The sequence below is a fragment of the Sphingomonas sp. genome (assembly GCF_035910975.1).
GTDB lineage: Bacteria > Pseudomonadota > Alphaproteobacteria > Sphingomonadales > Sphingomonadaceae > Sphingomonas.
In genome coordinates, this window is sequence record NZ_JAMHWM010000029.1 from 788088 (window position 1) to 902210 (window position 114123).

Sequence of the window (114123 nt, forward strand, 5' to 3'; positions counted from 1 at the left end):
CGGTCACCTGCTGCGTGCCGGCAAGGACGGCGGCAAGCCCGATTTCTTCGGCCCCACTCCCGCCGATGCGAAGTTCGTATCGACCAGCGTCACGACGCAGGGCCAGCGCGCGAAGATCACGGGCAACCTGACGCTCAACGGCGTGACCCGGCCGGTCGTGCTCGACGCGGCCTTTTCGGGTGCCGGCATCGGCATGAACAAGAAGGAGACCGTCGGTTTCCACGCCACCGCGACCATCAAGCGCAGCGAATTCGGGATCGGCTATGCCATCCCGATGGTGTCCGATGCGGTGAACTTGGACGTCACCGCCGCGTTCGAGAAGTGATCGCCACCCGGCGCGCGACCGATCCTGTCGCGCGCCGGGCCAAGATCGTTGCGATCGTTACGCTGGACTTTTCGTGCGCGTTCCGGCTAGGCGCTGTTCCAGCATGACGCACCTGCTCGGCCTTACCCTGCTTCGACTTACGCGCCCTTAGGCGCGATCCTCGCTGGTGCGCCCCTGACGGGGCGCCGCGACCCGCCTAAGGGCCCATCCGACCCGAACGCCGACGAAGCTGCGAAAGACCAGACGTGATGCTGCGCAATCCGAGTACCAAATACCGCCCCTTCCCGACCATCGTACTGCCCGACCGGCAATGGCCGTCCAGGGTGATCGACCGTGCCCCGCGCTGGCTGTCGACCGACATGCGCGACGGCAACCAGGCGCTGATCGATCCGATGGATGCCGAAAAGAAGCAGCGGCTGTTCGACCTGCTCGTCGGCGTCGGCGTGAAGGAAATTGAGGTCGGCTTTCCCTCGGCCGGCGCGACCGAGTTCGACTTCATCTCGGGCCTCGTCCGATCGGGCGGCATCCCCGACGACGTGACGGTGCAGGTGCTGACCCAGTCGCGCCGCGACCTGATCGAGACGAGCTTCGCGAGCCTTGAGGGCGCGAAGACCGCGATCGTCCACCTGTACAACGCGGTCAGTCCGGCGTGGCGACGGATCGTTTTCGGCATGACGCCCGCGCAGGTGCGCGAGGTCGCGGTGGAAGGTGCGAAGGTGCTGCGCGATCAGGCGGCGAAATATCCCGGCACCGACTGGCGCTTCGAATATTCGCCGGAAACCTTCTCCACCGCCGAGCTGGAGGTCAGCCTCGACGTGTGCGAGGCGGTGATGGACGTGCTCCAGCCGACGCCTGACAGGCCGATCATCTTCAACCTGCCCGCCACGGTCGAATGCGCGACGCCCAACGTCTATGCCGACCAGGTCGAATGGTTCGGGCGCAACATCCGGAATCGCGACAGCGTCGTCATCAGCCTGCACACCCACAATGATCGCGGCACCGGCGTGGCGGCGACCGAACTGGGGCTGATGGCCGGCGCCGACCGGGTCGAGGGCTGCCTGTTCGGCAATGGCGAGCGCACCGGCAACGTCTGCCTCGTGACGGTCGCGCTCAACATGTACACGCAGGGGATCGACCCCGGTCTCGACTTCTCCGACATCGACAGGGTCATCAAGACGGTCGAATATTGCACCAACCTGCCGGTCCACCCGCGCCACCCGTACGGCGGCGACCTCGTCTTCACGGCGTTCAGCGGAAGCCATCAGGACGCGATCAAGAAGGGCTTCGCCGCGCAGGACGCGCGCAACGACGATCTGTGGGAAGTCCCCTACCTGCCGATCGATCCCAAGGACCTGGGCCGCGATTACGAGGCGGTGATCCGCGTCAATTCGCAATCTGGCAAGGGCGGCGTCGCCTGGGTGCTCGAACAGGATCGCGGGCTGAAACTGCCCAAGCGCCTCCAGGCCGATTTCAGCCGCCACGTCCAGTCGCTGGCCGACGAAACCAGCCGCGAACTCAACGCGACCGACATCTGGCGCCGGTTCGACGAAACCTATCTGGCGAAGGCCGGTGATCGTTTCGCGCTGGTCGATTATGAGGAAAGCGGCGCGGCGGGTGATCGCATCTTCGTTGGCCGCGTGCGCGTCGACGGCGAGGACCGATCGATCTCGGGCCGCGGCAACGGCCTCATCTCGGGCGTGATCGCCGCGCTGGCCGACACGACAGGCCCGGCGCTCGACGTGATCGACTATTCGGAGCACGCGATCGGCCACGGCGCCGACGCGCAGGCCGCCGCCTATGTCGAGTGCCGCACGGCGGACGGCGGGACGATCTGGGGCGTCGGCATCGACGCCGACGTCGCCACCGCCAGCGTGCGCGCGGTGCTCAGCGCGGCGAACCGGGCGGAGTAGAAACCTCCGTAGGGTCCGGATCATCGTTAACGCCGCTTAAACCATGATCCGGCACACCCGCGTCGATGCGGGTGCTCTTCTATCTTCCGGTCGTGACGCCGTGGTGGTTCGATCACATCGTCACGCCGCTGATCCGCGCGCTGGCATCCGCCCACGACGTGCACGTCATGGTGCCACCGTCGTGGCGCGGCACCGGGATTGATGAGCCCCCATCGCTCGCGAGGGTTACCTGGCACCAGCTCGACGCGGCCGGGCATCCGCGCCTGCGCGACGACGGCCGCGCCTATCCCGGCCTGATAGACCGCATCACCGCCCTGTCGCCCGATCTGACGCTGGCCCGCAGCGCCGATATCGTCACGCCCGCGCGCTTTCCCGGCACGGTCCGCTATCTGATGGAAGCCAGCATACCGCTGATCGCGCCGATGCTGACCCGCATCCAGCTTGCCGACACGCTGTTCGACCACGGTTGCACCGCGCCGCGCCCCGCGCCCGGCATCGACGATCCGTGGGACCGGGCGCAATCCGATTTTCCGCCCCGCGAAGGGCCGGCGCTGCCCGACGGCCGCCGGCTGATCGCCCTCGCGCTCGAATTCGAGCATCCCGAGATGTTCTTCGCAAGCCATCGCCCCTATCGCGACAATGCGACGATGATCGAGGCGTTCGCGGCGATGCTGCCCGACGACATGCTGCTCGCGGTCACCAACCATCCGGCCAACGAGCGCTTCTGCGACAATTCGGCGATCCACGCCGTCGCCGCGCGCCATCCCGGGAAGGTGACGATCGTCCCCGAAACCGGCCCGCCCGGCCGCACCACAGCGATGCTGGCCCGCCGCGCCGACGGCATGATCGTCAGCGATTCCAAGAGTTTGTTCCTGCCCGCGATGTTCGGTACACCGGTGCTGCGCCTCAGCCGCTTTGCGAGCGGCGCCTGGATCGCGGCCTATGCCGATCCGGCCGCCTTCTTCACAGACATAGCCGCCGGCACCGCCCGCGCGGCCGACCCGGCGGACGCACGCGCGTGGATCGCCCATCACCTGGCGCACGAAAGCTTCGACGCCGCCAATCCCGCGCTGGACGCCGCGACGATCCTGTCGCGCGCCAACATGCCGCCCCTCGCCCGCGCCGCCTGAAAGGACCCGCCCATGTACGATCTCGCCGTCATCGTCCCCGTCCGTCGGGGCAGCAGCCGCATCGCCGACAAATCGATGCTGCCGTTCGGCGACCAGCCCTCGCTGATCGCATGGAAGCTGTCTCAGCTCGTCCGCGTGATCGATCCGGCGCGCATCTACCTCAGCACCGAGGACGCCGAGTTTCACGCGATCGGCGAGGAATTTGGCGTATCGCACCATCAGCGCGGCGACTATCTGTCGGTCGGCCACCAGGCGCCGTTCCGCGACGTCATCACCGGCATCGTCCGCGATATCCCGCACCAGCACATCGCCTGGGCGACCGTCGTATGCCCGCTGATGCCGCCGTCGGAATATCTCGCGTCCTTCCGTGCTTATCACCGCCAAATCGTCTGCGGCGCCAGGGATTCACTGGTCGGCGTCAACCTGCTCAAGGAATATTTCTGGGCGAAGGACGGCGCGCTCAACTATTCGGCGACGCGCGACCACACGATCTCGCAGGAACTGCCCGACTGGTACAAGGTCACCAACAGCCTCTACATGTCCCCACGCGAAGATATCCTGAAACGCGAATATTTCCTGGGTCCCAACCCGGTGCTGCAGGAACTCAGCAAGCTGTCCGGCGTCGATATCGACTATATCGAGGACTATCGCATGGCCCGCGCGCTGTACTCCGTCTACGCCGAGGACGGCATGGGGGCGATCGATCGGGACCAGGCGATCGACTGGTCGTCATATAGCGATGAACGCGCCGCAGCCGCCTGATCCACCGCGCGGAAGGCAGGATCCTGATGGGTTTCGCTGTCGAAGCCTGCGGAATTGCGCCCGCGAGTAATTGAAGACATACATCATCCACTGGTAGCTTGGTCTGCATCGGGAATCAGCGAATGATGGTATCCAGTCTGCCGTTCGCGTTCGCCACGCTCCTCGTGAATGCCACTGGCCAGAATCCGCCAGCGGCACCTGTTTCCCAGTTAGAGGACAGGGCAATACGTGCTGCGCTTGTCGCCGATTCTGAGACTTGGCCTTTCAACCGGCTCGATCGAAACAGTCTGTCCAGTGTCCGGTTCGTACGGTCATCGCAGCAAGGGCCGGTGTATCGGGTACACTATACCTTCAACCGCGGGACTCCCGGATGGATGGAAGCTACCTTCCAGCAAGGGCGGGTACATTGCGTCGCTTTCCACGACGCACCGAGCTGTCGCCCTCCACAGGCTCAGGCACAGTATACGCCTGTCGCCAGCGCCTCGGTCAGGGGCCATGTAGCGGCGGCGCTGCCGACGTTGATGTCTCCCCAGGCGTCGATCGATCCCGGCAGCCTGTCCGAACCCGTACTGGAAAGCACCGCTAACGGTTTGCGGAAATATCGCTTCAGCTACACCTGGAACCGCGGGCGCCCCGGCGCGGCATCGGCGTTGATCGATGCGAATAACCGGGTCCGTTGCATCACGTTCGCATCAAGCTCCAATTGCCGGGAGATTCTCACGACAGCCCAGGTTGCGGCAAGGAAGCAGGAGAACCAAGCTTACGCCGCGCGAATGGCTGCGGAGGCGGAGGCGAGCAACTGGGTCGCCGACGTCTCGGGGTCCAGAAAGTGCCTGAGGCGCATAAGGGGCGAACTCAATCTTGGCGAAGCGCGGATGGCTTACGACGATTTCTCAAAATCCATGCGGTCAAGAATCGATACATCATCCAACTCCCACGGCCTTGAGAACAAATGCTCTCACGCGGTCAGCTACAAGGACTCGGACGGCGTCGTATCGATTAAACCCGGTGCGACGGTGATGTGGGTTTGCTCGTCGGAAATGCGCGAGAATGCATTCGGGGTCCGGGCCCAATATTCCACCGGATGCCGCCGGTCTTCGGGGTTCAAGTAACGGGGCGGGATATCACCCCCGCCCCGACATCCCCATCAGCGCCAGCACTTCCTTGCGGCTGCGCTCGTCGTCGCGGAAGACGCCCATCATCCGGCTGGTGACCATGCCGACGCCGGGCGTCCGCACGCCGCGGGCCGTCATGCAGGCGTGGGTCGCCTCGATCACCACCGCGACGCCGCGCGGTTTCAGCCCGTCCCAGATGCAGTCGGCCACCTCCGCCGTCAGCCGCTCCTGCACCTGCAACCGCCGGGCATAGGCGTGGAGCACGCGGGCCAGCTTCGAGATGCCGACGACATGGTCCTGCGGGAGGTAAGCGATATGCGCCCGTCCGATGATCGGCGCCATATGATGCTCGCAATGCGACTGGAACGGAATGTCTTTCAGCAGCACGATCTCGTCATAGCCGCCTACTTCCTCGAACACGCGGGCCAGATGCGCCTTCGGGTCTTCTCCATAGCCCTGGCAATATTCCTTCCACGCGCGCGCGACGCGCTTCGGCGTGTCGAGCAGGCCCTCGCGCGACGGATCGTCGCCGGTCCAGCGAATCAGCGTTTCGACCGCCGCCGCCACCTCGTCGGGCACCGCGATCTTCGGCGCGGGCGTCACCAAATCGCCGTCCGCCGGATCATGAGGCTGCACATCGCTCATCCGTACCGTCCTTCGCTCACTCGCCTTGCCGCTACGGCAAGCACGTTTTTGCCGCCGCGGCGCCCGGAAAGCGTCGCATCGCGGCAACATCGGCGGAAATCCGCCATTTCGCGTCTCTGACTACCGTTGACGCACGAGAATCGCGAGCGATACTCTCGTCACTGGAATTTTCCAGCCGTCCATCCGCCGGGAAAAGAGCGGGCTGCCGGTTCACAGAGGGGATGCATCCATGAAGAAGTTCGAGCTGCTCGCCGCGTCCGCGCTCGCGTTGGCCGTCGCCGTCCCGGCCACCGCGCAGACCGCGCCCGCGACCCCGCCCGCCGACGCGCAGGCCGACACCGACTATCAGTCGGCGAACGATATCGTCGTCACGGCGACCCGCCGCAACGAGACGATCCAGTCGGTTCCCGTCGCGATCACCGCGGTCAGCAAGGAATTGCTGGAGAACGCCAACGTCCAGGATATCCGCGGCCTCGAACAGCTGGCACCGTCGCTCCAGTCCTCGACCGGCCAGTCTTCGGCGACGGGGACGACGCTCTACATCCGCGGTATCACCACCGGCGGCGACAACCCCGGCTTCGAGCCTGCCGTCGGCGTGTTCATCGACGGCGTGTTCCGCGCCCGCGCCGGCGTTGCCATTTCCGAGCTGCCCGAACTTGAGCGCGTCGAGATCCTGCGCGGGCCCCAGGGCACGCTGTTCGGCCGCAACACCTCGGCCGGCGCGCTTTCGATCTTCACCGCGCGGCCCGAATTCACGCTCGGCGGCTATGCCGCGGCGACCTATGGCAACTATGATTCGATGGAGCTTCGCGGCGCCATCACCGGCCCGGTCAGCGAGCAGCTCGCGCTGCGCTTCGACGGCACCTGGCGCAAGCGCGACGGCTATATCAAGGACGCCAATTCGAACCGCCGGTTCAACGACGTCGATCGCTTTTCGCTGCGCGGCCAGGCGCTGTACGACACCACCGACCTGACCGTGCGCCTGATCGCCGACTATTACGAGACCGACGAGCAGTGCTGCGGCGCGGTCTCGGGCGTGCGCGGCGCCTTTGCCCCGCTGATCCAGGGTATCGCCGGCGCGCAGGGACGAACCGGCCTCTACACCGGCCCGACGTCCGATCGCACCATGGCGGTTTCGCCCAATCGCGACCTGGGCGAGCGTGTGCGCGACTGGGGCGGCTCGGCGGAGATCAACTGGAACGTCAGCGATTCGACCACCCTCACCTCGATCACCGCCTATCGCGACTGGCGCGCGCTCAGGAACCAGGACATCGACTTCTCGGGCATCGATCGCGCCTATCGCGAGGGCTATCGCACGCGGCTGAAGGATTTCACGCAGGAACTGCGGCTGCAGGGCTCGGCGCTCGACGGCAAGCTCGACTGGCTGGTCGGCGGCTTCTACCTGAACGAGAGCAACCAGCTGCGCGACACCGTCCGCTTCGGCAACGACGGCAACCGCTATGTCGACAGCATCTTCAACGCGTTGGCTGGCCCGTCGTTCGGCGGATCGGTGCAGTTCTTCGGGTCGCTGGGCGCGTCGGTGCCGACGCCCGGCGCGGTGTTCCTGAACCCGGCGGTGCCCAACGCCCTGCCCGCGCTTCAGGCGGTCTATGGCGCGACGCTCGCGCCGCTGGTCGGCTGCTTCCGCGCCCAGGCGGGCACCGCGCCGTCCAGCCTGTGCGTGATCCCCGGCTTCCCCTCGGCCCCGATCCCCGGCCTCGCCGCGCTGGCCGCCTCGCCGCTCCCCGCGGTGGCCGCGGGCCAGGGCAACAACAACGACAATTTCAACGTGAAGACCAACGCGATCGCGCTGTTCACGCACAACATCATCAACGTCACCGACAATCTGTCGCTGACGCTGGGCGCGCGCTGGAATCATGAGAAGAAGGATCTGACCGCCAGCATCAACAACAACACCGGCAGCTGCGGCTTCTTCGACCAGCTCCGTGCCGGCAACGCCGCGGCGACCGCCTATGCCAATGTCCTGCGCCAGCTGGGGCTGTTCAACAACCTGTTCCTGCTCGCCTGCAACCCGGCCGTGAACACCGAATTCAACGGCAACTACACCCACGATCGCAGCGAGAACAAGATCACCGGCACCGTAAAGGTCGCCTACAAGTTCAGCCCCGACATTCTCGGCTATGCCAGCTATGATCGCGGCTACAAGTCCGGCGGCTACAACCTCGACCAGGCGACCTTCGATTCGGTGCTGCTCGGCGGCAACGGCCCGCAGGGGTCCGACCTCGCGTTCCGCAACGAATCCGTCGATGCGTTCGAAATCGGCGTGAAATCGAAGTTCAGCCGCGCCTTCACGCTGAACGTCGCCGGCTTCTACCAGAAGTTCAAGGACCTCCAGTCGCTGGTGTTCAGCGGCACCAACTTCGTCGTCCAGAACGTGCCGCTGACGATAAGCAAGGGCGTGGAGGCCGAAGCGACGATCCAGCCGGTGCGCGAACTGATCGTGCGGCTGGGCTATAGCTACATCGACGCCAAATATGATCCGTCGCGCAGCCTGGCCGGTACGCCGCTTCAGGGCCAGGAAGGCCGCCAGATCCAGAACCAGCCCAAGCACACCGTGTCGCTGGCATCGACGTGGACGCCGCGCCTGTCGGGCGACGTCAACGGGTTGCTCCACATCGACATGCGCTACAACAGCGAGGTGAACATCTCCTCGGGTACGCCCAATGCCCTCACCGGTCGCACGCCGCTGTTCAACCAGGGCTATCCGCTGATCGGCGCGCGGATCGGCGTGCAGTCGGCCGATCGCAGCAAGAGCCTGGAGTTCTTCGTCGAAAACCTGACCAACCAATATTACCACGTCACCGGCTTCGCGGTGCCCGAGCAGACGGGGAACATCGCCGCCTATCCCAGCATGCCACGCTTCTACGGCGTGACCGCCCGGTTCGGCTTCTAGCCTGACGCCGGTTGTAACGGGCGGCTCCTCCACAGGGGCCGCCCCCTTTCACCCTCTCTCGACACGGCCGGTCCTTTCGGCCATGCAATCAACAGCCCGTCTCGAATATTGTCCCTTCCGATTCCCTTCGGCAAAGGACGAGACATCGTGGCGAAGCAGTTGAAGAGGGGCGACGAAGTATCGTGGAAGTCGCACGGCGGCACCGCGCACGGCAAGGTCGGGAAGAAGGTGACGTCGAGCACCGCGATCAAGGACCACACCGCGCGCGCGGCACCGGACGATCCGCAGTACATCGTCAAAAGTGACAACGGCGGCAGGGCAGCGCACAAACCGTCGGCGCTCACGAAGGAATAACCCGCGGCGGGCGCCACGCCCGGCACGCACCTACAGGAGAAGACCATGGCAGAAGCGAAGAAGGCGGGCGCAGCTCGCGGCGGCATTTCGAAGCCGGTGACCCCCTCCCCCGAGCTGGCCGCGATCGTCGGCGCAGCGCCGCTTGCCCGCAGCGAGATCGTCAGCAAGATGTGGGCCCACATCAAGGCGAACAATCTCCAGAACCCCGCGAACAAGCGCGAGATCCTGGCCGACGACAAGCTGAAGAAGGTGTTCGGCAAGGACAAGGTCACGATGTTCGAGATGAACAAGCACATCAGCGGCCATGTGAAGGGCTGATCCTTCCCGCTGATAAAGTTGCGCGGCCCGGTGTGGAAACCCCACGCCGGGCCGTTCGTGTTTCTGGGGAACATGGACGCCGCCGCCGGACCCGACAGGCCGGTTCGCTCAGGGTCGTCCGCGTCTGTTCCCGGCCTGCCATTCCCGTCCCGCCGCACTCGGCGGACGATGTTCCGGATGGACGCCCACGCGCCCTTCATCCTGGCTGCGATTGATGCGCAGGACGACATCACGCTGGTCGATTTGCAGGCGCTGCTCGCCGAGCGCGGCACGCCGATCGCCCTCGCTCCTGGCTTCGGCCCCCTCCCCGTTCCTGTCGCAGCCCGAAATCTCGCCTGCGTAAAGCGGGTTCGGGGGCTTCCGCGGTATTTCCACCGGTGTAATCGCCGCTGTCAGCCGAAATCCGCAGGGCGCGTTCCGCCCTGGCCTCGGCGACGCTCGCCAGTAAGGGCAATAGGGTCAAATACTACCCGCACCCAGGCCCTCGCAACAACGACGCCATCGCCGACCGAATGAGAGCACCCACGTGTCAGTCCAACCCGGAGACGTGCGACCTGGCCGCACGATCCGGGCCCGCGCCGCCTTGGCCTCGATCGGTAGGCCCTGCGGATCGATCGGCAGGCCCTGCGGATCAATCCGCCGGGCACCCCGCCCAAACCGGGATCGGCGGCCAGACTAACCATTGGCCGGGCCGGCAACATCTTCACCATCCCCGGGCATTCCGAACGCTGGGCCACGCTGGCTCTTGCCTGCGATCGGCTCGCCTCGACGGGGCGTGTTGGTAGCTGTCGACCCAGCCTCCGTACGTCTCCCGCGTCAATCTGAAACCCGCATAGAAAAGGGGCCCGGATCGCTTCCGATCCGAGCCCCGTAGTTTTCGCGAAACTACTCTACTTAGATGTAGAGACCCAGCGCCGTACCGGCACCCGCGCCATCGACATCGACCAAGCCGGTGATGCCCGTGACGCCAGTGACCTGCACGATGTCGGTGAACGCCGCGGTGATCGCGCCGGCCGCCGCATTCGTGTCGTTCAGCTCACCGATGTAGGTGTTGCCCTGGTAGACGAAGGCAATCGTACGCGGCCCGGCGTTGTCGAACGTCGCAACGTTGTACTCCTGCTCAACGAGCTGGATCGCGGCCAACAGGCTGGTCGAGCTGTTGATCGCCGCAGCCAGCGTCGAATTGCCCTGGACCACGCCGTTGACGACCGAGCTGTTCTGCGGATCGCCGCCGGCGGCACCCATGATCGCCGAACCGAAGTCGATCACATCGGCCGTGACGGTGTAGGCATCGTCGCCGTTGCCCAGGATACCGTCCGGACCGGCCATCGTTCCGGTCTGGAAGCCGTTGATCGTCTCGACACCGGCCTGTGCACCACGCGGGGCATCGCCGTTGGCGACGATGACCGTGTCACGCGCACCGTCCGAACCCAGATTGATCGTGTCGACGCCCGCGCCACCATTGATGGTGTCGTTGCCCGCACCGCCAGTGATGACGTCATTGCCGTCGCCACCGTTAAGCACGTCGTTGCCCGCGCCGCCGTCGATCGTGTCGTTACCCAGGCCACCGTTGATGACGTCATTGCCGCCACCACCGTTCAACGTGTCGTTGCCAGCGCCGCCGGTCAGCACGTCGTTCGCGCCGCCGCCGGTCACATTCACCGCATGACCCGCACCCGTCACGCCAGCGGCGTTGAAGGTGAGCACTTCGTCACCGGTCGTCGCCGACTGGCCACCCACCAGGGTCAGGATAACGCCCGCACGCAGCGCCGAGCCGTCAACGGTGACCGTCGCGTTGGTCGCCGAGAAGGTCGAGTCAGCGACCGTGATGTTGTAGCTCGTCGCCGAGCCCGCAACATCGTTGGTCGGCGTGGTATTGTCGGTGAAGGGGGCGCCCGCGGCGAGCACGACACGCTCGACCGAGAAGATACCCGCCGTCACGACACCACCGGCAACCGTCGCCTGCAGGGCGATGGTCTGCGCCGTCGCCGTGCCGACGACACCGTTACCCGACACGTTGAGCGTGTCGTTGCCCGTGCCGCCATCGACGATGTCAGCCGCAGTCAGCGTGCTGCCGAAGTTGATGGTGTCGTCACCGCCACCGGCGCGGACGATATCATCGCCACCACCGACAGTCGTGTTGGTGCGACCCAGGTTGAACACGTCGGCGAAAGTCGAACCGATGAAGATCGCATTGTTCGTCGCCACCAGCGTGTCGTTCAACGTCGCGCCGACGGTCGAGTAGTTCGCGACCGAAACGGTGCTGCCCGAAGCGTTCGCACCCAGATTGATGATGCGGACGCCCGCGGTTTCCGAGAAGAAGCCCGCGAGATAGTTGAACTGCGTGCCGCCAGCCATGCCGACCAGCGTGACCTGCTCGATCGAGCCGGGCACGATGCGCGAGTTGAACCCGACGTCGACGATGTCCTGCGGACCGTTCACCGTGCCGGTGATCTGCAGCGTGTCGTTGCCGGCACCACCGTCGATCGTGTCGTTGTCGCTGTTGAACTCCGCCACGGTCAGTTCGATCGTGTCGTCGCCCGCACCGCCGCGCAGGATGTCGAAGCCCGCACCGCCGCGCAGCACGTCGTTGCCGTCGCCGCCCTCGAGGACGTCGTTACCGGCACCGCCGTTCAGCACATCGTTGCCAGCACCACCGCGCAGGATGTCCGCACCGGCACCGCCGGTGATGACGTCGTTGCCCGAACCACCGGTCACATCGAAGTTCCCGTTGGTCTCTGCCGCCCCGTTGAAATTCAGGGTCGGGGTAACGATCACGTCATCCGTGCCGCCGATGCGGTTATCCGCACCAACCGAGACCACCGTGGCGACGAGGCTGGTGGCGTCGACCACGAAGGTCGTGCCGGCGGCCACGTTGGCGTCATCCATCGTCACATTGAAGCTGACCGCGTTACCGTTGCGATCGGTCGCCTGGTCCGGACGGGCCAGAGCGGCCTCGGCCGCCTGGACCACCAGACGCTCGAAGTTGGTGAAGTTGCTGGTGAAATTGTAAGATGCGGGCGCGACATGACCAAAGGTGTAACCCGATATCACCGAAAGGGGGCCACCGATCGTCAGCGTATCGGTGCCGATGCCACCGTCGAGGATGGTGGTAAGATAGTAGCTCGAATTGACGGTGTCGTTCCCGGCGCCGGTACGGATCGCATTAACGTTCGCGGACATATTGACCACGTCGTTACCCGAACCGGTGGTCACCGAGCCGCCCGACGTGTTGACGGTCAGACCGGTCGTTACGGTCGCTGCGAACACGTCGTCGTTACCGCTGTTCACCGTCGTGATACCGGTCGCCGAGAAATTGGCACCCAGCGTCACTTCGGCAGCGATGCCATCGATACTCATGTCCCCGGCGGTGCCGCTCTGAACGTCGGTGGTCAGTACTTCCAGGCCAGTCTTGTTGACGTAACCGGCGTCGGTGATGAAATCGAGGCTGGTGATGTTCAGCGTGTCGATACCAGCCGCGCCATCGTCGGCGATCACGTCGCCGGCAATGAATTCGCCGTTATTGAAGATGTAGGTGTCGCTGCCCTCACCGCCGTTCATGGTGTCGTTACCGGCACCACCGGTCAGCGTGTCGTTGCCCGCACCGCCGGTCAGCACGTCGTTGCCCGCACCGCCGACCAGCACGTCGTTGCCCGCACCACCGTTGAGGATGTCGTTGCCCGCACCGCCGGTCAGCACGTCGTTCGCCGCTCCGCCCGTCACGTTGACGGCGCGGTTGCCGGTCAGCGCCGCAGCGTTGACCGTCAGCGCTTCGTCGCTGAGCGTATCGGCCGCGAGCGATCCGGTGGCGCCACCGATTTCATTGTCGGTGCCAAGATTGGTGATCACGCCAGCGCGCAGCGCCGAACCGTCCACCACGAAGGTGAGGCCGGTCGCCACATTGGCGTTCACGAACGTCAGCGTATAGGAAACCGCCGAACCGGGCAGGTCAGGAGCGGCATCCACCGACACGGCCGCATCGCCGGCAAGCAGCGTAACCTTTTCGAAGCCGGTGAAGTTGGCGCCGAACGGGTTGACCATCGGCAGGTTCCACCCGGCCGGGAAGCCGAGGTTACGAACCGGGCCGCCAAGCACGAGCGTGTCGGTACCCGCACCGCCGGTGAGGACGTTGTTGCCACCGTTGGACAGGGCATGGCCGGCGACGAAAGTGTCATCGCCGTCGCCCAGCGCAACGCTGCCGCTGAAGAACGGCGTGCCTGCCAGGGTCCGCAGGGTAACCGTGTCGTTGCCCGTACCGGTGGTGATCGCCGCACCGTCAAACACATCATTGACCGCAAGGCCGACGGTGTAGGCGCTGGCGTTGACATCGTCGTCACCCGAAGTGACGGTACGAATGCCGCTGGCCTGCGCGTTGGCGCCCAGCGTCACTTCCACCCCCGGGTTATTGGTGACGTTGGTGATCAGCGCCTCGAAGCCGAGCTTGTTGACGAACTGCGCATCGACGATCGCCGTGGTCGACGTCACGTCGAGGGTATCGATGTCGCCAGCGCCGGTGCCGGTGTCGGTGATGGCCTCACCCACATCGAACTCGCCGTCGGCGAACACATAGCGATCGCTGCCTTCGCCGCCGTCCATCACGTCGATGCCGGCGCCGCCGCGCAGCACGTCGTTACCCGCGCCGCCCAGCAGATTGTCGTTGCCGCCACCGCCGTTGAGCACGTCGTTGCCCGCGCCGCCGACCAGGAAGTCAACGCCACCGGTGCCGTTGATGACGTCGTTGCCGCCGCCGCCATTGATGTACGAGCTGGCGCCGCTGGCGTTGATCGTCTCGCCCAGCGAAGTGCCGAGCACGACCTCCGCGAACGTGCCGCGCTGCGTGCCGGAGATGTCACGGACGTCGAACGCCGCGCCCGTGAAGCGGATACCTTCGTCGTCGAAACGGGTCACGCCGCCGGTCAGGCCATCGCTGCCGTCTTCCGACTGGACGGCGACCGCGAGCGTGGTGCCGTCAGCATCGAACGCCGAGCTGTTGCCGACATTGGCGCTGGTGAAGGTCACGCGGACCGGATTGACCTGGCCGACGATCTGGACGTTGTCGATCTGGCCCACCGGCGAACCGCCGCCGATCGGCTGGAAGGTCGTGCCGGTGTTGAAGCTCGAGCCACCCGAGGTGTTGAGCGTCAGCCGGATCGTGTCCTGCGTGCTGTTCGCCATGGTGACATTCAGCGCGTTGTTGAAATCCGACACGCCATTGGCGTCGGCGTCGAGCGTGAGATCGAGCAACGTGCCGCCGAACACAATGCCGGCGATGTTGGCGGCATCGACGCGAGTCGCGGTATCAACCGAAACGATCCCCGCCTTGTCGGCCTGCCCGCCAAGCTGGATGTTGGCGTAGTTGGTGACGAGCTTCTCGACGTTGGTCACGTTGGTGAAGTCGAGGTCGGCCAGCACGTTCAGCGCCGGATTGGCCGGCGAGTTGGTCAGCTCGAGCGTATCGACGCCAGCGCCGCCGTCGATGATGTCATTGGCCGACAACAGCTTGCCCGGCAGGGTGGTGTCCTGCGCGCCGACGATACGATCCTCCGCGGCGGTGCCGATCGCGGTGTCGTTGCCCGTCGTCAGGCGGAATTCCTGCGGAATGACGGGATCGGCCGGGATGGTTGCGACCAGGTTGGCTGTGCCCGCAAGGGTCACGCCGCCCGGCAGGCCGAGCTGCAGCTGAACCGTCTCGGCGGCCTCGCCGGTGTTGCCGTCAGCGATCGTCTGGACGCTGAGGAACGCCGTGGTCTGGCCCGCCGCGAAGGTGATGGTGGTGGCGACCGGAGTATAGTCCGCACCCGCCGTGGCGCTGCCGCCAACGGTCGCGACGTTGATCGTCACGGCCGAGGTCGGCGCCTGCGACAGCGTGAAGGTGTAAAGGATGGTCCCGCCTTCGGTGCCCGGATTGGTCGCCGTGACATTGAGCGTCAGCCCGACCGGATCCGGATTACCGCCGCCAACGGTCGCGGGGGCCGCGTTGATCGTCTGGGTGCCCAGCGTGAACACGCCGGCGGTCGTGCTGTCGAGCACGAAGTTCTGCGGCGTGCCGTTGTTGGCGAAGCGGATGACGGGGTTGTCAGCCGCGGCCAGGTTCGGGTTCGGCGCCGGGAAGGTCACGACGGTGCCGTTCGGACCCTTCAGGATGATCGACGAGCCCGAGCGCTCGACGGTGTACTGGCTCGCCGAGCCGGCGAGGATGATGGTGTCGCCACCAGCGTTGAAATCGGCGGTGAAGGTGTTCACGCCGCCGTTGACGGTGATGGTTTCACGGCCGGTCGTCGAACCCGAGATGGTGTTCGTACCGCCCGAAACGGTGAACGATTCACCCGAGCTGAGGTTAATCTGCGCCATTGTATCCCTACCCCTTACAGAGAAGACTTAAGTTGCTGCTATTTCTAGAAAAAATCAACCGTACCGGAAGAAGTCGAACCCGACCGCCTGCTCGGCGGATGCCTCGTCAAAGATGAACGCATTCGCACTGACCACACCCGTGATCGTGATCTGCGACGAAATGCCGTTGGACAGGAACGAGATCACCAGGTCCGAACCCTGCGAACTGAAGCTGTAGCGCGTCGTGTCGCTGTTGCCCGGCGTATTGATCGCGACGATCCGGTCGTCGGAGGTGAAGTTGTTGATGACCGAGATGTTCGGCGCGTTCGCGTCGTCGGTGTAGGTCACCGCCGCACTAGCCGCATTATAGGTATTGTTGCCGGCCAGCGTGTTCGCCTGCGCCGGCGGCGGAGCGGCCGTCGACTGGAAGAAGTCGAACCCGACCGCAGCTTCGGCCGTCGCTTCATTGAAGATGAAGTTGTTGCCGGCCGCACCAACGAGCGTGATCTGGCTGTTGACGCCGTTGATGAGCGCCGAAATCACCAGATCCGCGCCGATGCTGCTGAACGAATAGTTGCTGGTCGCCACATCGGTCCGGATGATGTCACCCGACGTGAAGTTGGCGATCGTCGTGATGTTGCCGACCGCACCGCTTTCCAGATACACGACGCTGCCGTTCGCGGCGTCGAAGTTGGTGTTGGTCGCAGCCGGGATGCCCGGGCCGTCGATCCGCACGCCCTCGACCGCGATGTCGTTGATGTTCAACGTCACCGCCTGGGTCGCCGCGAGCCCGCCACCGTCGGTCGCGACGATGTTGAAGCTGTAGGTCGCCTTGGTCTCGAAATCGGGCGAGCCGACGATCGTCACCTGGCCGGTCGTCGCGTTGATCGCGAAGGCCGCGGCGTCGGTGCCGGTCAGCGTGTAGGCGAGCGTGCCGAACGGCGTGCCAGCCGCGTCCGGATCGGTCGCGCCGACTGCCGCCGCGGCGACGACGATCGTGCCAGCCGCAACATTCTCGTCGATCGCAACCGTACGGGTCGCGGTCGAGAAGGCCGGCACCTCGTTCAGGTTGGTGATGTTGACCGTGTTGGCCTGCGTCGCGGTCAGCCCGCCCTGATCAGTGACGACCAGGTTGAAGCTGTAGCTGGCCTTCGCCTCGAAGTTCGGCGAACCGACGAAGGTCACCTGACCAGTCGTCGCATTGACCGCAAAGGCCGCAGCGTCGGCACCGGTCAGCGAGTAGGTCAGCGTGTTCGGAGCAGCCGTGCCATCCGGATCGCTCGCACCGACCGCCGCCACCGCGATGACCGTGGTGCCAGCCACGACATTCTCGTTCACCGTGGTCGTACGGGTCGCCGCAGCGAACACCGGCGTTTCGTTGACGTTGGTCACGTTGACGACCACCGCCTGGGTGGTCGTGCCCTGCGCGTTCGTCGCGGAAATCGTGATGTTGTAGGCCGCCTTCGCCTCGAAGTCCGGCGATGCCTTGAAGGTCACGACGCCGGTCGCGGTGTCGAAGTTGAACGCCGCCGCATCGGTACCACTCAGCGCGAACGAGGTCGCCCCAGTCGCATTCGCATCATAGACGACGGTCGAGGTCACCGAATTCTCGGCGATCGTCGCGGTGCCGCCCGAGGTGAACACCGGACCTTCCGGCAAGTCGCGCACGGTGATCGTCACGGCCTGCGTCGCCGAGAGAGCACCGTCCGACGCCGTCACGGTGATGGCGTAGCTCGACTTGGCCTCAAAGTCCGGCGAGGCCTTGAAGGTCACGTTACCCGTCGCCGCGTCGATGTTGAACGCCGCCGCATCGGCCCCGCCAATGCTGTAGGTCAGCGTGGTGTTGGCATCGGGATCGGTCGCGGTGACCCTGTAAGCCACGACGGTGGTGGCGATGTTCTCGTCCACCACGGCAGTCGCCGCCGAGGTGATGGTCGGCGTCTCGTTGACGTTGGCGACGGTGATCGTCACAGCCTGCGTCGCCGAGAGAGTACCGTCCGACGCCGTCACGGTGATGGCGTAGCTCGACTTGGCCTCGAAGTTCGGCGAGGCCTTGAAGGTCACGTCGCCCGTCGCCGCGTCGATGTTGAACGCCGCCGCATCGGCCCCGCCAATGCTGTAGGTCAGCGTGGTGTTGGCATCGGGATCGGTCGCGGTGACCTTGTAGGCCACGACGGCGGTGGCGATGTTCTCGTTCACCGTAGCAGTCGCCGCGGAGGTGATGGCCGGCGCCTCGTTGACGTTGGTGACGGTCACCGTCACCGCCTGCGTCGCCGACATCGACGGCGTACCATTGTCGGTCGCCGTGATGGTGATGGCGTAGCTCGCCTTCGCCTCGAAGTTCGCCGACGCCTTCAGCGTCACGACGCCGGTGGCGGCATCAATGTTGAAGAACGAAGCGTCCGCACCACCGATCGTGAACACGATCGTGTTGTTCTCGGTGTCCGAGACGTTCGCGTCATAGACGATCGTCGCGACCGGAGCATTCTCCGCGATCGTCGCGGTCGCCGTCGAGGTGAAGCGCGGCGCCGTATTCGTCGGAGTGGGCGTGGTCGCGATCGGATCGGTGTCGCCCGACGAGAGCGCGACGGCGAGGATGCCGCCGCCCAGCAGCACGCCACCAACGATGAACGGCGTCAGATCGGCGCCATCGTCATCGCCCTGCACCGCAGCGGAGGTGGCGGCGGCCGGCTCGGCGCTGGCCATCGGCTCGGCGACCATCGCCATCGGCGCCGGAGCCACCAGCGCGGCCACCGGTTCAGCAATCACGGTCGAGACGACCTCTTCAGCTTCCTCAACCTTCACCACGACGGCGTCGGCCTCCGCAGGAACGACCACCACCTTCGTGGCAACAGCCTTGCCGTCGGCAACATGAGCCTCGGCGACAGGCACCACAACAGTGTTCACCTGAGAGATACGCTTCGTCATTGACACCCCCTTGTAGGACGCAAAGAAAACGGGCGCGTAGTGCGCCCAAACCCTATGTGGCTCGCATGATTGGACGAAAAGAAAAGCGATTGCAAGCGAGTTCTAGGAGGGAAATCGGCGGAAAATCGGCGTAATTCCGGGGAGTGTGGGCGTTTCGCCACAGCTTCGCCCGGACAACGCGCTTCGACCCGTTAACCGTTTGTATTTACGACAGTCCGGCCGTGGCGGCCCGACTCCGCAGGGATGGCCGGTCGATGCGGCACCGATATGGTTTCCGCCGATCAGCGCTCGCCCATCGATTCCCCGACCGTTTTCAGCAGGGGCTTGGTGAGATAGCGGAACACGGTGTGCTCGCCGGTCTTGATCTCCGCGGTCGCGGTCATGCCCGGCTGCAACTCGATGCGCTCGGCGGGATTCGGGGTCCGCATGCGGGCAGTCTCCACCGTCACATGGACGCGGTAGTAGACCTGGCCCTGCCCGCCCGGCGTCGTCGCCGGCTCGCTCAGCGTGTCGGGACTGATATAGGTCACGCGGCCTTCCGCCGTTCCGTAGATCGAACTGTCATAGGCGTCGAAGCGCACCGACACCGGCTGGCCCTGGCGGATGAAGGCGATGTCGGCGGGCGGCACCTTCGCCTCGACCAGCAACTCGTCACCGGTCGGCACGATCTGCATCGCCTCGTCTCCCGGGCGCAGCACGCCGCCGACGGTCGTCAGCCGCACGTTCTTGACGATGCCGTCGACGGGTGAACGCAGCTCGGTCGCGCTCAGCACCTCGCCGCGCTGGATCAGTTGCTGCTCGGCGGACACCAGTTCCTCGTTCACCTTGGTATATTCGGTCTGGAGATCCTGGATATACTTGTTCCGGATATTGACGCGCTGGCCGCCGATGTCGCTCACCGCGCGTTCCATGCGCAGCACCTCGGATCGGCTGACGTCGCCCGACTTGACCAGCGGATAGTTGAGCGCGAGTTCCTGCTTCGACAGGCTCTCCATCCGGTTGAGCGCGCCCATCTGGTCGGCGAGCGCGGCGCGGCGCTTGGCGTAGAGCGCGCGTTCGTTGGCGACGAATTCCGGAAAGGCGGCGGTATCGGCCGGGAAACGCAGCGGCCGGCTGAACAGCTCGGCCTCGACCCGCGCCCGCGTGCTCTTGAGCGCGGCAACCCGCGCGCGCACCTCGTCCACCCCGGCGGTCACCTGCGTGGGGTTGAGGGTCATCAGCAGCTGGCCGCGCTTCACCCGGTCGCCCTCGCGCACCAGGATGCGCGATATCTCGCCGCCGTTGGTCGATTGCATAAGCTGAACGCGACCCGACGGGATCACTTGGCCGGGCGCGCGGGTAATCTGGTCAAGCTTCGCCCACAGCGACCAGGCGACGAAGCCGACCACCATCGCGGTTGTCAGCAGCACGATGATCGCGGCGGGGCGTGGTTTCGACAGGGACATGGATTCAGGCCGCTCCGCTCAGCTTGCTCTTGATCGTGCCGACCGCCGCGGCGTTGGCGGCCGCGACCGCCTCGGCGGCGACCTGTTCGGCGCTCTTGACCTGCGCGGTGCCCTGGCGTTGCAGTTCGTTGAGTACCGCCTGGGTCGGGCCGTCATGCGTCAACCGCCCGTTCGCCATCACGATGGTGCGGGTGCACATCTGGAGCAGCGCGATCTTGTGGGTGACCAGCACCATCGTGCTCTCGGGCGTCAGCCGCTGCATCACCGCGTTCATCACCGCCGCCTCGGTTCCCATGTCCAGGTTGGAGGTCGGTTCATCGAGCAGCCACAGCTTCGGCGTGGCGAGCAGCAGCCGGGTCAGCCCGGTCAGCGTCCGTTGCCCGCCGGAAAGGCCGCGCCCCCCTTCCGAGATCGGCAGGTCGAGCCCCATTGGATGCGCCGCGATCAGGTGGATCAGCCCGGTCGTCTGCGCCGCCGCCAGCACCGCCTGGTCGCCGGGATCGCCCAGCCCCATCAACAGGTTCTCGCGCAGCGTGCCGTTCACCAGGCGGAAGTCCTGGGGCAGATAGCCGACATCGCGCCGCAACACATTCTCGGCGATGCGCCCCATGTCGAGCCCGTCGAGCGTGACGATCCCGCGCATCGGGGCATAGAGCCCGGCCATCAGACGCAGCAGCGTCGTCTTGCCCGATCCGATCCCGCCGATCAGGCCGACACGCTCGCCGGGCCTGATGTCGAGCATCGGCACGACCAGGCCGTCCTTGGCGCCCGGATAGGCGAATTCGGCGCGCTCCACGCGTAGCGCCGGCTTCAGCGCGTCGGGCCGAAGGGCGGAGGCGCCAAGCTGGCCATCGGCGGGCATTTCAAGGATCGCGTCGAGCGCCTTCAGCGATGAACGCGCATAGCCCCATTGCACGATCATCTGCGGCAGCTGCGCGACAAGCGGGCCGTTGACGCGGCCGCCGATGATCGTCGCGGCGATCAGGCCGCCCATCGTCATGTTGCCCTTGGCGACCTCGATCGCGCCGAACGCGACGATGCCGATATAGGCGACCTGCTGCACCGACCCGAACACCGACTGGGCGATCGACGACCATTTGCGCACCGGTTCCTCGTTGCCGATCACGCTTTCGATCAGCGCGTTCCAGCGCGTCAGCATGTACCATCCGCCGCGATTGGCCTTGACCGTCTCGGCGCTGTCCAGGCTCTCGACCAGCAGGCCGTTTTTCTGGTTGGAGGTTACCTGCGCGCGCTCGGTCGCCTCGCGGATCAGCCGCGCGAGGATGGCGGCGAGCAGCAGCGACAGCGGAAACGCGATCAACGGCACCACCACGATGATCCCGCCCAGCCACCAGATGACGAGCAGGAAGAAGATCGCGAAGGGGAAGTCGGCGAGCAGGAACAGCGTGGCGGAGGAATAGAGCGACCGGACCTGATCCATGCTCCTGAGCTGCGCCGCCATCGTCCCGATGCCGCCCGGCCGCGCGTCGAGCCGTACGGCCTGGGCGCGCGCGAAGAAATATTCGGAGACCTCGAGGTCGATGTCCGCCGCCTCGCGCTCCATCAGCAGCGAGCGCACCGCGCGCAGCAGGAAGTCGAGCGTCAGCGCGACGAGCACGCCGACCGTCAGCACCCACAGGGTCGAGAAGCCGGCGCGCGGGATGACGCGGTCATAGACCTGCATCGAATAGAGCGAGGTGACCAGCGCGATCAGGTTGACGACCACCGTAGCCACCAGCGCGGTCGCCAGCGAGCCCTTGCGACGCATCAGCGCGTCGCGGAAGATGCTCGATGCCGATTGCTGCCGGCCCGCGCGGGCCGCGTCGGGGAAGGTTACCCGCCAGAAGCGCATGCCCGCGTCGTAAGGGCGCACCTCGCTGGCGTGCCCGACGCGCACGCGCAGCAGGTCATGGCCTTCCCATTCCTCGGCGATCGCCCATCCGCCGTCGTCGCTGTAGAGCAGCGCGGGCAACTGGTGCGCGCGGGGCCGGCGCGGCAGCTGTTCGGGCGGCGACCAGCCGAGTTCGCCCATCATGCGGGTCAGCGCCTCGCGGTCCTGGCCAACGTCGCCGACGCGGTCGCGCCAGTGCGGTGCCAGGTCGGTGGCGGTCGCCCGCGCTAGATCGGCGATGATATCCGTCAACTGGGTCGTCACTTCGCCGCTCCCCCGAACCGCGGTTGCGGCTGCCACCGGCAGGTCTGGATCAGGATGCGCGCGGCCGATGCCATCGCGCCGAATTCGGCGTCGGAAGACCCCAGCTCGGCACTGGTCGCCTCGCGCGTCGCGTTCATCACATCTAGCCAGGTGCGCCGTCCGGCGATGAACTGGCGCTTGAAGCTTTCGGTTACGGCCTCGGCCGAACCCGCAGCGCTGGCGCTGCTGGTCACGCGGCCCCGCGCTGCGGCATTCTCGACCAGGTCGCTCGCGACCCGCTCGCGCAGCTCGCGCTCGGCGGTCTGAACATCCAGTTCGGTCGACGTCTCGCGCGCCTTCGCCGCATCGGCGGCGGCGAGGTTCGACAGGCCGCCGCTGGTCTGCGCGGTGATCGCCAGGCCGGCGCGCGACCCGATGATATTGTTGTAGCTGTACTGCGCCGAAAGCTGCGGCCAGAACGCCCGCCTGGCCTGTTTGGTCTCGGCGCGCGCGACCAGCGTCTGCGCGTTCAGCCGTTCGCGTCGCGGCGAACAGGCGACGGCCTGCTCGATCGCACCGTCGGGATTGGGGTGATGGATCGCCGGATCATAGACCGGCACGTTGCCGGCGTCATAGCCGCTGTCGCCGACCAGCTGGTACAGCCGCGCCGTCACGGCCTGGCGCTGCGCCACCGTCAGCGCCAGATCCTGTTCGAGCTGCGCGACGCGCGACCTGGCAAGTTCCAGGTCCGATTGCGCGCTGACTTCCTGCTGTACCCGTCGTCCGATCGAATCGAGCAGCAGCCTGTGCTCTTCCAGGCTGCTGCCCAGGATCGCCTGGCGCTTGGCGAGGCGGGCGATGTCGAAATAGGCGTTCACCGTATCGAGCGCGACGTTCATCACCAGTTCGTCGACTTCGGCGGCACGGACCATCCGCTGCGCCTGCGCACGATCGATCACAGCCTCCAGCCGGCCGAAGCTGTAGACCGGCTGGTCGACCACCACCTGGCTCCCCAGCCCGCCGCCGGTGCCCACCGCGACCCCCTGCACGCCGACGCTGGGAAGGCGCAGGTTCTTGGCGGCACGCACGTCGGATCGCGCGGCGCGGACAAGGGTACGGCCGGCCTCGATCGACGGATAGCTGTCGGTCGCGCGCTCCACCGCCGCGAACAGCGCCGGGCTCACCGCGGCAGGGCGCTCGACCTGGGGGACAGCCCCGGGCGGCATTGCGGCCGGCGGCCCCTGCATCGCGTCCTGCGCGTGCCCGGCGCCGGCAAATGCCGCCGCCGCGATCAGCACCGCTCCCCCGCCCCTCAGCACCGTCACTCGCGCATCGCCCTTTCCGTCAGCCGCGTGATCGGCGTGAACAGATAGCTGAGGATTGAACGCTTGTCGCCGAGCAGATTGACATCAACCGTCATGCCCGGCCCGATCGGCAGCGGACGACCCTCGCGATCCTTCAGCGTCCCCGCCCGCGCCTCGATCCGCACCAGATAATGGCTTTCGCCGGTGCGCTCGTCGGCGGTCGCATCGGGTGCGATAGTCACCACCGTCCCGCTCATCGCGCCGTAGACCGACGATTCATAGGCCGAGATGTTGAGCCGCGCGTGCTGGCCCAGCCCGACGCGGGCGATGTCCTTGGGCGAGACCAGCGCGTCGACCATCAGCGCGTCCTCGCTCGGCACCAGCTCGACCAGCGGGGCGCCCGATCCGATCACGCCGCCCACTGTGGAGATCGCGACCCGGTTGATCCGGCCGTCCATCGGCGCCAGCACGGTCGTGCGGCGCGCACGGTCGGCCAGCGCCGGCAGCGTCTTGGCCCGCGCGGAATATTCGGCCTGCGCGGCGGCAAGCTCGGTCGCCGCCTTGGTGCGCCAGTCCTGCCGGACCAGCCGCAACGCCTGCCCGGCTTCGGCGACGCCCGACTGGGCGCGCGCGACCGATGCCTGCGCCGCAGCGACCTCAGCGGTCGCGATGCTTACATTGTTCTCCAGCTGGACGAGGCTCAGCCGCGGTTCGATGCCGCGCTCGACGAGCGGGCGGATCATCGACAGCTGCTGCTGATAGGCGTCGCGCGCCGAACGCCGTGCCTCCAGCATCGCCTGGGCCTCGGCGACCGCGCGCTGCGTCTGATCGACCCGTGCCTGCGCCGCGCCGGTCGCGCTCGACAGGTCGGCGACCTGCGAGGCGTAGAGCGCACGCTCGATCTGAATCTGATCGGTCAGGCCGGGATTGTCGCCCGCCGACGGCCAGCGCGGTTCGCGACCCTGCACCTGCGCCTCGAGCCGCGCGACCTTGGCCGACAGCGACGCCGCCTGCATCTCGCCCGCGCCAAGCTCCGCCCCGGCCATCGTGCGGTCGAGCCGGACCAGCGGCTGGCCCTTCTTCACCTGCTGACCCGCCTTGACCAGGATCTCGCTGACGATGCCGCCCTCCAGGTTGGATATGACCTGGAGCCGCGATCCCGGCACCACGCGCCCCGGCGCATGAATGGTGCGGTCCACCGTTGCCAGCGTCGCCCACGCGATCGCGATGACGAAGAAGGCGACGATGCTCCACAAAAGGAGGTTGGAGGCGGTGCGCGGCTTGATGCGCGTCGCCATGTCCTCGATGCGGTGTTCGGGCGCTGCGATGATGTCGGTGCTCATGGCGTCTGTTTCGTCTTCGCGGAAAGGAGCGTCAGGCGGCGGCGCGAGGGCGCTGCAGGGCGGCCAGCACCTGATCGCGCGGCCCGTCATGGGCGATCTTGCCCGCCTCTACGATGATGATGCGATCGACCAGCCGCAACAGGGCGTTGCGGTGCGAGACGAGGATCATCGTCCGCCCGGCCAGCTCGGTCTGCAACCGTTCGATCAGCCCGTTCTCGGTCTGCGCGTCCATCGCGCTGGTGGGTTCGTCGAACAGCACGATCGGCGGGCTGCCGACCAGCGAACGCGCGATCGTGATCGACTGGCGCTGTCCGCCCGACAGCCCCTCGCCGCGATCGGCGAGGCGCAGGTCGTAGCCGTTGGTGATCTGGCCCATGAAACTGTGTGCGCCCGCAAGTTCGGACACCCGCAGCATCTCCTCATCGCCGAAGCCGGGGCGGTCGAGCAGGATGTTCTCGCGCACCGTGCCCGACAGCAGCACCGGTTCCTGGATCGCCACGCCGATCTGGGTGCGCAGGGCGCCCGGCTCGAATTGGCGAACGTCGGTACCATCGATCAGCACGACGCCGTCCTGCGGGTCGTACAGGCCGATCAGCAGGCGCAGGATCGTCGACTTGCCCGAGCCGACACGGCCCAGCAGCGCCACCTTCTGCCCCGGCTCGACCGTGAAACTGATGCGGTCGAGGCTCTTTTCGGCCGCGCCGGGATATTTGAACTCGACGCCGCGAAACTCGATCTTGCCGGTCAGCTTCGCGGGAACCAGCCCGCCCGCCGCCGGACCTTCCGGCGGCATCGCCATCAACCCGTCGATCTGGTCGTAGGCGGTGCGCGTCGCGGAAATGCGCGATAGCAGCTGGGCGATGGTCGACAGTGGCTGAAGGGCGCGGCCCGACAGGATCGAACACGCGATCAGCCCGCCCATCGTCAGGTCGCCCGCCGCGATCAGGAACACGCCGACGACAACGATCGCGATGTACGAGATCGAATTGCCGCTCGCCGCGATGGTCACCGCGACGTTGGCGATCAGGCGCTGGCGCAGCGAACTGTCGGCATGGTCGTCGATCGCCTTCAGCCAGCGGCGGCGCAACAGCGGGCCGGCGTTGGCGGTCTTGACCATTTCCAGGCTGCCGATCGATTCGACCAGCACCGACTGCTTCAGCATCCCCTCGTTCATCGCCCGTGCCGACAGGCGGTCCAGCGCGGGCTGGGTCACCCAGCCGGCCAGGATGATGAGCGGGACGATCACGATCGGCACGAACACCAGCGCGCCGCCGATCACCCCGATGAACACGATCGTGATGATAATGAACGGCACATCGACGATCGCGGTCATCGATGCGCTGGCAAAGAAATCGCGCAGCGTCTCCAGCTCGCGCATCATGCTGGTCAGCGCGCCGGTCGATCCGCGCTTCATGTCCATGCGGATGCGCATCAGCCGGTCGAACACGCTGCCGCCGATCTCGCGGTCGATGTCGGCGCCGGCGATGTCGACAAAATAGCCGCGCAGCACGCGCAGCATGAAATCGAACACGATGACGATCGACACCCCGATCGTCAGCGCCGTCAGCGATGAAAACGCCATGTTCGGAATGACGCGGTCGTACACCGTCATGGTGAACAGCGACACGACCAGCCCGAACAGGTTTATCATCGCCGCCGCCAGCGCGACCTTCACGAACACGCCCTTGTTGCGCAGCATCGGCTCGGCGAGCCAACGCGCGAACCGCGGCTTCCGGATCTCCGCGAGCTCGTGGTCGGCGCGCGCCTGGGTGGGAAGGTCGGTCATCAACGGTCCAATCGGGCGGGATCGATGCCAAAGGCATCGAGCAGTTTGCCGCGTTTCGCCAGCAGGTTGTAGCGGGCGATGTCGAGTTCGGTCACCGTCTCGACATAGCGTGCCGCGACGTTGAAATAATTGGCCTCCGCCCCCAGCAGGTCGAACAGGGTGCCGCGGGCGACGCGGAAGCGTTCGGCGAGCACGTCGCGCGACTGGCGGGTAGCGATATAGTTGTCGCGGATCGCAGCCTCGGTCTGCTCGAGCGCCTGGACGTCGGCCCAGGCGATCGCCGCGTCGCGCACCGCCTCGTCGCGGGTGCGCTGATAGGCCGCCTCGGCGCCGCGCGCGCGGGCCGCCGCGCCGCTCACCCGCTGCACCGCGCCGCCGCCCAGCCGCTGGCTGAACGTCACCGATCCGCGGATGTCGAAATCCTTCTTGGTCTCGAATACGCCATAGCGGCCGGCATCGACGCCCACGGTCACGCCGGGCAGCGCATCCGCCTTGGCGACCTTGACCTCGTAGCGCGATGCCTCGGCGACCAGCTTCGCGACGCGCACCGCGGGGATCGTCTCGGCATCGAGCTGCGCGCGGTCGCGGGAGACGTTGGGCACATCGGCGGCCGGCGCGCGGCCGAAACCGGCGGGTGCCGCCGCGCCGGTCAGGGCGGCATACTGCGCCTCGGCGCTCGCGACCTGGCGGCGGTAGTTGGCGAGCTGCGCCTCGGCGGTCGCGATATAGCTTTCGACCTGCGCGACGTCGCCCGGCGCGGCGAAGCCCTGTTTGACGCGCTGGTCGATCGCGCCGCGCAGCGCCGCCTGGCTTTCGACGAAAGCCTCGCTCAACGACACCAGCGCGCGATAGCCGAACAGCTGGTACCAGATTGCAATCCCGCGCATCGCGAGATTGGTCGCCGAATCGTCGATCGCCGCGACCGATGCCTCGACGCGGCGATTGCCGGCGTTGATGCGGTTCTCGGCGGTGCCGAAATCGATGATCGGCTGCTGGGCACGGGCAATCGCATCGGTGCGAAAGCCGGGGCGCGAGCGTTCGAGCACGTTCTGCGGATCGTTCGAGAAGGCCCGGTCGATCACCCGGAAGTGCGACATCGAGAAGTCGATCACCGGATATTGCGACGCCCGCGCCTCGTTGCGCGAGGCGATCGCCTCATCACTGCGCGCCGCCGCCTCCGCCGCGGTCGGATTGCGCGCGACGACCTGGCGGATCGCGTCGCGGAAGGTCGCCGGATCGGCCGAAGCGATCGCCAGCCGCAGGATCGGATCGGTCTTGGGATCGAGCGCCAGCGGATTGCCCGACGGCGCCGGCAGGCCTCGCGGGCTGCCGGGCACGGGCAGCGCCTGCGCCTCGACCCCGCCCTCCGGCGTGGTACCGCGCAGCGGCTGGAGCGCGATCGGCGCGGCGGGCGTCGGCGTGACGCTCATCGGCGCAGGACCGGTGGTGGCCGGCGTGCTCGGCATCGGGCTGACCGTCGCCGGCGCGATCGGTCGCGGCGTCGCCCCCTGCTGGGGATCGACGACCAGCGAGCTCGGCGGCGCCGCCGGCACCGACTGGGCGGCGGCTCCCGCCGCGCCCGCTACGGCGATGCACAAGGTGGAAACGCCGCACAGGCGCCGAACACGCGAACTCAAGACGGCAGCGCTCCCGTAAACCTACGCATGGAGGAATCGATTCTCTACAGCCAGCCCGGCCAAGGCAGCCGCGGCGTTTCGCCCCGCTGCGTCTTCATCCGTCGCGCATCCATTGCCGGAGACCTTCCTGCCCCGCACGCGATCCGGGCTCGCCAATAAGCCAGCGTTGAAAGAGTGTAAAGATGCGCGGCGACGCTTGCCGACCCTGCCGTTCAATGGCTTGCGCGCAGCGGCCATGCCCCCTACAGACGCGTCCCATTGCCGGGCGCGCGCGTACGCCGGGCAGCGAATTTCGATCCTTCTTTCCCGGAGATTCCCGATGGCCACCGCGCCTGGCGCCTCTGCGCTTCCGCTGTTCTACAATGATCTCGTTCCGCTTTCGAGCGAACTGCACGCCGACTGGCGGGTCAAGCCGGCCAACGCCGCGCCGTTCCTCGCCAACCAGCATGCGGTGCCGCTGACGGTCGAGGAATTCCCGATGGTCGCCCGCCGCATGCCGATCGTCTTCGCCGTCGGCGACGATCCCGTGCCGCTGGCGCTGATGGCGCTGAACGAAGGCGTCAACATGTTCGTCAACGAGGACGGCACGCTGGTCGATCCGGAAGTGTACGTCCCGGCCTACATCCGCCGCTATCCGTACATGCTCGCCAAGCTGACCCCGGACGCGACCGAGCTCAGCCTGTGCTTCGATCCGTCTTCGGAGACGATCGGCAAGTTCGACGAGGGCGAGAAGCTGTTCGACGGCAACCAGCCGAGCGAGCTGACCAAGGGCATCCTGGCCTTCACCGAGCAGTTCGAGCAGGCCGGCCAGAAGACCGCGCAGTTCGTCAAGGAGCTGAAGGAACTCGATCTGCTGATCGACGGCGAAGTCTCGATCCAGCCGGAGGGCGCGCCGCAGCCGTTCATCTATCGCGGCTTCCAGATGGTCGACGAGAAGAAGCTCAACGAGCTGCGCGGTGACCAGCTGCGCAAGATGGCGCAGTCCGGCATGCTGCCGCTGATCTATGCGCACCTCTTCTCGCTCAGCCTGATGCGCGACGTGTTCGCCAGGCAGATGCAGACCGGCAAGGGCCCGCAGGCTCCGTCGGCGATCGAGATGCCGGCCGGCGCCTGACGCCGATACGCCGCTTTCCAGCGGCAGCGAAACGCCGGTCCGGCCACCCGCCGGGCCGGCGTTTCCGCGTTCAGGCGGGATCGATGCGGACGACGCCGATCTTGGCGAGCCAGGCGAGCGTGCGGACCGCCCAGGGCGCCCGCACCGCCGGCAGGACGGCGATCACCTGCTCCACCCTGCGCGGACCGCCCGCGCACGCCCCGATCAGCGCCAGCAGTTCGTCGCGCGCCGGCAGCACCGCTTCCGCGAACGCGAACACCTCCAGCCCTTCCAGCCGCGCCAGCCGCGCCTGGGCGAGGTCCGCCGTCGGATCGGTCAGCGCCACGGTCGATCGCGGGGTCAGCACTTTCGTGGGGTAGGATTCGAAGCTGCGGAACGGGTCCATCCGCGCCGGCCAGGGCGCGGGGGGGCGCTCGCCCGACGCCCCGGCACCGCGGATCGCCGCGAGTTCGTCCCAAAGATCCTCGTAACGGCCGATGATGACGCGCCAGTCATAGTCCGCGACGGCGCGGGCGCGGCCCGCCGCCCCCATCCGCCGGCACAGGTCGGGCGACGCGAACAGCGCGGCGAAGGCTTCCGCCGCCGCGGCGATATCGACCGCGACGAAGGCGCTGCCATAGGCGCAATAGCGGTCGTAGCTGTGGAGGTTCAGCGCGAAGCGCGCGGCCAGGTCGGCGGCCAGCCCCGGCATCGGCGCGGCGGTGGGCACCAGGAAGCCGTCCACGCCGTGGCGCACGGTGTCGCGGTATCCGTCCCAGTCGGTCGCCACCACCGGCAGTCCCGCCGCCATCGCCTCCACCGGCGTCAGCCCGAACGTCTCCTGATAATTGTCGGCCAGCGAGCAGAAGACATCCGCCGCCGCCCAGGCATGGTCGCGCCCGGCACGCTCGCGGCCATCGACGCGCAGGATCGCGATCGACGGACACAGCGCCTGCGCCGCCGCGTCGAACGCGCCGCGCTGGCCGTCGTTGGCGAACCAGCCGCATTCGATCAGCACGACCCGCCGGCCGGGCACCCGCGCCTGCGCCGCCTCCAGCGCCTGATACATCGCCGCCGGGTTCGCCTTGGCATGGAAGGAAAGCCGCCCCGCATAGAGCACCACCACCGCGCCCGCGTCGATCCCCAGCGCGGCCCGCGCCGCCAGCCGGGCGGCGTCACCTTCGCGATCGACCGCGAAATCGGCGGTGTGGATACCCAGCGGGATGATCGGCAGTTGCGGCAACGGATAGCGCGTCGCGCCCAGCCGCGCGTTCAGCCGCTCGATCTCCGCCCCCAGCACCGCATCGACGTTGGCGCGAACCGCGCGCGAGGTGCAGATCACCGCATCCCACGGCTGGGTCGCGCCGGTCGCCAGGTCGGTGATGCCGTCCGACGCCGCCTTTGACGCGGTGGTATGGGTGACCCCGCAGATGCTCCACAACCGTTCGCCGACAATGCTGCGCTCCCGCGCGCGCAGCCCGATGTCCGAACCTGGGTAATAGAGCGTCCCGGCGCCCTGCAACGATGCGATCATCGCCGGCTGGATCACCTCCACCGGCTCGGTCCGGCCGGCCACGCGAACCGCCTCGCCAAACGGAGCGGCGGTAGCGGCGTCACGGGCATAGACGGTGAAACGGCTTGCCCGCGAATGCAGCAGGAACCCGCGCAGGAAGCTCTCGCCCGCCGCGTTGCGGCCCATCAGAGCGGGTCCGGCCGTCGAATAGCCGTCCGCCTGGTAATAGATCGCCGCCGTCATCGTCGAAATCGCACACCGTTCCGAAACTGGTGCCCTCGAGAGGATTCGAACCTCCGACCTGCGGTTTAGGAAACCGTCGCTCTATCCTGCTGAGCTACGAGGGCGTCGGTTCGGCTGGTAGGGGCAGGGGCGCGGGCGGTCAATTGCGTGCCTCGGGCGGCACCACCGGCACGATCAGCGGCGCGACGGGGACGCCCTCGTCGACCAGCGCCTGCGCCTCCGCACGGGTCGCCTGCCCGTGGATCGGGGCCGAGGGTTCCTCACCCGCGTGCATCTTGCGGGCCTTGTCGGCAAAGGCGACGCCGACCCATTCGGACGATTTCAGCGCCTCGGCCTGCGCGCTCGCCAGCGCCGCGATCGCCGCCTTCATCGCGGCCGGGCCGGGCGCCTCGCCGCGATTGCCCTTGGCCGCGACGTTGGGCGCCATCACCGCCTTCGTCACATCGTCGTCGCCGCACATCGGGCAGGCGATCAGTCCGCCGGCGCGCTGTTCCTCATAGGCGCCGCTCGATCCGAACCACGCCTCGAACACATGCCCGCCGCCGCAGCGCAGATCGAACAGGATCACGACGCGACCACCGCCACCTCGGGAATGGAGCGGCGATGGTCGAGCACGGGGATGCGGGCCCGCACATCGGCCACCCGCGCCGGATCGATATCGACCAGCGCCAGGCCCGCCTGTTCACCCATGTCGCGCAGAACGCTCCCCCACGGATCGATCGCCAGCGAATGGCCATAGGTCACGCGGCCGTCCTGATGCGTACCGACCTGCGCCGCGGCGAGCACGAACGCGCCCGCCTCGATCGCGCGGGCGCGCAGCAGTGTCTCCCAATGCGCGCGACCGGTGGGAACCGTGAAGGCGGCCGGCACGGCCAGGATCGTCGCGCCGGCATCACTCAAGGCGCTGTAGAGGCCGGGAAACCGCAAATCGTAGCAGATCGACAACCCGACCCGGCCCAGCGGCGTATCTACCGCCACGGCCCCCTCGCCCGCCGCATAACTCGCCGATTCGCGCCAGCTCTCGCCGGTCGGCAGATCGACGTCGAACAGGTGCAGCTTGTCGTACCGCGCGCGGATGTCGCCACCGGCGTCGATCACGAAGCCACGGTTGGCCAGCCGCCCGTCGTCGCGCCGCACGGCCAGCGAGCCGATGTGGACCCAGATGCCATGCCGCGCCGCCGCGTCACGCACTGCCGCCAGCACGCGATCCTGATCTTCCGGCACGATCGCGGTCGCCGCGCGGGTACGGTCGCGATCGATCAGCCCGGCCATTTCCGGCGTGAACAGCATCGCCGCGCCGCCTGCCCGCGCCTCATCCACCGCATCCACGATGACGCGCGCGTTGGCCTGCGGGTCGATCCCGCTCGTCATCTGGAGCAGCGCGGCGATCATGCGGCGAGCAGCGGGCCGAGCCTGCCTTCGCGATCCAGTGCGGCGAGATCGTCCGACCCGCCGATATGCCGGCCGTTGATGAACACCTGCGGCACCGTCGTCCGTCCGTTCGCGCGATCGATCATCTCGGCCCGCTTCGGCCCGCCCATGGTGATGTCATGTTCCTCGGGCTCCACGCCCTTGTCCGCCAGCAGCCGCAGCGCGCGGGTGCAATAGGGACAGAACGCCTTGGTGTAGATTTCGACCTTCGCCATCCCGCTGAGGTGCGCATGGCGTGCGGCGATGTCAATCGCCGGCCCCTTCCCCGATCACCCTCGCCCAGCACAGCACCGTGACCCGCGCCGCGCCGCCGCGCAGCAGCACGCGGGTGCACGCCGCCGCCGTCGCGCCGCTGGTGAACACGTCGTCGACCAGCACGACGTGGCGCCCCGCGATCGTCGCCGCACCGCCGTCCGCCAGTGCGAAGGCGCCAGCCACCGCCTTTGCCCTGCCCCGCCGCCCCAGCCCGCGCAGCACCGGTGTCGCCCGCCGCCGCAGCAGCACGCCACCGGGCGCGGGCTTCCCTGCCGCCCTGCCCAGCGCGGCGGCGATCAGCGCCGCCTGGTTGTAGCCGCGCCCCCACAGCCTCAGCCGGTGCAAGGGCACCGACACCAGCAGATCGGCATCGGGCGGCACCAGCCGCAGCATCAGCCGCGCGGCGGTGTCGGCAAAGGCGGCCCGCCCGCCATACTTCAGACGCAGCGCCAGTTGCCGCGCGACCGGGCCATAGGCGACCGCCGCGCGCGCGCCGGCAAACGGCGGCGGATCAGCCAGGCACGCGCCGCACAACGCCGCTGCCCCACGATCATGCCCGAACGGCAGCGCGCACCCCGCGCACCACGGCGGCCCGAGGAAATCGAGCCCCGCCCAGCAGCGCGCGCAAAAGCGATGATCCGCCGCTACCACGCTCGCGCATCGGGGGCAGCGCGGCGGCAGCGCGAGCGAGACGATGCTGGCGAGCAGGGCGCGCATGCCCCCTTGTCCGCCGCGCCGCGCCGCCGCACAAGCCACGCATCGTGACCGATCCCGAGATCTTCGATCGCGCCGCCCGGCGCCTGCGCCGCGATCGTGCCGCGCCGGGCTGGCCCGGGCACGACTTCCTGCGCCGCCTGATGCTGGAAGGGATCGCGGACCGGCTGGCGACGGTGCGCCGCGAGTTTCGCGACGTGCTCGACCTGGGCTGCGCGGATGCCGCCTTCGGCCTGCCCGGCGCCGAAATCACGCGAATCGACGCGGGGACCGCCTTCGCCCACGCGGCGAACGGCATCCAGGCGGACGAGGATCGCGTCGCGCTGTCCCCGGCATCGTTCGATCTGATCGTGTCGGCGGGGGTACTCGATCAGGTCAACGATCTGCCCGGCGCGCTGACGCTCGCCCGCCGCGCGCTGCGTCCCGATGGCCTGTTCCTCGCCGCGTTCGTCGGCAACACGAGCCTGCCGACGCTGCGCGCCGCGCTGCGTGCCGCCGATCCGGCCGTGCAACGCGCGCACCCGCAGGTCGACGTTCGCGCCGCCGGCGACCTGATGGTCCGCGCCGGCTTCGCCCTGCCGGTCGCCGATGTCGAAGGCGTGCCGGTCCGCTACGGCGACCTGTTCGGGCTGATCGCCGATCTGCGCGGCATGGCGGCGACCAATGTGCTGCGCGATCGCCGGCCGCTGCGCCGCGACACGCTAGCCGCGCTCGCCGCCGCGTTCCAGGCGAGCGCCGATCCCGACGGCCGCGTGCCGGAACGCTTTGAACTGGTCTTCCTTACCGGCTGGGCGCCCGATGATTCGCAGCCGAAGCCGGCGCGCCGCGGCAGCGCCACCGCGAGCCTGACGCAGGCACTACAGAAGCGCCTCTAGCAGGCCGATCATCGGCTTGTCCGCCGGCGGCATCGCCAGCGCATGAAGCTGGACCGGACGAACCCATTTGAGCGCCGCGGCGTGATGCGCCTCCGGCACCCCCTGCCATTTGCGGCAGGCGTAGAGCAGCAGCAGCAAATGGCGCGCGCCCAGCGGCTCGCTGGCGAAGACCGCGGGGGCCAGGCAGGCCTGCGCCACCTCGATCCCCAGTTCCTCGCGCAGTTCGCGGATCAGCGCCGCTTCGGGCGTCTCGCCCGGATCGATCTTGCCGCCGGGAAACTCCCACAGGCCAGCCATCGGCGTCCCCTCGGGGCGCTGCTGCACCAGCACCCGTCCGTCGGCATCGACCAGCGCGACGGCGACGACATGCATCAGATCGGTCGAAGCCGGCGGCGGCGGTGACATATCGTTAACCTTCCTCACGCTAGGATCGCCGATGATGAGTCACCGCCCGCGCCTTTCGCATCCGCGCTTCCTTGCCGCCCTGCTGCGGAACCGCAAGGGGGCGACCGCGGTCGAATACGGGCTGATCCTCGCGCTGATCGTGCTCGGACTGATGACTGCGCTGGTCGCGCTGGGCAGCACGACCAAGGAAACCTGGGGCAATCTGCACACCAAGGTGCGCGACGCCAGCGGCGGCTGAATATTGTCCGGGCGAATCGCTCCCGCCCTTAAGCTTTTCTCAACTTCCCCAACCTAGTTTCCGATCTGCTGCTCCGGGCTCCCCGGTCCAGCCGGGTGACTGAAGTTTACGAACAGTGGAGACCAACATGCAGAAGATTCGCACTTTCCTGAAGAATTCCAAGGGCGCCACCGCGATCGAGTACGGCCTGATCGCCGCTCTGATCGCCGTCGCCGCGATCGCCGCGATGCAGGGTCTGGGCAACCAGCTCAACAAGACCTTCGGCAACGTGTCGTCGAACATGAAGGCTTCGTAAGCCTTTATCCCGAGATGAAGAAGGCGGCGAGACTGAAAGGTTTCGCTGCCTTTTTTACAAGAGGATGAGAAATATGCTTACCAGAGTATTGAAATTTCTGCGTGATTCGCGCGGCGCCACCGCGATCGAATATGGCCTGATCGCCGCGCTGATCGCCGTCGCAGCCATCGCCGCGATGCAGGGTCTGGGTAACAACCTGAAGAAGACCTTCGGCAACGTATCGTCGAACATGAAGGCTTCGTAAGCCTTCGCACATCACATCAAAAGGGCGGTCGAACCATCTGGTTCGCCGCCCTTTTCATGTCATCCGGTCACAGTCGGCCGATATCCAGGAATTTCCGCCTCCGCGCCGTGCGGACATCGTCCGGCCGACGCCCGTCGAACTGCTTCAGCGCATTTTCCAGAGCATCGCCGAGCGCCGCGATCGCCGCGCCGGGCTCACGATGGGCGCCCCCCAGCGGCTCCGGGACGATCGTGTCGATCACCCCCAGTCCCTTCAAATCCTGCGCGGTCACCTTCATCGCCTCGGCCGCCTCGGGCGCCTTGTCGGCGGTCCGCCACAGGATCGACGCGCACCCTTCCGGCGAGATCACCGAATAGACGGCGTGCTCGAACATCAACACGACGTTGCCGGTGGCCAGCGCCACCGCGCCGCCCGAACCACCTTCGCCAACGATCGCGGCGATCAACGGCACGCCCAGTTCCAGGCACGTCTCGGTCGATCGCGCGATCGCCTCCGCCTGTCCACGCTCCTCCGCCTGCACGCCCGGAAACGCGCCCGACGTATCGACCAACGTCACCACCGGCAGCCCGAACCGGTCGGCGAGCTTCATCAGGCGGATCGCCTTGCGATATCCCTCGGGCTTGCCCATTCCGAAGTTGTGGCGCAGCCGGCTGGCGGTGTCGTCACCCTTCTCGTGGCCGATCACCATCACCTTGCGGCCGCGAAACATGCCCAGACCGCCGATGATCGCCTGATCGTCGGCGAAGGCGCGGTCGCCGCCCAGCGGCATGAAATCGTCGATCAGCCCGGCCAGATAATCCTTCAGGTGCGGCCGTTCGGGATGGCGCGCGACCTGGGTCTTCTGCCACGGGGTCAGCCGGGCATAGGTGTCGCGCAGCAGCTTGTCGGACTTGGCCTGCAGGCGCGCGACCTCGGCGTCGATATCCAGTTCGGGTGACGACGCGGTCTCGCGCAGCTCGTCGATCCGCCCCTGCAGCTCGGCGATCGGCTTCTCGAAATCGAGGAAACTTGGCATGCCGCCCCCGCTAAGGCCGCGCCTTCACCCCGTCAACGAGCGGATGGCGCGTGTTGACCAGTTCGACCAGCCGGCTCGCCTCGACATGGGTGTAAATCTCGGTCGTCGCGATATCGGCGTGGCCCAGCATCGCCTGGAGCGCGCGCAGATCGGCTCCCCCGGCCAGCAGATGCGTGGCAAAGGCGTGGCGGAGCACGTGCGGGCTGACACGCGCCGGATCGATCCCCGCGGCCCCGGCCAGCGCCTTCACCAGCTGGTACAGCCGCATCCGCGTCAGATGCGCCTTGCCCGACGGGAACAGCCAGGCGCCCGCCGGCACATGCTGGCGCCATGCCGCCACCGCCGCTCGCGCGCGATCGGATATCGGCACCATCCGCTCGCGCCCGCCCTTGCCGCGCAGGATCAGGTACGGCCGGTCGCCCGCGATCGCCGTACGGGGCAGCGATACCAGTTCGGTCGCGCGCAGGCCCGATCCGTAGAGCAGCTCGATCAGCGCGGCGAGGCGCAGGTCGAACGGATCGGGTGGATCGCGCTCCAGCCGGGCGGCGATCACCGCGAAGATCGCATCGACCTCGGCGACCGACAGCGTTTTCGGCAGCGGTCTCGCGCGGCCCGGCCGGGGCAGTGCGGCGCCGGGATCGTCGGCGCGCAGCCCCTCGTCGGCCAGGAAGGCGAAGAACCGCCGCAACGCCGCCGCCTTGCGCGCCACGGTGGCGCGGGCGAGGTCGCCCCAGCCGTCCGCCAGCCGCTGCAACGCCGCCGCGTCCGCCGTCGCCAGCCCGCCCGCGAGCAGGTCGGACGCCAGCCTCAGGTCGGTGCGATAGGCCGCCAGCGTGTTCGGGGCGGCCCCCGCCTCCGCGCCCATCATCTCCAGGAAGCGGTCGGTCAGCACCGCATCCGCGTTCGCGCTCACAGCCGCGCGATCGCCTCGGCCGCGATCATCCGCGCCTCGCCCTCCAGGCCCACCGCGCGCAGGCTCATGCACGCGTGATAGAGTACTTCCGGCGGCACGCCGCGCCAGTCGGCGGTCTGCATGCCCACCGCCGCGAGCAACAATACGGTTCCCGCCTCGCGCCGTTCGGCTGCGGCGGTAATCGCACGAGTCCAGCTATTCTCCGCGCCGAACTTGACGTCGAACGGCTCCGCCAGCGCTTGCGCATCACCGGTCGACAGGCGGCCCAGCCCGGTCAGCCCGGCCAACAGCATCCGCCCCTTTTCGTCGCCGGCATTGCCCCGATACCGCTCGACGTCGCCCGCCGCCGCCATCGGCCGCCGCGGATCGGCGAGCACCAGCATCGCCCAGCCATCGCTGCCGGCCTCGACCACCCCGCGCCAGCGCAAGGCCGGCCGATCGAGGCCGGCACTCAGCATCGACGCGATCAGCTTCGGCGCCTGCTCGGCACGTTCGGCCGATGCGGGGATCAGCGTCGCCGCACGCGCCGTAAGGATCAGGCGGCCGTACCGCCCGCGCGCCGATTGCGGCTCGTTCCACAACTGGTTCAGCAGTTTGAGCCGCGTCTCGACCGATTGCTCGCCGAATGCGCCGCGCAGGTCGCGCGCCGCCGCGCCGATCGCGCTGTTCGCGTCGTCCGACGCCTCGACCTCCGAATAGAGATCGACCAGCGCCAGATTGGAAAGCACGCCCTGCGCCGCCGCGCGATCGGCCAATGGCGCGCGGATTTCCGGCGCGATCATCGGCGCGGTCGCCCGCCACAGCGCGACCTGCGGGCGGCCCAGCGCCAGCAGTTCGGCTGGCATCTCCACGCCCGTTGCCATCGCCAGGCCCAGCCGCCACGCGCTCAGCCGGTCGACACCATCCCATTCGATCGTCACCGCACGCGCCTGCGATGCCGCGCCGACCACCTTTTCCGCCAGCAGCGAATCGATCGTCCGGCCGGTGCGCCGCCGCGCGGTGTTGAACAGCGACGCCGCCTCCGGCCCGCGCCCGGCCAGCGCAGCGCACATCGATCGCGCGAACAGCCAGCCGGTGTCGCCCGAGGTACGGATCGCCGGTTCGACCATCGGGCAGAGGCCCGCCGGGTCGCCGTTCGCCAGCATCGCCTGCATGCCGACCTGGAACAGCTTCGGCGTGTAATTGTCGATATCGACGCTCTGGACGACGGCGCGCGCCGCATCCGCCTCGCCCATCCTGAGCAGCAGCCAGGCACGCTCCGCGGCGAAATCGGCGCCGTTCACGCCCGGCGGCGTCGCCACGCGCGAGACCAGCGCGCGCCGAAGCGCGATCGACAGCCAGCGCGACGGCACCGGCGCGTCGAGCCGGCGCATCAATATGTGCAGCGCCGGGCCAGGCGTCGTGGCGAAGGCGCGTTCGGAAAGCCCGCCGCTATCCGCGCCGATCGCGCCGACATTGTCGAGCGAACGCTTGGCGAAGGCGGGCAGTTCATAGGCCGACAGATCGATCGGCACGGGCGTGCCGGTGGGCGTCGGCGTCGAGCTGGCGTCGGTGCCCGGCGGCAGCGGCTGGACGGCGCCCGGCGCGGGCGCAGCCGCCGGCGGTGGCAGGATGCTGGGCGCGGGCCGGACGGGCGCAGGCGCGGGCGTCGGTGTCGGCGCTACCGGATCGCCGAAACCCGGCGGCAGGATCGATTCGGGCGCGTCCTGCGCGGCGACGCCCGCGCCCGCCAAAAGCAGCGCGACGGTGCCGAGCGCGACCGCGCTACGAGAGATTTTCAAGGCTGACCGTCTTTTCGACCTGCGCCGGCTCGCGCGCGGTGTCGCGCCCCGCGAGCACGAACAGGCCGCCCACCACCACGACCAGCAGGACCAGGGCAATCACCAGCGAACGGGACATCACGCGCCTTTCAGCATTCATACAAAAACCTGTCGCGCGGGGCCTTTTGCCGGGCGCGGGCTGCGCTGTATAGCCCCCGCACCATGGCATCGCCCATCCCTTCGATCGGCTGGACCGGAAAGCCGATCGTACTGGTCGGGCTGATGGGCGTCGGCAAGTCCACCGTCGGCCGCCGCCTCGCGGGCCGGCTGGCGCTGCCCTTCGTCGATGCGGACACCGAGATCGAGGAGGCGGCCGGCATGACCGTCACCGAAATCTTCGAACGATTCGGCGAAGCCTATTTCCGCGACGGCGAACGACGCGTGATAGCACGGCTGATCGACGGCCGGCCAAAGGTGATCGCGACCGGCGGCGGCGCCTTCATCAATGCCGATACCCGCGCGCTGATCCTGTCGGAAGCCACCGCGATCTGGCTCGATGCCGATCCCGTCGTCCTCGCCGACCGCGTCCGCCGCCGCGACAGCCGCCCGCTGCTGCGCGGCAAGGATCCGCTGGCGGTGCTGCGCGAACTCGCCGCAGTGCGCAATCCTATCTATGCGCAGGCGCATCTGCGCGTCCCCAGCGCCAATGCGCCGCACGATGTGACGGTCACGGCAATCCTGAAGGAACTCAACCGATGACGACCGTGCGCGTGGGGCTGGGTGACCGCAGCTACGACGTGGTGATCGAAAGCGGGCTGCTGGCGCGCGCCGGGGACCTGCTGGCGCCCCTTTCGCGCGGGCGGGCGATGGCGGTCGTCGCCGACGCCAATGTCGCGCCGCATCTGGAGGCGCTGCGCCTGTCGATGGCCGCCGCGGGCATCGCCAGCGAGGCGATCGTGCTGCCGCCGGGCGAGGGCACGAAGAGCTGGGCGCAACTCGCCAGCCTGACCGACCGGCTCATAGAACTCGGCGTCGAGCGCGGCGACCATGTGATCGCCCTCGGCGGGGGGGTGATCGGCGACCTCGTCGGCTTCGCGTGCAGCATCCTGAAACGCGGCTGCGGCTTCGTTCAGGTGCCGACGACGTTGCTCGCCCAGGTCGATTCGTCAGTCGGCGGCAAGACCGCGATCAACACGCCCGCGGGCAAGAACCTGGTCGGCGCCTTCCACCAGCCGGCGCTGGTGCTGATCGACCCGCAGGTGCTCGACACGCTGCCCCCGCGCGATCTTCGCGCCGGCTATGCGGAGGTCGTGAAATACGGCCTGATCGACGACCCCGATTTCTTCGCCTGGTGCGAGGAGAACGCGCCCGCGCTGCTCGCTGGCGACGTCTCGGCGCGCGAACACGCCATCGCGCACTCGGTCGCCGCCAAGGCGCGGATCGTCGGCGCCGACGAACGCGAGACGACCGGCACCCGCGCGCTGCTCAACCTCGGCCACACCTTCGGCCATGCGCTGGAGGCGGAGGTTGGCTTCTCCGACCGGCTGCTCCACGGTGAGGGCGTCGCGGCCGGCATGGCGCTGGCCTATGGCTTCTCTGCGGCGCAGGGCCTCGCCCCGCCCGCCGACGCCGCCCGCGTAGTCGCGCACCTCAAGGCGATCGGCCTGCCCCACGACCTCGCCAGCGCCGGCATCCACGCGAGCGGCGCAACGCTCGTCGCGCACATGCTCCACGACAAGAAGATGGACGCCGGCACCCTGCCCTTCCTGCTCGCGCGCGGTATCGGGCGGACCTATCTGGACAAGTCGGTCGATCTGGCGGCCGTGGCGGCGTTCCTCGATGAAAGCGGGGCGCGCGGCTGATCAGATCGAGGTGCGTGCCATCCTTATGTTGGCTCTGCCCATCATTGCAGACATGTGTTGAACACGGCGTGCGCCAGTCCCTCTGCGGCCACCAACGCGGTGTATGTGCCGACAAGTACCATGGCTGCCGCGCCGAGCAGGCGTGCCCGCCAGGTCTTGAGAAGCAGCAACGGTAGAACGGCACCGATGGCCGCGACTCCCGCAAGGACCGGCAGGGCCGGGTCGATCAAGAGGAGTAACGGGAAGGTCGCCTGTGCCGCAAAGGCGATCAGCACGACATGGAGCGGTGCCAACCCTCGCAAAGCGGCGGCGGCCATCACCTGTGCCCTTTCACCATCGCCTGAACCCGCTCCACCGGCAGGCGCTCCACGGTCCGTCCGTTGCCGGTCGTCGTCCTGGCCGCGACCATCGAATTGAGCACGGCTTCCTCGGTCGCCTCGGCGACGCCCTGGAACAGCGCCGACATCCTGTCGTTCGCCATGTCGGCAACGCTCGCCACCCCGCTGCGACGCTCGGGCGTGCGGCGCACGTCGGGATGGGTGGAAAAGGCGATGGCATAGTCGCCCGACCCGTTCGAGAAACCGCCACCGGTCCGCGCGATCCCGGCGAAGGTGCGCCCCGCCAGCCGGCGCAGGTTGCGGTCGGATAGCGGCGCGTCGGTCGCGACGACGATCACCACCGATCCGTCCGCCTTCTTGGTGATCGCATCGCGCAGGTCGAACCGGTCGAGCTTCACACCCACCGGCACGCCCGCCACGGTCAGCACCCCGCCATAGTTTGATTGGACGAGCACGCCGACGGTCCACCCGCCCAGCGACGCCGGCAGCCGGCGCGAGGCGGTGCCGATCCCGCCCTTCCAGCCAAACGCGATCGTGCCAGTTCCCGCGCCGACCGCGCCTTCCTCCACCGCGCCGCCCCGCGCCTGCTCGATCGCGCGGCGCGCATGTTCGGGCCGCAGGTGCCGCCCGCGAATGTCGTTCAAGCCGCCGTCGTTGGTCTCGCCCACCACGGCGTTGACCGATCGCACCTGTTCGTTGCCGGGCTGGACCAGCGTCCATTCGATCGCGCCGGCGGCGGTCTCCGCAACGTTCAGCGTGTTGGTCAGCAAAATCGGCGTCTCGACCTCGCCCAGTTCCTCGACCTGGGTCGATCCCATGAACTTGCCGAAGCCGTTGGCGACGAAGAAGCCGGCCGGTACCTTGTCCTGGAACAGGTTGCCGCCATGGGGCAGCACCGCCGTCACCCCGGTTCGCACGGTCTCGCCCTCGGTCAGCGTGACCTGGCCGACGCGCACGCCCTCGACGTCGGTGATCGCGTTGAGCGGGCCCGGCGCCAACACGCCGATCGCGATGCCCAGATCGCGGGCGCGCTCGCCCGCCACCGCCGTGCCCGCCGCCATCCCGATCGCCGCCGCCATCGCCAGTTTCCTCATCGCCGCGCCACCTCCCACGCCAGCCACAGCCAGCCGGCGATCATCGCCGCCCCGCCCAGCGGCGTCACCGCGCCCAGCCAGCGCGGCGCGCCCACCGCCATCGCATAGAGCGTGATCGCGAACAGCCCGGCGCCGGCCACGAAGCACCACGCCGCCCCGCGCGCGCCCTGGTTGAGCGCGACGAAGGCGGCAAGGACGTGGATCAACTGGTAGGTCGCGCCGGTCCGCAGCCATTCGGCGGCCTTGCCCTCCGCGCCATGCGCCCCGAACGCGCCCGCCGCGACCGCCAATGCTCCGGACAGGGCCGCGACGACCGCGATCATGGCCGTGCCGCCGCCGCGGCTTCCGCCGCCGCCTCGAACGCCAGCCGGATCGACGGATGCCGCGCGCTGTGCGGCCGCGCCGGCTCGAATATCTCCAGACCCGGCCAATCGGGTGCCACTGCGCGTTCCCCGGCCAGCCAGCCGGCCAGCGCATCGCGCGTCGCGGCGATCTCGGCCGCCGACTTGCCGATCACCTGCTCGGCCATCAGCGCCGCCGACGCCTGTCCCAGCGCACAGGCGCGGACCAGCAGGCCCAGCGCCGAGACCCGCCCCTCGCCGTCCACCTCGACGTCCACCGTCACCCGGCTGCCGCACACCGGCGATCGTTTCTCCGATGTCGCCATCGGCGTCGCCAGCCGCTCATGATAGGGGATCGACGCGGCGAGGCGCAGGATGCGGGTGTTGTAGAGCGGGGCGTTCACGGGCGCGATATGGGGGCGGCGCTGTCGTTGCGCATCGCACCGCTGGCGTTGCCGGCCTTATCGTCCCCCTCCCAGCCGAACACCGGCTCGCCCTTGCGCCGCTTGTCGACGAAATCGGCGATCGACGCGCTGGTCGCGTTGAGCAGAGGATAGGTCCGCGATGTCTTGATCCAGTCGGGCCGCTTGGTCGGTCCGCCGCCGATCGTGTCGAGCACCAGAACGATCAACAGGAACCCCAGGCTGGCGAGGATCAGCCCCTTCAGCGCGCCGAAGCCGAAGCCCAGCCCGCGATCGACCGGCCCCAGGATCGAACTGCGCGTCCGCGCACCGATCGCGTTCGCCACCAGCCGCCCGCCGAACCAGGTGACGCCGCCGATCACCGCAAATGCCAAGGTCGCTGCTCCCGCCGCCGTACCGACGCTGCCGACAAGCACCCCGGTCAGCGGCGTGTGGAAGATCTTGAGCGCGAAGACGACGAAGATCCACGCCATCAGGCTCAGCACCTCGGTCACGAACCCGCGCATCAGCCCGGTGATCGCCGCGCCGCCCACCGTCACCAGCACGATAATGTCGAGCGCTGTCAGGCCCATAGCCACCCCGAATATCTCAAAGACGTCGCGCCACACACCCCGCGCCCCGGCGCAGGCCGGGGCCCAGTTCCGGCACTATACGCGAGAGGATGACCAATCCTCGCGCCGTCGGCCAGCCTGGGCCCCGGCCTGCGCCGGGGCACGATAGGTGCATCGCGCACGCTCCGTCGCCCGGCCTATCCCCGCCCCAGCATATGGTCAACGAAGCGCAGCAGGCTGGCGAAGCTGGCGACGTCCATCTTCGCCCCCTCGGCCGCCTGCTTGGCCGGGACGAGGGCGCGGCCGAAGCCCAGCTTGGCGGCCTCCTTCAGGCGTAGCGCCCCATGCGCCACCGGCCGCACCTCGCCCGACAGCGCGATCTCGCCGAACGCGACGGCATCGGCTGGCACCGGCCGCTCGGAAAGCGCGGAAACCAGCGCCGCTGCAACCGCCAGATCGGCGGCCGGATCCTGTACCCGGTATCCTCCGGCGATGTTCAGATAGACTTCCGCCGACGAGAAGCTGAGCCCGCACCGCGCCTCCAGCACCGCCAGGATCATCGCCAGCCGCCCGCTGTCCCACCCCACCACCGCGCGCCGGGGGGTCGCCCCCGACGCCAGCCGCACCGTCAGCGCCTGCACCTCGACCAGCACCGGCCGCGTGCCCTCCAGCGCGGGGAACACCACCGTTCCCGTCACGCTCTCGTCGCGGCTCGTCAGGAACAGGCTCGACGGGTTCGACACCTCGCTCAGCCCGCCCGTCTCCATCGCGAACACGCCGATCTCGTCGGTCCCGCCAAAGCGGTTCTTGGTCGCGCGCAGAATGCGGTAGAGGTGGCTGCGCTCGCCCTCGAACGCCAGCACCGTATCGACCATATGCTCCAGCACGCGCGGCCCCGCGATCGCGCCGTCCTTTGTCACGTGCCCCACCAGCACCACCGCTGTCCCGCGCTCCTTGGCGAAGCGGATCAACTCGCCAGACGCGGCACGCACCTGGCTCACCGTCCCCGGCGCCCCCTCGATCAGGTCCGAATGCATCGTCTGGATCGAATCGATGATGAGCAGGTCGGGCACCGTCCCCTGCCCCACCGTCGTCAGGATATCGCGCACGCTGGTCGCCGCCGCCAGCTGCACCGGCGCGTTGCCCAGCCCCAGCCGCCGCGCGCGCAGCCGCACCTGATCCGCCGCCTCCTCGCCCGAGACATAGGCGACGCGCCGTCCGGCCAGCGCGAGCTTCGCGGCGGCCTGCAACAGGAGCGTCGACTTGCCGATCCCCGGATCGCCGCCGATCAGCGTGGCGGACGCCTCGACGAAACCGCCGCCCAGCGCCCGGTCCAGCTCGGCGATCCCGGTCGCCATCCGCTCGGGCAACGCGACATCGGTATCCAGCCCACTAAGCTGGATCGCTCGCCCGCCCGATTGCAGGTTATGCCGCGCCGAAAACGGCGTCACCGCCGCGCCGGCATCCTCGACCAGCGTGTTCCATTCCGAACAGTCGCCGCACTGCCCCGCCCAGCGATGCGAAACCGACCCGCACGACTGACAGACATAGCGCTTCTGGGGTTTGGCCATCGGCGGGGGCTAGCACAGGAACATGACGCGAACAACGCCGGGATTGAACCCCGTGCACCGCCGTGCGGCGGGCCGTGAATCCAGGGGATAAGTCAATGCGATTGCTGCTGTTCAACAGTGCGATGCTGTTCGGCGGCACGGTGACCGCAAAGGAGCCCGCCCGCTGCTTGAGCGGACCGGCCAGTGGAGCGTCCATGCCGGGGACAATCCGCCCACCGAAGGCGACGAACGATATTATGCCGCCATCGCCGATATGGATGTGGCGGCGGGATTCAAACCCACAAACCTCCGGAAAACCCGACGCGGTTCACGATCGTGACCGACGACCTGTCAAACCGACCGAAGCTAATTGTTAACTCCAGCAGCCTATGGTCCGCAGAAGGATGACTTGGGTTTCGACAAACTTGATGCGAAACAGGGCGCTCGGCGGAGCCGCGGCGCTCTGCGCCATCATGGCTACTCAGCCAGCCCTCGCACGGGAAAGTGCGAGCGGCAGCTTTCAGATAAGCGCCACGGTCCCCTTGGCATGCTGGGTCAACCACACCACCCAGGCCGATCCGCTGACCGGAACCACCGGACAGGTGACCGAAGGGTGTAACAGCCCGGCGGGCTATACAGTGTCGGTCATGCACCGTCCGCTGTCGCTCGTCGAGCGCGCCGAACTGATCTACGGCTCCCACAGGATTAATCTGTCCGCGATCGGGACCCAAGAGGTTCACCGCCAATATGGTCCTCGGATTCAGCAGATCGCCTATCGCTTCGGCACCGTGTCCCTGGAAACGCCAATCACGTTGTCGATGACCATCCAGCCGATCTGACCGGGCGCAGGATCAGCCGGGCGCGGGATCAGATAGCGGCCACCGTAAACGTGACCGTATCCCTGTAGGCGCCCGCGCGCTTGGCCTGCGTCTCGCCGATATCGATCGTAACGGGATAGTTGTCGAGCCGCGCCCTGTCGGACACGACCTGGAACCCCGCGGATGTGGACAGATTTAGGTCAAACTGTCCGATGCGCAGCCGATAATCGATGAACCAGGGCAGGCTCTCGTGCTTCAGTCGCCCGCGGTTCTCCGAACTGACGGCGACGCGATACCCCCCCGTCGATGCCACGAAAACCGTGAAGGGCAAATCCTGGACGCCCGATTTCAGCTCGCCCAAATTCACGACATTTGTCCCACGCGCCCGCGCCAGTTCCCCCTTCACGCCGATCATCGCGGCGGGGATCACATCGACGCCGAGGGTAATCGGGCGCGATCCCAGCACCGCCCCCTCGGTGCTCAGAAAATTCACGTCGATCGACTGCGTATACTGCCCCTGCGAAACCAGGCCGCCCGGAACCGCGACCATTGAGATCAGCTCCAGGCTGCTTTCGCCAGGCTGCAAGCGTATGAGCCTCAAGCTCTGGCGGATCGTGCTATTCCCACCGCGGGGCGTGATGTCGCTGCGCGATTTCTGGTCTATCAACTGATACTGGATGACTTGCGGGCTGGTAGTCGACCACAGTCCGTACTGCTCGCCGTTCACCGACGTTCCCAGGATGCCGACGCACTCGGTTTCACCACGATTGATGATGTTGAGTTCGATGTTGGTCTGAATTTCATCGGCCTCCAGAGTGTTATGGCGGACGATGATCTCATTCTGACGTGAATCGACGGTGACCGCGCACGGTATCTGCGCGAGCGCCGGGCTGCTGATGGAAGCCACCAGCGGGCCGACAATCCACCACAACCCCCAGTCGCGAACGCGGTGATGGCACCTCCCGCCCTGCCTCGACATGGTCACGGCTCCTTCCTCGGCTCGACCCCGACAACGCCGAGATCCAGGAGGCCATTGTTATCCGGCGGCACGGTGAATGTGAAGCTCATCGGCCCGTCGGCAGTATAGGTCACGCGATACGTCACTCCCGGTTCGAGCCTGGCGATCGCGAAGCGGCCGACGCTATTGGTGAAGAATGGTTCCGGTTCCGCGTCATTCTGATCGCTCCGGCGCAACACGCCGCTGATCAGCGCGACCGGCTTGCCATCGCGCCCGTGCAGCGTCCCGATCGCGCTGACAAAAGCGGCGCTACCGACCTCGATCATGTAGCCGCTCTTGTAGGCCGGGCGCACGCGCTTGGCGCCGTCGCCGATGTCATAGCCCAGCGGCGCATCGACCACATCGTAGCGCACCGTCTGGTTCAGGTAGGAATTGAGCAGGTTCTGCATCGCCGGGCCGAACACGCCACTCTTGCTGACATATCGCCCGTTTTCCAGGCTGTCGCCGACGATCACATCACGACCTTTCAAGGTAGGATGCGGACTGACCAGCGCGAAACTGTCATTGATCGTGCGCCCGACGGCCAGCTTGCCACCGGCATATGCCAGCGAGGTGCCGACGCGCAGCGTGGTGATGCTGTCGCGTCCCAAGCCATCGAAGTCGGATCCTATCCGAGTGTGCGTAAAATTGGCGTCGAAGCGGTTGGCGACATAGTCGAGTTGGCCGCCGACCGACTTCGCGGTGTCGCTCGTCGTCGCCGTGACCGAATAGCCGAACGATCCCGCGCGGTTGTCGACCGTTTCCTGGAAACGCGCGCTGCCCAGATTGCGTAAGCTGTTATATCGAAGCTCGCCGCGCCGATTATAGCGCGGCTGCCACACCAGCCCCACGGTCAAGCCGATTCCATCGGTGCGCCCAAAACCGTCGCGAAAACCGGTCTTCAAATATTCGAAGCCCGCCTGGACCGACCATTCCCGGCTGAACCGGTAGTTCGCGATCGCCGACACGCTGTAGGCATCATCCTGCAACGCGCTGCGACTGACGCGGTACGAAGCGGTCGTCGTCGCGAACAGATTGGGCGTGAACCGTTTCGTGTAGGTTCCGGTCAGATTCCAGGAGATCGGGTTCGCCACCTCGACCAGTCCGATCGTCGTATAATTCGCGGAGGTGAAATCGACGACGAAGGTCAGCGTGTCGTAGCCGCTGGCGCCGCCGACAATCTGGTCATAGCCGGCGGTCGCGGCGAAGCCGACACCCTCGTTCGCTTTGCTTGCGCCAAGATCGAAGCGCAGCCGCGCGCTGTTCGGCAGGATAAATTGAGTCTGCGCGGTCACATTCTGTACGTCTTCGGACAATTGCGCGCCGACCCCAATCGCCGGCCGGTTCAAGAACGCCTTGCGCCAGAAGCCGGTGAACACCGGTATCCCCCGCGAATAATCGGGGTTACCGAAGCCGCCCTCGTCGAGCACTCCCAGATAGGCGCCATATTCATGGTCGCCGGCCTCCAGGTCTATCGTGTCGAGATACGCCTGGTACGCGAAGGATTGGCGCGTGCCCGAAACACCCTGCACCTCGATATCGATATCGTTGCTGCCCGTGTCGAGCGGAAGGTTCGAGATGTCGTACTGCCCGGCATCGAGCGCGAACTCACGCTGGAAAAGTCCGTTCCGGCTAACCCGCACGGTCGATTGTTCCTGCAGCACGAGACGGCGTCCGGCCGCGAGAACGTTGCTGCGAAATGCGTCGAAACGCTGGCGCTGGCGGCTGACGCCGATCCCCCCCATGTTGACGAAGCCCTGCCGCCCCCGGGTTTCGGGATCGAGATCGCCAAGGAACCAGCGCCGTGCGTCCTGCGGCTGATCGTAGACGAAGCGGGCGTAGCGGCGATCGATACCATAGCTGTCGTCGATGAAGTCGCGCCGCGTCTGGAAATCGGCCTCCAGCACCAGGTTGTTGTAACGGATCGCGCCGTTCAGGAACAAATCCGGCCTCCGGAGACCTTCGCCGTCGCGGGAATTACGCGCCAGAATGGTGTTGATGTTCAGATATGCGCTGAACGGCAGCGGCGCATCTCCCGGCTGTTCGGCGGAATTCGGCCGATACAGTATCTCGACCGAGCGCTTTTCGGGCGCGATCTTCAGGATCAGCACCGCCAGTTGTTCGGGATCATAGTCGAGCCGCACGCCCGCCGCGCTGATTTCTTCCGGCTCGAACCTCTCCTTGTCGCCGATGATCGTTTTCAGTTCTTCGCGCGCGTCCGGGGTCAGGAGCGGTGCGATCAGTTCCTGAAAGGCGTTGGAAGTGACGATGAACCGGTCATCGCGCGTCAGCAGGACCGGCAGTTCGCCAAGCACGCGCTGATTGAACTGGAGCGGGGCAGTGATCGTCACGTCACGATCATAGGGATTGATGTTGCGCCGCGTCGGGCCGGCGGGAGCGCCCGTCGGTGGCGAGACCTGCTGGGCGGCACCGGCGTCACCCACCGCCGTCTGCGCGTCGGAAGGGGTAATGATCGCGAGGCTCGCGGTTACGGCGAACCCGCTCGTCGCGACCCGACGACGGAGGGTCACCGAAGAAATCGGATGCTGACCGGCTTGGCCGGATCCAGCACGACGCCGGTCGGCAGCGAGAAGGTCCGCTTGCCCCCGGCGGGTGCGACATAGCCGACGCCGACGACCTGTGACAGTTCCTCCTGGCCATAGGTGCGCTCAAACGGTTTCCCGTCGGCGCCGGTGGCCGAGACAGCCCATTTTGCGCCGCTCATCAGCGCGTAGCGATTGCCCTTGTTCGTAACAACCACTTGCAGGCCGGGCATCGGCGCGGGCTTGTCCTCGGGCTGCGTCGCGCTCTTCAGCGCGGGGTCGATCTCCGGCGTTGGCGGCACGATCATCTGCGGCTGCGCCGAAGCCACCTCAACCTGCGGCTTGGCGCCGGGCGGAGCGACGACGACCAGCGATTTCATCGTGTACAGAACGTTGATCGCGACGGCGGCCTCGGTCCCCTCGATCTTCTGGGGATTGGTCTCGACGGGAAGCTGCCGCACCCAGACGTAATAGGCTTGCGACGTCGGGATGTCGGGCTTGCCGACCCACTGGACGCGCACCATCTGCCGCCCCGAAGCGGCGACCAGGCCCTGCGGCGGGAAGACGAGGAAATCCTCGTCCGCGGGTGTTTCCTGCAGTACGCCATTCTCGTCGAAATCGATCCGCGTGATACGCGTTTCGAACGGCAGGGGGACGCTGCTGACGTTGCCCACCTCGATACGTGCGACCGCTCCGGCGCCGGACGTCGTGAGTTCGGAAACCATCGGTGACACGCGCATCGCCAGCGCGGACGTCGATGCGACGATTCCGATCAGCATCAACACTGCGTAACGACGCAGCCGGGCCTTCAGCCTCGACAGGCGCAATATGATCATGCCCCACCCCTGGGTATCTGAAGCGGCCTCTTGCCCAAGCCGTTGGTACGCAAACCAGATCGTATCGACATTCAACTCAGGCCCAGTCGAAAACAGTGGTTTCGCCTGGGCCGGGACGTATTTTGGCACTCGGGCACCGGAAGCGCACGGGATCGCCATTTACAGACCAGTATGGGCTGAATGTCGACACAGCCTTAACACCGGGGGACCGTAGCCCCCCGGTGCCCAGGCCTCTACGCCTTACATAGCGGCGAGAACAACCGTGACCGTATCGGTGTAGGTGCCGGCAACCAGCGCCTTCGTCGGATCGGTCAGGTCGATGCGGAACGCCGCGCCCGACTTCCAGGCCGCATTCGACTTGTTGTTCGTGCTGGCGGTAGCCGCAACCGAGAACTGGCTGATCGAGCCCTGCGGCACCAGCGTGCCCACCGCGCCGGCGGTGTACTGGACGGCGATCGAATACGGAATGTTCGCCTGGAACACGTTGCCGTCGTAGCCGCCGGTCGCCGCGTCGGCGTTGACCAGACCATTGGCGCCATTGGTCTTGGTGACGGTCATCGTGTTGGCGGTGTTGCAGCCCGCCAGGTTGGTGCGGGTGTGGCCGTTCGGGGTGCCGACCGCCGTGAACACGTTCTCGACCGAGCTGGTGGCGTCGGCATGGATACCGATCGTGCCGAAGTTCAGGTTGTTCAGATCGCCGCCGGCGCCCAGGACGCATGCCTGGTTGACCGAACCGGTCACGGTGAAGTCGGCGGTTTCCGAATTGGAGGCGGTGCCCACATTGCCCGGGTTGGCCGGGTTGACATAGGTCGCGTTCGACGCGGCGGTCTGTGCCGATGCCGAGTTGGCGGTGAGTGCGAGTGCCGCCGAAGCGAGAACCAGATACGAGGTCTTCATTTCATTCTCCTTGCGTGTGAACCATTTCACCAATGTCCTGACCGCTCCCGCGACGGAGGGTCAGATTTCTTAGATGCGCGGATTGATCGTGATCGTGATCTTGTCCGCATATTGACCGGCAAGCAGTTCCGTCCCCGCCGGCAATTCTGTTTGAAGTCGTATTTCTCCGCGCCCCATCGCGATCGCGTTGCCGCTGCTGAGCACGCTGCCGCCGATCATGTCGCGGCTGGAAAAATCCGCGCGCAGCGACTGAGGATCGGGCGTCAGTGTGGGCAGCGTGACCCCGAGGCGATAGCCGAGCTTGCCGCCATAAGGGCCTTCGCCCTCCGGCCGCGTGCTGTGTGCGATGCCACCCGAGGATGAACGGAAAACCAGGTCGAACGGCAGGTTACAGCCGATGTCGAATTCAGCGACCGCTTGCTGTCCGTCGCCGAGCGTCCCCAGAGCCAGTGTGGCGCCGCCGGCGATGCTGCAGTCCGGAGTGACGCTGCCGGTCAGCACGAGGCTGATCGAACTGGTCGCGCTGGACGTTATCGCCGCGGGGATGTCCGTGGTCTGCGCAGACGCCGATCCAGGCGATCCGGCCAGGCAGGCCGCCATCATGACAAGCGCCACGTATGCCGAGCGCCCGCGCCGACAGGACACGAGAATGCGCAACGCCAGCGTGTGCCCCATTTGCCCCCCTAAGCGCGATAACGACGACACCAAAAGTGCCATCGGACCGAGAATTTGACCGGTAATCGATCCCCATCAGGACCGCAGCGACTCGCAGGTACACTTAACGATCCGTTAAGATCGTGCGTATGCAGGTTTAAGGTGAGTCGCAAGCAATTGCTCAACGATAAGAATCGCTTGTCACATTCTGGCACGCTGCGCCGCGCGCTTAAGGAGTAGCCTCCGTAACATTACCGCCGTTGTGGATGAGCCGGCGTTCTGTCTCGACTGTGCGGGCCAAACACTATCATGGTTTGAAGCGGTACTGCGCGATGCATGCCGAGTGAACTGGTTGCTTCACCGCAAGCTCGCCGCTCAATATCACCCCCGCGACGCGGCCTGCGCTCCGCTAGTCTACACCGCGATCTGCGCCAACTGTGCTGACGACGGATAGGAGGGCCGGCACTCTGGATGGTACAGGTGCGGGGAGGAAATCCAGAAGGTCGCCAAAGCACATGGGATCAGCGACCAAGGTGGGATGTGGCGAATATCCGTCGTTCCAGAATTTGGGTTCGACAATGTCGCGTGCGATACTCATGCTGAAGAATCTGCGAGGTTGTGGCGATCGATTGTCGGGCCCAGCATGGAGCAAATCACTCCGATAAAGAATGACGCTGCCCTTCCGGGGCGCCGTCTGTATCAAATGGAACATGTTATCAAGAACGTCACGGTAGCGATAAAGCCTCCACAACGTGCGCGGGCCGAGCATAGCAAGGCTGAACTGGGAATTTTTTCCCAACGCAAAGCGCAACACATTTGGCTGGTGCTGATCCCACTTTTTCGAGAACACCCGGTCAAGAAATTCACCAGGCGCCAACGAGGCCGTCTTGCTCGTGCGCATACCCCATAGCTTTTTCAGGTTATGGAGGAAAATGCGATAGTTGCACTTTATTCGAAACAGTTCGCTCAATGCATTGGCGTCGCCGCCGTGCTTGCTTTCAGAGCCACCGTACATGTGTGTTCCAGGAACAAACACTGTCCCGCCCTGTTGTTCCGATACATCTTCCACGGCAGCGAAAAGGCTGATCACCCCGCTTGGGTCCCGGTGAACATATTGATGCGACGAGCCGAGATAGCTGGTCAATGTGGTGACTTCGAGAAGTGAACGTGACCGGCCACAATATTCCGATAACACGCCCTCGAGACGCTGACATAATCCGGCAGCAAAACCTTTGACGGGCGGCGTCAGGGGAAGGGAGCAGAAGTCGCGGCGCGCATAACGATTATCCGTCTCGCTGGCGAAGGAGCCGCGGTTACGATCCGGATCGTCGATGGTTTGACGTATCAGCTCCAGACCGGCATCCGCCTCCTCATCCGACAGGAGGTTGGTTAGAATGACCAGACCGTGAGTATCCATCACCGTCCGCGCTTGCCGGACGCAGTCGTCACTGAGCTTGCCGTTCCGATCCAGGACGGCAGGCACTTCGAACTCGAACGTATCGCTGGAGGCCGTGAATTCATTCATGCCAATCTGCCTTCAACGATCCGACGCTTCCCGATGAACCGCCTGGCGGTCGCCCGGGCCCTACCGTCCGCAGGGACGCCATGAACTCGGATTTGCCGCCCGACGCGGGGCGCAATTCAACCGGTATGACACGCCGCAAATGATAGACGGCGCCGCGTGGCTGAAGGTACGTACACATGGCTTTCGCTCCTGTTACGAATGTAACAGCCGCTTGTAAAAAGCCTAGGTTTTTGCCGTTTCCGCGCTGTTTCAGCGACTTAGAAACGATGGTGGAGCCGAGGGGGATCGAACCCCTGACCTCTGCAATGCCATTGCAGCGCTCTCCCAGCTGAGCTACGGCCCCGAACCTTCGGGATATACCCTGGGAAGGCGAGCCCTCTAGTCGGGCTTTCCGCCTTTGGCAACCGGGTTCACGCGGCTTTTTCAGGCAGCGTTTGCGTGAACCCGATCGCGATCAGCTCTCGTCGTCCTCGCCGGCCGTCTTGACGCCCAGATCGTCGTCGCCGCCCAGATCGACGTCGTCGTCGGCCGAGGGTTCCTCCTCCTCGACATCGACGTCCAGATCGTCATCGCCCAGGTCGCTGTCGGCGACTTCCTTCTTCTCGGTCTTCACCTGCTCGAATGGCAGCGGCTGCTTCGATTTCAGGATCGGTTCGGGCTGCCAGTTCACGCCGCATTCGATGCAGGTGACGGGGTCGTCTTTGCCGAGGTCGTAGAAGCGGGTACCGCACTTCGGGCACGCACGCTTCGTGCCCCATTCGGGCTTGATCATGGCTGCTCTCGCATCTTGGAAAGAGAGGGGTATTGCGACGGGGAGCCGCAAAGTGGGGGGCGCCTTGCCATAGCGCAAGCGCACTGTCAAAGACCGCGCCCGATGAGCCATTCCGCCCCCTCCCCGCTGACGATCGGGCCACGCGGCCCGCTGGCCGGCCACGTCCGCGTTCCGGGCGACAAATCGATCAGCCACCGATCGCTGATGCTGTCGGCGCTGGCGGTCGGCGAAAGCCGGGTCGAGGGGCTGCTGGAGGGCGAGGACGTGCTCGCCACCGCCGCAGCGATGCGCGCGATGGGCGCCGACATCGAACGCGGCACGGACGGCGTGTGGCGCATCCACGGTGTCGGCGTGGGCGGCCTGCTCCAGCCGGCGGGCGCGCTGGAGATGGGCAATTCGGGCACCTCGACCCGCCTGCTGATGGGCCTGATCGCGTCCCATGCGATCACCGCGACCTTCACCGGCGACGCTTCGCTCAGCAAGCGGCCGATGGGGCGGGTGATCGAGCCACTGGCGCGGATGGGCGCGGACATCACCGCCAGCCCCGGCGGGCGCCTGCCGCTGATGCTGCGCGGCATCGTGCCGGCGGTGCCGATCGAATATACCCTGCCCGTCGCCTCCGCCCAGGTGAAATCCGCGATCCTGCTCGCCGGGCTCAACACGCCGGGCATCACCCGCGTGATAGAGCCGGTCGCGACGCGCGATCACAGCGAGCGGATGCTGGCCGGCTTCGGTGCCGAACTGACGGTCGAGGACTCGACCGCCGGCCGCGTCATCTCGATTCGCGGTGAAGCGGAACTGAAGCCGCAGAACATCACTGTCCCCGGCGACCCCTCGTCCGCCGCCTTCTGGATGGTCGCGGCGTCGATCGTGCCGGGATCGGACGTCACGATCGAGAATGTCGGGCTCAACCCCACCCGCGCCGGCCTCGTCACCGCGCTGCGCCTGATGGGCGCCGACATCGTCGAGCAGGACGCCCGCACCGTCGGCGGCGAACCGGTCGCCGATCTGCGCGTCCGCCACGCCGCGCTGTCGGCGATCGAGGTGCCGGCCGAACTCGCGCCGTCGATGATCGACGAATACCCCGCGCTGTTCGTCGCCGCCGCCTATGCGGAAGGGACGACGATCGCGCGTGGGGCGGAGGAACTGCGCGTCAAGGAATCGGATCGCATCGCCGCGATGGCCGCCGCGCTCGGTGCCAACGGCGTGACGTGCGAAGAATATGAGGACGGCATGGCGGTCACTGGCACGGGCGGCGATCCGATCCCCGGCGGCGGCACGGTCGAAACCCATCTCGATCACCGCATCGCGATGAGCATGGCGGTCGCCGCGCTCGCCGCCCGCCGGCCGATCACGCTCGACGACGCAGGGCCGGTCGCGACCAGCTATCCAACCTTCTTCGCCACGCTCGACGCGCTCATCGGCGAGCCCGCACCGGCATGATCATCGCCGTCGACGGCCCCGCCGCGTCGGGCAAGGGCACCATCGCCCGCGCGCTCGCCCGGCACTATGGCCTGCCGCACCTCGACACCGGCCTGCTCTACCGCGCGGTCGCCGCGACATTGCTCGATCACGGGCTGGACCCGGAGATCGAGGCCGACGCCGTCGCCAGCTGCGATTTCGACGAACGCCTGCTCGCCGACGACCGGCTGAAGGACGATGGCGTGGGCAAGACCGCCTCGATCGTCTCCGCCCATCCGCTGGTCCGCGCCTCGCTGCTCCAGCGGCAGAAGCGCTTCGCCGCCCAGCCCGGCGGTGCGGTGCTCGACGGGCGCGACATCGGCACGGTGATCGCGCCGGATGCGCAGGCCAAGCTGTTCGTCAAGGCGACCCCGATGATCCGCGCCCGCCGCCGCCATGCCGAGCTGAAGGGGCGCGGCTCGAACGTCAGCTTCGATCAGGTGCTGGCCGACATCCGCACCCGCGACGAACGCGACAGCTCGCGCAGCCAGGCGCCCCTGAAGGCGGCCGAGGACGCGGTGCTGCTCGATACCAGCTTCCTGTCGATCGACGCGGCGGTGGAACGCGCGGTGCAGATCGTCGAGCGCGCGGTGGCACGGCATCGGTTGTGAGGGGTTGGTTGGTACGACGGGTAGCGCCCGCTATCGGACATTCAGCCTAGCAGTTTCGGTCAACCAGTTCGGACCAGAACGGAATGTGGCGGGCGGGGCTGACCTGTTGCCACCTGCCAATCTCGTTAGCGATGTAATTGGTGAGATTTGCTCCGTAGTAGATCACATCCGACTGCATGACCGAGAAAACGGGGTTGCCTGCTTCCTGCGGCGTTTCTGGAATATATCGGTGCGAGTATAGCGGGATTAGCCGAGGCGCAGCGTCCACTATCGAAGTTAAAATAGCAGCGCGATCCCCGGCGGATTTAGGCCTCTCACCCCATTCGGGCCACCAGAGGTTGTTGTTTTCCAAATCGAACAGAAGGCCTTCTAGCGGATGCTTGAGCGCGCGACGGATGTCTTGGTTGTCTGACCGCCAGTCCCACCAATCGACAGGACGTCGGTCGAGCAACAAATCAACCAGGTCTGGCGGAAAGCGGAGGCCATAGCGTTCCTGCGCCTCTGCAAGTTCGTCTGCCCTATATCCGCTGGTCCATACGTCTCGCATTGTTGCATCATGGCATCGTCGATGTCCGCTTTCCACCCACCTCCGCCACGCCGTCAGACGGAGCGGCTGCGCTGCCCCGCTGCCCGCCGTGGCGTCTGCCCGGCTTGCTCGCGCAAGCCAGGCGCGCCCACTTCTTGCCATTTCCCCCCTTCGCCGCTAAGGGGCGCGCGTCCGTCGGGCCGCAGCGCTCGCGGGGATGGCGCGCCGGCATTGCCCGGCATGCGCCGTTTCGCATTCGACAGCGTCGAGTCCGTAGTCCCCGCAACCCGCGATGCAGCCCGCGCGGATGCCGCGTCCGGCATACGGTCGCCGCGGCGGATCGGCTTGAAGACCGCCGGATACAACCGGCCGGCCGGAAAAAACGACTGAGGACTGACATTTCTATGGCAACTGCCGCCAATCCCACCCGCGACGATTTCGCCGCCCTGCTCGATGAGACGTTCGGCGCCGCCGACAGCTTCGAGGGCCGCGTCGTCATCGGCACCGTCACCGGCATCGAGAATGATCTCGCCGTCATCGACGTCGGCCTGAAGAGCGAGGGCCGCGTGCCGCTGCGCGAGTTCGCGGCGCCGGGCCAGAAGGCCGAGCTGAAGGTGGGCGACGAGGTCCAGGTCTATGTCGATCGCGTCGAGAACGCGAACGGCGAAGCCATGCTCAGCCGCGACCGCGCCCGCCGCGAAGCCGCCTGGGATACGCTGGAGGGTGAGTTCGCCCAGAACAACCGCGTCGACGGCGTGATCTTCGGCCGCGTCAAGGGCGGCTTCACCGTCGATCTGTCGGGCGCCGTGGCGTTCCTGCCCGGCTCGCAGGTCGATATCCGCCCGGTCCGCGACGTGACCCCGCTGATGGATATCCCGCAGCCGTTCCAGATCCTGAAGATGGACCGCAAGCGCGGCAACATCGTCGTGTCGCGCCGCGCCGTGCTGGAAGAGACCCGCGCCGAGCAGCGTTCGGGCCTGATCCAGTCGCTGCACGAAGGCCAGATCATCGACGGCGTCGTCAAGAACATCACCGATTACGGTGCATTCGTCGATCTGGGCGGGATCGACGGCCTGCTGCACGTCACCGACCTCAGCTACAAGCGCGTCGGCCACCCGAACGAGGTGCTGAACATCGGCGACACCGTGAAGGTGCAGATCATCCGCATCAACAAGGACACGCAGCGCATCTCGCTCGGCATGAAGCAGCTTGAGAGCGATCCGTGGGATGGCGCATCGAGCAAGTATCCGGTCGGCGCCAAGCTGTCGGGCCGCGTGACCAACATCACCGAATACGGCGCCTTCGTGGAGCTGGAAGCGGGCATCGAGGGCCTGGTCCACGTCAGCGAGATGAGCTGGACCAAGAAGAACGTCCATCCGGGCAAGATCGTTTCGACGTCGCAGGAAGTCGAAGTGGTCGTCCTTGAGGTCGACGCCGACAAGCGCCGCATCTCGCTCGGCCTCAAGCAGGCGATCAGCAACCCGTGGGAGGCCTTCGAGGCCGCGCACCCGGTCGGCTCGACCGTGGAAGGCGAAGTCAAGAACGCCACCGAATTCGGCTTGTTCATCGGCCTCGACAACGACGTCGACGGCATGGTCCACATGTCGGACATCGCCTGGGGCATCTCGGGCGAGGACGCGCTCAACCTGCACCGCAAGGGCGAGATGGTCACCGCCGTCGTCCTCGCGATCGAGCCGGACAAGGAGCGTATCTCGCTCGGCATGAAGCAGCTTGAGCGTGGCGGCCCGGTCGTCGCGGCGGCCGGCGACAAGCTCAACAAGAACAGCGTCGTCACCGTGACCGTCCTCGAAGTTCGCGATGCGGGCCTCGAAGTGCAGGCGGGGGACGACGGCGCGACCGGCTTCATCAAGCGCACCGACCTCGGCCGCGATCGCGACGAGCAGCGTCCGGAGCGGTTCCAGGTCGGCCAGAAGTTCGACGCGATGGTGACCGGCTTCGATCGGTCGAAGAAGCCGACCTTCTCGGTCAAGGCGATGCAGATCGCCGAGGAAAAGCAGGCGGTGGCCCAGTACGGTTCGTCCGATTCGGGCGCGTCGCTCGGCGACATCCTGGGCGAAGCGCTCAAGGCGCGGAACGCCGAGACCAAGTAAGCGTCTCGGAAAGGGGGCGGCGGATCGGATCCGCCGCCCTTTTTTTATCCCGGACAGGTTGATGTGGATAAAGATCGCAGCGTAAGGGGAAGCGTGCAAGGAAGCACCGCCCCGGTGCATCCGTACGGGTACGCTCTTGGGGGGCGGAATGATCCGGTCTGAACTTGTCCAGCTTCTGTCGCGCGACCATCCCGATCTCGCCACGCGCGATATCGAGAAGATCGTCGATATCTTCTTTGACGAGATCGTTTCGCGACTGATTTCCGACGGTCGCGTCGAACTGCGCGGCTTCGGTGCCTTCTCCACCCGTGCCCGCGATGCGCGCACCGGCCGCAACCCCCGCACCGGCGAATCGGTGGACGTGGGGGCGAAGCGCGTCCCCTATTTCAAGCCGGGCAAGGAAATGCGGGCGCGGTTGAACGTGTGAGGCGGCCACCGACAAGGTGAACGGAGCGAAGCGAGTGAGCCTGGTCGGCGGACTCGCCGAAAACGCGGCCGGCCTCGCGGCACGCGAGGTCCGACGTCACGACACGGCTTTGCCGGGTCGCGAATTTCGGGCAACAGCTTCGATAATGAACTATCTAGCGCATCGAGCCGTCATGCGAGTAAATCGCATGACGTCGGTCCTTGCCTGCAGCAAGGCCGGCCGGCTCGGTCCCGTCGCGAATAAGCTGCGCTTATCCGTCGCGGAACCAGCGCGCGGACGTGGCGAAATTGGTAGACGCACGGGACTTAAAATCCCTCGCCCATCTGGGTGTGCGGGTTCGAGTCCCGCCGTCCGCACCATCTTCCTCGGGATCGGCGCCGCGCTGGCGCTGGCAGGCTGCGAGCGGCGGCCCGATGACATTCCCGTCGTCGTCAGCATCATCGGCGACGCCCGCACCGCACCTGACGCCCGCGGCGCGCTGACGCCGGTCGGGCGCGTGCTGCGGCTGTCGACCGCGCAGGGCCTGGTCCGCTTCGATGCGACCGGAGGGATCGAGCCCGGTCTCGCCGAACGCTGGATCGTGATCGACGACGGCCGCAGCGTCATCTTCCGCCTGCGCGAGGCCGAATGGCCTGACGGGCGCGCGGTAGTCGCCGCCGATATCGTGCCGGTGTTGCGCCGCGCCGTCGCGCGCGGTGCGGCCAGCCCGCTCACCCCCTATCTGACCGCGATCGACGAGATCGTCGCGATGACGCCCGAGGTGATCGAGGTCCGGCTCAGCCGCCCCCGCCCCGATATATTGAAGCTCTTCGCGCAGCCCGAGCTGGCCATTCCCGCGCGCGGCGGCGAGGAAGGCAGCGGCCCGTTCCGCATCGCCGACCGCGCGGACGGCTGGATCATGCTGCGCCCGGTCACGCACCTGGCCGCTTCCGACGAGGCCGAGGACGATGCCGCGCCCCGCCCCGAGGAGCTCGTCCGCCTGCGCGGTGAGCGGGCCGGCATGGCGATCACCCGTTTCGCCACGCGCGCCTCCGATCTGGTCGAGGGCGGCACCTTCGTCGACTGGCCGATGGTGCCGTTGTCGGACGTCGCCCCGGCCAATATCCGCACCGACGCCGCGGCCGGGCTGTTCGGCCTGCTGGTCGCCAACCGCGACGGCTTCCTGTCGCAGCGCGACAACCGCTCGGCGATCGCACTGGCGATCGATCGCGCCGCGTTGACCGCCGCCTTCGCCGACGGCTGGACGCCCAGCGACGCGATCCTTCCCGAAACGCTCGATTCGGCCTCGCCCCCCGCCCAGCCCGACTGGGCAAGCGTGCCCGAACCCGAACGCCTTGCCGCCGCGCAGGCCCGCATCGCGCTGTTCCGCGGCGACGATACCACGCCGATCACGCTGCGCATCGCCCTGCCCGAGGGCCCCGGCGCCGCCTTGCTCTACGGCCTGCTCGCCCGCGCGATCGGCCAACTTGGCCTGATCACAGAACGTGTGCCGCTGGACGATCCAGCGGCCGATCTGCGGCTGATCGATCGCGTCGCCCCCTATGACAGCGCGCGCTGGTATCTGCGCGCCGCGTGCCAGCCCTGCGCGGCACCGATCGCGCAGTTGATCGCCGAAATCCGCATGGCCCCCGACATGCCCACGCGCGGGCGGATGCTGGCCCAGGCCGATTCGGCGCTGACCGCCGACGTCGCCTATATTCCGATCGCCCGGCCACTGCGCTGGTCGCTGGTCGCGACCCGGCTGCGGCAATGGACGCCGAACGCGCGCGCGATCCATCCGTTGAACCGGCTGCGTCCCGATCCCAGATAGGCGGCATGGCCCGCCCCACCCCGCTCGCCCCCGACTATCGCCTGTCGCTCGGCAAGGACCCGGCGGCCGTCCGCGCCCGCGTGGAAGCGATGGAAAAACTGCTCGAACGCAGCTTCGTCGTGCCAGGGATCAACCAGCCGGTCGGCCTCGATTTCATCATCGGCCTGGTGCCCGTGATCGGCGATGTCGTCGCCACCGCGCTGGGTAGCTGGATCGTCTGGGAAGCGCGCAACCTCGGCCTGTCGAAGTGGCAGCTCGCGCGGATGTCCGCCAACGTCGGCTTCGACCTGATGCTGGGTGCCGTGCCGCTCGTGGGCGACGCGGCGGATTTCTTCTTCCGTTCGAACACCCGCAACCTGCGGATCATCCGCAAGCATCTCGATCGCCATCACCCGTCGGCCGCGACGATCGAGGGCTGAAACGCTACCGCGCGCCGCGCCAGATCTTCAGCCGCCGCGCCGCCGGCAGCGATCGCTGGTGCGACGGGCAGCGGGTATAGGCGAAGCGCGTGTCGAGGCACACCCACACCTCGTCCAGCCAGCCCTGCCGGTTGGCGGTGATCCGCAGCATGTCGGCGGTCAGCCCACGGTTGGCACGGGCGAAGGCGGCGGCGAACTGGCCGGCGGTCAGTTTCTCGCGCCGCGACAGCGCGTCCATGTCGGGATAACGCACCCGCGCGTACAGGCTCCCCGCCCGCTCGAAATAGGCGCGCGGCGGAATGCCCATGCAGGTGCCGTGCTTGGCATATTCGTGCTGGATCAGCTGGGTCGACGGCGTCGCGCACAGATTGCGGCGGATCGTTTCGGCGTCCAGGATCTTCGCCGGCGCGCAATATTGCGGCCATTCACGCCCCTTGCCGTCAGGCCACAGGCCGTGGAGCGTGAAGCCGAAGCGGTTGCCGCTGGCGCACTGGAAGCTTGCCGAGGCGTCGCGCGCGTTGGCGTGGCAATATTGCGGCGCCCAGGTCAGCGCCAGCGTATAGCCGCCGATCGGCACGACACGCTTCGGTTCGCGCAGGCTCGGGCCGTCGTGGCGCGGCGTCTCGATCCGCTCCGGCACCGCGCACTTGTACGCCTGCGCGCCCGCCGCCGCGGGAAGGGTCAGCGCCGCGACCAGCAGCGCCGTCCGGATCATGCCGCCGGCTCCACCGCCCGATCACCGCCGAACCACGGGCGGGCGTCGGCGCGGAACAGCATCGCCGCCGCCGCGACATAGAGGATGTTCTGGAGCGCGGCGGGCGCCACCACCGCCATCGGCGCGCTGCCGGAGCCGAAGCCATAGCCCAGCACCGCAAGCAGGCCGACGCCCCACACCGCCAGCGCGGCGACGATCCAGCGCGCGATGTTGCTGCCCAGCCGCGCGACGCAATACCAGAGCGCGATGGCGATCACCGCGCGCGCGAAAAGCGTCGCCCAGGCGAGCCATGGCATCCCCGCCGCCATCGGATCGTTCGCCAGCATCCGGGCCTGCACGTCCCAGGTCTGGAATATCGATATCAGCCCGACGACGAACGCGGCGAGATAGAGACGCTCGAACCAGATGATCGATTGCGGACGCATCGCCCACTCCCCCTTTGTGCCCCGAGCCATTTGCCGGCTCTCGTCGATCAGGATAGCCGAACCGGTCAGTCCGGCAAGACGGGGCTGAAATCCAGCCCGATATCGGCGGCCGGGGCCGACTGGGTCAGGCGGCCGACGCTGATATAGGTGACGCCGGTTTCCGCAATCACGCGGATCGTCTCCATCCGCACGCCGCCCGATGCCTCGGTCGGCACGCGCCCGCCGACCAGGATCACCGCCCCGCGCAGTGTCGCCGGGTCCATGTTGTCGAGCAGCAGGTGGGTCGCCCCCGCCGCCAGCGCGGGCTCGATCTGGTCAACGCGGTCGACCTCGACGATGATCCGCCCGATCCCCGCCGCCGCCGCGCGGCGCACCGCCTCGCCGACCGATCCGGCGACCGCGACGTGGTTGTCCTTGATCATCGCCGCGTCCCACAGGCCCATGCGGTGGTTGGTGGCGCCGCCCATCCGCGTCGCATATTTCTCCAGCCGCCTCAGGCCCGGAATGGTCTTGCGCGTGTCGAGCAGCGTCGCGCCGGTCCCTTTGATCCGATCGACATACTGGCGCGTCAGCGTCGCGACGCCGGTCAGATGCTGGACGGTGTTGAGCGCGGACCGCTCGGCCGTCAGCATCGCGCGCGCGTTGCCCGACAAACGCATCAGGTCGGTGCCCGCGCCGACGCGGTCGCCGTCCCCGACCAGCCTTTCGATCGCGACGCCCGGGTCGAGCGCGCGGAAGAAGGCCTCCGCGATCTCCAGCCCGGCGATCGTCGCTGCGTCGCGGCTGTCCATCACCGCATCGAACCGCGCGTCGGCCGGGATCACCGCCGCCGACGTCACGTCGCCGCCTGTGCCCATGTCCTCCGCCAGCGTCGCGGCCACGAAGCCGTCCAGGTCGAATCCGTCGATGGTCATGCCGCGGCTTGTGGCATAGGCTGTCCGCAACGGACAGCGGAAGAAACATCGATGGCGAACGACAGACTCAAGGGGATGGAGGCGCTGCAACTCGGCCTCGTCGAGCTGCAACAGGCGATGGCGGCGGGCGGCGACCGCGCGGTCATCGTACTCGAAGGGCGCGACACGGCGGGCAAGGACGGCCTCATCAAGCGGCTGACCGAACATCTGTCGGTGCGCAACACCCGCGTCGTCGCCCTGCCCAAGCCGTCGGACCGCGAACGCACCCAGTGGTTCTTCCAGCGCTATGTCGCGCACCTGCCGGCGGCGGGCGAACTCGTGATCTTCAACCGCAGCTGGTATAATCGCGCCGGGGTGGAGGTGGTGAACGGCTTCTCGACGCCGGCCGAACAGGCGCAGTTCCTGCGCGAAGTGCCCGATTTCGAACGCATGCTGACGGACAGCGGCATCGCGCTGGTCAAGCTGTGGCTCGATATCTCGAAGGGCGAACAGGGACGGCGACTGGACGCGCGGCGCGGCGATCCACTCAAGGCGCTCAAGGTTTCTCCGCTCGACGCCGTCGCGCAGGAAAAATGGGCCGCCTATTCCGCCGCGCGCGACGCGATGCTGCTGGCGACGCATACCAGCGCCGCGCCGTGGACCTGCGTCGCCACCGACGACAAGCCCGACGCGCGCAAGGCCGCGATCCGCCACATCCTGCGCACGCTGGCCCCGGCGGAGATCGCGGACGGGATCAAGCCGCCAAACCCCGACGTGCTGTTCGTCTATGATCCCGATCTCGCCGCACAGCGCCTGGCCCCTTGACAAGATCCCCTCCCTTTAAGCGGAGGGATCGGGACAGACGGTGCGGCGAGCGGTGCTCGGGCGGCCCCCTTACGCCTTCGACGGGATCAGCAGTCCGCGCTGCACCGCCGGCCGGCTCAGCCCGCGCTCCAGCCACGCGGCCGCACGTGCGAAATCGTCGAACCCCACGATATCGCGCGCGCCGTAGAAACCGATCAGGTTGCGCACCCAGCCCAGCATGGAAATGTCGGCGATCGAATAGCCGCTCTTCAGGAACCAGTCGCGATCGGCGAGCACGCCGTCCATCACCCCCAGCAGCCGCCGACTTTCGGCGACATAGCGGTCGCGCGGGCGCTTGTCCTCAAAGTCCTTGCCCGCGAATTTGTGGAAGAAGCCGAGCTGGCCGAACATCGGCCCGACGCCGCCCATCTGGAACATCACCCACTGGATCGCGTGCCAGCGGTCCTCCGCGCCCTCGCCCAGGAAACGGCCGGTCTTCTCGGCCAGGTAGAGCAGGATCGCCCCGCTTTCGAACAGGCCGATCGGCCGGCCGCCGGGCCCGTCGGGGTCGATCATCGCTGGGATCTTGCCGTTGGGGTTGAGGCTCAGGAAAGCGTCCGACTTCTGATCCTCGGTGGCGAAGTCGATCAGGTGCGCGTCATAGGGCAGCCCCGTCTCCTCCAGCATGATCGACGCCTTCACGCCGTTTGGCGTACTGAGCGAATAGAGCTGGATGCGGCTCGGGTCGGTCGCGGGCCAGCGGCGGGTGATCGGGAAATCGCTGAGGTCGGCCATGCGGGGGCTCCTTGTGACTGGGGTTGAGCGCAAAGATAGGCAAGCCGCCCGGCCACCGCTATGGCAGCGCCGCCATGTCGCCGTCCGACCTTCGCATCGCCCTGTTCAGCGGCAACTATAATTATGTCCGCGACGGCGCGAATCAGGCGCTCAACCTGCTCGTCGGCCATCTGATCACGCAGGGTGCCACGGTGCGTGTCTATTCGCCGACCACCGACGCGCCGGCCTTCGCCCCCACCGGCGATCTCGTCAGCGTGCCGTCGATGTCGCTGCCGGGAAAACGCGGCGAATATCGCGCCGCGCTGGGGCTGCCTGCGGCGACGCGGCGCGATCTGGCGGCGTTCGCGCCCAACCTTGTCCATGTCTCCGCCCCCGATTTCCTCGGCCAGCGCGCAGTCACCTGGGCGCGGGCGCGCGGCATCCCGGTCGTCGCGTCGCTGCACACCAGATTCGAGACCTATCCCCGCTATTACCGGATGGGCTTCCTCGAACGCCCGCTGATCGCCATGCTGACGCGCTTCTACAACCGCGCCGACGCGGTGGTGGTGCCGGGGCCGATGCTCGCCGACATCCTCAAGGGCTGGGGCGTGACGACGCCGACCGGCATCTGGTCGCGCGGGGTGGACCACGCCCGCTTTAACCCCGGCCGCCGCGATCCCGCCTGGCGCCGCGCGCTCGGCATCGGCGACGACGATGTGGCGGTCGGCTTCCTCGGCCGTCTGGTCCTTGAAAAGGGGCTCGACATCTTCGCCGGGGTGATCGCCGAACTGAAGCGCCGCGGTGTCAATCACAGGGTGCTGGTGATCGGCGACGGCCCCGCGCGCGACTGGTTCGCCGCGCGCGTTCCCGATGCCGCCTTCGCCGGCTTCCAGACCGGCGACGATCTTGGCCGCGCGGTGGCGTCGATGGACATTTTCTTCAATCCCAGCGTCACCGAGACGTTCGGCAACGTCACGCTGGAGGCGTTGGCGGCCGGCGTACCCGTCGTCGCCGCACGCGCTTCCGGCGCGGTCGGGCTGGTCGACGACGGTGTGACGGGCGCGCTGGTCGAGCCACGCGACGTCGCCGGCTATGCCGACGCACTTCAACACCTGATCGAGGATGGCGCCGCCCGCCACGCCGCCGGCGCCGCCGGACACGCCAGGGCGGCCGGCTATCAGTGGGACAGGATCAACCAGGCCGTGATCGACACCTATCTGCGGGTGGCCGCCCCCCGCTGACCCGCCTGCCGGCGGCCACGGTCGCGGCGCGCGCGCTCGCGACGGCAATGCCGGCCGGGTGACGAGGAATCCGCCTGTGACGGCCCCGGCCGCCCACCGTTCGTCCTCGACGACCACCTGATCCGCCGCCTGAGCGCCGACGGCAGGGTCAGGAAGTGGGTCTGTTAGGGCACGTCGCTCACGCCGCCGCTTCCCACTCGAACGCCAGCGGCGCCTCGCGAAACGCGAAGCGGTCGAGGTGCCGTGCCACCGCGCCCTTCAGCCCCTCCAGCTGCCCGTCGACGCTCGCGTCGATCCGGGTGAGCAGCGCGTCGCCTTCCGCGACGAAGGTCACCGTTGCATCGCCCGGCCAGTCCGCGCCGCGCGCGTCGCGCGGGAACACCACCGTCCCGCGCGTCGCGTCGAACTCGACCGCCAGATTATGCTGCCAGTGCTTGCACAGCTGCTGCAGATACCTGCTCGCATGCGCTGTCGGCGTGCGCGCCGTCGCCGACGCGCTCACAGCCGCTCGATCCGGCGCGCGGCGTCGTCGATGACGTCGGCGACCGCGTGGAGCGTATCCTGAGTCACCTCGCCCTCGCCAAGCCGGTGCTGGAGCACCTGCCGCAGATTGCCCATCGCGCGGCGCACCGGGCTGGCATTGCTGCGCGATCGCATCGTGCCGAGGGACGCCAGCCGATCCATCAGCGCGGCGACTTCCTCCTCGCGTTCGGTCAGGTGGGCCTGGCCGGCGGTGGTGATCGCGAACACCTTCTTCGCGTCGTCGCTCGCCTGCTCGGCGATCAGGCTCATGTCGGCGAGCATCGTCAGCGTCGGATAAACGACGCCCGGGCTGGGCGCATAGGCGCCGCCGGTGCGCTCCTCGATCTCGCGGATCAGGTCGTATCCGTGGCGAGGGCCCTCCTCGATCAGCTTGAGCAGGACGAGTCGCAGTTCGTCACCCGAATACATGCGCCGCCGCCCGTTGCGTTTCACCTCCTCCCAATGCGAGGCGAAGGCGGCGGACCATTGAGCCCAATCACGCCCGCCCCGCCCGGGACCGCAACGATGCATGCGATGATGATGTCCGAACATTCCAATGATCCTCTTGAATGACTTTCGATGCTTCCAAGATATATCTTGAAATAGCATGCGCAAGGCCGCTCGGTAAAAAACCTGTCATGCCCCGCCGCAGGCCCGAGGGCCGGCAGTCATCGATCGACATGCCCGACGCTCCGGCCTGCACCGGAGCACCGCGCGTTCGGCCACGCACAGGGATGACGCCACCCCCCGCACCCCCTACATTCCGCGCATGGCCGACCTCCTCGCCGGGCTCGAACCGGCGTCCGATCCCCTCCCCGACACCGCCCCGCTTGCCGACCGGCTGCGCCCGGCGCGACTGGAGGATGTCGTCGGCCAGGACCACGTTACCGGCCCCGAAGGCGCGATCGGCCGGATGGTCGCCGCCGGGCGCCTGTCCTCGCTGATCCTGTGGGGCCCGCCGGGCACCGGCAAGACGACGATCGCCCGCCTGCTCGCCGATGCCGTGGGCCTGCGCTATGCCCAGATCAGCGCAGTGTTCTCCGGCGTCGCGGATCTCAAGAAGGTGTTCGCGGAAGGCAAGATCGCCGCGCGCGCCGGCCAGCGTACGCTATTGTTCGTGGACGAGATCCACCGCTTCAACCGCGCGCAGCAGGACGGTTTCCTGCCCTATGTCGAGGACGGCACCGTCACCCTCGTCGGCGCGACGACCGAAAACCCCTCGTTCGAGCTCAACGCCGCGCTGCTCAGCCGCACGCAGGTGCTGATCCTCAACCGGCTCGATCGTGCCGCGCTCGGCCTGTTGCTCGACCGGGCCGAGGCGCTGATGGAACGCCCCTTGCCCGTCACGCCCGACGCGCGCGAGGCGCTGGTCGCCAGCGCCGACGGCGACGGCCGCTTCCTGCTCAACCAGGCGGAAACGCTCTGGTCGGTGGACCTGTCCGAACCGCTCGACCCCGCCGGGCTCGGGGCATTCCTGCAACGCCGCGTCGCTGTCTACGACAAGGACCGCGAAGGGCATTACAACCTCATCTCCGCGCTTCACAAATCACTGCGCGGCTCCGATCCGCAGGCGGCGCTCTACTATCTCGCGCGGATGCTGACGGCGGGGGAACAGCCGCTCTACCTGCTGCGCCGGCTGACGCGCTTCGCCAGCGAGGACATCGGCCTGGCCGATCCCAACGCGCTGGTGCAATGCCTGGCGGCCAAGGACGCCTATGATTTCCTCGGTTCGCCCGAGGGGGAACTGGCGATCGTCCAGGCGTGCCTCTACCTCGCCACCGCGCCCAAATCGAACGCCGCCTATGCCGCGCAGAAGGCCGCGTGGCGCAGCGCGAGGGAGACCGGCAGCCTGATGCCGCCCGCCAACATCCTCAACGCCCCCACCAAGCTGATGAAGCAAGCCGGCTATGGCGCGGGGTACGAGTATGATCACGACGCGGAAGGCGGCTTTTCCGGCGCGAACTACTGGCCCGACGATCTGCCGCCGCAGCGCTTCTACCAGCCGACCGAACGCGGCTTTGAGAAGCGCGTCGCCGAACGCATGGCGTGGTGGGACGAACGGCGGCAGGCGAAGAGCTGACCGCCCTTCATCGTCATCCCCGCGAAGGCGGGGATAAATTGCGACTGACGTCACGGATCGCTCGCCACGCCAGCCAGACTCGCCACGCCGCCCAGAATGGATTCCCGCCGTCGCGGCGGTGTCGGACTTGTTGGCGCGAGGAGCCGTCAGAACCCGAATGAAGCGGGGAGGCTCGATGGTGCGCAATAGCGCGCGCTGCGTTCCGAGCCGCCGTCATATGTTACCTTGAAGCTGGTTTCATTCGGAATCTCATACGTGTCCGTCCGCGTCTCGATCCCTTCCTCGCGGCCCCATGCAGCGCCGCCATCCGAGCATTCGGATGTCACCCGGTACGTCGTCCCTGTCTTTTCGATCTTCTTGTAGGTGCAGTTCAGGCTAAGGCCCGTTGGCGTCACCAGTGCCGCCATGTCGGCGTTTGATGCCTGATTGCAGGGCGAATCCGAATTGACGTAGTGGCCATGTTTCAGGGGAAGAGCCGCGACCGTCTCAGCGGTTGGCGCGGGGGCGCTGGCCGGAGCCGTTTCCACGGCAGCAGCAGGGGCGGCATCGCCGACGTTCGCGCCATTGGATGCGGCGGCCTCGGACAGCGTTTCAGCCGCGTTTTCTGTTTCGGCTTCGGCTGCGCCTTGGCCGCAAGCACTTGTCAGAGCCGTCATCACAAGGATGGCAGGCGCAAGAAAGAGATTTGTTCTGATCATTCTGGTCATGAAGCCCCTGCGCATGGAAATCCCGTTCAATCGGAAATTATTACGGGTTAAACGTGATCTTTATTACCCGTAAATGAATGAGGAGACGACAAGATTTAGGCTTGTTTTCTTAAGAGCTTGAGCGATTGTAAAATATTGCCTCGAACAAGGGCGTGTCCAGTATACGCCGGATCGGGCTCTATTCTGCACCGACATGAAAGCGGCACAGCGCCGCCGCAGATGTCCCCGTCCCCGTGCCGCGCATCTTGACTTGGCGGCGCATGGCGCGGAAGAAGGCGTATCGCAGGTGTGATACGAGATCGGCAGGCGGCGGCAAGCAAAGCGCACTACTTACACCAGCACGATGAGACACCGGAGCGCCCGAACCGACGCGAAGGCGGTTTCATCGCCCCACCGCAGCCTGTCCGCCTTGCCTTGCCCGATCTTGCCGCGCTGGCGGCGGATCATCTCACCTGTCTCAAGCGAATGACGACGGAATGGGAGCGCCCTTCCAAAGTCGGATGTCGTCTGCTTTGCTGCGGCCATGTCCGCCGATCGCATTCCCTCGTCCTGCCCTGCGCACCGCGCCGCACCGCGCTCCGGAAAATCCCGTCCCTGGCGTCAACCGTGTCAACCGATCGCCCGCTCCTGGCTCGCGATCGGCCTGCTGGCGCTCGCCGTCCCCGCTGATGCGCAACAGGTGCCGCCGGCCAGTCCCAGCCCCTACGCGCGCACCGTCGCCGCCGGATACAAGGCCGCGCTCTATTGTTCGGGCATCTTCAACGCCGGCCGCAGCGAGGCGCAGATCGACGCCGACGAACTGCGCGGCATCTATGCCCAGTATGACGCGATCGTGCCGACCCTGACGGCGAAGGTCGAACGCAGCCGCGCCACCGTCACCGTCGCGTTCGACGACGCGCTGCCGCCGCGCCGCGCAATATGGGCAGAGGGCAAGGGCTGCACGACGCTGCCGATCGGCGCGGTGTCTCCGCCCGTGGCGACCAGCTACCGCACCCCGCCCGGGCCGGCCGGAGCCGATCCCCGGCCCTGGCCGATCGGCGATGCCGGCATCGCGCCAAAGCCGGGCAAGGCGCTCGCTGTTACGGTCGGCACGGCATTCGACCGCACGACCTATGGCAAGGAGTCCGAGACGCTCGGCGTCGTCGTCGTGAAGGACGGCCGCATCGTCGCCGAACGCTATCGCGACGGCTTCGGCCCGTTCGTCTCGAACCGCACCTGGTCGGTTGCCAAGAGCCTGGCCGGCGCGATGATCGGCGCCGCGCAGCACCGCGGCATGATCGACGTGGCGAAGCCGGTCCGCATCCCCGAATGGGGCAGCTTCCCTTACGCCGATGCACGGGCGACGATCACCACCGACCAGCTGCTGCGCATGGCGAGCGGCCTGCACAGCGACACCGCCGGCAATCGCACCGACGCGCTCTATTTCGGCGGCGCCTCGGTCACCGAACAGGCCGGCGGCTGGCCGCTGATCGCCACGCCCGGAACACGCTATCGCTACGCCAACAACGATACCGTGCTCGCCATTCGCGGCCTGCGCGCGACCATGGCCGACGACCGCGCCTACGCCGCCTTCGTGCCCGCGCTGTTCGCGAAGCTGGGCATGAACCACACCGTCGCGGAGACCGACTGGCGCGGCAATTATGTCCTTTCCAGCCAGGTTTGGTCGACCGCGCGTGACCTCGCCCGCTTCGGCCTGTTCCTCGCCGCCGACGGCGTGTGGAACGGCGAGCGCATCCTGCCCGATGGCTGGGTCGCCGCCTCGATCACGCCCGGCGGCCCGCAACCTCCGACCGGCCCCGGCTATGGCCGCACCCTGTGGCTTTTCGGCCCGGCGCAGGGCCTGCCCGCCGGCAGCTACGCAGCGCAGGGCAATCGCGGACAATATGTGATGGTCATCCCCGCCGCAAAGCTCGTCATCGTCCGCCGCGGCGAAGATCCCGGCCCCGCCCGCTTCGACATCGCGAAATTCGCCGCGGACATCGCCGCGGCGGCGCGGTGAGGGACTGGGACGCGGTCGTCGCCTTCGCCTGCGCGTTGCCCGACGTAACGATGGAAAGCTTCTACGGCACGCCCTGTCCCAAGGTGAACGGCAAGGCATTCGTGTCGCCGGGCCGTGAGGCCGGCAGCTTCCACGTGATGAGCTCCCACGACGAAAAGGCGATCCTGCTGGAGACCGATCCCGACATTTTCTGGCAGACCGATCACTATAGAAACTGGCCCGGCCTGCTCGTCCGCTACGGCGCGGCCGATCCCGATCGCGTTAAAAACGTCATCCGACGCGCCTGGTGGGATCGCGCGAAGAAGGCGCAGCGTGCCGCATTCGGCGAACGCCCCTGACCGCTTCACCCGCTTCGTCGCGATCGACTGGTCGGGCGGGCGCCGTCAGCGACCACGCCACCGACGCGATCCTCACTTCCGCCCGGACGCGCGCCGTTGTCCGACCGCCCGAGGTTCGGCACCCTTTTGACCTCACACCATCCATCGCCGCAACCGAAGGCTGGACGTTCGGCGTGACCTGACGCATTGGGGGCATGGCGGATGCCGGTTTAGCTCAGCTGGTAGAGCAGCGGTTTTGTAAACCGAAGGTCGCGGGTTCGATTCCTGCAACCGGCACCGCCCCGCCCGGTCCTCTCCACGACCCATAGCGCCAGCGCATCTCCCCATAACCGCCGCGTAATGAAGTGTTGCGAAACGGCATCTGCCCGACCGGAAATTTCGCTGGCCCAGCGGTTACCTGTGGACGCTCGTCCTATCCGGCGCGAAAAGGGCGACCGGGCCGAAGGGCACGCCGCGCCTCGGGAAGGCGTCGGCACGGCATATTGGGGGATTATCGATCATGACGAAGCGAGAGCTGTTCCTGTCCGCCGCCTGCGTGGCGCTTGCCGCGCCGGCCGTCGCCCACGCCGCGCCACAGGATACCGCTGCCACGGCACCCGCTCAGGACGATGCCCCGCCCGCCAACGAAGTCGTCGTCGTCGGCACCCAGATCCGCGGCAGTTCGATCACCGCGGCGCTGCCCGTCACCGTTGTCGGGCCGGAGGAGCTCCAGGCGATCGGCGCCACCTCGGGCGACGAGTTGCTGCGTTCGATCCCGCAGCTGGGCGACGTCACCTTCCAGTCCAACTATCTGCCCAACAGCTCCAACGCGGCGCGCGGCGACGTCGGCTCGATCAACCTGCGCAACCTCGGCGTCGGCAACACGCTGGTGCTTCTGAACGGCCGCCGCGTCGTCAACCACCCGACCAGCCGCGCCAACGAGAACCTCGTCCCCGTGCTGACGGTCAACAGCAACACCATCCCCGCCTTCGGTATCGAACGGCTGGAGGTGCTGCGCGACGGCGCCGCCGCGATCTACGGGTCGGACGCGGTCGCCGGCGTGGTCAACACCGTGCTCCAGTCGGATTTCTCGGGCCTCCAGTTCGAAGGCCAGATCGGCTTCGCCGAAGACACCAACATGATGGAGACCAACCTCAACCTGCTGGCCGGCAGCAACCTGGGCGGGCGCGGCAACATCACCGTCTATGCCAGCCGCGAATCGCGCACGATGCTGCGCGCCGCCGACCAGCGCTACACCGCGTCGGACGACAAGCGTTCGCTGTTCGCCGGAACCCGCTTCGACGGCTCGACCTCGCTCGACGGCCGCTCGACGATCACCCCCTGGGGCGTGTTCCAGACGCGCGGCAACGTCGCCGTCCGCCAGGGCACCGGCACGACCGGCGCGCTCGTCACCAACGCCTCGGGCCAGTTCCACATCCAACCGACTGTCAACGGCGGCTGCTCGGCCTCGGTCCCGTCGAACGCGGCGATCTGCATCGACGACGGCACCAACACCGCCGCCGCCGACCGCAACACCCGTTTCGATCCGTCGGCAGCCTACAACCGCACGATCCTGCCCAAGGTCGAACGCTACAACTTCTTCGCCAACGGTCATTACGACCTGACCGACAACCTCGAGCTGTTCGGCGAGGCCGGCTATTACAAGGCGACGACAGAGAGCGTCCAGAGCTCGACCGGCACGCTCGCTTCCGGCCCGATCGTCATCCCGGTCACCAATTATTACAACCCGTTCGGCGCGACCGGATCGGTCAACCGCGTCCCCGGCCTGAACACGCCGGCCGCCGGCCTCGCGGTCACGCTGTCGAGCTATAATTTCTCCGACGTCGGCCCCAATCTGGTCGAGGTGGAGAACGACCAGTGGCGCCTGCTCGGCGGGCTGCGCTTCACGCTCGGGGGCATCCATTTCGAAAGCGCCGCGCTCTATTCGGAAGCGACCGTGGTCGATCGCTCGGACGGCATCAGCGCGACCTCGCTCCAGCGTCAGCTCGGCCTCGCCACGCCCGACGCCTACAATCCCTTCAACGGCGCGGACCTCGCCAACCCCTCGCTGCGCGACGGCACGCCGTCGAACCACGCGGCGATCGACGCGATCCGCGTCAAGACCCAGCGCCGCAGCAAGGCGACGCTGGCGCTGTGGGACATCAAGGGGTCGAAGGCCGATTTTCTGACCCTGCCGGGCGGCGACCTGGGCATCGCGTTCGGCGGCGAGGTGCGGCGCGAGAGCCAGCTCGACGATCGCGATCCGCGCGTCGATGGAACCATCAAGTTCACCGATTCGATCAGCGGTTTCGTCAACGATTCGGATCTGGTCGGGACCAGCAACTCGCCCGACACGCGGGGCAAGCGCACCGTCTACGGGGCCTATATCGAAGCCGCGGTGCCGGTGATCGGTCCCGACATGAACGTGCCGCTGATCGATCGCCTCGAATTCCAGCTTGCTGGCCGCTTCGAGAATTATTCCGACGCCGGTTCGGTCGCCAAGCCGAAGATCGCCGGCGCGTGGGACATCGTCCGCGGCATCCGCATCCGCGGCTCCTACGCCGAAAGCTTCCGCGCGCCGAACCTCGAACAGGTCAACGCGACGCTCGTCACCCGGTCGAACACCCGCCAGGATTCGATTCGGTGCGAGGCCGGCCTGCGGCAGCCGCCGACGATCACCGGCCCGGCCGGCACGCCGATCACCAATCCTCTCTACATCGCCAGCTTCGCCAACTGCTCGCAGAGCTTCGCGACCACCGCGCGCCGCGCCGGCAACCCGAACCTGAAGCCGGAGCAGGCGAAGAACTGGACGGTCGGCGTCGCGCTGACGCCCGAGTTCCTCGCCCAGTCGATCGGCCGCGTCACGCTCACCGCCGATTACTGGAACATCAAGCAGCGCGAGATCGTCGGCCTGTTCGGCGAAGGCAACGCGCTCATCAACGACTATCTGCAGCGCGTGCAGGGCAAGACCGATCCCAACGTGATCCGCGCCGATCCGACGGCGGATGATATCGCGCTGTTTGCCGGCACCGGCCTCACGCCGGCGGGCCGCGTGCTGTTCGTCAACGATCAGTACGTCAACCTGCTGCCACAGGCGGTTTCGGGCTACGACTTCGGCCTCAACTGGCGCGTCCGCGACTTCGGCCTCGGCCGCTTCGTGCTCAACGTCAACGCCGCCAAGCTCGACAAATATTTTCTGACCCCGTCCGCGCCGATCCAGGCGCTGATCGACGCGCGCGCCGCCGGCACGATCAACCCGGCGACCAACATCGCCGACGCCGGCGATCTCGTCCGCCAGAACGGCAAGCCCGAATGGCGCGTCACGGGCTCGCTCACCTGGTCGAGCGGCCCGTTCCAGATCGGCGGCTTCACCAGCTACATGAGCGATGTGGAAGATACCGGTCTGCGCGACACGGCGGGTGTTGCCTGGCTGGTCGAAGGCCGCACGACCGTCAACCTCTACGGCCAAGTCCAGTTCGGCAGCCGTCGCGGCGGTGAAGGGCGGCACCGCTTCCGCTTCGGCGTGCGCAACCTGACCGACAAGGATCCGCCGCTCCATTCCGAAGGTTATCTGGGCACGCTCTATTCGCCCTACGCCCGCTATTGGTACGCCAACCTGCGCTCGACCTTCTGATGCGCCGGTTCACCGCCGCCCTCGCGCTCCTCGCGCTCGCGACCCCGGTCGCGGCGCAGGAGACGGAAGCCCCCGCGCCCCGTACCGGCACGGGCGGCGACATTGTTGCGTACGACCAGATTCACAAGCCGATCATCGGCCGTGGTGGGATGGTTGTCAGCCAGAACGTGATCGCCAGCCGGGTTGGTGCGGATATCCTGCGCAAGGGCGGCAACGCGGTCGATGCGGCGGTGGCGGTGGGCTTTGCGCTGGCCGTCACGCTGCCGCGCGCGGGCAATATTGGCGGCGGCGGCTATATGCTGATCCACATGGCGGCCAGGGACGGCAAACCCGCCGTCGATCTCGCGATCGATTATTACGGCCAGGCCGGGCGCAAGACGACGCCGGACCTGCTGCTGGGCGAGAACGGCCGGTTCGACAATGCCAAAGGCTGGTCAATGAAGGGCGTCGCCATCCCCGGCACCGTCGCGGGGTTGTGGGAGGCGCACAGGCGCTTCGGCTCGCTGCCCTGGGGCACGCTGATCGCGCCCGCCATCGCGATGGCGGAACAGGGCGTGGTGTTGTCCGACGACGAGGCCTCCGCCAACGCCGCGCAACGCAAGGGCATGGAGGACGACGCCGCCGCGATGGCGATGTTCTTCAAGGCGGACGGCAGCGCCTACCAGCCCGGCGAGACCTGGAAGCAGCCCGATCTCGCAGCGACGCTCAAGGTGATCGCCGCGCAGGGGCATGACGGCTTCTACAAGGGCGAGATCGCGAAGAAGATCGCCGCAGGGATGAAGGCCGGCGGCGGTATCCTCGACGAACAGGATCTGGCCGATTACCGCGCGATCGTGACCGCGCCCGTCCTGTCGAGCTATCGCGGGCAGAAGGTCGCGTACATGCCGCCGACCGCCTCTGGCCTGTCGGTCGCCCAGGCGATGAACATCCTGGAGACCTTCCCGGTCAAGGACCAGCGCTGGGGATCGGTCGCCAACCTCCACCTGCTGTCGGAAACGATGAAGCTGGTGTCGGCCGACCGCCAGCTGATCGGCGGCGGGCCGGACTGGAAGACGCCGGAACGGGGCCTCGCGTCCAAGGCCTATGCCGCCGAACGCGCGAAGCTGATCCGGCCCGACCGCTCGCTGGGCGCGAAGGACGTGGCGGACGGCAATCCCTATCCGTACGAAAGCAGGGACACGACGCATTATTCGGTCGCCGACAAGGACGGCAACGCGGTCAGCAACACCTACACGCTGTCGGCCAGCTACGGCGCGCATGTGGTGACGCCGGGGACGGGCATCCTGCTCAACAACTCGCTGGGCAACCTCGCGTGGAGCCGGCCGGGCGAGAGCGGCAAGGCGACCCGCCCGGTGCCGGGCAAGCGCGTCGGATCGACGATCACCCCGATCATCGTGTTCAGGGACGACAAGCCGTGGCTGGTCACCGGCACGCCCGGTGGCGGCTATATCATCGCGACGATGGTGCAGGTGCTGTCGAACGTGATCGACCACGGCCTGAACGTGGCCGAAGCCGCGCAGCGCCCGCGCATCAACCAGGGCGGCGGCGACGCCCCGCTGGAGCTTGAGGAAGGCTTCTCGCCCGACATCGTGCCGCTGCTCGAGGCGAAGGGCCACAAGGTCCGCCCGTCGAACACGATGGGCAGCACCCAGTCGATCATGGTCGACGGCGACAAATTCCTAGGCGCCGCCGACACCCGCCGCCCCGACGCCGCCGCAATCGGCGTGCGATGAGTCTCCCTCTCCCCTGAAGGGGAGAGGGCTAGTAAAGGAAGCGCCATGAAATCCCTCCTCCTCGCCACCGCCACCGCCCTCGCCCTCCCCGTCGCCGCGCAGGCGCAGGCGCTTCCCGATGCCCAGCGCAGCGGGATCACCGCCAACGTCGATGGCCGCGGCACCGCGCTCGCCGCGACGGCGAAGGCGATCTGGGACCTGTCCGAAGTCGGCTATCAGGAGGTGCAGAGTTCGAACCTGCTCCAGGCCGAGCTGAAGAAGGCTGGTTTCACCGTCACCGCCGGATCGGCCGGCATGCCGACCGCGTTCGTCGCCAGCTTCAAGAACGGCAAGGGGCCGGTCATCGCGATCCTGGCCGAATATGACGCGCTGCCCGGCACCGCGCAGACCGCGTCGCCCGAGCGCCAGCCGATCGCCGGCAAGGCCGCCGGCCATGCCTGCGGGCACAATCTGTTCGGCGCGGCCAGCGTCACCGCCGCCGCCGCGATCAAGGACTGGATGATCGCCAACAAGGTGGCGGGCGAGTTGCGCGTCTATGGCACCCCGGCCGAGGAAGGCGGATCGGGCAAGGTCTATATGGTCCGCGCCGGCCTGTTCGACGATGTCGATGCGACGATCCACTGGCATCCCGGCGATTCGAACGGCGTCAGCGTCGGCAAGAGCCAGGCCAACATCTCCGGCAAGTTCCGCTTCAAGGGGCTCAGCGCTCACGCATCCGGCGCGCCCGACAAGGGCCGCTCCGCGCTCGACGGGGTCGAGGTGATGAACGTCGCGGTCAACTTCCTGCGCGAACATATCCCGATGACGACGCGCATCCACTATGTCGTCACCAACGGCGGCGAGGCGCCGAACGTCGTGCCCGATTTCGCCGAAAGCTATTACTATGTCCGCCACACCGATCCGGCGATTGTCCGCTCGGTAATGGAGCGGGTGAAGAAGGCGGCGGAGGGCGCGGCGATCGCCACCGGCACGAGCTATGAGTGGGAAGCGACCGGCGGCGTCTATTCGATGCTGGGCAACGATACGCTGGCGGCGGTGATGCACCGCAACCTCCAGTCGGTCGGCGCGCCGAAGTGGACTGCGGAGGAAACCCGCTGGGCCGCGACGATCCAGAAGACTCTGCCGACGCAGAAGCCGATCGAGAGCGCCGCCACGGTCGGCCCGATCTGGCGCGGCGACGGCGGCGGATCGACCGACGTGTCGGACATCAGCTGGGTCTCGCCCACGGTGGGCCTGGGCGTCGCGACTTGGGTGCCGGGCACGCCCGCGCACAGCTGGCAGGCGGTTGCCGCCTCGGGCGCGCCGATCGGCGCCAAGGGCGGTGTGGTCGCCGCCAAGACGATCGCGCTGACCGCCGCCGAGCTGTTCCGCAGCCCGCAGGTGCTGGCCGATGCCAAGGCCGAATTGCTCCGCCTGCGCGGACCCGACTTCAAGTACGAGGCGATGCTGGGCAGCCGCAAGCCGGCGCTCGACTATCGCAAGCCCACGCCGGCCGGCACCGTCAGCGAATGAGGCTCGCGCTGGCCGCGCTGGCGCTCGTCGCCGTCGCGCTGCCGGCATCGGCGCAGACCTATGTCGTGCGCCACCTGAACACCCCCGCCGGCGAGCGCGATCCCGATCTGCTGCCGGCGGGCAAGGCCGGCGCTGAGGCGCTTGCGAAATGGTTTCGCGGCAAGCGGCTGACGGCGATCTACGTCAGCGATTACAGGCGAACCCGCCAGACCGCCGCCCCGATCACCGCGGCGCGCAAGCTGGAACCGATCGTCTATGATCCCCGCGACACCCCGGCGCTGGTCGCGCGGTTGAAGGCCACGAAAGGCCCGGTGCTGGTGGTCGGCCACAGCAACACGGTGCCGGATATCGTCGAACAGCTCGGCGGCACACGGCCGGGTGACCTGAAGCACGAGGATTTCGGCGATATCTGGGTGGTGAAGTCGGGCAGGAGCCGGCACGCGCGGTTCGCGCGCTGACCGTCCGCTCTGCCCGTTCGCCCCGAGCCTTATCGAAGGGCTCAGGCCGCCACGCCGTCAGACGGGACGGCTCGCGCCGCCCCGCTGACCGACGTGGCCAGTCCCCGGATTGCTCACGCAATCCGGGGCCGCCCGTGTCAGAACTGGAACGCCACGCGTCCGTACAGGAACCGCCCGTTGAAGCCGAACGGCGACAGCTGGCTGTACGGCAGGAAGTAGCTGTTCGGCGTGAAGCCCGGCGCGCCGGTCGCGCCACCGGTCGGCAGGCGATCGGGATATTTGTCGAACACATTGTCCGCGCCCACCGCCAGCGTGACCTGCTGGATCGGCTTCACCCGCAGTTCGACGTCGGTCACCCACTTGGGGGTCAGCTCGAAATCGCCCGCGACGGTGCCGAGCGGCGCGGTAAGCGCGCCGTTCACCGCCGTCCACACGCTGCCATAGCGGTTGGTACGCGCCGTGAAACCGACAGGCCCGTAATCCCAGTCCATCGACAGGTTCAGCTTGGTGCGCGGCTGGGCATCGGTCAGGCGGAACGATTCCTGCCGCCCGAACAGCGGCGTGCCGGCCAGCGTCGGATTGGGCAGCACCGCGCGGCGCGTGATCTTGGTTTCGTTGTAATTGTAGCCCGCCGTCAGCACGAAGCGCCCCGCACCGAAATCGGGCACACGGTAGGTGCCGACCACATCGACGCCCTGCGTCCGCGTATCGACGCCGTTGACGAAGAACCGCGCCGAGGTGACGCCGTTGATCCCGGCCGCCTGCAGCAGGGCGACGACGGCCGCGCCCGTCAGGTTCTCGGTCAGCGTGACGCGATCGTCGATCTTGATGTTGTAATAGTCGGCGGTCAGGCTGAACCCGCTGAACGGGTTGAGCGCGATGCCACCCGACAGGTTGAGCGCGTTTTCCGGCGTCAGCTGCTTGCCGCCCAGCGCCGTGCCGATCCGGCTGGTCGCCGGCACCGTCACGATATCGATCAGCGTCGGAACGCCCGCGATGATCGTGTTGTTGGTCGAGGTGGTGGTGAAGAACTGCTGCGCGAGGCTGGGCGCGCGGAAGCCGGTGGAGACCGAGCCGCGCACCGAAATCCCGTCGATCGGCTCGAACCGCGCGGCAAGCTTGCCGTTCCACGTGCTGCCGAAGTCGGAGAAATGCTCGTAGCGCCCCGCCGCCTGGATGGTGAAGCGATCGCCCAGCTCGGCGTCGATTTCCGCATAGGCGGCATAGCTGTCGCGCGAGACGTCGGTCGCGTTCGACGGCTGGAAGCCCGGGAACACCTGCGCACCCGGCGCCGCGCCGTTCGCCAGGAACGGGCCCGCCAGATAGCTGGTCGGATGGCCAGGGCGGATCTTGAAATTCTCGTTGCGGTATTCGGCGCCGAACGCGATGCCGAAACTGGAGGCGAACGACACGTCGAACTTCTTCGACAGGTCCAGGTTCACCGTCGTCTGGCCGAAGGCGATGCCGCCGGCGTCGAACCGCCGCGGCGAAAGCAGGCCGCCCAGCGACACGTTGAAGCTGTCGATCGTCTGGTAATCGAGCTGGTTCGATCCGTAGACGACCGACAGATCGGCATTGAACCCGCCGACCTGGCCCTTGACGCCGACCGACGCGGAAACATCCTCGATCTGGCTCTGGATCTTCGGCAGGAAGCCGTTGGGATAGAAGGGCACGAACGGCGCGTTGGGCAGCGTCGCCCCCGGTGCCGACCAGTCGCGATTCCGCGCGTCGTTCGCGCGGCGGTAGAAGCCCGCGCCGATGCCGTCACGGATGCCATAGGTGCCGAACGCATAGAGCTCGGCCACCTCGCCCAGGTCCATGCCCGCGTTCAGTACCAGGTTGTAATCGACCGCCTTGCCGTCGCCATAGCCGTGCGTGAAGCGGTCGATCGCCACTTCCTTGGCGTTCTCGCCGACCTGATACTGCCGCCGCGGGTCGGCACCCGAACGCTGGGTCGGATCACGGTCGCGGAACTGCGCCGCGAAGCTGAAATAGCCGGAATCGCCGACCGGCAAGCCGATCCGGGTCGCCAGCGTCAGCGTGTCGCCGTCGCGGCGCTCGACTTCCTCGCCATAGTTCAGCGCGAGGATGTCGCCGGCACCGCCACCGGGCGTCAGGATGTTCGGCACGCCGCCCGTGGTCTGGACGCCCAGCACCTCGCGGACGCCGCTCTGCGTCGAGCGATACTGGCCGAAGGTGACCGAGCCGGACACGCCGGCGCGGCGGGCGAGCTGGATGTTGATGACGCCGGCGATCGCGTCCGAGCCGTACTGCGACGACGCGCCGTCGCGCAGCACCTCGATCCGGTCGATGGCGATCGGTGGAATCTGGTTCAGGTCGACCGCGCTCGATCCGCGCCCGACCGATCCGTTGAGGTTGAGCAGCGCGGCCTGGTGGCGGCGCTTGCCGTTGATGAGCACCAGCGTCTGATCGGGCGCCAGGCCGCGCAGCGTCGCGGGGCGCAGCGAATCGGTGCCGTCGGTCAGCGACGGCTGCGGGAAGTTGAACGACGGGACGAGCTGGTTCAGCACCTTGTTCGTCTCGGTCTGGCCGCTGGTCGCCAGCTGGTCGCCGCCGATGACGTCGATCGGCACCGGGCTGTCGGCGATCGTGCGACCGCCGATGCGGCTACCGGTGACGATGACGGTATCGCCGGTGATTTCCTCGCTGGCGGCGGGGGGCGTGTCCTGCGCGACCGCCGGCGCGGCGAGTGCCATGACGGAAACCGAGGCGAGCGAAACAAGCAAAGTCCGGCGCATGAAATATTCCTCCGATGGAGTTAGCCGGTGGTGACCCGGTCTTGCTCAATAGCTTATGTCTCGATGGCGCCGTAACAAGGCTGTAACACAGCGGGTTGCGGGGATTCTGCCACGCTGTTGCTGCGGCGCAACACTCGGGCGACGGGAACGACTCGGTTGACAGCGCGGCCACCCTCCACTAGCAGCGCCCCTTCATTCCGCCCGGCTTGCCGGCGCGGGGCACAAGCTTTGGATGAAAGTTCTAACGCCATGTTCGCAGTCGTGCGCACGGGCGGCAAGCAGTATCGCGTTGCCGCTGGAGACAAGATCGTCGTCGAGAAGATCGACGGCGATGCCGGTTCGTCGGTGACCCTGGGCGACGTGCTGCTCGCGGGCGAAGGCTCGGAGCTGAAGTCGGTCAGTGGCCTGACCGTCGCCGCGGAGATCATCGCGCAGGCGAAGGGCGAGAAGGTCATCGTCTTCAAGAAGCGCCGCCGCCACAATTATCGCCGCAAGAACGGTCACCGCCAGAACCACACGATCCTGAAGATCCTGTCGATCGGCGAGGAAAAGAAGGCGGCGAAGGCCAAGAAGGCCGACGAGACCCCGGCGGTGGAAGCCGCTCCTGCGGCCGAAGCCCCCGCGAACAAGGCTGCGCCCAAGAAGGCCGCACCCAAGAAGACCGAAGCGTAAGCGCGCCGAGACGTACGGAGTAATTCGAGATGGCACATAAGAAAGCAGGCGGTTCGTCGCGCAACGGTCGTGATTCGGCCGGCCGTCGCCTTGGCGTGAAGAAGTTCGGTGGCGAGCAGGTCATCGCCGGCAACATCATCGTGCGTCAGCGCGGCACCCGCGTCTATCCGGGCACCGGCGTCGGCATGGGCAAGGACCATACGCTGTTCGCGCTGGTCGATGGCCGCGTCGCGTTCAAGGAAGGCAAGCTCGGTCGAAAGTTCGCGACCGTCGAGATTATGGCCGCTGCGGCCGAATAACGGGTAACCGGACGGGTTGCCCACCGTGGGCGACCCGGGTTCCGCGCAGGAACCAGCCAACAAGGGAGACGGGTCGCCCCGGCTCCCTTTTTTCTTGCTCCCTCGACATGGCAACCGGCTGTCGCCGCAGTGTCACGGAAACGTGGCACCGGCGCATCCGCGACGAGGAGAGTGGACATGTTCGCACGCACCCCCCGCCTGACGCTCCGGCCCGGCTGGATCGAGGACGCAGCAGCGCTTGCCCGAGCGATCGCGCATGAGAGCGTCGCGATGAAACTCGCCCGTCTGCCATGGCCCTATTCGCTGTTCGACGCGGAAACCTTCCTTGCCATGCCTGTCGCGCCGGACGAGGCGTCGTGCCTGGTGTTCGCGCATGAAGACGGGGAACCGCCCCGGCTGATCGGCGGCTGCGGCATCCACCGCGGCGAACATATGCACGAACTCGGCTACTGGCTGACGCCGGAGGCCTGGGGGCGCGGCTATGCGACCGAGGCCGGGCGGGCGATGCTGGGCATCGCGCGCTGGGGCCTCGGGCATCGCCGGCTGGCGGCGCACCATCATCTCGACAATCCGGCGTCGGGCCGGGTGCTGCGCAAATTGGGGTTCACGCCGACCGGCGGCGTCTCGCACCGAGCCAGCCGCGCGCGTGGCGGCGCTGTGGCAAGCGCCAGCTATGCCATTGCGCTCGACGGCGGCGGCGACGTCGAACCACCGCGCATGGCGGCGTGACGAAAGCCTGCGCCTTAAAACCGTTATCCCCGCAGAGGCGGGGATAGAATTGGGGCTGACGTCGCGACCGAGTCGCGACGTCAGCCAGGATGGAGTCTCGCCTTCGCGGGAATGACGGCGCCCAGATCTGGGATCACGCCGCCAATCGGGCCGCCTCATATTCGCTGTCGACCAAGCCGATCAGCGCGCGATCGTCGTGGTTCCATGGGTGGAAGCCCGGCAGGAAGAAGGCCAGCCACGCCCCCAGCACCTTGCGCGCCATCCCCGGGTTACCGAACGCATATTTGAACACGCGCCACTTCACCCCTGCCCCGGTCAGCCCGTCCTGCCGCAGCAGTTCCAAGATGCCCTTGGTACGCCCGGCAAAGAACCGCGCGGTGACGATCAGCATCACCAGCGCCTTGATCCGCCAGCGCGTGAACCGCGACCAGTCGCGCGTCGCGTGCAGCCAGGTGTCATAGGCGACGCCCTTGTGCTCGATCTCCTCGATCGCGTGCCAGCGCCACAGCGCCGCGGCTTGCGCATCCCCGCCGGCCAGATGCGCGGGGTTCGCAACCAGTTCGTGCGCGATGATCGCGGTGAAATGCTCCAGCGCCATCGTCGCGGCCAGGCTGGCGATCGCGGGCCGCCCTTTCGCGATGGCCAGGACGCGATCCACCTCGGCATCGAGCGGGCGGATGTCATAGCCCTGATCGACGACATGCCGGTTGAACGCGACGTGTTCGCGGCTGTGGATCACCTCCTGCTTGATGAAGGCATTGATCTCGCGTTCCAGGCGCGGCGGCGTGCCCTCGCGGAACTTGCGCACCGAATCGATGAAGAAGCCCTCACCTTTCGGGAAAGTCACCGACAGGGCGTTGTAGAAGGCGGTGGCGATCGGATCGTCGTTCAGCCACCAGCGCCGATACGTGCCGTCGCGCCCGAACCGCAAATCGCGCGGAGTGATGATCAGGTCGGCGGGAGTCTTTGCGTTCACGGCCAATTTCCTCCAGTCTCGGACGGAATCTGGACATTACTTACACAAATGTCAATAACTCCCATCCGCAAACGCCTCTCGCCGGAAGCATCGCGTGACGCCGCGCTGGAAGCCGCGCGCGACCTGCTCGTCGAATTCGGCCCGCAGGCGGTAACGCTGAAGGCGGTCGCCGCGCGGATCGGACGGACACATGCCAATCTGCTCCACCATTTCGGCTCGGCGGCCGGCCTGCAAAAGGCGCTGATCGCGACGATGGCGCAGCGCATAACCGGCCGCATCGCCGAGGCGGTGCTGCGCGCCCGAGCCGGCGACCAGAACCCGCAGGAAGTCGTCGACCTGACCTTCGACGCCTTCGACCAGGGTGGCGCCGGCGCGCTTGCCAGTTGGATGATCCTGTCGGGCAACGAGGATGCCCTCGACCCGATCCTGACCGCGATCCACGATCTGGTCGACGAACTGGTGGAGGGGCACGACAACCCCGACCTTCCACTCCACGACGAGACGCTGCAGCTGGTGCTGATGGCGCTGGGCGATGCGTTGCTCGGTGGCGCGATGGCCAAGGCGCTGGGCCTGCCGCGTGGCCGCGCGCGCGAACTGGCTGCGCGCGGGCTGATGGCGATGCGGCGGGAGTAGGTCTTACCGTCTGCCGTTCGGGCTGAGCCTGTCGAAGCCCTGTCCTTTTCTGCGCCGCGGCAAAGCCGCGTCGTCGGCCGGAACGGTGCTCCGCCGGCCGGGCGCGCTCTCGTGTCGCTTTAGCGTCGCTAAAGCGCTACAGCGCGCGCCATGCATTTTCTCGATCAAGCAAAGATCTTCGTCCGTTCGGGCGCCGGCGGCGGCGGGGCCGTGTCGTTCCGGCGCGAAAAGTTCATCGAATATGGCGGTCCCGACGGCGGCAACGGTGGCAAGGGAGGCGACATCATATTCGAGGCGGTCGCCGGGCTGAACACGCTGATCGACTTCCGCTACACCCAGCATTTCCGCGCCGATCGTGGCAAGGGCGGCTCAGGCTCCAACCGAACCGGCGCGGGCGGCGACGATCTGGTCATCAAGGTGCCGGTCGGCACCCAGATCATCAGCGAGGACAAGGAAGAGATACTGCTCGACTTCACCAAGGTCGGCCAGCGCAAGCTGTTCCTGCGCGGCGGCGACGGCGGTCGCGGCAACCTGAGCTACAAGACCTCGACCAACCGCGCGCCGCGCCAGCACGGCACCGGCTGGCCGGGCGACGAGGCCTGGGTGTGGCTGCGACTGAAGCTGCTCGCCGATGCGGGGCTGGTCGGCCTGCCCAACGCCGGCAAATCGACCTTCATCAACGCCGTCACCAACGCGCAGGCCAAGGTCGGCGCCTATGCCTTCACCACAACCCGCCCCCAGTTGGGCGTGGTGCGCCATAAGGAGCGCGAATTCGTCGTCGCCGACATTCCGGGGCTGATCGAGGGCGCGGCCGAGGGCGCCGGCATCGGCGACCGGTTTCTGGGGCATATCGAACGCTGCCAGGTGCTGCTGCACCTGGTCGACGCCAATGACAAGGATGTCGCGGAAAGCTACCGCATCGTCAGCGACGAACTGGCCGCCTATGGCGCCGATCTCACTGAAAAACCGACCATCGTCGCGCTCAACAAGATCGACACGCTGGACGATGAACTGATCGCCGCCCTCTCCGCCGAACTGGAGGAAGCCAGCGGCGGCGAGGTGATCCCGCTGTCCGGCGCCGCCGGCATCGGCGTCGATTGGGTGCTCGACAAGCTGCTGGAGAAGATCGCCGAGAGCAACCAGGCCGTGTCGGACGACGACGAAGGCGAGGATGAGGTGGAATGGTCGCCGGTTTAGGCCGAAGATACCAGCCTCTCCCATTTTGCCGATGAACAGCAATTTCTAAACCGTCGCACCAGCGTTCCCGTCGGTGAGACGTTGCTGTTGGCCCGCGATTTCTGAACTGCTAGACCGCTCGCATGGCGACGCAACCCGACTATCCCCTGCTGACCGCTGACGAGTTCCTCCAGATCGATTTCGGAGGCAAGAAGGCTGAGTTGGACAACGGCGTCATCCGCATGATGGCGGGTGGGACAGCGCGACACGCCCAAGTTCAAGGCAATATTTTCTCAATCCTCCGCAGCCAACTGCGCGGGACGGGATGCGCGCCTTACAATTCCGACATGGCAACACGGACGAGCGATATATCTATCCGCTACCCGGACGTCAGCGTTTTCTGTAACCGTGGCGGATCGGCAAATGACGATAACAAGGCTTTCGATGATCCCAGAGCGATCTTCGAAATCCTGTCCGCCGGCACCGCGCGTACCGACCTTCGCGTGAAGCTTGACGAGTATAAGGCGCTCGACAGTGTCGACACGATCGTCTTCGTCGATATCGCGGTCGAGCGGGTCCGGATCGTCCAGCGCACGGCCCGCCACGGCTGGAGCGACGTCACGCACGACGATCCGGTCGATGTCCCCCTCCCCGCCCTGGACTTGGTCATCCCGCACGACGAGATTTTCGCGCGCGACTGACGCGGATTGGCGCGGGCGCGGGCGCGCGCTAACGACGCCGGCGAGATGGCGCTGTTTCCCCCCACCGATTGCGCACGGCTGATCGTCAAGATCGGGTCCGCGTTGCTCGTCGATCCCGATGGCGGCGTGCGCCGGAAATGGCTGGCGGGAATCGCTGCCGATATCGCCGAACGGTGCCGCGTGGGCCAGCAGGTGGCGGTGGTGTCCTCGGGCGCGATCGCGCTGGGCGCGCGGCGGCTGGGGCTCGCCAGGGGGGGCCGCGCCAGCCTGGAGGATGCGCAGGCCGCCGCCGCCACGGGGCAGATCGCGCTCAGCCAGACCTGGGCCGAGGTGCTTGGCGCGGAAGGGCTCACCGCCGCGCAGATGCTCGTCACGCTCGACGATCTCGAGGATCGCCGCCGCTATCTCAACGCCGCGGCGACGCTCGATCGGCTGTTGTCGCTTGGCGTCGTGCCGATCCTCAATGAGAACGACAGCGTCGCCACGGCTGAAATCCGCTTCGGCGACAATGATCGCCTCGCCGCGCGCGTCGCGCAGGCGGCGGGCGCGCAGGGCGTCGTGCTGCTCAGCGACATCGACGGCCTCTACGATCGCAACCCAGCACAGCCCGGCGCGGTCCACATCCCGCGTGTCGAACGAATCGACGCCGGCATCGCCGCGATGGCCGACGATCGCTCCGCCTCCGGCATGGGATCGGGCGGCATGGTGTCGAAGATCGCCGCCGCCCGCATCGCCGCCGCCGCGGGCGCGCATCTGGCGATCGCGTCGGGCCGGATCGACCGGCCGCTGTCCACCGACGCGCGGCACACCCTTTTTGTCGCCGAACGCGCCGCCCCTGCGCGCAAGGCGTGGCTGGCCGGCGGGATCACCGCGCGCGGCACGATCCGCGTCGATGCCGGCGCCGCGCGCGCGCTGGCCGGCGGCGCGAGCCTACTGGCGGCCGGGGTGACCGATATCGAGGGCGATTTCGCGCGCGGCGATCTCGTCGAAATCATCGGGCCGGATGGCCGGATCGCGCGCGGCTTGTCCGAATATGACGTCGCCGACGCGCGCAGGCTGATCGGCCGCCGCCGCGACGATCACGCCGCGATCCTCGGCTACGCCCCGCGATCGGCACTGGTCCACCGCAGCCACATGGCGCTGACATGAAACTGGCGATCACCGGTGCGACGGGCTTCGTCGGATCGCGTCTGATCGCCGCTTCGGTGGCTGCGGGGCATGAGGTTCGCGCACTCACCCGCCGCGCCCAGCCGGAACGCGACGGGATCGACTGGGTCACCGGATCGCTTGAAACGCCGGATGCGCTGGACGCACTGGTGCGGGATGCCGACGCCGTGATCCACGTGGCCGGCGTGGTCAACGCACGCGATCGCGACGGCTTCGCGGCGGGCAACATCGACGGCACACGCGCCGTGCTGGCCGCGGCGGAAGGCTCGGGCGTCCATCGCTTCGTCCATGTCTCGTCGCTGGCCGCGCGCGAACCGGGCCTATCGGCCTATGGCTGGTCCAAGTCCGATGCCGAGGGACTGGTGACCGGATCGCGCGCGGATTGGGATATCGTTCGCCCTCCCGCCGTCTATGGCCCCGGCGACATGGAGATGCGCGAGTTGTTTCGCATGGCCAAGCGCGGGATCGCCCTGCTGCCGCCGGGTGGGCGGCTGTCGGTTATCCATGTCGATGACCTCGCCCGCCTGCTGCTTTCGCTCGCCGCCCGGCCCGCCACGCGCGCCGTCTACGAACCCGACGACGGCCGGCTCGGCGGCTGGAGCCACACCGCCTTCGCGCACGCGATCGGCGACGCGGTAGGCCGCAAGGTTCGCGCCGTCTCTCTCCCGCGCCGCATCCTCGATCTCGGCGCGCGCGCGGATGCACTGATCCGGCGCGGCGGCGCCAAGCTGACACCCGATCGCGTTTCGTATTTCTGCCACCCCGACTGGGTGTCCGACCCGCTGCGCCGCCCCCCGCCGGCGTTGTGGCGTCCGCGCATCGAGACGAGCGCGGGGCTGGCCGAGACCGCGGCGTGGTATCGCGCCCAAGGCCTGCTATAGCGCCGCCCCATACGCGCCGTAATCCGACGCCAAAGGACCGCAGATGACCGACCGCAGCCAGATCCTCGACACCGTCACCGCGCAGATCGAGCCCTTCAACAAGAAGGGCGTGGCACTCAGCGAAGCCACGACCTTTCAGGGCGATCTCGAATGGGATTCGCTGACCGTGATGGATTTCGTCGCGGCGATCGAGGACGAATTCGACATCATCATCACGATGAACATGCAGGCCGAGATCGAGACGGTTGGCCAGCTGGTCGATGCGGTCGCCAAGCTGAAGGGCTGACGCGCATGACCGAAACCGGCCTCCAGCCCGACGCGCCCGCCCCGCTGCCGGCGGGAACGCGCGACCTGATGTCGAAGTTCGACGGCCTCATCGCCGAACGCCAGGCACTGCTCGACAGCGGCGTCACCGATCCGTTCGCGATCGTGATGGAACAGGTGAAGTCGCCGACCGAAGCGGTCATCAAGGGCCGGGACACGATCCTGCTCGGCACCTACAACTACATGGGCATGACGTTTGACCCCGACGTCCTGGCGGCGGGGCACGAGGCGCTGGAGAAGTTCGGTTCCGGCACCAACGGCAGCCGGATGCTCAACGGCACCTTCCGGGATCATATGGAGGTCGAACAGGCGCTGCGCGACTTCTACGGCGTGTCGGGCGCGATCGTCTTCTCGACCGGCTACATGGCGAACCTCGGCATGATCTCGACCCTCGCCGGCAAGGGGGATTACGTGATCCTCGACGCCGACAGCCACGCCAGCATCTATGATGGCTGCAAACAGGGCTATGCCGACATCGTCCGCTTCCGCCACAATGACGTGAACGACCTCGACAAGCGTCTCGGCCGTTTGCCCGCGGAGGCTGGAAAGCTGGTCGTTCTGGAAGGCGTCTATTCGATGCTCGGCGACATCGCACCGCTCCGGGAAATGGTCGCCGTCGCCAGAAAGCACAATGCGATGGTGCTCAGCGACGAAGCGCATTCGATGGGCTTCTACGGCCCCAACGGTCGCGGCGTGTACGAGGAACTGGGGCTGGAGGACGACGTCGATTTCGTCGTCGGCACCTTCTCCAAGTCGGTCGGGACGGTGGGCGGCTTCTGCGTGTCGAACCATCCGAAGTTCGAGGCGATCCGCCTTGCGTGCCGCGCCTATATCTTCACCGCGTCGCTGCCGCCGTCGGTGGTCGCCACCGCCGCCGCGTCGATCCGCAAGCTGATGACCGCGCACGACAAGCGCGCGCGGCTGTGGGAAAACGCCCGCACGCTGCACGGCAACCTGAAGAGCCTGGGCTTCCGTCTCGGCACCGAAACGCCCGACAGCGCGATCATCGCCGTGATCCTCGACGATCAGGAACAGGCGGTGGCGATGTGGCAGGCGCTCCTCGACAACGGCCTGTACGTCAACATGGCGCGGCCGCCGGCGACGCCCGCCGGCACCTTCCTGCTGCGCTGCTCGCTGTGCGCCGAGCATACGCCCGAACAGATCGCCCGCGTGACGCAGATGTTCACGGCGGCCGGCCGCGCGGTGGGCGTGATCGGCTGAGCGCGACTTCCCAAGATTCGCCCGTTCCTGTAGGGTCGCGCGCGGGATGAGCGACCGGGGCGCATCCGATTTCGCGGGCTTCGTCCACGCGCACTGGCGCGCGATCATGATGGTGATCGTCGCGGCACTGGGCGCTGGCGTGCTCGCGGCGCTGATCGTCACGGTCGGCTATGCGAACACAGCGCGCGATCGGGCGCTGACGCTGCAATCGCAGAGCTTCGACGTCATGCTTCGCGCGCGCGGCCTGGCGGAGACCATGGCCCGCGCGGAGGCATCGCTCGGCCGCTACGTCATCAGCGGCGACCAGCGGATCGGCGTGCAATACCAGGACGAATGGGTCCGCGCCGGACAGCAGATCGACCGGCTCGACCTGCTGGTCCGCGACAACCAGGAACAGGATCGGCGCATCGACGCGCTGCGGATCGCCTACACCGATCGCGGCGCGGAACTGGCGCTGATCGCGCTGAGCACGCGCTACAAGAAGAACAACCAGGCGCTGGCGCATTATTATGCCGCCCGCGACGCCGCCTCGCTGCGCCGCATCACCCGCCTGCTGGAAAGCTTCATCACGCGCGAAAAGGCCCTGCTTCAGGCGCGCAGCGACGCCGCGCAGACGACGATCGCGGCGTCGAACCTCGCGGCCAAGGTGCTGGCGCTGTTCGGCATCGCGATCGTGCTGGGTGCGATCGCGCTCGGCTGGCTGACCCTGCGCGCCCAGACGGCCCGCGCGGTCGCCGATGCCGAGACGGAAGCCGAACGCCAGCGCGTCGAGCTGCTGGAGGCCGCGGTGCATACGGTAACGACCGAGCTCCAGACCGAGGCACGCGAACGTGAAGTCGCCGAGGCCAAGCTGCGCCAGATGCAAAAGCTCGACGCGGTCGGCCAGCTGACCGGCGGTATCGCGCATGATTTCAACAATATGCTGGCGGTGGTTCTGGGCGGCATCGAGCTCGCCAAACGCCATCACGGCGGCCGCGATCCCGAAGTCTCGCGCCATCTCGACAGCGCGGAGGAAGGCGCCGAGCGCGCCGCCGCCCTTACCCGCCGTCTGCTCGCCTTCGCGCGCGTCGAACCGCTCCAGCCCGCCTCGGTCGAGGCGGCGGGGGTGATCGCGGGCATGTCCGACCTGATCGATCGCACGCTGGGCGATGCGATCACCATTGAAACGCACGACCGGAGCGAAGGCTGGCGCGTCCGCGTCGATCCGAGCGGGCTGGAGAACGCCGTACTCAATCTGGCGGTCAACGCCCGCGACGCGATGGACGGGCGCGGTACGCTGCGCATCGCGACCGGCGCCGCGCGCCTCGCCGAGCACGAAGTCGATCAGTGCGCGGCCGGCGACTATGCGACGATCGCGGTCGCCGACAGCGGCTGCGGCATGAGCGCGGAGGTGATGGAGCGGGTGTTCGAACCCTTTTTCACCACCAAGCCGATCGGCAAGGGCACCGGGCTGGGACTCAGCCAGATCTTCGGCTTCGTGCGCCAGTCGGGCGGCGCGATCACGATCGATTCGATCGCGGGTCAGGGTACGACCGTCACCATCTACCTGCCGCGCGACACCAGCGTTGCGTCGGCACCCGCGCGTCTGCCGACGCGTCCCGAACCGGTCACGCCGCGCGCCGCTCCGTCCCCCCGCCGTATCCTGGTGGTCGAGGACGATCCCCGCGTGCTGTCGGCGACGATCGACGCCTTGAAGGATCTGGGCCATGCCCCCGTCCCCTGCGGCGATCCCTTCTCCGCCGCGACCATGGTGGCGGAACACGGCCCGTTCGACCTGATCCTCAGCGACGTGCTGATGCCCGGCAAGACCGGCCCTGAACTGATCGCCGAACTCCGGCCCGCCCTGCCCGGCGTCGCGGTGCTGTTCGTCACCGGCTTCGCGGGCGACGCCGCCGAACATACCGGATTCGAGGATTATCCGGTGCTGCGCAAACCCTATACCATCGCCGCGCTGGAGGCGGCGGTCGCGGCCGCCGTGGACGCGCCGCCTGGCGGGGAGCCGGTACGCTCCGCCGCGTGACGCGCGAATTGGGCTGGCGCGCGCCGCCCGGCCCGATATAGCCGTTCCTCCCCCACTCGAAGGCCGCCCTGCCCGCTCCCATGCAGTCGATCGATCGCTATCTGGCCCGGCTCATCGCGGTGCCGCTGATCTCGACGCTGGTCATCGCGGCGATGCTGCTGGTCCTCGACCGCATGCTGCGACTGTTCGATTTCGTCGCGACAGAGGGCGGACCGGTCAGCGTCGTGTGGAAGATGCTGGCCAACCTGCTGCCCGAATATCTCGGGCTCGGCATCCCGATCGGGCTGATGCTCGGCATCCTGCTGGCGTTCCGGCGGCTGGCGACAACGTCGGAACTCGACGTACTGCGCGGCGTGGGCATGAGCTATGGCCGGCTGCTGCGCGTGCCGTACATGTACACTTTGGTGCTCGCCGCACTCAACCTGGCGATCGTCGGCTATGTCCAGCCCAAGGCGCGCTACGCCTATGAAGGGCTGCGGTTCGAGCTGCGATCGGGGGCGCTGGGCGCGTCGATCAAGGTCGGCGAGTTCACCAACCTGGGCGACAAGATGACGCTCCGGATCGAGCAGAGCCTGGAGGACGGCCACCGCCTCAACGGCATCTTCGTCCACGCGACCCCGATCGCCGGCACCAGCGTGTCTGTGACAGCCGCCAGCGGCCAGTTCCTGCGTACCGACGATCCCGACGTCATCATCTTCCGCCTGACCAACGGCACGCTTGTCCACGACGCGCCCGATTTCGTCGCGCCGCGCGTGCTGACCTTTACCAGCCACGACCTGCCGATCGATCTGCCGCGCTTCGAAAGCTTCCGCCCGCGCGGGGAGCGAAACCTCGAACGCACCCTGCCCGAACTCGCGGTCATGGGGCATGATCGCGGCGAAACGCAGCAGGTGCGCGACACCAGCCGATCCGCCTTCCACTTCCGCGTGGTGGAGGTGGCGACGATGTTCCTGCTGCCCCTGCTCGCGCTGGCGCTCGGCATCCCGCCCAAACGCTCCACCTCGGCGCTCGGGGTGTTCCTGTCGATCGTGATGATCGTGACCTATCACAAGATTAACCAATATGCGGAGGCCGTGGGCGGGCTCGGCCGGATCGATCCGCTGATCGCCCTGTGGGTGCCGTTCCTGCTGCTCGCGGCGCTGATCGGCTGGATGTACTATCAGATCGCCTATGTCCCCGGCGGCCAGCCGATCGGCGCGCTGGAACGGGTGTTCGGCAAGCTGGCGTCGGCGATCGCGCGGCGTCTGCCCGGCCGGCGGCGACGGGAGGCTACGGCATGAGCGCGGCGGCATCCTTCTTCCCTTCGCGGACGATCACGCTCTACATGGCGCGGCTGTTCCTGACGCGCACCTTCGCCATCCTGATCGCGCTGGTCGTCGTGCTTCAGGCGCTCGACCTGCTGAGCGAATCGGGTCGCATCCTTGCCTATTCCGGCAATGGCGAGGGCGAGATCTGGCGCTACGTCGGCCTGCGCGCGCCGCAGATCGTCGCGCGCTTCCTGCCCTTTTCCGTGCTGCTCGGCACGATCATCACGCTGACCACGCTCAACCAGAACAGCGAGGTCATTTCCATGAAGGCGGCGGGCCTGTCGGCGCACCAGGTCCTGGCCCCGCTGATGGTCGCCTCGCTGGGCATCGCGGCGTTGTCCTTCGCGTTCAACGACCGGATCGTTGCGCGCGCCACCGCGACGCTCGATCAGTGGCAGAAGGTCGAATATGGCCCGTTGCCGATCGATCGCGGCGACCGCAGCAACGTTTGGGTGCTCGACGGCGACGATCTGATCCAGGCACGCCAGATCAAGGGGCGCGGCGGCGGCGCCGTGCTGGGCGGCGTCAGCGTCTATGAACGCACGGACGGCCGTCTGACCGCCATCGTCACGGGCGAAACCGCCCGGCTGGACGGCGATGCATGGCGCCTCGAAAATGCCCGCCGCTTCGACGTCGCCACCGGCATCGCGACCCGGCTGGCGAGCACGCAGGTCGGCCCCGGCGTGCGGCCCGACCAGTTCACGCTTGCCACGGTCGATCCCGATGGCCTGTCGTTCCGCGCGCTTGCCGTCGCGATCGACGATCTCAAGGCGGCGGGCCGGCCGACCAAGGCGCTGGAAGGCGCGCTGTGGCACAAATTGTCGGGGCCGCTGTCGTCCGTGCTGATGCCGCTGCTGGCCGCCGTCGCGGCGTTCGGGGTCGCGCGTTCGGGCAAGCTGTTCGTCCGCGCGGTGATCGGCATGGCGTTGGGCTTCGCCTATTTCGTCGCCGACAATTTCGCGCTGGCGATGGGCAATCTCGGCGCCTACCCGCCGTTCCTCGCCGCCTGGGCGCCGTTCCTGCTGTTCGCGATGGTCGGCGAGGCGGTGCTGGTTCGTACCGAGGAATAGCCGCTCAGCGCTGACCGAAGGTCGAGCGCACCAGCCGGCCGAGCAGGCCCGGCAGCCCCTTGTAGCTCGCCTTGTGATAGGGTGATCCGGCTTCCACCGCCGCGCATAGCCGGCGATGCGCCTCGCCCAGATTGTGATAGGGCACGCCCGGCAGCAGGTGGTGCAGCGCGTGGTAACGCAGGCCCACCGGCGCCCACAGCATCGGCAGCAACCCCGGTGGCGGCACGTTGACCGAATCGAGATACTGGGCCGTCACCGTCATCGCCTCGCCGTCATTCTCCCACAGGTGGGCGACGAGCGTGCGGACCTGGTTGAGGACCATCGTCGCCGCCAGCACGCCCAGGAAGATCGCGAACGCCTTCAGCGGTACGATCCCCGTTGCAACCAGTGCGATCAGCGCGATGGCCCACAGGCCGGCCGCGATCTCCAGCCGTACCCAGTAGCGGCGATATTCATCCTTTTCGTCACGGCGGCGAAAGGCGGGATTGATCGCCAGCGCCGAAAACCGCGCGGCGATCGTGCGGCGAAGCGGCGGGATCGCCAGCGAGAGCGGCGAGAGCACGGCGAAGCGGAACAGGAACGCGATCGGCGCCAGCGCCGCCGCGCCCACGAACATCGGCACCGACCACGGCTTCATCAGCGCGAGCGGGAGATATTCGGGATCGTCGACCGTGCCATAGCGCGTCTTCGCATGGTGCAGCGTGTGCACGCCTTCGTACAGGAACGACGGGATCAGCAGCGGCACGCCCACCAGCAGGTTCCACGCCAGCCGGTATCCCGGCACCGCCGCATGCTTCATGTGGCTGACTTCGTGGATGAAGCTGCCCGCGCGGTACAGCGCGAACACCGCGACGATGCCCGACAGGATCGCCAGGCCGGTCTGCGGCAACAGGATCGCCCCGGCGAGCGCGGCATAGCCGAGCGCGACAGATGCCAAGCTGTCCGCCCAGTAAATCCAGGGCCTGGGCGCGGCCAGATCGCGCGACAGTTCGGCCGCCGCGCGCAGCAGCGCCTTGTCGTCGGCGATCCGTTCACGCGGAGCCGGTGGCTGGGCAAGCGCCCAGGCGCCCGCCGTGCGCCGATCGAGAGTGGCAGTGGTATCCATCGGGCTGGCCATTGCCCGAAGATAGTGGCTGATTGGTGGCGATACGAGGGAGGCGGGTGGCCGCCTCCCGCGGAAATCCCGCTTGCCATGATCGATCGCGCCGGTCACACGACCGCCGTCTTCCCGCTGCAAGGCTGGTCCAATGGCCGATCTTTCCATCCGCGCGATCTCGTCGAAGGCCGATTACAAGACCTTTGCCGACCTGCCCTTTCGCCTCTATGCCGACGATCCCAACTGGGTGCCGCCGCTGAAGGGTGAGGCGCTGGGCCTGTTGCTGCCCGAAAAGAACGGCTGGTTCAGCCACGCCAAGGCGCAGCTTTTCCTGGCCGAGCGCGACGGCAAGGCGGTGGGACGCATCTCCGCCCATATCGACACGCTGGCGCTGACGATGCCGGTCGAACAGGGGTTCGGTCCCGGTACCGGGCAATGGGGCCTGTTCGACGCGGTCGATGGCGAGGTCGCCGCGAAGCTTGTCGCGACGGCGGAGGACTGGCTGCGCGGCCAGGGGATGACGCGCGCGCTCGGCCCCATCTCGATGTCTATCTGGGAGGAACCCGGCCTGTTGATCGAGGGGTACGATCACCCGCCGACGATCATGATGGGCCATGCCAAGCGCGAATATCGCGGCTGGATCGAGGGTGCCGGCTACGAACCGGTCAAGCGGTTGATGACCTACGACCTCGACATCACCCAGGATTTCCCGAAGATCGTCCAGCGCATCATCCAGTCGGGCGAGCGTAACGACAGCATCCGCATCCGCGAAGTCGACAAGTCGCGGTTCGAGGAGGAAGCGGCGATCATCCTCGACATCCTCAACGATGCGTGGTCGGACAATTGGGGGTTCGTGCCGCTGACCCCGCCGGAAATCGACGATATCGGCGTCAAGCTGAAGCCGATCGTGTTCAACGACCTGATCCGCATCGCCGAACTGGATGGGCGGCCCGTCGCCTTCATGATTACCCTGCCCGACCTGAACGAGGCGCTGAAACCGCTGAAGGGCAATTTGTTACCCTTCGGCTGGGCAAAACTGCTGCTGTGGCTCCGCCGGCCGAAGGTGCGGACGATGCGCGTGCCGTTGATGGGCGTCGTCAAGGAACTCCAGTCCTCGCGCCTCGCCGGCCAGCTCGCCTTCATGATGATCGAATATATCCGCCGCGCCGCCCTGAAACGCTATGGCGCCACGCGCGGCGAGATCGGCTGGGTGCTGGACGACAACCAGGGCATGCGGTCGATCGCCGAGACGATCGATAGCCAAGTCAACAAGATCTACCAGATTTACGCACGCGCGCTGTAAAATCTGATCCAGCCGCCCTGAATCGGGCCGGCTCTCCGGCAAAGGCCGGAGCGTTGGCGATCACAGGCTCCGGCGGCCAAGGTTCCGTTCTTCGCCGGAACACGGTGTTTCAACTCCAATGGTCGAGGCTTTGGCTGGCAGCGGGCAACCGGCGAAGCGGCGCATCCGCCGCCCCGCCATTGTGGTCGCGATCAGCCGTTGGGCGCCGCCGGGTCGAAACCCTGTGCCTGCCACGCCTTGCGGGTGCGGCACACCTTCTGCGGCATGCGCGAACCGGAAATGGTCGTGCGCACGCAATAGACCTTCTCCTTCACCTCGGCGTCGGACTTGCCAGCTTCGGCGGTCGCCTGCTGGACGGCGACAGTCGGCGACGCGGATGCGGTGCCGGCCACGGTCAGCGCCGCAGCGGCAACGGCGGTCATCACAAGCGTCTTCATGATCTCTTCCTCCCGAACGAAACGGGCGAACATTGCCCGTCACGTGTAGCAGTGCACTAAGCGTGCCACACACTCGGAACGTTAGATATCAATGCTTTAGTGTTAGCGCCCGTGGTACCATCCGCCAAGGTGCGGCGGATCACACCAAAGCTTCGCACTCGCGGTTTAACGCCGACTTACAACGCGATTCACGAGGCGGACCGAAGCCGTACCCAGGTCGGCGCGTGATCGCTGGCCTTTTCGCGCCCGCGATATTCGCGATCGACCCCGGCGTCCGCGAAACGATCGGCCGCCTGCGGGCTGAGCAGCAGATGGTCGATGCGGAACCCGGCGTCGCGCTGCCAGGCGCCGGCCTGATAGTCCCAGAAAGTCCACACCCCCCCGGCCGGAAACCGGGTGCGCAACGCATCGGTCCATCCCTGGGCCAGCAGCGCGCGATACCCCGCCCGGCTTTCCGGCTGCATCAGCGCATCGTCGGCCATCGCGCGGACAGAGAATGTGTCGTCGTCGTTGGGGATGACGTTGTAATCTCCGGCCAGCACCACCGGCATTTCCTCCGCCAGCAGTCCGCGGGCGCGATCGGCCAGCCGACCGATCCAGCGCAGCTTGTAATCGAACTTGGGGCCCGGCTGCGGATTGCCGTTGGGCAGGTAGATCGACGCGATCACCACGCCCGCCACCTCAGCTTCGATATAGCGGCTGTGCTCGTCTTCGGGCTCGCCGGCCAGGCCCTTCTGCCGCTCGACCGGCTGGGCGTCGCGGGCCAGGATGGCGACCCCGTTCCAGCCCTTTTGCCCATGCCAGACGGCGCCATATCCGGCGGCCTCGATGTCGGTGACCGGGAAGCCCTCGTCGGCCGATTTGAGTTCCTGCAGGCACACCACATCGGGCTTCGCCTCGTTCAGATACTCAATCAGTCGCGGCAGGCGCGCCTTGATGCCGTTCACGTTGTAGCTGACGATCTTCACGCCAAAATCCTCCCCTGGCGCGTCAGATCGAGAAGCTGGAGCCGCAGCCGCAGCCCGATTCCGCGTTGGGGTTGGTCACGCGGAACGCCGCGCCGCCCAGGCTTTCGACATAATCGACGCTCGCCCCGCGGACGAGATCGAGGCTGACAGGATCGACGACCAGCCGGACGCCGTCGGTCTCCGCCACCACATCGTCGGCGGTGGGGGCGTCGGCGAGCGCGAAACTGTACTGGAAGCCCGAACAGCCCCCGCCATCCACCGCAAGGCGCAGGATGGCGGGCTTGTGCTGGCGCTCCGCGATCGTCGCGACGCGCGCGGCGGCGGACGGGGTCAGGGCGATATCCGGCTGGGCGATGGTTGCCATACCGGTCAGATAGGGCCGATGCCGGACGGCGGCAACCGCCGGATCAGCGATCGGCCGGGCCGCCCACCGCGACCTGCTGTGCCTTCAGCGCGCGATCCTGGATCGACAGCATCGTGTCGGCAACCTGCATGTACGGCGTCGGATTGACCGCGCGGCCATCGACGCGGACCTCATAGTGCAGGTGGCTGCCGGTCGAACGGCCGGTCGACCCCATCAGGCCGATCAACTGCCCGCGCCGCACGCGGGTGTTCGGCTGGACGAGGATTTTCGAAAGATGGCCGTAGCGCGTCTCGATGCCCTTGCCGTGATTCAGCTCGACCAGATTGCCATAGCCGCCAGCGCGCTCGGCGCGGCCGACGATGCCGTCGGCGGTGGCATAGATCGGCGTGCCGACCGGCCCCGGAATGTCGATGCCCGCGTGCATCGCGGCGACGCCGCGGAACGGATCGGTGCGCACGCCGAACGTGCTGGTCAGCGTCATGTTGTTGACCGGCTGCATCGACGGAATGGAAATCACCGTCTGCTCTGCCGTGTCGAGCTGCTTCCAGGTCTGGAACAGCGCTCGGAACTGGGCGTCGCTGGCCGCGTCGGTGGTGCCGGCCTCGCCGGCGGCGGGGGCCGCTTCGAACGGGCCGCCCATGCCGCCGCTCACGGTCGACAGATAGCGGTCCGCCGACACGCGCTGGTGGGCGGCGATCTTCATCGCCGCGGCGTCGGCGTTCGTCCACGACACCTCGCCGCGCATCTGCTCGACGGAAGCGCCCGAGCCGACGATGCCGGTCGCGGCCTGCGGCACGCCGTAGACGGAAAATAGCAGGGCAAAGGCGCCCGCACCGGCCGTCACCGCCTGCGCGACGGAACCCGAAAATTTGGCAAGAACGGAAGTGATCATCGATCCCCGCAACCGGCAAAACCCGCCCCAACCCCGCGTGGAACGAGCAAAATTCAAAAACACGACCCGATGAGGAGCCCCCTCCGCTTCAGGACGACCGATTGATGCGGGGGTGGTCAGGGAAGGGCAATAGGAGCGTAGAAATCCCGCGTCAGACCGGCAGCCTCGCGCGCCGAGTCGTTGAACGGGGGCTTGAGCGCCCCGTGAAAATGCCGCGAAACCAGGGTCTGCCACGTCGCCACGGGCGGGATTCGAGCCTGATCGCAGCGCCATCGGAACCATCTGGCTCCCACCGCGACATGGCGCACCTCGTCGCTCAATATCCGGCGCAGGATGCGCGCGCCGGGCTCGTCGCCGACCACCTCGAACCGTGCGAGCGTGGCCGGTGTCACGTCCAGTCCGCGCGCTTCGAGTACCATCGGCACCACGGCCAGTCGCGCCAGGGGATCGCCGGCCGTCTCGCTCGCGGCTTCCCACAGCCCGTCGTGCGCGGGCATCGCGCCATACCGGCTGCCAAGCGCGCGCAACCGCCTGTCGAGCAATGCGAAATGCATCGCCTCGTCCGCGCCGACCGCCAGCCAGTCGTCGGTGAAGCCGCGCGGAAATCCAGCGCCGAACCGCCCGGCCATGTCGAACGCCAGGTCGATCGCGACGAACTCGATGTGCGCCAGCGCGTGGATCAGTGCAATTCGCCCGCGCTCCGACCCGCCCTTGCGCCGCTTCGGCATATATTTCGGCGGCAGCAGCTCCGGCTCGACGGGTCGTGCCGGACAGTCCGGCATCGCAACATCGAAGGCGAAGTCCAGCCGGCCTAGTCGCCAGTCGCGCGCAGCCTTGCGGGCACGCCGCACTTTCTCCACCGGATCGCCCTCGACCAGCACCGCGCGGATCGCGGCGGCGACGCTCGTCACAGCGCCTTCGCGGCCGCCAGCACCTGTTCGGCATGGCCCGCCACGCGGACCTTGCGCCACGCCTTCGCCAATCCGCCATCGGCCCCGAACAGGAAGGTCGATCGATCGATGCCCATGTACTTGCGCCCGTACAGGCTCTTTTCCTGCCACGCGCCGAACGCCTGGAGCACCGTCCCGTTCTCGTCGTCAGAGGCGAGCGGGATCTTCAGGTCGTGCTTGGCGGCGAATTTCGCGTGCTTCGCCGGTGGATCCTTCGACACACCGAGCAGCGCAACCCCGGCCACGGCGAAAGCATCGGCCAGCGCCGAGAAATCCTGCGCCTCGCGCGTGCAGCCGGGCGTATCGTCCTTGGGATAGAAATAGAGGACGAACGGCCGCCCGCGATAATGGGCCAGTCGCACCGGGCCGTCCGCGCCCTCCAGCGTCAGGTCGGGGATCGCATCGCCTTCGGTCATTCACGCAGCTCCGATCGTCGCGGCCCAGGCCACGCGCACCTGTTGGCGCGTCGTGTCCAGGCACGCAAGCACCGCATCCCAGTCGGGCAGGTCGAGCGCGCGGGCGATCAGCGCGCGGGTCGCCTCCCCCGGCGGCTCGGCGTCGGGCGCGACCAGCCGCGTCGCGACCAGCAGGCGGGTGAGGAAATCATGCGCGCCCCGCATCGCGCCCGGCAGCAGAGCCGCCTCGGCCAGCCGATCGATCGCCACGTCGAGATAGGGGCTGAAACCCGTTCGGTGGACCAGTTGCACGACATGCACCGCGAACTCCAGGTCGACCAGCCCGCCTTCGAGCAGCTTGGCATCGAGCGGGCCGCGCGGCGGCTTGTGCCCGGCCATGTCGGCGCGCATCGCGGTGGCGTCGGCGACGATATCGCGTTCGGGCCGGTCGCCCGCCAGCACGCCGTCGATGATCGACTGCACCTCGGCCCGCGCCGCCACGGAGCCGAAGATCGGCCGCGCCCGCGTCAGCGCCATATGCTCCCACGTCCACGCGCTCTCGCGCTGGTAGCGCGAGAATCCGTCGATTGAGACGACCAGCGGCCCCGAAGCACCGGACGGCCGCAGCCGCGTGTCGATCTCGTACAGCGGGCCCGACGCGGTCGGTACCGACAGCGCGGCGGACACGCGCGAGGCGAGCCGGTTGTAGTAGAGCACCGCGCCGAGCGGCTTCTCGCCATCCGATTCGCCCGCGAAATCGCCGGTGAAGAGATAGATCAGGTCGAGATCGGACGCATGGGTCAGCGCCGCGCCGCCCATCCGACCCAGCGCCAGGATGACGAGTTCGCTGCCCGGCACCCGGCCGTGTCGCACGACGAATTCGTTCACCGTCGCGCTCGCCAGCACCTGCACCGCGGCCTCCGCCACCCGCGCATAGCCGGCGGATACCGCCAGCGGATCGCTGCGCCCGGCGACGATCTGCGCACCCAGCGCAAAGCGTTTTTCGGCCACGACGTCGCGCACGCGATCAAGCAGGCGCTGGTAATCGGTGCCGACATCGCCATCGTGCATCTCGGCCGCGATCGTCGCGACATCGCCCGGCAGGTCGAAGGCGGAGGCGTCGATCAGCCCGTCGAGCAGGTTCGCACGGCGCCCCAATGCCGAGGCCAGCGTCGGGGCGTGCGCGAGGATCGTGGTCAGCAGCGCCAGCAGCGCCGGCCGCGCAGCGATCAGCCGCAGCACGTTGATCGCCGACGGCAGCTTCGCCAGCATCGCATCGAGCCGCATCAGCGCGTCCTGCGGGTCGGGCGCCTCGCCCAGCGCGGCGATCAGCGCCGGCAGCACCGCTTCCAGCGCATCCTGCGCCGCTGCGCTGCGCAGCGCGGGATAGCTCCCCTGTCGCCACGCCGCGATCCGCTGGGCCGCGGCCTGGCTGTCGGCGAAACCGCGTGCGACAAGCTCGTCGGTCAGCGGCTCGGCGCTCACCGCCAGTCGCGACGCCGGTTCGCCGTCCAGTGCGTCATAGACCCGGCCGACCCGTTCGACATGCGGGCGCAGCAGGTCGAGCACGTCGGCTCCGTCCGCCATGCCATGCAGCCGCGCGACCCGGTCAAGCGCCTCGCCCTGCGCCGGCAGCATGTGCGTCTGGCGGTCGTCGATCATCTGCGTGCGATGCTCGATCGTCCGCAAAAGCGTGTACGCATCCGCCAGCGCGGCCGCGTCGCCTTCGTCGATCCGCCCTGCCGCCGCCAGCGCCGCCAACGCATCGCGCGTCGCCGGCGCGCGCAAGGCCGGCTCGCGCCCGCCGTGGATCAACTGGTGGATCTGCGCGAAGAACTCGACCTCGCGAATGCCGCCACGCCCGCGCTTCAGGTCGAAACCTGGCCCGAACGCCTGCCCCTGTGCGTGATGGTCGCGAATTCGGCGCGAAATCCCCCGAATCTCGCCGATCGTCCCGAAATCGAGGCTGCGGCGCCACACGAACGGCCGGATCGCGGCAAGGAAGCCCTCGCCCAGCGCCATGTCCCCCGCGGCGCTGCGCGCCCGGATGAAGGCGGCGCGTTCCCACGGCAACGCCTGCGATTCATAATAGGTGATCGCCGCCTCGACCGGCAGGACGATCGGCGTCACCTCGGGCGACGGACGCAACCTGAGGTCCACTCGCAAGACATAGCCGTCGCCGTCGCGCGCCTGCAGCAACTCGACCACCCGCCGCCCGATCCGCACCGCCGCTTCCTCAGGGTCATCGCGCTCGCGGCGCGGCAACGTGGCGGGGTCGAACAGCAGGATCGGATCGATGTCGGACGAATAGTTGAGCTCGCCGCTGCCCTGCTTGCCCAGCGCGATCGCGACCAGCCCGTTCGCCTCGCCCGCGCCGCCGCGCTCGGCGATGGCCGCGCGGATCGCCGCGTCGAGCGCCCAGTCGGCGAAATCGGTCAGCAGGCGCGTCGTCCGCGTCAGGTCGAACGTCCCGCTCAGGTCCCCGATCGCGACGATCAGCGCCAGCCGCCGCCGCGCCAGCCGCAGCGCCCGCGCGACGGGCATGTCGGACGGCAGCACCGCCGCCGCCATCGGATCGGCCAGCCAGCGCGGCATGTCGGCCACCACGTCAGGTTCGCGCGCGATCAGATTGGCGAGAAAGGCCGATTCGCGTTCCGCGCGCTCGATCGCCCCCGCGATGCTGTTCTCGGCGTCCATCGCCGCTGACCGCATCACGCCGGGCGCGATGTCAAGCAACAATCCCCCGGCTTGGGAGTTACAGCCGCATGACACGTACCTCGCAAAATCAGGTCGCGCCCCAATATGTCGTCGCCGCGCGGATGGGTGACGCGGTGGGGAACGCGTTGCGCGATGCCTATCGCGGATCGGGCGGGATGCCGGACGAATTCGTCCAGTTGCTCGACAAGCTCGACGCCCGCGTCCGCAGATAGCGGCGCGGCGTCAGCGCAACCGGTCGCGGCTAAGGTCCTCGACCTCGCCCATGATCGTGTCGAGCGCGCTCTTCTCGCCCGCATCATGCTCGCGCCGCGACGGCAGGCGCCCTTCGCTCAGGATCGATTCGAGCGCGACGCGCCCGCGGGCGACGCGGCTCTTGATCGTACCGACCGCGACGCCGCAGATTTCCGCCGCTTCCTCATAAGCAAAGCCGCCCGCGCCGACCAGAATCAACGCCTCGCGCTGCGGCTGCGGCAGGTGGAGCAGCGCACGCTGCATGTCGGTCAACTCGACGTGACGATCCTGGCTGGCTGGCGCCGCCAGGATGCGATCGGCGACCAGATCGTCCCACTCGCCCTTGAAACGCGCGCGGCGCATCTGGCTGAGGTACAGGTTGCGCAGGATGATGAACGTCCATGCGCGCATGTTCGTGCCCGCCTGGAACCTCTGGCGCGCAGCCCACGCCTTCAGCAGCGTCTCCTGCACCAGATCGTCGGCAAGGTCGCGATTGCCCGACAGCGAGCGGCCGAACGCGCGCAGGTGAGGGATCACCTGGCCGAGCTGTATCTTGAACTCTGGATCGCTGAGCGCGACGTGCGGCACGACCTCCGGGGTCTCGGCGTCATCGTCGTCGTCAGGCACGCTGTTGGTCATCGCAATCCGATCGGGAGGCGTCGGGATGATAGCGCAGGCGCCCTCAAAAGCGAGCAACTGCGCTGTTCCCACTAGAGTCAGGTGAGGAGATAGATCAGCGCGAAGACGATCACGACGAGCGTGAGCGACATCGCGAGGATGTATCGCGTCATCCCCGGGGTCGCGCCGGCGCGCGCATCCTCCGTGTCGATATGCTGATGGCCTTCGGAATCGATATGGTTCGACATATCGCCTCAACCCCCCAGAACCGTTTTGGGTCCGTAATTTCTTACGCCGCCGGCACGGTCGATTCGTCGAAGAACAACGCCTGGCTGATCGCCGCCTTCACCGTCGATCGCTGGAACGGCTTGGTGATGAGGAAGGTCGGCTCGGGCCGCTCACCGGTCAGCAGCCGTTCGGGAAAGGCGGTGATGAAGATAACCGGCACGTTGAATTCGGCCAGAATGTCCTTCACCGCGTCGATCCCGGAACTGTCGTCGGCCAGCTGGATGTCGGCCAGCACCAGGCCGGGGCGATCCTCCATCGCCAGCGCGACCGCCTCGTCGCGGGTTACCGCCACGCCGGTCACTTCATGGCCCTGGTCACGAACGATCGATTCGATGTCCATCGCGATGATGGGCTCGTCCTCGATGATGAGCACGCGCGCGCGGGTCTGCTGGTCGATCTCGGCCAGCGCGTCGGCGACCAGTTCGTCCACCGTCTCGGGTGTCGAATCGATCAGATAGGCGGCATCTTCCGTCGAAAAGCCTTCCATCGCGGTCAGCAGAAGCGCCTGCCGCGACAGCGGCGCGACACGGGCCAGCCGGGCGCGGGCGATCGCCTCCTGGTCGCTCCCCTCGCCATCCTCGGGCAGAGGACGGTTGTCGGCATGGGTCGAGCTCCAGATCGCCTGAAAGGTTCGGTACAGGCCAAGCCGCGGATCGACGTCGCGGGGGAATTCGTCAGGCGCCGCGACGATAGCCTCCAGCGTCGCACGGACATACTGGTCGCCATGCGACTGGCTGCCGGTTAGCGCGCGTCCATAGCGCCGCAGGAAGGGAAGGTGCGGCGAAAGCTGCTGTCCAAGCGACATGTCCGGTCGATACTCCTGTTGCGTCGCCGCCCGGTGTGGTGCGCGCGACCCGTATTTGCAATCGCCCGGAGGTGTGCGGAATGCCCCCTCCCCGATAATTGCTTGCGCTGTGGAACAAACGACGGGCTCTTTGGTTTCATCGCCGTTCCGAAGCCGTGTCATAGGTGCATCCCGATGCCTGTGGACGGCTTCGCGCAGCCGTGCTTACGGGCTGCGTGTCTATTGAAGTCGAAACGTCCCGGCGCGCCGGGCGCCAGGGGGAGCGCGGTGGTTTCCAAGAAGGTTGAAGACAAGGTGCCTCGCCCGGCCAGAACCAGCAAGATCGGCGCCCAGGACCGTAACGTCGGCGACGCGCTGCGGGCGGTCTATCAGGATGCGGTATCCGAATCCGTCCCGGACGAGATGCTTGATCTCCTGAAGAAGCTCGGCTGACGACGGCCGGCCCCGCGGTGGTCGCGCCAGCAGAGACGCGATCGCGGCGACCGATCGCCGCTGCCTTCGCCCGACTGCCTACCGGCGCGAAGCTGTTCGCGATCCTGAGCGCCGCATTGCTGCCCTTTGCGCTCATCATCACCTTCGCCGCCTATCAGACCACGCGCGCCTCCGATGTCGAGAATCGCACGCGCCTGCGCGTCGCCGCGGCGGAAAGCGCCCGAACGCTCACCATCGAACTCGTCGGCGACATGAACGCGCTGCGCTCGACGCTGGAGGCGGTGGAGAGCGATCCCGATGATCGCCTGGCCTGCGCGCGCGTGCGCGGAGTCTTCGCACCCGACATAACCGCCGGCGGCGCATTCGGCGTCTATGACGCGGCGGGCAACCTGCGGTGTGGCACGGCGCTCGGCGCGGCCGTTTCGCCGGGCGAGTCGGGGATAGTGATCGATGTCGATCCCGCCGGCGGGCTGACACTGGCGATCGCGGGCTCGACCGGCTCGGCACGGGCCGCTGCCTTCTTCCCGACGGCCTTCCTTGCCGAGGTCGGGCGACCCAGCGGCTTCATCCCGCAATTCTCCGCGCGACTGCGTGGCGACGACGCTGCGCTCTACCTCAGGCGCCTCGACGGATCGCCGCTCGCCCGCCGCGATTCGATCGTCGAGCCGATCGGGATCGAGGGGCTCGCACTCGAGATGGAGATGCCCGCCGCGCCGATCACCTCGCCGGCGCTGATCGCGATGCTGCTGCCGCTCCTGATGTGGCTGGTCGCGGCAGCGGTGGGCTGGTTCGTCGTCGATCGCCTGCTGATCCGTCCGCTTCGCCGGCTCAGCCGCAGCGTCCAGCTTTACCAGCCCGGAACGCCGTTCGAGGCGATCTCGATCGGCCGTGTGCCGGCGCAGGAAATTCGCGAGCTCGATCAGGCGTTCCTCGCGCTCGGTCGCACCGTCGTGGCACACGAAAGCGACCTGGCCGACGGGCTGGTGCGCCAGACCAGGCTCACCCGCGAGGTGCATCACCGCGTCAAGAACAATCTGCAGGTTATCGCCAGCCTCATCAATTTCCATGCGCGCAGTGCCGCGGACAACCCGGACGTGACCGCCGCCTACGCCTCGATTCAGCGCCGGGTCGATGCGCTCGCGGTCGTCCACCGCCACCATTTCGCGGAGATGGAGGTCAATCGCGGGCTCAACCTGCGCTCGGTTCTCGGCGAACTCGTCGCCAGCATCCGCGCCGGCGCGGTCGAGCCGCGAACCCGCGTCGGCGTGACGCTGGAGATCGAGCCCTTCTATGCCTCGCAGGACACGGCGGTGGCGGTGTCCTTCCTGCTGACCGAGCTGATGGAACTGGCGATGGCGACGGGCCCGACCGTGCCGGCCCGCATCTCGCTGACATCCGCCGCGACGCCCGAACGCGCCGTGCTGCGCCTCAGTTCGCCCGCGCTGGTGGAAGGGAACGATATCCGCGGTCTGCTCGCGACCCGCTATGGCCGGGTGATAGAGGGGCTGTCGCGCCAGTTGCGCTCGAAGCTGTTCCACGATCCGCTGGTGGGCGCGTTCGAGATTGAGATCGCGGTGACGGGTCGCGACTGACCGGTTCCGCTACCCACGAAAAATTCGGTGTGCTGCGGAACCCGGCGCCCCATGCGTCGTTATGCAGTGCGGATAGTGAAATTTTGCCCCCCCGCTCTCGCTATCCAAGACATGGGCCCGGAAGCGCTACCCCCTCCCCCCCGGTGGCGCGTCCGGGCCTAATTTCATTCCGGCCCGGCATGATAGCTCCCACACCTCCGACAGCTCGCGCAGCGGAACGAAAATGCCCGTCGCGCGCTTGTTCGCGCGCAACCATGTTGGGAGTGAGATCATGCGCAAGTTCGTTGCTGCCCTGACGCTGGCCGGTGCCCTGGCGCTCGGCGCGTGCAACACGGTCGAGGGTGTCGGCCGCGACGTCGCGTCGGCGGGCAATACCGTCGCCAAGACCGCCGACGGCGCGAAGTAACCCCGCAGCACCTTAGGACGGGCGGCGCGTCGATTGGGCGCGTCGCCCGTTGGCTTATGTCGCGTCGGCCGCGGCCTCGCTCGCGGCGATCTTGGCCCGCTTCCGTTCGGTGAACCAGATACCGATCAGCGCGATCTCGTAGAGCAGGCACAAGGGGATCGCGAGCAGCAGCTGCGATCCGACATCGGGCGGGGTCAGCACGGCGGCGATCGCGAACGCCCCGACGATCGCATAGCGTCGTGCGCCGACCAGTTGCTTCCGGGTGACGATCCCTGCCCGCTCCAGCAGCATCAGCAACACCGGAAGCAGGAACGACAGGCCGAACGCGAACAGGAACTGCATCACGAACGACAGGTAATTGCCGACCGACGGCAATGCCTCCTGCTGGATGCCCCCCAGATCTCCCTGGAAACTGAGCAGGAACTTCAGCGCCACCGGAATGGCGACGAAATACGCCAGGCTGGCGCCCGCCGCGAACAGCACCGGCGTCGCCAGCAGGAAGGGCAGCAACGCCTTCTTCTCCTGCCGGTACAGCCCCGGCGCGACGAACTGCCACAGCTGATTGGCGATCACGGGAAACGACAGCATCATCGCCGCGAAAAACGCGACCTTGATCTGGACCAGGAACGCCTCGAACAACTGGGTGAAAATCACCTTTTCCTGCCCCGCCACCACCAGCGGGTGGATCAGGAAGGAGAAGATCGGCTTGGCGAAATAGAAGCAGGCGAAGAAGCCGACCAGAAGCGACGCCACGCACCACAACAGGCGGCGGCGCAGCTCGATCAGATGGTCGAGCAGCGGGGCCTGGGTGTCGTCGATGTCCCTCACGATGCCGCCTTGTCGACCGGGGGCGACGGCGCGAGGTCCACGTCCGGCCTGACGACCGGCGGCTCGACCATCACAAGTGGCTGGTCCTCCGGCATTCCCGCTTCCGCCGCCGCGTCCGCCACTTCATCCGGCGCCGGCAGCGCGGCTTGCGGCGTCGTGGGCGGCGTCATCGGATGCTCGCGCATGATGCGTTCGTTCTCTTCGGCCCATTTCTTTTCCATCTCGGCCAGTTCGGCCTCGCGAACCATCGCGTCGAAGCCCGAACGGAACTGGCGCGCCACGCCACGCGCGCGACCGACCCAGTGCCCGACGAAGCGCATCGCCTTCGGCAGGTCCTTGGGGCCGATCACCAGCAACGCGACGATCGCGACCAGCAAAAGCTCGGTAGGGGCGATATCGAACATTCAGTCGTCCGCCCGCGCCGGCGAGAACGCCCGCGCAGCGAGGGAGAGGGGCAGGATCAGCGCTCCTCGCGGGTGCGCTCGGCTTCGGCCTTGAACGCCGGCTCGGCGGCCTTCTGCGCCTCGATTCGCGTGGCCTCCTTGGGGGCCTCGTCCTCCTCGGCCATGCCCTTCTTGAAATTCTTGATGCCCTTGGCCACGTCGCCCATCATGTTCGAGAAACGGCTGCCCCCGAACAACAGGATCACGATCACGGCGACGACCAGCCAGTGAACCAGACTCATACCACCCATGACCAACTCCTTGTGTCGGGTGCTATCTAGTCGTCCTCTGTTACATTTTCCACGGCATTCTCGAACGCCAGGTCGATCGGATCGAGCAGCCCCGCCGCCTTCAGATCGTCGATGCCGGGCAGGTCGCGACGGCTGGCCAGGCCGAAATGGCTGAGGAACCCCGTCGTCGTCGCATAGGTCAGCGGGCGACCGGGCACCTCGCGCCGGCCCGCCGGGCGAATCCAGCCCGCCTCCATCAGCACGTCGAGCGTGCCCTTGGAAATCTGCACGCCGCGGATCGCCTCGATCTCGGCCCGGCTGACGGGCTCGTGATAGGCGATGATCGCCAGCGTCTCGATCCCCGCGCGCGAAAGCTTGCGGCTTTCCTCGCGGTCGCGGCGCAACAGGTGCGCAAGATCCGCCGCGGTCTGGAAATGCCAGCGCCCGCCGCGCTCGACCAGTTCGATGCCGCGCCCTGCGTAGCGCTCGACCAGATCCGCCAGCGCCGCGTCCACCTCCGCTTCCGTACCCACGTGCAACCGGATGTCGCCCGGCGTCATCGGCACGTCGCTGGCGAACAGCACCGCCTCCACCGCGCGCGCGAGCGATTCGCCCGGCGTCACGGCGCGGCCTTCAGATAGAGCGGCGCGAACGCCGACGCCTGCCGCAGGTCGAGCCTGCCCTGCCGCGCCAGTTCAAGTGCCGCCACGAAGCTGGAGGCGAGCGCGGACTTGCGATAGCCTCCGGTCGCGCCGACCGGCACGAAACTCTCGATCGCGCTCCAGTCCACCCGCACACCGATCAGGTCGGATACCCGCGCGATCGCTTCCTCCAGCGTCATGACGTCGCGGGCCGCGACGACGTGCATCACCGGCCGCGACCGTGCGCTGATCCGGCCATAGGCGGCGATCAGATCATAGATTTCCACTTCCCAACGGGCATGGCGCACCGTCCGCAAGCCCTCGGGCACGCCCCGCGGGAAGACGTCGCGGCCCAGCCGGTCGCGCGCCACCAGCCGGGCGCCAGCCTCGCGCATCGCGTTCAGCCGTTCGAGCCGCAGTTGCAGCCGCAGCGCCAGCTCTTCCGGGCTCGGCACTTCCTCGGGGTTGCGCGGCAGCAGCAGCGCCGATTTCAGGTAGGCGAGCCACGCCGCCATCACCAGATAATCGGCCGCGATCTCCAGCTTGAGCGAGCGCGCCTGTTCGAGAAATGCCAGGTATTGCTCGACCAGCGCCAGGATCGATATCGCCTTCAGATCGACCTTCTGGTTGCGTGCCAGCGCCAGCAGCAGGTCGAGCGGCCCCTCCCACCCGTCGAGGTCGAGCGTCAGCGTATCGGGATCGGCAGCCGTCATCGCGGGCGAGTTAAGCAAGCGATCGAATGTTTGTCACGCGGCCAGCCAACAGCGCGTTCGCCCCGACGCCATCCGTCCGCTCGCCCTGAACCAGTCGAAGGCCTGCACGTCTTCGCGCCGCCTTTCCAGCACGATGCCTCGACACGCTCAGCACGAACGACAGGCTAGGCCAGCGCCAGCAGCGCGTCCCGCTTGCCGATCGCCTCCGCGAAGTCCACCCCGCCGGGCTTCGCGACGCCCGCCATCGCCCGATCGAGCCGCGCGCGGGCCGCATCCGACGTCTCGCCGATCCGCCCGGCGATCTCGACCATCTCGTCCATTCGCGCCCAGCAATCGAGCACCACGTCGCATCCGGCGGCCAGTGCCGCCGCCGCCTTTTCGCCCGGCGTGCCCGACAGCGCCTTCATGTCGATGTCGTCGGTCATCAACAGCCCGTCGAAACCGATCCGGCTTCGGATCACATCGGCGATGACGGTGGGCGACAGGGTGGCGGGCCGTTCGGCGTCCCACGCCTTGAAGATGACATGGCAGGTCATGCCCATCGGCGCACCGGCCAGCGTGCGGAACGGTGCGATATCCTCCTCCAACTCCGTATCCGACGCGCTCACGACCGGAAGTTCATAGTGGCTGTCGACCACCGCGCGACCGTGGCCCGGCATGTGCTTGACGACGCCGACGACCCCCGCCGAGGCCAGCCCGTCGAGCATCGCGCGGCCGAGTGCCGCCACCTGCATCGCGTCGCCGCCGAAAGCGCGTTCGGCCACCGCCGGCACCGTTTCAGCGAAACGCCGGTCGAGCAGCGGCGCGCAATCGACCGTGATGCCAACCTCGGCCAGCATCGCCCCCAGCGCCGCGCCATTGGCCTTTGCCGCCGCGATCGCGGAGGACGGCGCCTTGTCGTACAGCGCATCGAACGCCGGTCCGGCCGGAAACGCCGGCCATTCGGGCGGCGCCATCCGCGCGACCCGGCCGCCTTCCTGATCGATCAGGACCGGCAGGTCGTCCCGCCCCGACAGCGCTCGCAAGTCCGCTGTCAGCGCAGTCAGTTGTGCGCGATCCCGCACATTGCGTCCGAACAGGATATAGCCGAGTGGATCCGCCTCGCGAAAAAAGGCGCGCTCGTCGGCGGTAAGCGACAGGCCGGACAGGCCGAAGATGACGGGTTTCATTCCCGTCCCTTAGCGCAGGCCGAACCCACTTGTCAGTTGGGGACGAAGCACGCCTCGCCCGCGACCTTCAGCTTGCCGCAGATCGCCGTCGCGTTGCCGTTGCTGCCGGCATTCACGCGCAGACGATAGACGGTGCGGCCGCCGACTTCGGCCTTCTCAATCGACTTGCCGAGCGCACCGACATAGGCGAACCGCTTCGCCACCGTGGCCCAGGCCGCGTTCGCCGCGCCTTCGCTGGGGAAGGAACCGAGTTGGACCAACGATCCGCTGCCTCCAGCCGCCAGCTTGGGCAGCGGGACCGCCGGCGCCTGCGCGGTGAGGCGCCCCCCCTTTTCAGGCACTGCGGCGACCACCTTCGGCGCGCCCGGCCCGGCCTTGGGCGCGGGAGCCGCGGCCTTGCCCGCGACGGGGGCCTCGGGCAGCGCGCGGGTATCGATCGATCCGCTGGCGGTTGCGCCTTCGGACGTCCGGAACACGGTATCGCCCTGGCCGTCGACCTTCATGCCGCCGGGCTGGTCGGGCTTGACCTTATAGTCGCCCTCGGGCGCGGCGATCGTCTCGCCGGTGCCGGTCGCCAGCCGCCGGTCGGCGAAATGCTGGTACGCCCACACCGCCGCGGCGAGCAGCGCCAGGCCGATCAGCACCAGCGCGATCACGCGGCCCGGAGACGGGCCGTCGCGGAAATCGTCATCGGCCGATTCCAGCCATGGCAGCCGGTCCTCCTCGGCGATGTCGGGCGCCCCGGTACCCACGCTCTGGTTCACGATCCCATCTCCTCGACCGCCTCGACGCCCATGATGGCAAGGCCGTTGCGGATAACCTGCCCGATCGCATCGGCCAAGAAAAGCCGTGCGGCGGTAAGCGCCGGATCGTCGGCAACCAGGAAACGCCGGGTCGGATCGTCGTTGCCCATGTT

112 protein-coding genes and 4 tRNA genes (2 of these 116 running past the window's edge) are annotated in these 114123 nt (G+C 67.5%); 52 read left to right on the forward strand and 64 right to left on the reverse strand.

Features of this window, described 5'->3' with window-relative positions; translation table 11 throughout:
* The 5 genes from VYI76_RS10240 to VYI76_RS10260 all read left to right on the forward strand — a co-directional run.
* On the forward strand, window positions 1-325 hold the 3' portion of the coding sequence (locus VYI76_RS10240) for a YceI family protein (RefSeq protein ID WP_326524647.1). 302 nt of this gene lie to the left of the window's left edge; only the last 325 of its 627 coding nucleotides appear in the window; its start codon lies off the left edge, out of view; the stop codon is at window positions 323-325.
* A gap of 248 nt (window positions 326-573) precedes the next feature.
* The gene (gene leuA / locus VYI76_RS10245) at window positions 574-2235 is read left to right on the forward strand and encodes a 2-isopropylmalate synthase (protein ID WP_326525090.1); all 1662 of its coding nucleotides are present in this window, start codon (window positions 574-576) and stop codon (window positions 2233-2235) included.
* 65 nt (window positions 2236-2300) lie between these two features.
* Window positions 2301-3365 carry a hypothetical protein gene (locus VYI76_RS10250; protein WP_326524648.1) on the forward strand — a complete coding sequence of 355 codons (1065 nt, stop codon included), beginning with the start codon at window positions 2301-2303 and terminating at the stop codon, window positions 3363-3365.
* A gap of 12 nt (window positions 3366-3377) precedes the next feature.
* Window positions 3378-4127, forward strand: coding sequence for an acylneuraminate cytidylyltransferase family protein (locus VYI76_RS10255; protein WP_326524649.1), 750 nt, complete (start codon window positions 3378-3380; stop codon window positions 4125-4127).
* Window positions 4128-4249: 122 nt separating this feature from the next.
* Complete coding sequence (locus VYI76_RS10260) at window positions 4250-5239, forward strand: hypothetical protein (protein WP_326524650.1); 990 nt, start codon at window positions 4250-4252, stop codon at window positions 5237-5239.
* Between the two features lie 12 nt (window positions 5240-5251).
* Here VYI76_RS10260 and folE read toward each other — a convergent pair whose 3' ends face one another.
* Window positions 5252-5887, reverse strand: a complete 636-nt coding sequence (folE, locus tag VYI76_RS10265) for a GTP cyclohydrolase I FolE (RefSeq protein WP_326524651.1) — start codon at window positions 5885-5887, stop codon at window positions 5252-5254.
* Between the two features lie 229 nt (window positions 5888-6116).
* Here folE and VYI76_RS10270 point away from each other — a divergent pair, with 229 nt between their 5' ends.
* The 3 genes from VYI76_RS10270 (at window position 6117) to VYI76_RS10280 (ending at window position 9473) form a co-directional block, all read left to right on the forward strand.
* The gene (locus VYI76_RS10270) at window positions 6117-8801 is read left to right on the forward strand and encodes a TonB-dependent receptor (RefSeq protein ID WP_326524652.1); all 2685 of its coding nucleotides are present in this window, start codon (window positions 6117-6119) and stop codon (window positions 8799-8801) included.
* 147 nt (window positions 8802-8948) lie between these two features.
* The gene (locus VYI76_RS10275; protein WP_326524653.1) at window positions 8949-9155 is read left to right on the forward strand and encodes a DUF2945 domain-containing protein; all 207 of its coding nucleotides are present in this window, start codon (window positions 8949-8951) and stop codon (window positions 9153-9155) included.
* A 45-nt stretch (window positions 9156-9200) separates the two neighbouring features.
* The gene (locus VYI76_RS10280) at window positions 9201-9473 is read left to right on the forward strand and encodes an SWIB/MDM2 domain-containing protein (protein ID WP_326524654.1); all 273 of its coding nucleotides are present in this window, start codon (window positions 9201-9203) and stop codon (window positions 9471-9473) included.
* An 894-nt stretch (window positions 9474-10367) separates the two neighbouring features.
* Here VYI76_RS10280 and VYI76_RS10285 read toward each other — a convergent pair.
* From VYI76_RS10285 to VYI76_RS10320, 8 genes are all read right to left on the reverse strand, one after another.
* Entirely contained in the window at window positions 10368-15824 is a 5457-nt protein-coding gene (locus VYI76_RS10285; protein ID WP_326524655.1) for a beta strand repeat-containing protein, read from the reverse strand.
* 54 nt (window positions 15825-15878) lie between these two features.
* Window positions 15879-18731 carry a cadherin domain-containing protein gene (locus VYI76_RS10290; RefSeq protein WP_326524656.1) on the reverse strand — a complete coding sequence of 951 codons (2853 nt, stop codon included), beginning with the start codon at window positions 18729-18731 and terminating at the stop codon, window positions 15879-15881.
* 281 nt (window positions 18732-19012) lie between these two features.
* A complete protein-coding gene (locus VYI76_RS10295; protein ID WP_326524657.1) occupies window positions 19013-20176 on the reverse strand; it encodes an HlyD family type I secretion periplasmic adaptor subunit in 1164 nt (387 codons plus the stop codon).
* A 4-nt stretch (window positions 20177-20180) separates the two neighbouring features.
* Window positions 20181-22331, reverse strand: a complete 2151-nt coding sequence (locus VYI76_RS10300) for an ATP-binding cassette domain-containing protein (protein ID WP_326524658.1) — start codon at window positions 22329-22331, stop codon at window positions 20181-20183.
* Window positions 22328-23635, reverse strand: a complete 1308-nt coding sequence (locus tag VYI76_RS10305; protein WP_326524659.1) for a TolC family protein — start codon at window positions 23633-23635, stop codon at window positions 22328-22330. Before VYI76_RS10305 ends, VYI76_RS10300 begins: the two co-directional genes overlap by 4 nt.
* Complete coding sequence (locus tag VYI76_RS10310; protein ID WP_326524660.1) at window positions 23632-24957, reverse strand: HlyD family type I secretion periplasmic adaptor subunit; 1326 nt, start codon at window positions 24955-24957, stop codon at window positions 23632-23634. Before VYI76_RS10310 ends, VYI76_RS10305 begins: the two co-directional genes overlap by 4 nt.
* 31 nt (window positions 24958-24988) lie before the next feature.
* A complete protein-coding gene (locus VYI76_RS10315) occupies window positions 24989-26743 on the reverse strand; it encodes a type I secretion system permease/ATPase (protein ID WP_326524661.1) in 1755 nt (584 codons plus the stop codon).
* Entirely contained in the window at window positions 26743-28173 is a 1431-nt protein-coding gene (locus VYI76_RS10320) for a TolC family protein (RefSeq protein WP_326524662.1), read from the reverse strand. Before VYI76_RS10320 ends, VYI76_RS10315 begins: the two co-directional genes overlap by 1 nt.
* Between VYI76_RS10320 and VYI76_RS10325 the strand changes: the two genes are divergently transcribed.
* Both VYI76_RS10325 and VYI76_RS10330 read left to right on the forward strand, forming a co-directional pair.
* A complete protein-coding gene (locus tag VYI76_RS10325; RefSeq protein ID WP_326524663.1) occupies window positions 28163-28399 on the forward strand; it encodes a hypothetical protein in 237 nt (78 codons plus the stop codon). The two genes, VYI76_RS10320 and VYI76_RS10325, sit on opposite strands and share 11 nt — an antisense overlap.
* Before the next feature lie 300 nt (window positions 28400-28699).
* Window positions 28700-29494 carry a SapC family protein gene (locus VYI76_RS10330; RefSeq protein WP_326524664.1) on the forward strand — a complete coding sequence of 265 codons (795 nt, stop codon included), beginning with the start codon at window positions 28700-28702 and terminating at the stop codon, window positions 29492-29494.
* Window positions 29495-29564: 70 nt separating this feature from the next.
* Here the strand turns inward: VYI76_RS10330 and VYI76_RS10335 are convergent, their stop codons facing one another.
* From VYI76_RS10335 to VYI76_RS10360, 6 genes are all read right to left on the reverse strand, one after another.
* The gene (locus tag VYI76_RS10335; protein WP_326524665.1) at window positions 29565-31229 is read right to left on the reverse strand and encodes a glycosyltransferase family 4 protein; all 1665 of its coding nucleotides are present in this window, start codon (window positions 31227-31229) and stop codon (window positions 29565-29567) included.
* Window positions 31230-31256: 27 nt separating this feature from the next.
* Window positions 31257-31333 (reverse strand) — tRNA-Arg (locus tag VYI76_RS10340).
* A 35-nt stretch (window positions 31334-31368) separates the two neighbouring features.
* Window positions 31369-31797 carry a DUF1178 family protein gene (locus VYI76_RS10345; RefSeq protein ID WP_326524666.1) on the reverse strand — a complete coding sequence of 143 codons (429 nt, stop codon included), beginning with the start codon at window positions 31795-31797 and terminating at the stop codon, window positions 31369-31371.
* Entirely contained in the window at window positions 31794-32621 is an 828-nt protein-coding gene (locus VYI76_RS10350; RefSeq protein WP_326524667.1) for a carbon-nitrogen hydrolase family protein, read from the reverse strand. The genes VYI76_RS10345 and VYI76_RS10350 overlap by 4 nt, the downstream gene beginning before the upstream one ends.
* Window positions 32618-32875 (reverse strand): glutaredoxin 3, encoded by a 258-nt coding sequence (grxC, locus tag VYI76_RS10355; RefSeq protein ID WP_326524668.1) that lies wholly within the window; start codon window positions 32873-32875, stop codon window positions 32618-32620. The genes VYI76_RS10350 and grxC overlap by 4 nt, the downstream gene beginning before the upstream one ends.
* 31 nt (window positions 32876-32906) lie before the next feature.
* Window positions 32907-33632 (reverse strand): ComF family protein, encoded by a 726-nt coding sequence (locus VYI76_RS10360; RefSeq protein WP_326524669.1) that lies wholly within the window; start codon window positions 33630-33632, stop codon window positions 32907-32909.
* 44 nt (window positions 33633-33676) lie between these two features.
* Between VYI76_RS10360 and VYI76_RS10365 the strand changes: the two genes are divergently transcribed.
* On the forward strand, window positions 33677-34504 hold the full coding sequence (locus VYI76_RS10365; protein ID WP_326524670.1) for a methyltransferase domain-containing protein: 828 nt from the start codon (window positions 33677-33679) through the stop codon (window positions 34502-34504).
* Here the strand turns inward: VYI76_RS10365 and VYI76_RS10370 are convergent.
* Window positions 34487-34909, reverse strand: a complete 423-nt coding sequence (locus VYI76_RS10370; RefSeq protein ID WP_326524671.1) for a (deoxy)nucleoside triphosphate pyrophosphohydrolase — start codon at window positions 34907-34909, stop codon at window positions 34487-34489. The genes VYI76_RS10365 and VYI76_RS10370 overlap by 18 nt on opposite strands.
* A 31-nt stretch (window positions 34910-34940) precedes the next feature.
* Here VYI76_RS10370 and VYI76_RS10375 point away from each other — a divergent pair, with 31 nt between their 5' ends.
* The 3 genes from VYI76_RS10375 to VYI76_RS10385 all read left to right on the forward strand — a co-directional run bounded on the left by VYI76_RS10375 (window position 34941) and on the right by VYI76_RS10385 (window position 35686).
* The gene (locus tag VYI76_RS10375; RefSeq protein ID WP_326524672.1) at window positions 34941-35147 is read left to right on the forward strand and encodes a Flp family type IVb pilin; all 207 of its coding nucleotides are present in this window, start codon (window positions 34941-34943) and stop codon (window positions 35145-35147) included.
* Between the two features lie 127 nt (window positions 35148-35274).
* Complete coding sequence (locus VYI76_RS10380; RefSeq protein WP_326524673.1) at window positions 35275-35442, forward strand: Flp family type IVb pilin; 168 nt, start codon at window positions 35275-35277, stop codon at window positions 35440-35442.
* Window positions 35443-35530: 88 nt separating this feature from the next.
* The gene (locus VYI76_RS10385) at window positions 35531-35686 is read left to right on the forward strand and encodes a Flp family type IVb pilin (protein ID WP_443018925.1); all 156 of its coding nucleotides are present in this window, start codon (window positions 35531-35533) and stop codon (window positions 35684-35686) included.
* A gap of 67 nt (window positions 35687-35753) precedes the next feature.
* Here the strand turns inward: VYI76_RS10385 and VYI76_RS10390 are convergent, their stop codons facing one another.
* The 4 genes from VYI76_RS10390 to VYI76_RS10405 are packed head-to-tail and all read right to left on the reverse strand — an operon-like array spanning window position 35754 to window position 39513.
* Window positions 35754-36701, reverse strand: coding sequence for an acetyl-CoA carboxylase carboxyltransferase subunit alpha (locus tag VYI76_RS10390; protein WP_326524675.1), 948 nt, complete (start codon window positions 36699-36701; stop codon window positions 35754-35756).
* Between the two features lie 10 nt (window positions 36702-36711).
* Window positions 36712-37614, reverse strand: coding sequence for a tyrosine-type recombinase/integrase (locus VYI76_RS10395; RefSeq protein WP_326524676.1), 903 nt, complete (start codon window positions 37612-37614; stop codon window positions 36712-36714).
* Window positions 37611-39395 carry a hypothetical protein gene (locus VYI76_RS10400; protein ID WP_326524677.1) on the reverse strand — a complete coding sequence of 595 codons (1785 nt, stop codon included), beginning with the start codon at window positions 39393-39395 and terminating at the stop codon, window positions 37611-37613. Before VYI76_RS10400 ends, VYI76_RS10395 begins: the two co-directional genes overlap by 4 nt.
* On the reverse strand, window positions 39379-39513 hold the full coding sequence (locus tag VYI76_RS10405) for a hypothetical protein (protein ID WP_326524678.1): 135 nt from the start codon (window positions 39511-39513) through the stop codon (window positions 39379-39381). Before VYI76_RS10405 ends, VYI76_RS10400 begins: the two co-directional genes overlap by 17 nt.
* Window positions 39514-39596: 83 nt before the next feature.
* On the opposite strand from VYI76_RS10405, the gene VYI76_RS10410 reads away from it, so the two are divergent.
* Together VYI76_RS10410 and aroB are read left to right on the forward strand one after the other, a co-directional pair.
* Window positions 39597-40133, forward strand: coding sequence for a shikimate kinase (locus VYI76_RS10410; protein ID WP_326524679.1), 537 nt, complete (start codon window positions 39597-39599; stop codon window positions 40131-40133).
* On the forward strand, window positions 40130-41236 hold the full coding sequence (gene aroB, locus VYI76_RS10415) for a 3-dehydroquinate synthase (RefSeq protein ID WP_326524680.1): 1107 nt from the start codon (window positions 40130-40132) through the stop codon (window positions 41234-41236). The genes VYI76_RS10410 and aroB overlap by 4 nt, the downstream gene beginning before the upstream one ends.
* A gap of 41 nt (window positions 41237-41277) precedes the next feature.
* Here aroB and VYI76_RS10420 read toward each other — a convergent pair whose 3' ends face one another.
* From VYI76_RS10420 to radA, 6 genes are all read right to left on the reverse strand, one after another.
* Complete coding sequence (locus tag VYI76_RS10420) at window positions 41278-41553, reverse strand: hypothetical protein (RefSeq protein ID WP_326524681.1); 276 nt, start codon at window positions 41551-41553, stop codon at window positions 41278-41280.
* On the reverse strand, window positions 41553-42668 hold the full coding sequence (locus tag VYI76_RS10425) for a DmpA family aminopeptidase (RefSeq protein ID WP_326524682.1): 1116 nt from the start codon (window positions 42666-42668) through the stop codon (window positions 41553-41555). The genes VYI76_RS10420 and VYI76_RS10425 overlap by 1 nt, the downstream gene beginning before the upstream one ends.
* Entirely contained in the window at window positions 42665-42991 is a 327-nt protein-coding gene (locus VYI76_RS10430) for a DUF423 domain-containing protein (RefSeq protein ID WP_326524683.1), read from the reverse strand. Before VYI76_RS10430 ends, VYI76_RS10425 begins: the two co-directional genes overlap by 4 nt.
* On the reverse strand, window positions 42988-43413 hold the full coding sequence (locus VYI76_RS10435; RefSeq protein WP_326524684.1) for an iron-sulfur cluster assembly scaffold protein: 426 nt from the start codon (window positions 43411-43413) through the stop codon (window positions 42988-42990). Before VYI76_RS10435 ends, VYI76_RS10430 begins: the two co-directional genes overlap by 4 nt.
* The gene (locus VYI76_RS10440; RefSeq protein WP_326524685.1) at window positions 43410-44003 is read right to left on the reverse strand and encodes a CvpA family protein; all 594 of its coding nucleotides are present in this window, start codon (window positions 44001-44003) and stop codon (window positions 43410-43412) included. The genes VYI76_RS10435 and VYI76_RS10440 overlap by 4 nt, the downstream gene beginning before the upstream one ends.
* 176 nt (window positions 44004-44179) lie before the next feature.
* A complete protein-coding gene (gene radA, locus VYI76_RS10445; protein ID WP_326524686.1) occupies window positions 44180-45553 on the reverse strand; it encodes a DNA repair protein RadA in 1374 nt (457 codons plus the stop codon).
* 383 nt (window positions 45554-45936) lie between these two features.
* Here radA and VYI76_RS10450 point away from each other — a divergent pair, with 383 nt between their 5' ends.
* Window positions 45937-46371: a hypothetical protein gene (locus tag VYI76_RS10450; RefSeq protein WP_326524687.1), complete on the forward strand. Its 435-nt coding sequence runs from the start codon at window positions 45937-45939 to the stop codon at window positions 46369-46371.
* Window positions 46372-46399: 28 nt separating this feature from the next.
* Here the strand turns inward: VYI76_RS10450 and VYI76_RS10455 are convergent, their stop codons facing one another.
* From VYI76_RS10455 to VYI76_RS10490, 9 genes are all read right to left on the reverse strand, one after another.
* On the reverse strand, window positions 46400-47335 hold the full coding sequence (locus tag VYI76_RS10455; RefSeq protein ID WP_326524688.1) for a hypothetical protein: 936 nt from the start codon (window positions 47333-47335) through the stop codon (window positions 46400-46402).
* Window positions 47332-49878 (reverse strand): hypothetical protein, encoded by a 2547-nt coding sequence (locus tag VYI76_RS10460; protein ID WP_326524689.1) that lies wholly within the window; start codon window positions 49876-49878, stop codon window positions 47332-47334. The genes VYI76_RS10455 and VYI76_RS10460 overlap by 4 nt, the downstream gene beginning before the upstream one ends.
* Window positions 49875-50726 (reverse strand): molecular chaperone, encoded by an 852-nt coding sequence (locus VYI76_RS10465; RefSeq protein WP_326524690.1) that lies wholly within the window; start codon window positions 50724-50726, stop codon window positions 49875-49877. The genes VYI76_RS10460 and VYI76_RS10465 overlap by 4 nt, the downstream gene beginning before the upstream one ends.
* Window positions 50727-50966: 240 nt before the next feature.
* On the reverse strand, window positions 50967-51623 hold the full coding sequence (locus tag VYI76_RS10470; protein WP_326524691.1) for a hypothetical protein: 657 nt from the start codon (window positions 51621-51623) through the stop codon (window positions 50967-50969).
* A 69-nt stretch (window positions 51624-51692) separates the two neighbouring features.
* Window positions 51693-52298 (reverse strand): hypothetical protein, encoded by a 606-nt coding sequence (locus VYI76_RS10475; protein ID WP_326524692.1) that lies wholly within the window; start codon window positions 52296-52298, stop codon window positions 51693-51695.
* Between the two features lie 388 nt (window positions 52299-52686).
* Entirely contained in the window at window positions 52687-53802 is a 1116-nt protein-coding gene (locus tag VYI76_RS10480; RefSeq protein ID WP_326524693.1) for a hypothetical protein, read from the reverse strand.
* Window positions 53795-53980: a DUF6538 domain-containing protein gene (locus tag VYI76_RS16825; RefSeq protein ID WP_443018926.1), complete on the reverse strand. Its 186-nt coding sequence runs from the start codon at window positions 53978-53980 to the stop codon at window positions 53795-53797. The genes VYI76_RS10480 and VYI76_RS16825 overlap by 8 nt, the downstream gene beginning before the upstream one ends.
* An 89-nt stretch (window positions 53981-54069) precedes the next feature.
* Window positions 54070-54145, reverse strand: a tRNA-Ala gene (locus VYI76_RS10485).
* A 111-nt stretch (window positions 54146-54256) separates the two neighbouring features.
* Window positions 54257-54574, reverse strand: a complete 318-nt coding sequence (locus VYI76_RS10490; RefSeq protein ID WP_326524694.1) for a TIGR02300 family protein — start codon at window positions 54572-54574, stop codon at window positions 54257-54259.
* A 102-nt stretch (window positions 54575-54676) separates the two neighbouring features.
* On the opposite strand from VYI76_RS10490, the gene aroA reads away from it, so the two are divergent.
* Window positions 54677-56017 (forward strand): 3-phosphoshikimate 1-carboxyvinyltransferase, encoded by a 1341-nt coding sequence (aroA, locus tag VYI76_RS10495; protein ID WP_326524695.1) that lies wholly within the window; start codon window positions 54677-54679, stop codon window positions 56015-56017.
* Window positions 56014-56646, forward strand: a complete 633-nt coding sequence (gene cmk / locus VYI76_RS10500) for a (d)CMP kinase (protein ID WP_326524696.1) — start codon at window positions 56014-56016, stop codon at window positions 56644-56646. Before aroA ends, cmk begins: the two co-directional genes overlap by 4 nt.
* Before the next feature lie 46 nt (window positions 56647-56692).
* On the opposite strand, the gene VYI76_RS10505 is transcribed toward cmk, so the two are convergent.
* A complete protein-coding gene (locus tag VYI76_RS10505) occupies window positions 56693-57193 on the reverse strand; it encodes a hypothetical protein (protein ID WP_326524697.1) in 501 nt (166 codons plus the stop codon).
* A 377-nt stretch (window positions 57194-57570) separates the two neighbouring features.
* On the opposite strand from VYI76_RS10505, the gene rpsA reads away from it, so the two are divergent.
* From rpsA to VYI76_RS10530, 5 genes are all read left to right on the forward strand, one after another.
* The gene (rpsA, locus tag VYI76_RS10510) at window positions 57571-59283 is read left to right on the forward strand and encodes a 30S ribosomal protein S1 (RefSeq protein ID WP_326525091.1); all 1713 of its coding nucleotides are present in this window, start codon (window positions 57571-57573) and stop codon (window positions 59281-59283) included.
* A gap of 148 nt (window positions 59284-59431) precedes the next feature.
* A complete protein-coding gene (locus tag VYI76_RS10515) occupies window positions 59432-59710 on the forward strand; it encodes an integration host factor subunit beta (RefSeq protein WP_326524698.1) in 279 nt (92 codons plus the stop codon).
* A 272-nt stretch (window positions 59711-59982) separates the two neighbouring features.
* Window positions 59983-60069 (forward strand) — tRNA-Leu (locus VYI76_RS10520).
* A gap of 137 nt (window positions 60070-60206) precedes the next feature.
* Entirely contained in the window at window positions 60207-61520 is a 1314-nt protein-coding gene (locus tag VYI76_RS10525; RefSeq protein WP_326524699.1) for an ABC transporter substrate-binding protein, read from the forward strand.
* A gap of 5 nt (window positions 61521-61525) precedes the next feature.
* On the forward strand, window positions 61526-61939 hold the full coding sequence (locus VYI76_RS10530) for a DUF4112 domain-containing protein (RefSeq protein ID WP_326524700.1): 414 nt from the start codon (window positions 61526-61528) through the stop codon (window positions 61937-61939).
* A 4-nt stretch (window positions 61940-61943) separates the two neighbouring features.
* Here the strand turns inward: VYI76_RS10530 and VYI76_RS10535 are convergent, their stop codons facing one another.
* The 3 genes from VYI76_RS10535 to nadC all read right to left on the reverse strand — a co-directional run bounded on the left by VYI76_RS10535 (window position 61944) and on the right by nadC (window position 63993).
* Window positions 61944-62654, reverse strand: coding sequence for a ribonuclease T2 family protein (locus tag VYI76_RS10535; protein ID WP_326524701.1), 711 nt, complete (start codon window positions 62652-62654; stop codon window positions 61944-61946).
* On the reverse strand, window positions 62651-63079 hold the full coding sequence (locus VYI76_RS10540; RefSeq protein WP_326524702.1) for a hypothetical protein: 429 nt from the start codon (window positions 63077-63079) through the stop codon (window positions 62651-62653). Before VYI76_RS10540 ends, VYI76_RS10535 begins: the two co-directional genes overlap by 4 nt.
* A 65-nt stretch (window positions 63080-63144) precedes the next feature.
* Entirely contained in the window at window positions 63145-63993 is an 849-nt protein-coding gene (nadC, locus tag VYI76_RS10545; RefSeq protein ID WP_326524703.1) for a carboxylating nicotinate-nucleotide diphosphorylase, read from the reverse strand.
* Window positions 63994-64044: 51 nt separating this feature from the next.
* On the opposite strand from nadC, the gene VYI76_RS10550 reads away from it, so the two are divergent.
* Entirely contained in the window at window positions 64045-64797 is a 753-nt protein-coding gene (locus tag VYI76_RS10550) for a polyphosphate kinase 2 family protein (RefSeq protein WP_326524704.1), read from the forward strand.
* Window positions 64798-64866: 69 nt separating this feature from the next.
* Here VYI76_RS10550 and VYI76_RS10555 read toward each other — a convergent pair whose 3' ends face one another.
* A complete protein-coding gene (locus VYI76_RS10555) occupies window positions 64867-65571 on the reverse strand; it encodes a glutathione S-transferase family protein (protein WP_326524705.1) in 705 nt (234 codons plus the stop codon).
* Window positions 65572-65645: 74 nt separating this feature from the next.
* Here VYI76_RS10555 and VYI76_RS10560 point away from each other — a divergent pair, with 74 nt between their 5' ends.
* Entirely contained in the window at window positions 65646-66791 is a 1146-nt protein-coding gene (locus VYI76_RS10560) for a glycosyltransferase family 4 protein (protein WP_326525092.1), read from the forward strand.
* A 178-nt stretch (window positions 66792-66969) separates the two neighbouring features.
* On the opposite strand, the gene VYI76_RS10565 is transcribed toward VYI76_RS10560, so the two are convergent.
* Both VYI76_RS10565 and VYI76_RS10570 read right to left on the reverse strand, forming a co-directional pair.
* Complete coding sequence (locus VYI76_RS10565; protein ID WP_326524706.1) at window positions 66970-67293, reverse strand: DUF2218 domain-containing protein; 324 nt, start codon at window positions 67291-67293, stop codon at window positions 66970-66972.
* On the reverse strand, window positions 67290-67742 hold the full coding sequence (locus VYI76_RS10570) for a PadR family transcriptional regulator (protein WP_326524707.1): 453 nt from the start codon (window positions 67740-67742) through the stop codon (window positions 67290-67292). Before VYI76_RS10570 ends, VYI76_RS10565 begins: the two co-directional genes overlap by 4 nt.
* Window positions 67743-68082: 340 nt before the next feature.
* On the opposite strand from VYI76_RS10570, the gene VYI76_RS10575 reads away from it, so the two are divergent.
* Window positions 68083-69393 carry a replication-associated recombination protein A gene (locus VYI76_RS10575; protein WP_326524708.1) on the forward strand — a complete coding sequence of 437 codons (1311 nt, stop codon included), beginning with the start codon at window positions 68083-68085 and terminating at the stop codon, window positions 69391-69393.
* Between the two features lie 146 nt (window positions 69394-69539).
* Here VYI76_RS10575 and VYI76_RS10580 read toward each other — a convergent pair whose 3' ends face one another.
* A complete protein-coding gene (locus tag VYI76_RS10580) occupies window positions 69540-70100 on the reverse strand; it encodes a hypothetical protein (protein WP_326524709.1) in 561 nt (186 codons plus the stop codon).
* A 679-nt stretch (window positions 70101-70779) separates the two neighbouring features.
* On the opposite strand from VYI76_RS10580, the gene VYI76_RS10585 reads away from it, so the two are divergent.
* The 7 genes from VYI76_RS10585 (at window position 70780) to VYI76_RS10615 (ending at window position 79753) form a co-directional block, all read left to right on the forward strand.
* Complete coding sequence (locus VYI76_RS10585; protein WP_326524710.1) at window positions 70780-72099, forward strand: serine hydrolase domain-containing protein; 1320 nt, start codon at window positions 70780-70782, stop codon at window positions 72097-72099.
* Window positions 72096-72437 (forward strand): MmcQ/YjbR family DNA-binding protein, encoded by a 342-nt coding sequence (locus VYI76_RS10590; protein ID WP_326524711.1) that lies wholly within the window; start codon window positions 72096-72098, stop codon window positions 72435-72437. The genes VYI76_RS10585 and VYI76_RS10590 overlap by 4 nt, the downstream gene beginning before the upstream one ends.
* A 203-nt stretch (window positions 72438-72640) precedes the next feature.
* A tRNA-Thr gene (locus VYI76_RS10595) sits at window positions 72641-72713 on the forward strand.
* 223 nt (window positions 72714-72936) lie between these two features.
* Entirely contained in the window at window positions 72937-76050 is a 3114-nt protein-coding gene (locus VYI76_RS10600; RefSeq protein WP_326524712.1) for a TonB-dependent receptor domain-containing protein, read from the forward strand.
* A complete protein-coding gene (gene ggt, locus VYI76_RS10605; protein ID WP_326524713.1) occupies window positions 76050-77783 on the forward strand; it encodes a gamma-glutamyltransferase in 1734 nt (577 codons plus the stop codon). The genes VYI76_RS10600 and ggt overlap by 1 nt, the downstream gene beginning before the upstream one ends.
* A 45-nt stretch (window positions 77784-77828) precedes the next feature.
* Window positions 77829-79295, forward strand: coding sequence for an amidohydrolase (locus VYI76_RS10610; protein WP_326524714.1), 1467 nt, complete (start codon window positions 77829-77831; stop codon window positions 79293-79295).
* Window positions 79292-79753: a SixA phosphatase family protein gene (locus VYI76_RS10615; protein ID WP_326524715.1), complete on the forward strand. Its 462-nt coding sequence runs from the start codon at window positions 79292-79294 to the stop codon at window positions 79751-79753. The genes VYI76_RS10610 and VYI76_RS10615 overlap by 4 nt, the downstream gene beginning before the upstream one ends.
* A gap of 137 nt (window positions 79754-79890) precedes the next feature.
* On the opposite strand, the gene VYI76_RS10620 is transcribed toward VYI76_RS10615, so the two are convergent.
* On the reverse strand, window positions 79891-82512 hold the full coding sequence (locus tag VYI76_RS10620) for a TonB-dependent receptor plug domain-containing protein (protein ID WP_326524716.1): 2622 nt from the start codon (window positions 82510-82512) through the stop codon (window positions 79891-79893).
* Between the two features lie 249 nt (window positions 82513-82761).
* Between VYI76_RS10620 and rplU the strand changes: the two genes are divergently transcribed.
* From rplU to VYI76_RS10635, 3 genes are all read left to right on the forward strand, one after another.
* Entirely contained in the window at window positions 82762-83184 is a 423-nt protein-coding gene (rplU, locus tag VYI76_RS10625) for a 50S ribosomal protein L21 (RefSeq protein WP_326524717.1), read from the forward strand.
* Between the two features lie 29 nt (window positions 83185-83213).
* Entirely contained in the window at window positions 83214-83483 is a 270-nt protein-coding gene (gene rpmA, locus VYI76_RS10630; protein ID WP_326524718.1) for a 50S ribosomal protein L27, read from the forward strand.
* A 177-nt stretch (window positions 83484-83660) separates the two neighbouring features.
* Entirely contained in the window at window positions 83661-84212 is a 552-nt protein-coding gene (locus VYI76_RS10635; RefSeq protein ID WP_326524719.1) for a GNAT family N-acetyltransferase, read from the forward strand.
* Between the two features lie 133 nt (window positions 84213-84345).
* Here VYI76_RS10635 and VYI76_RS10640 read toward each other — a convergent pair whose 3' ends face one another.
* Window positions 84346-85188: a metal-dependent hydrolase gene (locus VYI76_RS10640; protein WP_326524720.1), complete on the reverse strand. Its 843-nt coding sequence runs from the start codon at window positions 85186-85188 to the stop codon at window positions 84346-84348.
* Between the two features lie 48 nt (window positions 85189-85236).
* Here VYI76_RS10640 and VYI76_RS10645 point away from each other — a divergent pair, with 48 nt between their 5' ends.
* The 10 genes from VYI76_RS10645 (at window position 85237) to lptG (ending at window position 95688) form a co-directional block, all read left to right on the forward strand.
* A complete protein-coding gene (locus VYI76_RS10645; protein WP_326524721.1) occupies window positions 85237-85821 on the forward strand; it encodes a helix-turn-helix domain-containing protein in 585 nt (194 codons plus the stop codon).
* Window positions 85822-85971: 150 nt separating this feature from the next.
* The gene (gene obgE, locus VYI76_RS10650; RefSeq protein ID WP_326524722.1) at window positions 85972-87018 is read left to right on the forward strand and encodes a GTPase ObgE; all 1047 of its coding nucleotides are present in this window, start codon (window positions 85972-85974) and stop codon (window positions 87016-87018) included.
* Between the two features lie 122 nt (window positions 87019-87140).
* Window positions 87141-87698, forward strand: a complete 558-nt coding sequence (locus VYI76_RS10655; RefSeq protein WP_326524723.1) for a Uma2 family endonuclease — start codon at window positions 87141-87143, stop codon at window positions 87696-87698.
* Between the two features lie 45 nt (window positions 87699-87743).
* Window positions 87744-88847: a glutamate 5-kinase gene (proB, locus tag VYI76_RS10660; RefSeq protein ID WP_326524724.1), complete on the forward strand. Its 1104-nt coding sequence runs from the start codon at window positions 87744-87746 to the stop codon at window positions 88845-88847.
* Window positions 88844-89746 carry an NAD-dependent epimerase/dehydratase family protein gene (locus VYI76_RS10665; protein ID WP_326524725.1) on the forward strand — a complete coding sequence of 301 codons (903 nt, stop codon included), beginning with the start codon at window positions 88844-88846 and terminating at the stop codon, window positions 89744-89746. Before proB ends, VYI76_RS10665 begins: the two co-directional genes overlap by 4 nt.
* Window positions 89747-89789: 43 nt before the next feature.
* Complete coding sequence (locus VYI76_RS10670) at window positions 89790-90032, forward strand: acyl carrier protein (protein ID WP_326524726.1); 243 nt, start codon at window positions 89790-89792, stop codon at window positions 90030-90032.
* Window positions 90033-90037: 5 nt separating this feature from the next.
* Window positions 90038-91291 carry a serine palmitoyltransferase gene (gene spt / locus VYI76_RS10675; RefSeq protein ID WP_326524727.1) on the forward strand — a complete coding sequence of 418 codons (1254 nt, stop codon included), beginning with the start codon at window positions 90038-90040 and terminating at the stop codon, window positions 91289-91291.
* A gap of 46 nt (window positions 91292-91337) precedes the next feature.
* Complete coding sequence (locus tag VYI76_RS10680; protein WP_326524728.1) at window positions 91338-93311, forward strand: ATP-binding protein; 1974 nt, start codon at window positions 91338-91340, stop codon at window positions 93309-93311.
* Between the two features lie 80 nt (window positions 93312-93391).
* The gene (locus VYI76_RS10685) at window positions 93392-94591 is read left to right on the forward strand and encodes an LptF/LptG family permease (protein WP_326524729.1); all 1200 of its coding nucleotides are present in this window, start codon (window positions 93392-93394) and stop codon (window positions 94589-94591) included.
* Window positions 94588-95688: an LPS export ABC transporter permease LptG gene (lptG, locus tag VYI76_RS10690; RefSeq protein ID WP_326524730.1), complete on the forward strand. Its 1101-nt coding sequence runs from the start codon at window positions 94588-94590 to the stop codon at window positions 95686-95688. Before VYI76_RS10685 ends, lptG begins: the two co-directional genes overlap by 4 nt.
* A 4-nt stretch (window positions 95689-95692) precedes the next feature.
* Here the strand turns inward: lptG and VYI76_RS10695 are convergent, their stop codons facing one another.
* Window positions 95693-96805: a fatty acid desaturase family protein gene (locus tag VYI76_RS10695; protein WP_326524731.1), complete on the reverse strand. Its 1113-nt coding sequence runs from the start codon at window positions 96803-96805 to the stop codon at window positions 95693-95695.
* 130 nt (window positions 96806-96935) lie between these two features.
* On the opposite strand from VYI76_RS10695, the gene VYI76_RS10700 reads away from it, so the two are divergent.
* Window positions 96936-98087, forward strand: a complete 1152-nt coding sequence (locus tag VYI76_RS10700; RefSeq protein ID WP_326524732.1) for an N-acetyltransferase — start codon at window positions 96936-96938, stop codon at window positions 98085-98087.
* 191 nt (window positions 98088-98278) lie between these two features.
* On the opposite strand, the gene VYI76_RS10705 is transcribed toward VYI76_RS10700, so the two are convergent.
* The 7 genes from VYI76_RS10705 to VYI76_RS10735 all read right to left on the reverse strand — a co-directional run bounded on the left by VYI76_RS10705 (window position 98279) and on the right by VYI76_RS10735 (window position 104805).
* A complete protein-coding gene (locus VYI76_RS10705; protein WP_326524733.1) occupies window positions 98279-98524 on the reverse strand; it encodes a hypothetical protein in 246 nt (81 codons plus the stop codon).
* Window positions 98525-98712: 188 nt separating this feature from the next.
* Entirely contained in the window at window positions 98713-99492 is a 780-nt protein-coding gene (gene xth, locus VYI76_RS10710) for an exodeoxyribonuclease III (protein WP_326524734.1), read from the reverse strand.
* A 22-nt stretch (window positions 99493-99514) separates the two neighbouring features.
* Complete coding sequence (gene erpA, locus VYI76_RS10715) at window positions 99515-99856, reverse strand: iron-sulfur cluster insertion protein ErpA (RefSeq protein ID WP_326524735.1); 342 nt, start codon at window positions 99854-99856, stop codon at window positions 99515-99517.
* 43 nt (window positions 99857-99899) lie between these two features.
* Window positions 99900-100748 carry a M23 family metallopeptidase gene (locus VYI76_RS10720; RefSeq protein ID WP_326524736.1) on the reverse strand — a complete coding sequence of 283 codons (849 nt, stop codon included), beginning with the start codon at window positions 100746-100748 and terminating at the stop codon, window positions 99900-99902.
* A 116-nt stretch (window positions 100749-100864) separates the two neighbouring features.
* Window positions 100865-101659 (reverse strand): ferritin-like domain-containing protein, encoded by a 795-nt coding sequence (locus VYI76_RS10725; protein ID WP_326524737.1) that lies wholly within the window; start codon window positions 101657-101659, stop codon window positions 100865-100867.
* A complete protein-coding gene (locus VYI76_RS10730) occupies window positions 101656-102114 on the reverse strand; it encodes a peroxiredoxin (RefSeq protein ID WP_326524738.1) in 459 nt (152 codons plus the stop codon). The genes VYI76_RS10725 and VYI76_RS10730 overlap by 4 nt, the downstream gene beginning before the upstream one ends.
* A complete protein-coding gene (locus tag VYI76_RS10735) occupies window positions 102115-104805 on the reverse strand; it encodes a bifunctional [glutamine synthetase] adenylyltransferase/[glutamine synthetase]-adenylyl-L-tyrosine phosphorylase (protein ID WP_443018945.1) in 2691 nt (896 codons plus the stop codon).
* A gap of 53 nt (window positions 104806-104858) precedes the next feature.
* On the opposite strand from VYI76_RS10735, the gene VYI76_RS10740 reads away from it, so the two are divergent.
* Window positions 104859-105023, forward strand: coding sequence for a hypothetical protein (locus VYI76_RS10740; protein ID WP_326524739.1), 165 nt, complete (start codon window positions 104859-104861; stop codon window positions 105021-105023).
* A gap of 10 nt (window positions 105024-105033) precedes the next feature.
* Here VYI76_RS10740 and VYI76_RS10745 read toward each other — a convergent pair whose 3' ends face one another.
* The 3 genes from VYI76_RS10745 to VYI76_RS10755 all read right to left on the reverse strand — a co-directional run bounded on the left by VYI76_RS10745 (window position 105034) and on the right by VYI76_RS10755 (window position 106753).
* A complete protein-coding gene (locus VYI76_RS10745; protein ID WP_326524740.1) occupies window positions 105034-105681 on the reverse strand; it encodes a sigma-70 family RNA polymerase sigma factor in 648 nt (215 codons plus the stop codon).
* A gap of 77 nt (window positions 105682-105758) precedes the next feature.
* The gene (locus tag VYI76_RS10750; RefSeq protein WP_326524741.1) at window positions 105759-105908 is read right to left on the reverse strand and encodes a hypothetical protein; all 150 of its coding nucleotides are present in this window, start codon (window positions 105906-105908) and stop codon (window positions 105759-105761) included.
* Between the two features lie 41 nt (window positions 105909-105949).
* Window positions 105950-106753, reverse strand: coding sequence for a response regulator (locus tag VYI76_RS10755; protein WP_326524742.1), 804 nt, complete (start codon window positions 106751-106753; stop codon window positions 105950-105952).
* Between the two features lie 267 nt (window positions 106754-107020).
* Between VYI76_RS10755 and VYI76_RS10760 the strand changes: the two genes are divergently transcribed.
* The 3 genes from VYI76_RS10760 (at window position 107021) to VYI76_RS10770 (ending at window position 109183) form a co-directional block, all read left to right on the forward strand.
* Window positions 107021-107185 carry a NepR family anti-sigma factor gene (locus VYI76_RS10760; protein ID WP_326524743.1) on the forward strand — a complete coding sequence of 55 codons (165 nt, stop codon included), beginning with the start codon at window positions 107021-107023 and terminating at the stop codon, window positions 107183-107185.
* Window positions 107186-107202: 17 nt separating this feature from the next.
* On the forward strand, window positions 107203-108777 hold the full coding sequence (locus VYI76_RS10765) for a sensor histidine kinase (protein WP_326524744.1): 1575 nt from the start codon (window positions 107203-107205) through the stop codon (window positions 108775-108777).
* A gap of 271 nt (window positions 108778-109048) precedes the next feature.
* Entirely contained in the window at window positions 109049-109183 is a 135-nt protein-coding gene (locus VYI76_RS10770; RefSeq protein WP_326524745.1) for an entericidin EcnA/B family protein, read from the forward strand.
* Between the two features lie 54 nt (window positions 109184-109237).
* Here the strand turns inward: VYI76_RS10770 and tatC are convergent, their stop codons facing one another.
* The 8 genes from tatC to argS all read right to left on the reverse strand — a co-directional run.
* A complete protein-coding gene (gene tatC / locus VYI76_RS10775; protein ID WP_326524746.1) occupies window positions 109238-110011 on the reverse strand; it encodes a twin-arginine translocase subunit TatC in 774 nt (257 codons plus the stop codon).
* Complete coding sequence (tatB, locus tag VYI76_RS10780) at window positions 110008-110415, reverse strand: Sec-independent protein translocase protein TatB (RefSeq protein WP_326524747.1); 408 nt, start codon at window positions 110413-110415, stop codon at window positions 110008-110010. Before tatB ends, tatC begins: the two co-directional genes overlap by 4 nt.
* A 56-nt stretch (window positions 110416-110471) precedes the next feature.
* Window positions 110472-110705, reverse strand: a complete 234-nt coding sequence (locus tag VYI76_RS10785; protein ID WP_326524748.1) for a twin-arginine translocase TatA/TatE family subunit — start codon at window positions 110703-110705, stop codon at window positions 110472-110474.
* Window positions 110706-110731: 26 nt separating this feature from the next.
* On the reverse strand, window positions 110732-111307 hold the full coding sequence (gene scpB, locus VYI76_RS10790) for an SMC-Scp complex subunit ScpB (RefSeq protein WP_326524749.1): 576 nt from the start codon (window positions 111305-111307) through the stop codon (window positions 110732-110734).
* Complete coding sequence (locus tag VYI76_RS10795; protein WP_326524750.1) at window positions 111304-112038, reverse strand: segregation and condensation protein A; 735 nt, start codon at window positions 112036-112038, stop codon at window positions 111304-111306. The genes scpB and VYI76_RS10795 overlap by 4 nt, the downstream gene beginning before the upstream one ends.
* Before the next feature lie 164 nt (window positions 112039-112202).
* Complete coding sequence (nagZ, locus tag VYI76_RS10800) at window positions 112203-113207, reverse strand: beta-N-acetylhexosaminidase (RefSeq protein ID WP_326524751.1); 1005 nt, start codon at window positions 113205-113207, stop codon at window positions 112203-112205.
* Between the two features lie 32 nt (window positions 113208-113239).
* Complete coding sequence (locus tag VYI76_RS10805) at window positions 113240-113971, reverse strand: SPOR domain-containing protein (RefSeq protein ID WP_326524752.1); 732 nt, start codon at window positions 113969-113971, stop codon at window positions 113240-113242.
* Window positions 113968-114123: the final stretch of an arginine--tRNA ligase gene (gene argS / locus VYI76_RS10810; protein WP_326524753.1), read on the reverse strand. It continues 1578 nt past the right edge of the window; 156 of the gene's 1734 nt are visible here — the last part of the coding sequence; the start codon falls outside the window, past its right edge; its stop codon occupies window positions 113968-113970. Before argS ends, VYI76_RS10805 begins: the two co-directional genes overlap by 4 nt.

Coding starts and splice junctions, on each gene's coding strand:
- radA (WP_326524686.1), bottom strand. CDS start 45,553: ATGGCCAAACCCCAGAAGCGCTATGTCTGTCAGTCGTGCGGGTCGGTT.
- VYI76_RS10350 (WP_326524667.1), bottom strand. CDS start 32,621: ATGATCGCCGCGCTGCTCCAGATGACGAGCGGGATCGACCCGCAGGCC.
- VYI76_RS10360 (WP_326524669.1), bottom strand. CDS start 33,632: ATGCGCGCCCTGCTCGCCAGCATCGTCTCGCTCGCGCTGCCGCCGCGC.
- VYI76_RS10280 (WP_326524654.1), top strand. CDS start 9,201: ATGGCAGAAGCGAAGAAGGCGGGCGCAGCTCGCGGCGGCATTTCGAAG.
- VYI76_RS10370 (WP_326524671.1), bottom strand. CDS start 34,909: ATGTCACCGCCGCCGCCGGCTTCGACCGATCTGATGCATGTCGTCGCC.
- aroB (WP_326524680.1), top strand. CDS start 40,130: ATGACGACCGTGCGCGTGGGGCTGGGTGACCGCAGCTACGACGTGGTG.
- obgE (WP_326524722.1), top strand. CDS start 85,972: ATGCATTTTCTCGATCAAGCAAAGATCTTCGTCCGTTCGGGCGCCGGC.
- VYI76_RS10730 (WP_326524738.1), bottom strand. CDS start 102,114: ATGACCGAAGGCGATGCGATCCCCGACCTGACGCTGGAGGGCGCGGAC.
- VYI76_RS10430 (WP_326524683.1), bottom strand. CDS start 42,991: ATGATCGCGGTCGTCGCGGCCCTGTCCGGAGCATTGGCGGTCGCGGCG.
- VYI76_RS10685 (WP_326524729.1), top strand. CDS start 93,392: ATGCAGTCGATCGATCGCTATCTGGCCCGGCTCATCGCGGTGCCGCTG.
- VYI76_RS10380 (WP_326524673.1), top strand. CDS start 35,275: ATGCAGAAGATTCGCACTTTCCTGAAGAATTCCAAGGGCGCCACCGCG.
- VYI76_RS10470 (WP_326524691.1), bottom strand. CDS start 51,623: ATGAAGACCTCGTATCTGGTTCTCGCTTCGGCGGCACTCGCACTCACC.
- VYI76_RS10665 (WP_326524725.1), top strand. CDS start 88,844: ATGAAACTGGCGATCACCGGTGCGACGGGCTTCGTCGGATCGCGTCTG.
- VYI76_RS10750 (WP_326524741.1), bottom strand. CDS start 105,908: ATGTCGAACCATATCGATTCCGAAGGCCATCAGCATATCGACACGGAG.
- VYI76_RS10740 (WP_326524739.1), top strand. CDS start 104,859: ATGACACGTACCTCGCAAAATCAGGTCGCGCCCCAATATGTCGTCGCC.
- VYI76_RS10540 (WP_326524702.1), bottom strand. CDS start 63,079: ATGCGTCCGCAATCGATCATCTGGTTCGAGCGTCTCTATCTCGCCGCG.
- VYI76_RS10530 (WP_326524700.1), top strand. CDS start 61,526: ATGGCCCGCCCCACCCCGCTCGCCCCCGACTATCGCCTGTCGCTCGGC.
- VYI76_RS10720 (WP_326524736.1), bottom strand. CDS start 100,748: ATGATCACTTCCGTTCTTGCCAAATTTTCGGGTTCCGTCGCGCAGGCG.
- VYI76_RS10670 (WP_326524726.1), top strand. CDS start 89,790: ATGACCGACCGCAGCCAGATCCTCGACACCGTCACCGCGCAGATCGAG.
- VYI76_RS10615 (WP_326524715.1), top strand. CDS start 79,292: ATGAGGCTCGCGCTGGCCGCGCTGGCGCTCGTCGCCGTCGCGCTGCCG.
- VYI76_RS10745 (WP_326524740.1), bottom strand. CDS start 105,681: ATGACCAACAGCGTGCCTGACGACGACGATGACGCCGAGACCCCGGAG.
- VYI76_RS10560 (WP_326525092.1), top strand. CDS start 65,646: ATGTCGCCGTCCGACCTTCGCATCGCCCTGTTCAGCGGCAACTATAAT.
- VYI76_RS10575 (WP_326524708.1), top strand. CDS start 68,083: ATGGCCGACCTCCTCGCCGGGCTCGAACCGGCGTCCGATCCCCTCCCC.
- erpA (WP_326524735.1), bottom strand. CDS start 99,856: ATGGCAACCATCGCCCAGCCGGATATCGCCCTGACCCCGTCCGCCGCC.
- grxC (WP_326524668.1), bottom strand. CDS start 32,875: ATGGCGAAGGTCGAAATCTACACCAAGGCGTTCTGTCCCTATTGCACC.
- VYI76_RS10330 (WP_326524664.1), top strand. CDS start 28,700: ATGGCCACCGCGCCTGGCGCCTCTGCGCTTCCGCTGTTCTACAATGAT.
- VYI76_RS10390 (WP_326524675.1), bottom strand. CDS start 36,701: ATGCCAAGTTTCCTCGATTTCGAGAAGCCGATCGCCGAGCTGCAGGGG.
- VYI76_RS10555 (WP_326524705.1), bottom strand. CDS start 65,571: ATGGCCGACCTCAGCGATTTCCCGATCACCCGCCGCTGGCCCGCGACC.
- VYI76_RS10785 (WP_326524748.1), bottom strand. CDS start 110,705: ATGGGTGGTATGAGTCTGGTTCACTGGCTGGTCGTCGCCGTGATCGTG.
- VYI76_RS10410 (WP_326524679.1), top strand. CDS start 39,597: ATGGCATCGCCCATCCCTTCGATCGGCTGGACCGGAAAGCCGATCGTA.
- VYI76_RS10310 (WP_326524660.1), bottom strand. CDS start 24,957: ATGAGCACCGACATCATCGCAGCGCCCGAACACCGCATCGAGGACATG.
- VYI76_RS10255 (WP_326524649.1), top strand. CDS start 3,378: ATGTACGATCTCGCCGTCATCGTCCCCGTCCGTCGGGGCAGCAGCCGC.
- VYI76_RS10475 (WP_326524692.1), bottom strand. CDS start 52,298: ATGGGGCACACGCTGGCGTTGCGCATTCTCGTGTCCTGTCGGCGCGGG.
- VYI76_RS10260 (WP_326524650.1), top strand. CDS start 4,250: ATGATGGTATCCAGTCTGCCGTTCGCGTTCGCCACGCTCCTCGTGAAT.
- VYI76_RS10335 (WP_326524665.1), bottom strand. CDS start 31,229: ATGACGGCGGCGATCTATTACCAGGCGGACGGCTATTCGACGGCCGGA.
- VYI76_RS10735 (WP_443018945.1), bottom strand. CDS start 104,805: ATGCGGTCAGCGGCGATGGACGCCGAGAACAGCATCGCGGGGGCGATC.
- VYI76_RS10755 (WP_326524742.1), bottom strand. CDS start 106,753: ATGTCGCTTGGACAGCAGCTTTCGCCGCACCTTCCCTTCCTGCGGCGC.
- VYI76_RS10505 (WP_326524697.1), bottom strand. CDS start 57,193: ATGCGAGACGTATGGACCAGCGGATATAGGGCAGACGAACTTGCAGAG.
- VYI76_RS10680 (WP_326524728.1), top strand. CDS start 91,338: ATGAGCGACCGGGGCGCATCCGATTTCGCGGGCTTCGTCCACGCGCAC.
- VYI76_RS16825 (WP_443018926.1), bottom strand. CDS start 53,980: ATGTGTACGTACCTTCAGCCACGCGGCGCCGTCTATCATTTGCGGCGT.
- VYI76_RS10295 (WP_326524657.1), bottom strand. CDS start 20,176: ATGTCCCTGTCGAAACCACGCCCCGCCGCGATCATCGTGCTGCTGACA.
- VYI76_RS10535 (WP_326524701.1), bottom strand. CDS start 62,654: ATGATCCGGACGGCGCTGCTGGTCGCGGCGCTGACCCTTCCCGCGGCG.
- VYI76_RS10405 (WP_326524678.1), bottom strand. CDS start 39,513: ATGTCCCGTTCGCTGGTGATTGCCCTGGTCCTGCTGGTCGTGGTGGTG.
- VYI76_RS10700 (WP_326524732.1), top strand. CDS start 96,936: ATGGCCGATCTTTCCATCCGCGCGATCTCGTCGAAGGCCGATTACAAG.
- VYI76_RS10420 (WP_326524681.1), bottom strand. CDS start 41,553: ATGGCCGCCGCCGCTTTGCGAGGGTTGGCACCGCTCCATGTCGTGCTG.
- VYI76_RS10320 (WP_326524662.1), bottom strand. CDS start 28,173: ATGAGCGTCACGCCGACGCCCGCCGCGCCGATCGCGCTCCAGCCGCTG.
- VYI76_RS10795 (WP_326524750.1), bottom strand. CDS start 112,038: ATGACGGCTGCCGATCCCGATACGCTGACGCTCGACCTCGACGGGTGG.
- nagZ (WP_326524751.1), bottom strand. CDS start 113,207: ATGAAACCCGTCATCTTCGGCCTGTCCGGCCTGTCGCTTACCGCCGAC.
- lptG (WP_326524730.1), top strand. CDS start 94,588: ATGAGCGCGGCGGCATCCTTCTTCCCTTCGCGGACGATCACGCTCTAC.
- VYI76_RS10450 (WP_326524687.1), top strand. CDS start 45,937: ATGACTTGGGTTTCGACAAACTTGATGCGAAACAGGGCGCTCGGCGGA.
- VYI76_RS10315 (WP_326524661.1), bottom strand. CDS start 26,743: ATGACCGACCTTCCCACCCAGGCGCGCGCCGACCACGAGCTCGCGGAG.
- VYI76_RS10375 (WP_326524672.1), top strand. CDS start 34,941: ATGATGAGTCACCGCCCGCGCCTTTCGCATCCGCGCTTCCTTGCCGCC.
- cmk (WP_326524696.1), top strand. CDS start 56,014: ATGATCATCGCCGTCGACGGCCCCGCCGCGTCGGGCAAGGGCACCATC.
- nadC (WP_326524703.1), bottom strand. CDS start 63,993: ATGACCATCGACGGATTCGACCTGGACGGCTTCGTGGCCGCGACGCTG.
- VYI76_RS10695 (WP_326524731.1), bottom strand. CDS start 96,805: ATGGCCAGCCCGATGGATACCACTGCCACTCTCGATCGGCGCACGGCG.
- proB (WP_326524724.1), top strand. CDS start 87,744: ATGGCGCTGTTTCCCCCCACCGATTGCGCACGGCTGATCGTCAAGATC.
- VYI76_RS10290 (WP_326524656.1), bottom strand. CDS start 18,731: ATGACGAAGCGTATCTCTCAGGTGAACACTGTTGTGGTGCCTGTCGCC.
- VYI76_RS10635 (WP_326524719.1), top strand. CDS start 83,661: ATGTTCGCACGCACCCCCCGCCTGACGCTCCGGCCCGGCTGGATCGAG.
- VYI76_RS10705 (WP_326524733.1), bottom strand. CDS start 98,524: ATGAAGACGCTTGTGATGACCGCCGTTGCCGCTGCGGCGCTGACCGTG.
- VYI76_RS10480 (WP_326524693.1), bottom strand. CDS start 53,802: ATGAATGAATTCACGGCCTCCAGCGATACGTTCGAGTTCGAAGTGCCT.
- rplU (WP_326524717.1), top strand. CDS start 82,762: ATGTTCGCAGTCGTGCGCACGGGCGGCAAGCAGTATCGCGTTGCCGCT.
- VYI76_RS10620 (WP_326524716.1), bottom strand. CDS start 82,512: ATGCGCCGGACTTTGCTTGTTTCGCTCGCCTCGGTTTCCGTCATGGCA.
- VYI76_RS10610 (WP_326524714.1), top strand. CDS start 77,829: ATGAAATCCCTCCTCCTCGCCACCGCCACCGCCCTCGCCCTCCCCGTC.
- rpmA (WP_326524718.1), top strand. CDS start 83,214: ATGGCACATAAGAAAGCAGGCGGTTCGTCGCGCAACGGTCGTGATTCG.
- VYI76_RS10515 (WP_326524698.1), top strand. CDS start 59,432: ATGATCCGGTCTGAACTTGTCCAGCTTCTGTCGCGCGACCATCCCGAT.
- VYI76_RS10600 (WP_326524712.1), top strand. CDS start 72,937: ATGACGAAGCGAGAGCTGTTCCTGTCCGCCGCCTGCGTGGCGCTTGCC.
- VYI76_RS10550 (WP_326524704.1), top strand. CDS start 64,045: ATGGCGAACGACAGACTCAAGGGGATGGAGGCGCTGCAACTCGGCCTC.
- spt (WP_326524727.1), top strand. CDS start 90,038: ATGACCGAAACCGGCCTCCAGCCCGACGCGCCCGCCCCGCTGCCGGCG.
- VYI76_RS10465 (WP_326524690.1), bottom strand. CDS start 50,726: ATGATCATATTGCGCCTGTCGAGGCTGAAGGCCCGGCTGCGTCGTTAC.
- VYI76_RS10270 (WP_326524652.1), top strand. CDS start 6,117: ATGAAGAAGTTCGAGCTGCTCGCCGCGTCCGCGCTCGCGTTGGCCGTC.
- ggt (WP_326524713.1), top strand. CDS start 76,050: ATGCGCCGGTTCACCGCCGCCCTCGCGCTCCTCGCGCTCGCGACCCCG.
- aroA (WP_326524695.1), top strand. CDS start 54,677: ATGAGCCATTCCGCCCCCTCCCCGCTGACGATCGGGCCACGCGGCCCG.
- VYI76_RS10425 (WP_326524682.1), bottom strand. CDS start 42,668: ATGAGGAAACTGGCGATGGCGGCGGCGATCGGGATGGCGGCGGGCACG.
- VYI76_RS10285 (WP_326524655.1), bottom strand. CDS start 15,824: ATGGCGCAGATTAACCTCAGCTCGGGTGAATCGTTCACCGTTTCGGGC.
- leuA (WP_326525090.1), top strand. CDS start 574: ATGCTGCGCAATCCGAGTACCAAATACCGCCCCTTCCCGACCATCGTA.
- VYI76_RS10770 (WP_326524745.1), top strand. CDS start 109,049: ATGCGCAAGTTCGTTGCTGCCCTGACGCTGGCCGGTGCCCTGGCGCTC.
- VYI76_RS10570 (WP_326524707.1), bottom strand. CDS start 67,742: ATGTATTCGGGTGACGAACTGCGACTCGTCCTGCTCAAGCTGATCGAG.
- VYI76_RS10580 (WP_326524709.1), bottom strand. CDS start 70,100: ATGACCAGAATGATCAGAACAAATCTCTTTCTTGCGCCTGCCATCCTT.
- VYI76_RS10440 (WP_326524685.1), bottom strand. CDS start 44,003: ATGGGCCTGACAGCGCTCGACATTATCGTGCTGGTGACGGTGGGCGGC.
- tatB (WP_326524747.1), bottom strand. CDS start 110,415: ATGTTCGATATCGCCCCTACCGAGCTTTTGCTGGTCGCGATCGTCGCG.
- folE (WP_326524651.1), bottom strand. CDS start 5,887: ATGAGCGATGTGCAGCCTCATGATCCGGCGGACGGCGATTTGGTGACG.
- VYI76_RS10250 (WP_326524648.1), top strand. CDS start 2,301: ATGCGGGTGCTCTTCTATCTTCCGGTCGTGACGCCGTGGTGGTTCGAT.
- VYI76_RS10490 (WP_326524694.1), bottom strand. CDS start 54,574: ATGATCAAGCCCGAATGGGGCACGAAGCGTGCGTGCCCGAAGTGCGGT.
- VYI76_RS10645 (WP_326524721.1), top strand. CDS start 85,237: ATGTCAATAACTCCCATCCGCAAACGCCTCTCGCCGGAAGCATCGCGT.
- VYI76_RS10655 (WP_326524723.1), top strand. CDS start 87,141: ATGGCGACGCAACCCGACTATCCCCTGCTGACCGCTGACGAGTTCCTC.